General features: G+C 69.9%; 101 protein-coding genes, 2 pseudogenes, 1 CRISPR repeat array and 1 riboswitch (1 of these 105 only partly in view). Of the genes and pseudogenes, 47 read left to right on the top strand and 56 right to left on the bottom strand.

What is annotated here, in order from left to right; translation table 11 throughout:
* The 4 genes from ABE505_RS08285 to ABE505_RS08270 all read left to right on the top strand — a co-directional run.
* Positions 1-256 carry the 3' portion of a P-II family nitrogen regulator gene (locus ABE505_RS08285; RefSeq protein ID WP_183425161.1) on the top strand. Its footprint begins 83 nt before the window's first position, so the window shows 256 of its 339 coding nt (coding positions 84-339); its start codon lies off the left edge, out of view; its stop codon occupies positions 254-256.
* An 87-nt stretch (positions 257-343) separates the two neighbouring features.
* Entirely contained in the window at positions 344-1,018 is a 675-nt protein-coding gene (locus ABE505_RS08280) for a hypothetical protein (protein WP_346443564.1), read from the top strand.
* Between the two features lie 33 nt (positions 1,019-1,051).
* Positions 1,052-1,741, top strand: coding sequence for an AzlC family ABC transporter permease (locus tag ABE505_RS08275; RefSeq protein ID WP_346443565.1), 690 nt, complete (start codon positions 1,052-1,054; stop codon positions 1,739-1,741).
* The gene (locus ABE505_RS08270; RefSeq protein WP_346443567.1) at positions 1,738-2,052 is read left to right on the top strand and encodes an AzlD domain-containing protein; all 315 of its coding nucleotides are present in this window, start codon (positions 1,738-1,740) and stop codon (positions 2,050-2,052) included. Before ABE505_RS08275 ends, ABE505_RS08270 begins: the two co-directional genes overlap by 4 nt.
* 61 nt (positions 2,053-2,113) lie before the next feature.
* On the opposite strand, the gene speE is transcribed toward ABE505_RS08270, so the two are convergent.
* Positions 2,114-2,962 carry a polyamine aminopropyltransferase gene (gene speE, locus ABE505_RS08265; protein WP_346443568.1) on the bottom strand — a complete coding sequence of 283 codons (849 nt, stop codon included), beginning with the start codon at positions 2,960-2,962 and terminating at the stop codon, positions 2,114-2,116.
* Positions 2,963-3,121: 159 nt separating this feature from the next.
* Here speE and ABE505_RS08260 point away from each other — a divergent pair, with 159 nt between their 5' ends.
* The 3 genes from ABE505_RS08260 (at position 3,122) to speA (ending at position 6,938) form a co-directional block, all read left to right on the top strand.
* Positions 3,122-4,633, top strand: a complete 1,512-nt coding sequence (locus ABE505_RS08260) for a M48 family metallopeptidase (protein WP_346443570.1) — start codon at positions 3,122-3,124, stop codon at positions 4,631-4,633.
* A gap of 168 nt (positions 4,634-4,801) precedes the next feature.
* A complete protein-coding gene (locus tag ABE505_RS08255) occupies positions 4,802-4,978 on the top strand; it encodes a hypothetical protein (protein ID WP_346443571.1) in 177 nt (58 codons plus the stop codon).
* A gap of 70 nt (positions 4,979-5,048) precedes the next feature.
* Positions 5,049-6,938 (top strand): arginine decarboxylase, encoded by a 1,890-nt coding sequence (speA, locus tag ABE505_RS08250; RefSeq protein WP_346443572.1) that lies wholly within the window; start codon positions 5,049-5,051, stop codon positions 6,936-6,938.
* A 74-nt stretch (positions 6,939-7,012) separates the two neighbouring features.
* Here speA and ABE505_RS08245 read toward each other — a convergent pair whose 3' ends face one another.
* The 4 genes from ABE505_RS08245 to argS form a co-directional block, all read right to left on the bottom strand.
* Positions 7,013-7,765, bottom strand: a complete 753-nt coding sequence (locus tag ABE505_RS08245; RefSeq protein ID WP_346443574.1) for an SDR family NAD(P)-dependent oxidoreductase — start codon at positions 7,763-7,765, stop codon at positions 7,013-7,015.
* Positions 7,766-7,840: 75 nt separating this feature from the next.
* Positions 7,841-8,608 carry a UPF0149 family protein gene (locus ABE505_RS08240; RefSeq protein ID WP_346443576.1) on the bottom strand — a complete coding sequence of 256 codons (768 nt, stop codon included), beginning with the start codon at positions 8,606-8,608 and terminating at the stop codon, positions 7,841-7,843.
* A gap of 15 nt (positions 8,609-8,623) precedes the next feature.
* Complete coding sequence (locus tag ABE505_RS08235; protein WP_346443577.1) at positions 8,624-9,412, bottom strand: SPOR domain-containing protein; 789 nt, start codon at positions 9,410-9,412, stop codon at positions 8,624-8,626.
* The gene (gene argS / locus ABE505_RS08230) at positions 9,412-11,112 is read right to left on the bottom strand and encodes an arginine--tRNA ligase (protein ID WP_346443578.1); all 1,701 of its coding nucleotides are present in this window, start codon (positions 11,110-11,112) and stop codon (positions 9,412-9,414) included. Before argS ends, ABE505_RS08235 begins: the two co-directional genes overlap by 1 nt.
* 127 nt (positions 11,113-11,239) lie before the next feature.
* Between argS and ABE505_RS08225 the strand changes: the two genes are divergently transcribed.
* The gene (locus ABE505_RS08225) at positions 11,240-11,992 is read left to right on the top strand and encodes a TSUP family transporter (protein WP_346443684.1); all 753 of its coding nucleotides are present in this window, start codon (positions 11,240-11,242) and stop codon (positions 11,990-11,992) included.
* A 9-nt stretch (positions 11,993-12,001) separates the two neighbouring features.
* On the opposite strand, the gene folE is transcribed toward ABE505_RS08225, so the two are convergent.
* Both folE and ABE505_RS08215 read right to left on the bottom strand, forming a co-directional pair.
* Positions 12,002-12,610, bottom strand: a complete 609-nt coding sequence (gene folE / locus ABE505_RS08220) for a GTP cyclohydrolase I FolE (RefSeq protein WP_346443580.1) — start codon at positions 12,608-12,610, stop codon at positions 12,002-12,004.
* A gap of 61 nt (positions 12,611-12,671) precedes the next feature.
* Positions 12,672-13,049, bottom strand: coding sequence for a hypothetical protein (locus ABE505_RS08215; RefSeq protein ID WP_346443581.1), 378 nt, complete (start codon positions 13,047-13,049; stop codon positions 12,672-12,674).
* 270 nt (positions 13,050-13,319) lie between these two features.
* On the opposite strand from ABE505_RS08215, the gene ABE505_RS08210 reads away from it, so the two are divergent.
* Positions 13,320-15,185: a DUF885 domain-containing protein gene (locus ABE505_RS08210; protein ID WP_346443582.1), complete on the top strand. Its 1,866-nt coding sequence runs from the start codon at positions 13,320-13,322 to the stop codon at positions 15,183-15,185.
* Positions 15,186-15,333: 148 nt separating this feature from the next.
* Here ABE505_RS08210 and ABE505_RS08205 read toward each other — a convergent pair whose 3' ends face one another.
* Entirely contained in the window at positions 15,334-16,716 is a 1,383-nt protein-coding gene (locus ABE505_RS08205; protein ID WP_346443583.1) for a serine hydrolase, read from the bottom strand.
* Between the two features lie 91 nt (positions 16,717-16,807).
* On the opposite strand from ABE505_RS08205, the gene ABE505_RS08200 reads away from it, so the two are divergent.
* The 4 genes from ABE505_RS08200 to ABE505_RS08185 are packed head-to-tail and all read left to right on the top strand — an operon-like array spanning position 16,808 to position 20,000.
* Complete coding sequence (locus ABE505_RS08200) at positions 16,808-17,269, top strand: Rrf2 family transcriptional regulator (RefSeq protein ID WP_346443584.1); 462 nt, start codon at positions 16,808-16,810, stop codon at positions 17,267-17,269.
* A complete protein-coding gene (locus ABE505_RS08195) occupies positions 17,262-18,209 on the top strand; it encodes an NAD(P)/FAD-dependent oxidoreductase (RefSeq protein ID WP_346443586.1) in 948 nt (315 codons plus the stop codon). The genes ABE505_RS08200 and ABE505_RS08195 overlap by 8 nt, the downstream gene beginning before the upstream one ends.
* 37 nt (positions 18,210-18,246) lie before the next feature.
* Complete coding sequence (locus tag ABE505_RS08190; protein ID WP_346443587.1) at positions 18,247-18,816, top strand: DUF1190 domain-containing protein; 570 nt, start codon at positions 18,247-18,249, stop codon at positions 18,814-18,816.
* Positions 18,817-18,818: 2 nt separating this feature from the next.
* Positions 18,819-20,000: a glutathionylspermidine synthase family protein gene (locus tag ABE505_RS08185; RefSeq protein WP_346443589.1), complete on the top strand. Its 1,182-nt coding sequence runs from the start codon at positions 18,819-18,821 to the stop codon at positions 19,998-20,000.
* Between the two features lie 9 nt (positions 20,001-20,009).
* Here ABE505_RS08185 and ABE505_RS08180 read toward each other — a convergent pair whose 3' ends face one another.
* Together ABE505_RS08180 and ABE505_RS08175 are read right to left on the bottom strand one after the other, a co-directional pair.
* Entirely contained in the window at positions 20,010-20,348 is a 339-nt protein-coding gene (locus tag ABE505_RS08180; protein WP_346443590.1) for a type II toxin-antitoxin system RelE/ParE family toxin, read from the bottom strand.
* Positions 20,336-20,593, bottom strand: a complete 258-nt coding sequence (locus ABE505_RS08175) for a type II toxin-antitoxin system Phd/YefM family antitoxin (RefSeq protein WP_346443592.1) — start codon at positions 20,591-20,593, stop codon at positions 20,336-20,338. The genes ABE505_RS08180 and ABE505_RS08175 overlap by 13 nt, the downstream gene beginning before the upstream one ends.
* Positions 20,594-20,765: 172 nt before the next feature.
* On the opposite strand from ABE505_RS08175, the gene dbpA reads away from it, so the two are divergent.
* Positions 20,766-22,148: an ATP-dependent RNA helicase DbpA gene (gene dbpA, locus ABE505_RS08170; protein ID WP_346443593.1), complete on the top strand. Its 1,383-nt coding sequence runs from the start codon at positions 20,766-20,768 to the stop codon at positions 22,146-22,148.
* A gap of 205 nt (positions 22,149-22,353) precedes the next feature.
* Here the strand turns inward: dbpA and ABE505_RS08165 are convergent, their stop codons facing one another.
* Positions 22,354-22,818, bottom strand: coding sequence for a peptidylprolyl isomerase (locus tag ABE505_RS08165; RefSeq protein WP_346443594.1), 465 nt, complete (start codon positions 22,816-22,818; stop codon positions 22,354-22,356).
* Positions 22,819-23,147: 329 nt separating this feature from the next.
* Between ABE505_RS08165 and ABE505_RS08160 the strand changes: the two genes are divergently transcribed.
* On the top strand, positions 23,148-23,615 hold the full coding sequence (locus tag ABE505_RS08160; protein WP_346443596.1) for a hypothetical protein: 468 nt from the start codon (positions 23,148-23,150) through the stop codon (positions 23,613-23,615).
* Between the two features lie 126 nt (positions 23,616-23,741).
* Here ABE505_RS08160 and ABE505_RS08155 read toward each other — a convergent pair whose 3' ends face one another.
* Positions 23,742-24,761, bottom strand: coding sequence for a PTS sugar transporter subunit IIC (locus ABE505_RS08155; protein ID WP_346443597.1), 1,020 nt, complete (start codon positions 24,759-24,761; stop codon positions 23,742-23,744).
* Between the two features lie 279 nt (positions 24,762-25,040).
* Between ABE505_RS08155 and ABE505_RS08150 the strand changes: the two are divergent.
* Positions 25,041-26,617 (top strand): annotated as a pseudogene (locus ABE505_RS08150) (CocE/NonD family hydrolase).
* A 112-nt stretch (positions 26,618-26,729) separates the two neighbouring features.
* Here the strand turns inward: ABE505_RS08150 and ABE505_RS08145 are convergent.
* Positions 26,730-27,131, bottom strand: coding sequence for a barstar family protein (locus ABE505_RS08145; protein WP_346443598.1), 402 nt, complete (start codon positions 27,129-27,131; stop codon positions 26,730-26,732).
* 221 nt (positions 27,132-27,352) lie between these two features.
* Between ABE505_RS08145 and ABE505_RS08140 the strand changes: the two genes are divergently transcribed.
* Both ABE505_RS08140 and ABE505_RS08135 read left to right on the top strand, forming a co-directional pair.
* On the top strand, positions 27,353-27,814 hold the full coding sequence (locus ABE505_RS08140) for a hypothetical protein (protein WP_346443599.1): 462 nt from the start codon (positions 27,353-27,355) through the stop codon (positions 27,812-27,814).
* A 564-nt stretch (positions 27,815-28,378) separates the two neighbouring features.
* Entirely contained in the window at positions 28,379-28,927 is a 549-nt protein-coding gene (locus ABE505_RS08135) for an outer membrane beta-barrel protein (protein WP_346443600.1), read from the top strand.
* Positions 28,928-28,942: 15 nt separating this feature from the next.
* Here the strand turns inward: ABE505_RS08135 and ABE505_RS08130 are convergent, their stop codons facing one another.
* The gene (locus ABE505_RS08130) at positions 28,943-29,101 is read right to left on the bottom strand and encodes a hypothetical protein (RefSeq protein ID WP_346443601.1); all 159 of its coding nucleotides are present in this window, start codon (positions 29,099-29,101) and stop codon (positions 28,943-28,945) included.
* A gap of 39 nt (positions 29,102-29,140) precedes the next feature.
* Here ABE505_RS08130 and ABE505_RS08125 point away from each other — a divergent pair, with 39 nt between their 5' ends.
* From ABE505_RS08125 to ABE505_RS08115, 3 genes are all read left to right on the top strand, one after another.
* Positions 29,141-29,641, top strand: coding sequence for a hypothetical protein (locus tag ABE505_RS08125; RefSeq protein WP_346443602.1), 501 nt, complete (start codon positions 29,141-29,143; stop codon positions 29,639-29,641).
* A gap of 103 nt (positions 29,642-29,744) precedes the next feature.
* Entirely contained in the window at positions 29,745-30,035 is a 291-nt protein-coding gene (locus ABE505_RS08120) for a nucleotidyltransferase family protein (protein WP_346443603.1), read from the top strand.
* Positions 30,032-30,376, top strand: coding sequence for a DUF86 domain-containing protein (locus ABE505_RS08115; RefSeq protein WP_346443604.1), 345 nt, complete (start codon positions 30,032-30,034; stop codon positions 30,374-30,376). Before ABE505_RS08120 ends, ABE505_RS08115 begins: the two co-directional genes overlap by 4 nt.
* A gap of 124 nt (positions 30,377-30,500) precedes the next feature.
* On the opposite strand, the gene ABE505_RS08110 is transcribed toward ABE505_RS08115, so the two are convergent.
* Complete coding sequence (locus tag ABE505_RS08110) at positions 30,501-31,400, bottom strand: LysR family transcriptional regulator (protein ID WP_346443605.1); 900 nt, start codon at positions 31,398-31,400, stop codon at positions 30,501-30,503.
* Between the two features lie 94 nt (positions 31,401-31,494).
* On the opposite strand from ABE505_RS08110, the gene ABE505_RS08105 reads away from it, so the two are divergent.
* The 3 genes from ABE505_RS08105 (at position 31,495) to ABE505_RS08095 (ending at position 34,231) form a co-directional block, all read left to right on the top strand.
* Positions 31,495-32,229 carry an SDR family oxidoreductase gene (locus tag ABE505_RS08105; RefSeq protein ID WP_346443606.1) on the top strand — a complete coding sequence of 245 codons (735 nt, stop codon included), beginning with the start codon at positions 31,495-31,497 and terminating at the stop codon, positions 32,227-32,229.
* Positions 32,230-32,697: 468 nt separating this feature from the next.
* Positions 32,698-33,123 carry a DUF3597 domain-containing protein gene (locus tag ABE505_RS08100; protein WP_346443608.1) on the top strand — a complete coding sequence of 142 codons (426 nt, stop codon included), beginning with the start codon at positions 32,698-32,700 and terminating at the stop codon, positions 33,121-33,123.
* 229 nt (positions 33,124-33,352) lie between these two features.
* Positions 33,353-34,231, top strand: a complete 879-nt coding sequence (locus ABE505_RS08095; RefSeq protein ID WP_346443609.1) for a type II toxin-antitoxin system RelE/ParE family toxin — start codon at positions 33,353-33,355, stop codon at positions 34,229-34,231.
* Between the two features lie 30 nt (positions 34,232-34,261).
* Here ABE505_RS08095 and ABE505_RS08090 read toward each other — a convergent pair whose 3' ends face one another.
* Positions 34,262-35,284 carry a DUF4272 domain-containing protein gene (locus tag ABE505_RS08090; RefSeq protein WP_346443610.1) on the bottom strand — a complete coding sequence of 341 codons (1,023 nt, stop codon included), beginning with the start codon at positions 35,282-35,284 and terminating at the stop codon, positions 34,262-34,264.
* A 74-nt stretch (positions 35,285-35,358) separates the two neighbouring features.
* Entirely contained in the window at positions 35,359-36,804 is a 1,446-nt protein-coding gene (locus ABE505_RS08085; RefSeq protein WP_346443611.1) for a PLP-dependent aminotransferase family protein, read from the bottom strand.
* Between the two features lie 61 nt (positions 36,805-36,865).
* Here ABE505_RS08085 and ABE505_RS08080 point away from each other — a divergent pair, with 61 nt between their 5' ends.
* From ABE505_RS08080 to ABE505_RS08050, 7 genes are all read left to right on the top strand, one after another.
* Positions 36,866-37,528 carry a hypothetical protein gene (locus ABE505_RS08080; protein WP_346443612.1) on the top strand — a complete coding sequence of 221 codons (663 nt, stop codon included), beginning with the start codon at positions 36,866-36,868 and terminating at the stop codon, positions 37,526-37,528.
* A 207-nt stretch (positions 37,529-37,735) separates the two neighbouring features.
* Complete coding sequence (locus tag ABE505_RS08075) at positions 37,736-38,158, top strand: DUF2946 family protein (RefSeq protein WP_346443613.1); 423 nt, start codon at positions 37,736-37,738, stop codon at positions 38,156-38,158.
* A 181-nt stretch (positions 38,159-38,339) separates the two neighbouring features.
* Complete coding sequence (locus ABE505_RS08070) at positions 38,340-40,403, top strand: TonB-dependent copper receptor (RefSeq protein ID WP_346443614.1); 2,064 nt, start codon at positions 38,340-38,342, stop codon at positions 40,401-40,403.
* A gap of 85 nt (positions 40,404-40,488) precedes the next feature.
* Positions 40,489-40,782, top strand: coding sequence for a helix-turn-helix transcriptional regulator (locus ABE505_RS08065; RefSeq protein WP_346443615.1), 294 nt, complete (start codon positions 40,489-40,491; stop codon positions 40,780-40,782).
* A complete protein-coding gene (locus ABE505_RS08060) occupies positions 40,779-42,062 on the top strand; it encodes a HipA domain-containing protein (protein WP_346443616.1) in 1,284 nt (427 codons plus the stop codon). The genes ABE505_RS08065 and ABE505_RS08060 overlap by 4 nt, the downstream gene beginning before the upstream one ends.
* 54 nt (positions 42,063-42,116) lie before the next feature.
* On the top strand, positions 42,117-42,671 hold the full coding sequence (locus tag ABE505_RS08055; RefSeq protein ID WP_346443617.1) for a DUF2058 domain-containing protein: 555 nt from the start codon (positions 42,117-42,119) through the stop codon (positions 42,669-42,671).
* Between the two features lie 61 nt (positions 42,672-42,732).
* A complete protein-coding gene (locus ABE505_RS08050; RefSeq protein WP_346458272.1) occupies positions 42,733-43,176 on the top strand; it encodes a hypothetical protein in 444 nt (147 codons plus the stop codon).
* 20 nt (positions 43,177-43,196) lie between these two features.
* Here ABE505_RS08050 and ABE505_RS08045 read toward each other — a convergent pair whose 3' ends face one another.
* Complete coding sequence (locus ABE505_RS08045; protein ID WP_346443620.1) at positions 43,197-44,540, bottom strand: ATP-binding protein; 1,344 nt, start codon at positions 44,538-44,540, stop codon at positions 43,197-43,199.
* Positions 44,537-45,256, bottom strand: coding sequence for a response regulator (locus ABE505_RS08040; protein WP_346443621.1), 720 nt, complete (start codon positions 45,254-45,256; stop codon positions 44,537-44,539). Before ABE505_RS08040 ends, ABE505_RS08045 begins: the two co-directional genes overlap by 4 nt.
* Positions 45,257-45,378: 122 nt before the next feature.
* On the opposite strand from ABE505_RS08040, the gene ABE505_RS08035 reads away from it, so the two are divergent.
* Positions 45,379-46,335, top strand: a complete 957-nt coding sequence (locus tag ABE505_RS08035; RefSeq protein WP_346443622.1) for an aspartyl protease family protein — start codon at positions 45,379-45,381, stop codon at positions 46,333-46,335.
* Positions 46,336-46,504: 169 nt separating this feature from the next.
* On the top strand, positions 46,505-47,395 hold the full coding sequence (locus ABE505_RS08030; protein ID WP_346443623.1) for a nuclease-related domain-containing protein: 891 nt from the start codon (positions 46,505-46,507) through the stop codon (positions 47,393-47,395).
* A gap of 147 nt (positions 47,396-47,542) precedes the next feature.
* On the opposite strand, the gene ABE505_RS08025 is transcribed toward ABE505_RS08030, so the two are convergent.
* A complete protein-coding gene (locus tag ABE505_RS08025) occupies positions 47,543-48,106 on the bottom strand; it encodes a hypothetical protein (RefSeq protein ID WP_346443625.1) in 564 nt (187 codons plus the stop codon).
* Positions 48,107-48,239: 133 nt separating this feature from the next.
* Here ABE505_RS08025 and ABE505_RS08020 point away from each other — a divergent pair, with 133 nt between their 5' ends.
* Positions 48,240-48,434 (top strand): heavy-metal-associated domain-containing protein, encoded by a 195-nt coding sequence (locus ABE505_RS08020; RefSeq protein ID WP_346443626.1) that lies wholly within the window; start codon positions 48,240-48,242, stop codon positions 48,432-48,434.
* Positions 48,435-48,523: 89 nt separating this feature from the next.
* On the opposite strand, the gene cueR is transcribed toward ABE505_RS08020, so the two are convergent.
* The 7 genes and pseudogenes from cueR to recC all read right to left on the bottom strand — a co-directional run bounded on the left by cueR (position 48,524) and on the right by recC (position 61,937).
* Positions 48,524-49,015 (bottom strand): Cu(I)-responsive transcriptional regulator, encoded by a 492-nt coding sequence (gene cueR, locus ABE505_RS08015; protein WP_346443627.1) that lies wholly within the window; start codon positions 49,013-49,015, stop codon positions 48,524-48,526.
* Positions 49,012-51,519 (bottom strand): heavy metal translocating P-type ATPase, encoded by a 2,508-nt coding sequence (locus ABE505_RS08010; RefSeq protein ID WP_346443628.1) that lies wholly within the window; start codon positions 51,517-51,519, stop codon positions 49,012-49,014. Before ABE505_RS08010 ends, cueR begins: the two co-directional genes overlap by 4 nt.
* 151 nt (positions 51,520-51,670) lie before the next feature.
* Positions 51,671-51,991 (bottom strand): hypothetical protein, encoded by a 321-nt coding sequence (locus tag ABE505_RS08005; protein WP_346443629.1) that lies wholly within the window; start codon positions 51,989-51,991, stop codon positions 51,671-51,673.
* A 76-nt stretch (positions 51,992-52,067) separates the two neighbouring features.
* Positions 52,068-52,778 carry a DUF4329 domain-containing protein gene (locus ABE505_RS08000; protein WP_346443630.1) on the bottom strand — a complete coding sequence of 237 codons (711 nt, stop codon included), beginning with the start codon at positions 52,776-52,778 and terminating at the stop codon, positions 52,068-52,070.
* Between the two features lie 103 nt (positions 52,779-52,881).
* Positions 52,882-54,843 carry an exodeoxyribonuclease V subunit alpha gene (recD, locus tag ABE505_RS07995; RefSeq protein ID WP_346458216.1) on the bottom strand — a complete coding sequence of 654 codons (1,962 nt, stop codon included), beginning with the start codon at positions 54,841-54,843 and terminating at the stop codon, positions 52,882-52,884.
* A 17-nt stretch (positions 54,844-54,860) separates the two neighbouring features.
* Positions 54,861-58,487 carry an exodeoxyribonuclease V subunit beta gene (locus tag ABE505_RS07990; RefSeq protein ID WP_346443632.1) on the bottom strand — a complete coding sequence of 1,209 codons (3,627 nt, stop codon included), beginning with the start codon at positions 58,485-58,487 and terminating at the stop codon, positions 54,861-54,863.
* Positions 58,484-61,937 (bottom strand): annotated as a pseudogene (gene recC / locus ABE505_RS07985) (exodeoxyribonuclease V subunit gamma). The gene ABE505_RS07990 and the pseudogene recC overlap by 4 nt, the downstream one beginning before the upstream one ends.
* Before the next feature lie 95 nt (positions 61,938-62,032).
* Between recC and egtB the strand changes: the two are divergent.
* Genes egtB through ABE505_RS07965 form a run of 4 tightly spaced genes read left to right on the top strand, consistent with a single transcriptional unit; the run spans position 62,033 to position 65,249 of the window.
* Positions 62,033-63,334, top strand: a complete 1,302-nt coding sequence (egtB, locus tag ABE505_RS07980; protein WP_346443634.1) for an ergothioneine biosynthesis protein EgtB — start codon at positions 62,033-62,035, stop codon at positions 63,332-63,334.
* The gene (gene egtD / locus ABE505_RS07975; protein ID WP_346443635.1) at positions 63,331-64,314 is read left to right on the top strand and encodes an L-histidine N(alpha)-methyltransferase; all 984 of its coding nucleotides are present in this window, start codon (positions 63,331-63,333) and stop codon (positions 64,312-64,314) included. The genes egtB and egtD overlap by 4 nt, the downstream gene beginning before the upstream one ends.
* A gap of 4 nt (positions 64,315-64,318) precedes the next feature.
* On the top strand, positions 64,319-64,597 hold the full coding sequence (locus ABE505_RS07970) for a DUF3253 domain-containing protein (RefSeq protein WP_346443636.1): 279 nt from the start codon (positions 64,319-64,321) through the stop codon (positions 64,595-64,597).
* A 37-nt stretch (positions 64,598-64,634) separates the two neighbouring features.
* On the top strand, positions 64,635-65,249 hold the full coding sequence (locus ABE505_RS07965; protein WP_346443637.1) for a DUF938 domain-containing protein: 615 nt from the start codon (positions 64,635-64,637) through the stop codon (positions 65,247-65,249).
* 32 nt (positions 65,250-65,281) lie between these two features.
* On the opposite strand, the gene ABE505_RS07960 is transcribed toward ABE505_RS07965, so the two are convergent.
* The 9 genes from ABE505_RS07960 to ABE505_RS07920 form a co-directional block, all read right to left on the bottom strand.
* Positions 65,282-66,040 (bottom strand): ankyrin repeat domain-containing protein, encoded by a 759-nt coding sequence (locus tag ABE505_RS07960; protein ID WP_346443638.1) that lies wholly within the window; start codon positions 66,038-66,040, stop codon positions 65,282-65,284.
* 102 nt (positions 66,041-66,142) lie between these two features.
* Complete coding sequence (locus ABE505_RS07955) at positions 66,143-67,843, bottom strand: Mbeg1-like protein (protein ID WP_346443639.1); 1,701 nt, start codon at positions 67,841-67,843, stop codon at positions 66,143-66,145.
* A gap of 143 nt (positions 67,844-67,986) precedes the next feature.
* Positions 67,987-68,649, bottom strand: coding sequence for an ankyrin repeat domain-containing protein (locus ABE505_RS07950; protein ID WP_346443641.1), 663 nt, complete (start codon positions 68,647-68,649; stop codon positions 67,987-67,989).
* Between the two features lie 123 nt (positions 68,650-68,772).
* On the bottom strand, positions 68,773-70,302 hold the full coding sequence (locus ABE505_RS07945; RefSeq protein ID WP_346443643.1) for an Mbeg1-like protein: 1,530 nt from the start codon (positions 70,300-70,302) through the stop codon (positions 68,773-68,775).
* Positions 70,303-70,432: 130 nt separating this feature from the next.
* Positions 70,433-71,251: a MetQ/NlpA family ABC transporter substrate-binding protein gene (locus ABE505_RS07940; protein WP_346443644.1), complete on the bottom strand. Its 819-nt coding sequence runs from the start codon at positions 71,249-71,251 to the stop codon at positions 70,433-70,435.
* An 81-nt stretch (positions 71,252-71,332) separates the two neighbouring features.
* The gene (locus tag ABE505_RS07935) at positions 71,333-72,010 is read right to left on the bottom strand and encodes a methionine ABC transporter permease (RefSeq protein ID WP_346443645.1); all 678 of its coding nucleotides are present in this window, start codon (positions 72,008-72,010) and stop codon (positions 71,333-71,335) included.
* Positions 72,007-73,014, bottom strand: coding sequence for a methionine ABC transporter ATP-binding protein (locus ABE505_RS07930; protein WP_346443646.1), 1,008 nt, complete (start codon positions 73,012-73,014; stop codon positions 72,007-72,009). The genes ABE505_RS07935 and ABE505_RS07930 overlap by 4 nt, the downstream gene beginning before the upstream one ends.
* An 81-nt stretch (positions 73,015-73,095) precedes the next feature.
* On the bottom strand, positions 73,096-73,554 hold the full coding sequence (gene mntR / locus ABE505_RS07925) for a manganese-binding transcriptional regulator MntR (protein WP_346443648.1): 459 nt from the start codon (positions 73,552-73,554) through the stop codon (positions 73,096-73,098).
* A gap of 64 nt (positions 73,555-73,618) precedes the next feature.
* A complete protein-coding gene (locus ABE505_RS07920; RefSeq protein WP_346443649.1) occupies positions 73,619-74,023 on the bottom strand; it encodes an acyl-CoA thioesterase in 405 nt (134 codons plus the stop codon).
* Between the two features lie 129 nt (positions 74,024-74,152).
* On the opposite strand from ABE505_RS07920, the gene ABE505_RS07915 reads away from it, so the two are divergent.
* Positions 74,153-74,299 carry a hypothetical protein gene (locus ABE505_RS07915; protein WP_346443650.1) on the top strand — a complete coding sequence of 49 codons (147 nt, stop codon included), beginning with the start codon at positions 74,153-74,155 and terminating at the stop codon, positions 74,297-74,299.
* A gap of 144 nt (positions 74,300-74,443) precedes the next feature.
* Here ABE505_RS07915 and ABE505_RS07910 read toward each other — a convergent pair whose 3' ends face one another.
* The 15 genes from ABE505_RS07910 to ABE505_RS07840 all read right to left on the bottom strand — a co-directional run bounded on the left by ABE505_RS07910 (position 74,444) and on the right by ABE505_RS07840 (position 94,814).
* Positions 74,444-74,872 carry a GNAT family N-acetyltransferase gene (locus ABE505_RS07910; RefSeq protein ID WP_346443651.1) on the bottom strand — a complete coding sequence of 143 codons (429 nt, stop codon included), beginning with the start codon at positions 74,870-74,872 and terminating at the stop codon, positions 74,444-74,446.
* 6 nt (positions 74,873-74,878) lie between these two features.
* Positions 74,879-75,208: a thioredoxin family protein gene (locus ABE505_RS07905; protein WP_346443652.1), complete on the bottom strand. Its 330-nt coding sequence runs from the start codon at positions 75,206-75,208 to the stop codon at positions 74,879-74,881.
* Entirely contained in the window at positions 75,180-75,662 is a 483-nt protein-coding gene (locus ABE505_RS07900; RefSeq protein WP_346443654.1) for a flavodoxin, read from the bottom strand. The genes ABE505_RS07905 and ABE505_RS07900 overlap by 29 nt, the downstream gene beginning before the upstream one ends.
* 1,193 nt (positions 75,663-76,855) lie before the next feature.
* Positions 76,856-77,905 carry a ribonucleotide-diphosphate reductase subunit beta gene (locus tag ABE505_RS07895; protein WP_337243376.1) on the bottom strand — a complete coding sequence of 350 codons (1,050 nt, stop codon included), beginning with the start codon at positions 77,903-77,905 and terminating at the stop codon, positions 76,856-76,858.
* Between the two features lie 147 nt (positions 77,906-78,052).
* Entirely contained in the window at positions 78,053-80,542 is a 2,490-nt protein-coding gene (locus tag ABE505_RS07890) for a ribonucleoside-diphosphate reductase subunit alpha (protein WP_346443655.1), read from the bottom strand.
* 182 nt (positions 80,543-80,724) lie between these two features.
* A riboswitch (cobalamin riboswitch) is annotated at positions 80,725-80,928 on the bottom strand.
* Between the two features lie 138 nt (positions 80,929-81,066).
* Positions 81,067-82,083, bottom strand: a complete 1,017-nt coding sequence (locus ABE505_RS07885; RefSeq protein ID WP_346443657.1) for a LysR substrate-binding domain-containing protein — start codon at positions 82,081-82,083, stop codon at positions 81,067-81,069.
* Between the two features lie 141 nt (positions 82,084-82,224).
* The gene (locus ABE505_RS07880; RefSeq protein ID WP_346443658.1) at positions 82,225-84,834 is read right to left on the bottom strand and encodes a M14 family zinc carboxypeptidase; all 2,610 of its coding nucleotides are present in this window, start codon (positions 84,832-84,834) and stop codon (positions 82,225-82,227) included.
* A 114-nt stretch (positions 84,835-84,948) separates the two neighbouring features.
* Positions 84,949-87,594, bottom strand: coding sequence for a TonB-dependent receptor (locus ABE505_RS07875; protein ID WP_346443659.1), 2,646 nt, complete (start codon positions 87,592-87,594; stop codon positions 84,949-84,951).
* Positions 87,595-87,777: 183 nt separating this feature from the next.
* Positions 87,778-88,971 (bottom strand): cell division protein ZapE, encoded by a 1,194-nt coding sequence (zapE, locus tag ABE505_RS07870; RefSeq protein ID WP_346443660.1) that lies wholly within the window; start codon positions 88,969-88,971, stop codon positions 87,778-87,780.
* Between the two features lie 49 nt (positions 88,972-89,020).
* Complete coding sequence (locus tag ABE505_RS07865) at positions 89,021-89,686, bottom strand: alpha/beta fold hydrolase (protein WP_346443661.1); 666 nt, start codon at positions 89,684-89,686, stop codon at positions 89,021-89,023.
* A gap of 25 nt (positions 89,687-89,711) precedes the next feature.
* Complete coding sequence (locus ABE505_RS07860) at positions 89,712-91,151, bottom strand: ExeM/NucH family extracellular endonuclease (RefSeq protein ID WP_346443662.1); 1,440 nt, start codon at positions 91,149-91,151, stop codon at positions 89,712-89,714.
* A 97-nt stretch (positions 91,152-91,248) separates the two neighbouring features.
* Positions 91,249-91,764, bottom strand: a complete 516-nt coding sequence (locus ABE505_RS07855) for a c-type cytochrome (RefSeq protein ID WP_346443664.1) — start codon at positions 91,762-91,764, stop codon at positions 91,249-91,251.
* Between the two features lie 136 nt (positions 91,765-91,900).
* Positions 91,901-93,586: an electron transfer flavoprotein-ubiquinone oxidoreductase gene (locus ABE505_RS07850; protein ID WP_346443665.1), complete on the bottom strand. Its 1,686-nt coding sequence runs from the start codon at positions 93,584-93,586 to the stop codon at positions 91,901-91,903.
* Between the two features lie 118 nt (positions 93,587-93,704).
* Positions 93,705-94,028 (bottom strand): DUF1820 family protein, encoded by a 324-nt coding sequence (locus ABE505_RS07845; protein WP_183425241.1) that lies wholly within the window; start codon positions 94,026-94,028, stop codon positions 93,705-93,707.
* Positions 94,029-94,115: 87 nt separating this feature from the next.
* On the bottom strand, positions 94,116-94,814 hold the full coding sequence (locus ABE505_RS07840; protein ID WP_346443666.1) for a rhomboid family intramembrane serine protease: 699 nt from the start codon (positions 94,812-94,814) through the stop codon (positions 94,116-94,118).
* Between the two features lie 228 nt (positions 94,815-95,042).
* Between ABE505_RS07840 and ABE505_RS07835 the strand changes: the two genes are divergently transcribed.
* The 5 genes from ABE505_RS07835 (at position 95,043) to ABE505_RS07815 (ending at position 101,369) form a co-directional block, all read left to right on the top strand.
* Complete coding sequence (locus ABE505_RS07835) at positions 95,043-96,383, top strand: outer membrane protein transport protein (RefSeq protein ID WP_346443667.1); 1,341 nt, start codon at positions 95,043-95,045, stop codon at positions 96,381-96,383.
* Between the two features lie 467 nt (positions 96,384-96,850).
* Positions 96,851-98,050, top strand: coding sequence for a formate-dependent phosphoribosylglycinamide formyltransferase (gene purT, locus ABE505_RS07830; protein ID WP_346443668.1), 1,200 nt, complete (start codon positions 96,851-96,853; stop codon positions 98,048-98,050).
* Between the two features lie 55 nt (positions 98,051-98,105).
* Positions 98,106-98,888 (top strand): sulfite exporter TauE/SafE family protein, encoded by a 783-nt coding sequence (locus ABE505_RS07825; RefSeq protein ID WP_346446180.1) that lies wholly within the window; start codon positions 98,106-98,108, stop codon positions 98,886-98,888.
* A gap of 73 nt (positions 98,889-98,961) precedes the next feature.
* On the top strand, positions 98,962-100,128 hold the full coding sequence (locus ABE505_RS07820; RefSeq protein ID WP_346443671.1) for an amidohydrolase: 1,167 nt from the start codon (positions 98,962-98,964) through the stop codon (positions 100,126-100,128).
* 119 nt (positions 100,129-100,247) lie between these two features.
* Positions 100,248-101,369, top strand: a complete 1,122-nt coding sequence (locus ABE505_RS07815; protein ID WP_346443673.1) for a PLP-dependent cysteine synthase family protein — start codon at positions 100,248-100,250, stop codon at positions 101,367-101,369.
* 73 nt (positions 101,370-101,442) lie between these two features.
* On the opposite strand, the gene ABE505_RS07810 is transcribed toward ABE505_RS07815, so the two are convergent.
* Positions 101,443-101,976: a hypothetical protein gene (locus tag ABE505_RS07810; RefSeq protein WP_346443674.1), complete on the bottom strand. Its 534-nt coding sequence runs from the start codon at positions 101,974-101,976 to the stop codon at positions 101,443-101,445.
* A gap of 257 nt (positions 101,977-102,233) precedes the next feature.
* Between ABE505_RS07810 and ABE505_RS07805 the strand changes: the two genes are divergently transcribed.
* Positions 102,234-105,155, top strand: coding sequence for a TonB-dependent receptor (locus ABE505_RS07805; protein WP_346443675.1), 2,922 nt, complete (start codon positions 102,234-102,236; stop codon positions 105,153-105,155).
* On the opposite strand, the gene ABE505_RS07800 is transcribed toward ABE505_RS07805, so the two are convergent.
* Positions 105,128-106,375, bottom strand: a complete 1,248-nt coding sequence (locus ABE505_RS07800; RefSeq protein ID WP_346443676.1) for an acyltransferase family protein — start codon at positions 106,373-106,375, stop codon at positions 105,128-105,130. The two genes, ABE505_RS07805 and ABE505_RS07800, sit on opposite strands and share 28 nt — an antisense overlap.
* A 152-nt stretch (positions 106,376-106,527) precedes the next feature.
* Between ABE505_RS07800 and ABE505_RS07795 the strand changes: the two genes are divergently transcribed.
* Entirely contained in the window at positions 106,528-107,403 is an 876-nt protein-coding gene (locus tag ABE505_RS07795; RefSeq protein WP_346443677.1) for a LytTR family DNA-binding domain-containing protein, read from the top strand.
* 42 nt (positions 107,404-107,445) lie between these two features.
* On the opposite strand, the gene ABE505_RS07790 is transcribed toward ABE505_RS07795, so the two are convergent.
* The 3 genes from ABE505_RS07790 to ABE505_RS07780 form a co-directional block, all read right to left on the bottom strand.
* Positions 107,446-107,907 (bottom strand): bacteriohemerythrin, encoded by a 462-nt coding sequence (locus ABE505_RS07790; RefSeq protein ID WP_346443678.1) that lies wholly within the window; start codon positions 107,905-107,907, stop codon positions 107,446-107,448.
* A 127-nt stretch (positions 107,908-108,034) separates the two neighbouring features.
* Positions 108,035-110,383, bottom strand: a complete 2,349-nt coding sequence (locus ABE505_RS07785; RefSeq protein WP_346443680.1) for a Tex family protein — start codon at positions 110,381-110,383, stop codon at positions 108,035-108,037.
* A 103-nt stretch (positions 110,384-110,486) separates the two neighbouring features.
* Complete coding sequence (locus tag ABE505_RS07780) at positions 110,487-110,834, bottom strand: DUF2007 domain-containing protein (RefSeq protein WP_346443681.1); 348 nt, start codon at positions 110,832-110,834, stop codon at positions 110,487-110,489.
* A 74-nt stretch (positions 110,835-110,908) separates the two neighbouring features.
* On the opposite strand from ABE505_RS07780, the gene ABE505_RS07775 reads away from it, so the two are divergent.
* Positions 110,909-112,213, top strand: a complete 1,305-nt coding sequence (locus ABE505_RS07775; protein WP_346443682.1) for a sialidase family protein — start codon at positions 110,909-110,911, stop codon at positions 112,211-112,213.
* Positions 112,214-112,339: 126 nt separating this feature from the next.
* A CRISPR array of direct repeats spans positions 112,340-112,899; the repeat unit is 31 nt; unit sequence GTTGCAATCCACGCGCCCGTGAGGGCGCGAC.
* Between the last annotated feature and the right edge of the window lie 12 nt (positions 112,900-112,911).

Genomic DNA, 112,911 nt, shown 5'->3' with positions numbered 1-112,911 from the left:
CACCGTCACCGAGGTCAAGGGCTTCGGCCGCCAGAAGGGCCACACCGAGCTCTATCGCGGCGCGGAGTACGTCGTGGATTTCCTGCCGAAGGTGAAGCTGGAGATCGCGGTGACCGACGACATCGTCGATGCCGTGGTCGAGACCGTGCTCAAGTCCGCAGGCATGGGCCGGATCGGCGACGGCAAGGTCTTCGTCTACGACCTCGAGCGCGTGGTGCGGATCCGCACCGGCGAGCTGGACGCCGACGCGCTGTGAGCGGCGCCGTGTTGCGCGGCTAGGCGCAGGCGCCGGATGTCGAGTCGATGCAGGCAATCGGCCTGGCACCGCACGCGGCGCGATGTCATGGCCGTCGCGGCCATCGCGTTTGCCTGCTTCCTCGCCGCCTGCGACCGCCCCGCGGCCGCGCCGCCGCCGCCCGCACCGGTGCACGCAGCCAAGCCTGCTCATCTCCACCGCCCGGCGTACTTCCGCGCGCTGCTGGACGGGCTGGCGGCGCGGCCGGAGCTGCGGGGCCACGCGCTGCGGCTGCACCGCTTCGTCTACCTCTACGGCGACGGCTCGGCGTTGCTGTGGCTGCAGTCGCCGGGCGATCCGGCAGCGCTGCTGCGCTACACCTACGGCGATGCCTACCCGGCGCCCGGGATGCGCTGGGAGGCCGTCGCGGCCGGGCGCGAGGCGTCGCCGTCCGTTCTTGAACCCGACCTGCTCGACCTCGATGCGCTGCCGCTCGAAGGCCTGCCGGTCGCGGCGGCCGCCGCCGATGCGCAGCTGCGCCGGATGCGGGCCGAGGCCGGCGACGATGCCGCATCGCAGGACGCGCTGGCGACCGGCCCCGACAGCCTGTACTACGCGATCGGGCAGGCCGACGGCGGCCCGGGCTGGCGCGCCGACATCAATCCGATTCCGATGCGCTGCGAGCGTACGTGGCGGTTCCACTTCGCGCCCGACGGAGCGTTGCGCGAGGTCGAGGCGATGACCGACCTCGCGCGCCCGGCCGACTGCGACGCCGCGCGTTGATGCGTGCCTGGGGGCGACGACGAGAATGACCGCATGGGACTGTCACTGACGCCGGCCACGCGGATCGGCCTGTCGATCGCGCTGGCCACCGGGCTTTATGGGGTGTCCTTCGGCGCGCTGTCGATCGCTGCCGGGCTCGACCTGTGGCAGACGATGGCGCTGAGCCTGTTGATGTTCACCGGCGGCTCGCAGTTCGCATTCGTCGGCGTGCTCGCCGGCGGCGGCGCGGGCGCGGCGGCGTTCGGGGCGGCCAGCCTGCTGGGCGTGCGCAATGCGGTCTATGCGGTGCAGATCAATCGGTTGCTGCACCCGCGCGGATGGACGCGCCTGCTCGCGGCGCAGGTGACGATCGACGAATCCGCCGCGACTGCGGCCGGCCAGCCCGAACCTGTCGAGCAACGCCGCGGCTTCTGGGTCGCCGGGCTGGGTGTGTTCGTGTGCTGGAACCTGTTCACGCTGGTCGGGGCACTGCTGGGCGATGTGATCGGCGATCCCCGGCGTTGGGGCCTGGACGGTGCCGCGGTCGCGGCCTTCATCGGCCTGCTGTGGCCACGGCTGCGCGGCCGCGAGCCGGTCGCGATCGCGGTGGTCTGCGCCTTGGCGACTGCACTGGCGATGCCCTGGCTGCCCGCGGGCGTGCCGATCCTGGTCGCGGCGGCGGTCGCAGCCGCCTGGGGCGCCTTGCTCGCGCGGCGCAACGTTGCATTACAGGCGCGGGCGTGAGCGCGACCTGGGGTTGGCTGTTGCTGGCCTGCACGGTTGCGTTCGCGACCAAGCTCACCGGCTACCTGGTGCCGGCGCGCTGGCTGGAAGGCGCACGCATGGCGCGCATCACCTCGGCGATGACCATCGGGTTGCTGGCCGCCCTGGTGGTCGTCAACGGCTTTGCCGGCGCCGGGGGCGTCGTGCTCGATGCCCGGGCCGGCGCGTTGCTGGTCGCGGTCGTCGCGCTGTGGCGCGGCGTGCCGTTCCTGGGCGTGGTGGTGCTGGGCGCGCTCGCGGCGGCGGGGCTGCGAGCGGCCGGCATCGGCTGAGCGGGTCGAGCGCGATGCGGGCGATGCGCGGCGGAAGCCGCGGCATCGCCGGGGTGTGGGCTCAGGCCTCCAGGGCCTTGGCCACGAACGGCGGCAGCACCTGCGCGGCCTGGTGGATCTGGGCACTGTAGTACGCGGTCTCGAAGCCCTTGGCAGCGGCGTCGGCCTGGCGGAAGTCGAAGCCCTGGCCCTTGCGCGCCAGCGTCACGCTCCACCAACCAGTCGGGTAACAAGGCTGCGGGAATGGCAGCGTCTGGAACGTGGTGAAGCCGGCCTTGCCCATCTCGGCGCGCATCTCGCGGATCAGGTCCAGCAGGGCCAGCGGGGATTCGGACTGCTGCACCAGGATGCCGTCGTCCTTGAGCGCGCGGAAGCAGCTGTCGAAGAAGGCCTTGTTGAACAGACCCTCGGCCGGACCGACCGGGTCGGTCGAATCGACGATGACGACGTCGACGCTGCCCGGCGCGCAGTCGCGCATGTAGGCGATGCCGTCGTCGAACAGCAGCTGCGCGCGCGGGTCGTCGTTGGAGGCGCACAGTTCGGGGAAGTACTTCTCCGACATCCGCGTGACCTGCTCGTCGATGTCGCACTGCACTGCGCTTTCGACGCCCGGATGCTTGAGCACTTCGCGCAGCGTGCCGCAGTCGCCGCCGCCGATGATCACCACGCGCTTGGGCGCGGCATGGGTGAACAGCGCCGGGTGCGAGACCATCTCGTGATAGAAGAAATTGTCGCGCGTGGTGACCATCATCGCGCCGTCGATCAGCATCACGTTGCCCCAGTCGGTGCTCTCGTAGATCTCGATCTTCTGGAACGGCGACTGCACTTCGTCGAGCTTCTTCGTCACGCGGAAGCCGATCGACGAGCCGGTGGGATCGAAGGTCTCGTGGAGCCAGGTCGGAGCGGACATGCGAAAGGTTCCGGTCAATTGCGGGCCGCGCATTGTAGCCGAGCCCCCATGACAGGCCGGGCGCCGAGGACTGCCGCGAGGGGCGCTTCTCCTGGCCCGGCGCGCGGATTAGGATTCGGGTCGGGGACGCGCCGGACGGCGTGACGAGGGGACGCAAGGATGATGTCGGAAACGGAGCGCCGTGCGCGGGTCGCGCGGCTGGAGACGTTCGCACAACGCGCGCCCGGGGCCTACCGGATGCGGCTGGCCCTGCTGGCGGCCTTGGGTTTCTGTGTGCTCGGCGGCGCGGTGGTGCTGGCCCTCGGGTTGTCGGTGGGACTGGTCGCGCTGCTGCTGGTGATCAGCCCGCTGCTGCTGGTCAAGCTGGCGAAGGTGGTCTGGATCCCGATCGGCTTCGGCTGGCTGGTGCTGCGCGCGCTGTGGGTACGCTTCGAGCCGCCAGCAGGGCGGCCGCTCGCACCCGGCGAGGCGCCGCGGCTGGTCGCCGAGGTCGAGCGCCTGCGACGCGCTGCCGGAGCGCCGCGGCTGTCGGGCATCCTGATCGACGACGACCTCAATGCCGCGGCCGCCAGCGTGCCGCGGGTGCTCGGACTGTTCGGCCATCGCCACTATCTCGTGCTGGGCCTGCCGCTGATGCAACTGCTCGACCCGGGGCAGTTCGCATCGGTGGTCGCCCACGAGTTCGGTCACTTCGGCGGCGGGCATGGCCGCTTCTCTGGCTGGATTCACCGTGTGCGCCTGAGCTGGTACCGCGTGCTCGACGGCCTGGCCGCGCGCGGTGCGTGGGCGAGCCGGGTGTTCGAGCGATTCTTCCGCTGGTACGCGCCGTACTTCGACGCCTACAGCTTCGTGCTCGCGCGCCAGAATGAGTATCAGGCCGATGCGATGGCCGCCCGGCTGGCCGGCGCCGATGTCGCCGGCAGTGCGCTGATTCGGGTCAATGTCGGCGCCGCGCGCCTGGCGCACGAGTTCTGGCCGTCGGTGATCGATGCCAACCGCGAGCGCGCCGAGCCGCCGGACCGCCTGCTGCGCGAAATGGCGACCGCGCTGCGGAGTCCGCATCCGGAGGACGACGCCCGGTTGGCCGCGCAGCTGACTGCCCGCGCCGGCGTGCATGACACCCATCCCACGCTCGCACAGCGACTGCAGGCTCTGGGCGTGGAAGCGATGGTCGCGCCGCCGCCCGAGCGCAGCGCGGCCGAGGTTCTGCTGGGCGACCTGTTGCCGTCGCTGGAGGCAGCGTTCAGCGAGGACTGGCGCCTGCGCATCGGCGATGGCTGGCGCGAGCGCCACCGCGCGCACGCCGAGGACCGTGACCGGCTCGCCGCACTCGAAAGCGGTTTGGCTCGCACGCCGGCCGAGACCGTCGAGTACGCGGCCCTGGTCGAGCGCGTGCGGCCGCAGGACGACCCGGTGCCCCTGTACCGCGACGCGGTGCGCGTCGCGCCGCAGGATGCGTTCGCACACTTTCGCCTGGGCGCGTTGCTGCTCGAACGCGACGAGCCCGCTGGCGTGGGGCTGTTGCATCACGCACGGATGCTCGATCCCGGGGCAGCGGATGCGGTCAACGAGGCGCTCGCTGCCTACTATCGCCGACGCGACGACCTCGATGCGCTGGACGCGGTGATCAGCGACCAGGTATCGATCGACGACCGACGGCGCGGTGCGTAGCAAGCGCGCAATGCACTCTCGGCCGGTGATGCGCTTCTGCCGCATGGCCTGGACGGGGCTGCACTCGCCGCCGCGTGCGCCTCACTGGCGGCGACCGGGAAGATCGGCAGTGCCTGGATCGCGCGCAAGCACATCAAGGGCGATGCCGACGGGCTGCCGCACTTCGTGGTGCTGGTGCGGCTGCGCGGCCTGGTGTTCGACGCCGATGCGACGCTGCAGCGGGTGGTCGACGCGCTGGACCTGCCCGGCAGCTACGTCGCCTTCATCGCCTCTGGTCGGCGTCGGATCGCGGGCCGCGTACGCAAGGTTGCCGGCCCGCCAACGTATCGGCACGGTGACCGCTGAGGGCATGTCACCGCAGGTTGCGCCGCCAGCCCCTAGACTATGCGGCCCCTTCGCCGATGGACGCCTGCCGATGACTGCCTGGTCGACCGACCACGCCCGCAAGACCTACTCGATCCCGCATTGGAGCGAGGGGTATTTCGATGTCGACGACGCCGGGCGCATCGTCGTCTCGCCGCGCGGCGCGCAGGGCCCGTCGATCGCGCTGCCCGAGGCGGTCGACGCCGCGCGGGCCAATGGTGCCCAATTGCCGCTGCTGGTGCGCTTTCCCGACATCCTCGGCGACCGCCTGCATCGGCTGCAGGCGGCGTTCGCACAGGCGCAGGCCGAGTGGGAGTATGCCGGCGGCTACACCGCGGTGTATCCGATCAAGGTCAACCAGCACCGCGGTGTGGCCGGCACGCTGGCCTCGCATCACGGCGAGGGCTTCGGCCTGGAAGCGGGCAGCAAGCCCGAGCTGATGGCCGTGCTCGCGCTCTCGCGCCCGGGTGGTCTGGTCGTATGCAACGGCTACAAAGACCGGGAATACATCCGCTTGGCGCTGATCGGCCGCAAGCTGGGCCTGGAGACCTTCATCGTCGTCGAGAAGCCGTCCGAGCTTGCGCTGGTGATGGAGGAAGCGGCCGCGCTCGGCGTGAAGCCGGGTCTGGGCGTGCGCATGCGATTGGCCTCGCTGGGCGCGGGCAAGTGGCAGAACAGCGGCGGTGACAAGGCCAAGTTCGGGCTCAATCCGCGGCAGTTGCTGGACCTGTGGAAGAAGCTGCGCGACGCGGGCATGAGCGACTGCCTGCAGCTGTTGCATTTCCACATGGGTTCGCAGATCTCCAACGTTCGCGACATCGCAAACGGCATGCGCGAGGCGGTGCGCTATTTCGTCGAGCTCTCGCGGCTGGGTGCGCGCATCAGCCACGTCGACGTCGGCGGCGGCCTCGGTGTGGACTACGAAGGCACGCGCTCGCGCAGCTACAACTCGGTCAACTACGGCGTGCGCCAGTACGCCGGCAGTATCGTCCAACCGCTGGCGCAGGCCTGCGCCGAGCATGGGCTACCGCCGCCGCGCATCGTCACCGAATGCGGGCGTGCAATGACCGCCCACCACGCGGTGCTGGTCGCCAATGTGTCGGAGGTCGAGCGTGCGCCCGAAGGCCGCGTGCCCGACGCGCACAGTGACGAGCCGGCGGTGGTGGCCAACCTGCGCGAACTGCACGGCGAACTGGCGGCGCGGCCGGCGGTGGAGCTGTTCCACGAGGCGCAGCACCACCACGCCGAGGGCCTGGCGCTGTACGCGCTCGGCCAGTTGGACCTGGTACACCGGGCGCGCATCGACGACTTGTTCTATGCAATCGCGCACGCGGTCCGCGCGCGGCTGACCTTCGACGAGAAGAGCCATCGCCCGCTGCTCGACGAGCTCAACGAGCGCCTGGTCGACAAGTACTTCGTCAACTTCAGCGTGTTCGAGTCGATGCCCGATGTCTGGGCGATCGATCAGGTGTTCCCGATCGTGCCGATCGAGCGCCTCGACGAGCTGCCCGAGCGCCGCGGTGTCATCGCCGATCTGACCTGCGACTCGGACGGCAAGATCGACACCTACGTCGAGAACGAGGACCTCGACACCTCGTTGCCACTGCATGCGCTGCGTGCGGGCGAGCAGTACCGGCTGGGCTTCTTCATGGTCGGCGCTTACCAGGAAATTCTCGGCGACATCCACAACCTGTTCGGCGACACCGATGCGGTCGAAGTGAAGATCGAGGGCGATGGCATCACGATCGCGCAGCAGCGCCGTGGCGACACCACCGACGTGATGCTCGACTACGTCGGCTATCGCCTCGACGACCTGCGCGCGCGCTACACCGCGATGGTCGACGACGCGGCGCTGGCGGCCGATGAAGCGCAGCGGCTCAAGGACGCGCTCGAAGCCGGGCTTACCGGCTACACCTATCTCGACGACACGCCGCTCGAGTAAGCCGCGACAACCGCGTCGGTGGCCTCAGGGCCGCCGGCGCACGAGGCGGCCGGGAATTCCGATGCACGCGGCGGTCAGCCGCCGCGATGGACCTGGAAACCGGCGAACGACTGGCTGACCGGCATGATCTCGAGCCGGTTGATGTTCAGATGCGGCGGCAGGTTGGCGACCCACCACAGCTGCTCGGCGATGTCCTCGGCGGTCATCGGCGTGGCGCCGCCGTAGAGCGTGTCGGAGGCGGCCTGGTCGCCGCCGGTGCGCACCAGCGTGAACTCGGTCTCGGCCATGCCCGGTTCGATCGAGGTCACGCGCACGCCGGTGCCGTGCAGATCGGACCGCAAGCCGAGCGAGAACTGGGTGACGAAGGCCTTGGTGCCGCCGTAGACGTTGCCGCCCGGATAGGGATAACTGCCGGCGATCGAACTGATGTTGAGGATCGCGCCGCGGCGTTCGATCAACGTCGGCAGCAACGCATGCGTCAGTGTGACGAGCGCGGTGACGTTGGTGTCGATCATCTGCGTCCACTGCGCGAGATCGGCGCGTTGCGCCGGCGCGGTGCCCAGCGCCAGCCCGGCGTTGTTGATCAGCACGTCGATGCCGCGGAAGGCGTCTGGCAGTGCGTCGAGCGCGGCGCGCATCGCGTCGGCATCGCGGATGTCGAATGCGGCCACGTGCAGGCGCTCGGTGCCGTGCGTGTCGATCAGCGCCTGCAGCCGCTCGGCGCGGCGGCCAGTGGCGATCACGCGCCAACCGCCCTGCAGGAAGCGGGCGACGGTCGCGGCGCCGAATCCCGAAGTCGCGCCGGTGACGAGAAGGGTGCGGGGCATGGGGCTCTCCCGGGCTTGCGCCTGTGCTGGCGCGAATGGGGGCGGGACGGATGCGGCATCGCGCCGCCCCGCCGATCAATGCAGCGTCGGCTTGCCGCAACAGGTCTTGTACTTGCGGCCGCTGCCGCAGGCGCACGGATCGTTGCGGCCGGGCACCTCGGCGCGCCGGGCCGGTTGCGGACGCCGATCGTGCAAGCGCTGCAGATACATGTCGTGGAGCATGTCGGGCAGGTCGTAGGCGAGGTCGAAGCGCTCCTCGAGCGAGAGCATGTCGCCCTCGGCCATCTCGGCCTCCTCGAGCTGGCTCGCATCGACGATCGCCAACCGGGCGATGACGCCCAGATCGTTCTCGATCGACTCGTGCTCCTGCATCCACTCAGACCACGCGTCTTCGTGTTCGGCGGCGGCGCGCAGGAACCCGGCGGCCCACGCGGCTGCGAACGGGAAGTCGGCCGGCACGCCGTCCAGTCCACCCGCGGCATCGCCTTCGGCCTGGCCATCTTCGGCCTCGGGCGGCAGACCGAGCATCGGCATCAGCGCCTCGTGGGCGACGCCCTCCTGCGGGTCCTGGCGCACGCGGTGCACGATCTCGTCGGCCAGCCGGGCGATCAGCGCCTCGGCCTCGCGGGTCTGGCGGGCATCGCGGCGCGCGACCTCGCCCATGCCCCAGACCAGCGGCAGCACGGTGTCCAGCGCGACTTCGACCGGGCCGACCGCGAACGCCGACAGGAAGCCGTCGAGCATTTCCAGGTTGCCCAGCCCAGTCTCCGGGTCGGTGCAGCGATCGAGCAACGTGTCCAGCCGGTCGAGCTCGGCATCGCTCAGGCGGGTGTCGTCAGCCATGGTCGGGTGCCTCCGTCACTGGGCCTTGATCGCCAGCGCCGGCAGCCCGCCGTTGCCGAGCTTCTGCTTGGCCTCGGCCAGCTCGGTGGCAGTGCCATAGGGCCCCATGCGCACGCGGTAGACCGTCTTGCCCTGCGCCTGGCCGGCTTCGACCCGGGCGCTCAGGCCCAGCAGCGCGATACGGGCCTTGAGCGCTTCGGCATCGCCCGAGGCGCTGAACGAACCGGCTTGCAGCAGGTAGCGGGCATCGCTGCCGGCGGCCGGTGTCGTCGATGCCGTGGGGGTTGGCCGGGCCGGTGTCGTCGCCGGGGCGGTCGCCGTTGCCGGCGTCTCGCTCAGCGGCGTCGGGCCGGTCCGGGCGCCGGCCAGGTCCGCAGCGTCGGGATGACGGCCCTGCAGCGCCTGCTGCTGCGCCTCGGCGCGTTGCCGGCGCTCGGTCTCGGCGCGCGCGCTGGCGGCCAGCTCGGCGTCGGACATCGGCACCTCCTGGTCGGGCAGCAGGGTGTAGAAGTCGTAGTCGGCGGCAGGCGCGGGCTGCGGCTGCGCGGTGCGCGGTCGCGGCGCCGGGGGTTCGGCCAGCGGCGCCGGTGCGTCCTCGTCGAGGGCGCCGGTCGCCGGCTGCGCGTCGGGATTGGGGCGCGGGCGGAAGAAGCCGTCTTCGGCGTCGGGCTTGAACAGCCGCGGCACCGCCAGCACCACGCCCAGCGCGAGCACCACGCCAATGATCATCCACGCCCAGCCGGGCAGGCCGCCGGAGCTGCCGCCGTTGCGTCGTGCCTGGGATTTTCCGCGTCTTGCTGCCATTACATCGCCTCCGGAGCCTGCACGCCCAGCAGCGCCAGGCCGTTGCGCAGCACCTGCCCTACGGCCGTCGCCAGCGCCAGCCGCGCGTCGCGCGTCGGGGCGTCGTCGACCAGGAACTGGTGATCGTTGTAGTACGTCTGGAAGGCCTGCGCCAACTCCAGCAGATAGGTCGCGATCAGGTGCGGCTCGAGCTGAACGCCGGCCGCGGCGACGATCTCGGGCCAGCGCGACAGATCGATCAGCACGTCGCGCAGCGCCGTGTCCGTCATGTCCGGCAACTGCGCCAGGCCGTGCTGCAGGTCGAAGGCCAGGCCGCGCTCGGCGAGCTGGCGCTGCAGGCCGCAGATGCGCGCATGCGAGAGCTGGACGTAGTAGACCGGGTTGTCGAGCGACTGGCTGCGCGCCAGGTCGATGTCGAACACCAGCTGCGAGTCGGGCTTGCGCGCGACCAGGAACCAGCGCGTGGCATCGCGCCCGGCCTCGTCGATCAGGTCGCGCAGCGTGAGATAGCTGCCGGCGCGCTTGGACAGCTTCACCTCCTCGCCGCCGCGCATCACCGTGACCATCTGGTGCAGCACGTATTCCGGCCAGCCGGCCGGGATGCCGGCATCGAGCGCCTGCAGGCCGGCGCGCACGCGTGCCAGCGAGCCGTGGTGGTCGGCGCCCAGTTCGGTGATCGCGCGCCGGTAGCCGCGCTGCCACTTGCTCAGGTGATAGGCGACGTCCGGCACGAAATAGGTGTAGCTGCCGTCGGACTTGCGCATCACGCGGTCTTTGTCGTCGCCGTAGTCGGTCGAGCGCAGCCACAGTGCGCCGCCGTCTTCGTAGGTGTGGCCATTGGCGACGAGCGCGCTCACGGTTTCCTCGACCTTGCCGTCGGCGTACAGCGACGACTCCAGGAAGTAGACGTCGAAGCTCACCCCGAACGCGGCCAGGTCGGCGTTCTGCTCGCGGCGCAGCCAGGCGACCGCGAACCGGCGGATCGCGTCGAGGTCGTCGGTATCCGCGGTGCCGGTCACGCATTGGCCTTCGACCTCGACCGTGGCGCCGTCCAGGCACGCGCGGGCGACATCGGCGATGTACTCGCCGTTGTAGGCATCGGCCGGCCAATCGGCATCGCCCGGCGCCAGGCCGCGTGCGCGCGCCTGCACCGAGCGGGCGAGGTTTTCGATCTGCACGCCGGCGTCGTTGTAGTAGAACTCGCGCTTGACGTTCCAGCCGTTGGCGTCGAGCACGCGCGCGATGCAGTCACCGATCACCGCGGCGCGGCCGTGGCCCACGTGCAGCGGACCGGTCGGGTTGGCCGACACGTACTCCACGCCGGCGGTCTGCGCCGCGCCGCTGTCGTTGCGGCCGTAGGCGTCGCCTTGCGCGTGTACCGCGACCAGTTGGTCGCGCCAGGCGCCCGGCGTCAGGCGGAAGTTGAGAAAACCCGGGCCTGCGATCTCGACCGAGGCGATCGCGTCATTGGCCGGCAGCGCATCGACCAGCGCCTGCGCGAGCGCGCGCGGGTTCGAGCGGGCCGGGCGTGCCAGCAGCATCGCCGCGTTCGTGGAGAAATCGCCATGGCTGCGGTCCTTCGGTCGTTCGACGACAAAGGCGGGCGTGGCGAGATCGGCGGGCAGTGTGCCGGCCTCGCGCAGGGCGGCGATGGCCCGCTCGACGAGCGGTTCGATGAGGGCGCGGGACGAAGAATTCACGGGCAAAGAGTGTCGCAGAGCACGGCCGGGCATTGTACGCGAGCCATCCTGAGCGGACCGGCGCGTGGAAGGCGTATGCTTGCGCGCCCGGTTCTCCAGGCCCCGCGTGGACGCGCTGTTTCCCGAACTGCTCTGGCTGGTATGCATCGCGTTCATGGCCGGATTGGTGGATGCGGCAGTGGGCGGCGGCGGATTGGTCCAGCTACCGGGTCTGTTCACAGCGTTGCCCCAGCACGCCCCGGCGGCGCTACTGGGCACCAACAAGTTCAGCTCGATCTTCGGAACTGCGGCGGCGGGCTGGCGCTATGCGCGTAACGTGCGGTTTCCCTGGATGCCGGTGCTGTGCGCCTCGGCGACCGCGTTCGTGTTTGCGTTCGCTGGCGCCACCGCAGTCAGCCTGCTCCCGCGCGATGCGGTCCGGCCGCTGATCCTGGTGCTGCTGGTGGCGATGCTGGCCTACACCCTGGTCAAGAAGGACTTCGGCGCGCTGCACCGCCCGCGCGAGGTCGGCCGCCGAGAACTGGCGCTGGCATTGGCGATGGGGGCTGCGATCGGGTTCTATGACGGCCTGTTCGGGCCGGGCACCGGCAGCTTCCTGATCTTCCTGTTCATCCGCTTCTTCGGGCTGGATTTCCTGCGCGCGACCGCCGCCTCGAAGATCGTCAATCTGGCGACCAACCTGGCGGCGCTGTCGTTCTTCATGCCGTCGGGCCACGTGCTGCTGGCGTTCGCGGTGCCGATGGCGGCGGCCAACGTCGGCGGGTCGGTGGTCGGCACGCGATTGGCGCTGCGCGGCGGGACGCCGCTGATCCGCAAGCTGTTCGTCGCGTTGGTGGTGGTGCTGATCGCGAAGATGGCCTGGGACACCTTCGCGAACTGATCGCCGGCGTCAGCGGCGGCCGCCGCCGACCTCGATGAACTGCAGGAATTCGGCGCGGGTGCGCGCATCGTCGCGGAAGCTGCCCAGCATCGTCGAGGTGATCATGCTGACCCCGCGCTTGTGCACACCGCGCGTGGTCATGCACTCATGCGCGCCTTCGACCACCACGCCCACGCCCAGCGGCGATAGCGCGCGCTGGATGCAGCCGGCGATCTGCGCGGTCATCTTCTCCTGCACCTGGAAACGCTTGGCGTAGGCCTCGACGACGCGCGCGAGCTTGCTGATGCCGACCACGCGACCCGACGGCAGGTAGCCGACATGCACCTTGCCGATGATCGGCGCCATGTGATGCTCGCAATGGCTCTCGTACTCGATGTCGCGCAGCACGATCATCTCGTCGTAGCCGGCGACTTCCTCGAATGTGCGTGCAAGATAGGCATCGGCGTCGATCGCGTAGCCGCTGAACCATTCGCCATAGGCGTCGACGACGCGGCGGGGGGTATCGAGCAGACCTTCGCGGGCCGGATCCTCGCCGGCCCAGCGCAGCAGCGTACGAACAGCGGTCTCGGCCTCGGCGCGGGGGACACCGTTGCGGGCATCGTCGTGGGAAGCGCTCATCGCGACTCTCGCGGAAAAGACGCTATGGTAGCGCGCCGCCGTTCGGCGCCACAGGGTGCGCTCAGGCGTTGCGATCGGCGCGCCGGGCCGCGTCCTGTCGGGATGCGGCGTCCATCGCACAGTGCTGCCAGGCCGCCTCGACCGCGCCGCGCGCTTCCACCCAGCCCAATCGCGAGGCGCCGCGCGTGGCGTTCCAGTCGCGCTCGAGTTGCGCGGCGACCGTTTCGAACTCCTCGCCGCGATGGCGACGCCAACTGCGCAGACCGAGCCGGTAGGCCGGCGCATAGTCGTCCCAGGTCCGCCCCACCGAGTAGTACGGCGCCTGTTGCAGTGAGGCCGCGAAGCGCTTGAGCGACGCATGGTCCACGTCGATCTCCGTAATCGACTCGCGCATCGGCTCGGGTGCTGGATGGGCGGCAGTGGCGGGATCGTGCTTCATCTGGGGCGTTTTCCGGATTACCGAGGGGGCAGGCATTGGGGAGCGGTGGACATGGGAGGCAACGCTATGCCCGTCTCCGTTCCCCAGCAGTGAAGCGCACGCGCTGCTCCGACGCGCGTGCAGCCTGCGTTCACGGAGCGGCGCTCGCAGGGCGCCTGCGGAAAAATCTGCACGCCTGCGGGTCCTGGGAACGGCTGCCATGACATTCCGCAGGGGCGCGGCGCTTGGCTGCCCCGCAGAATGCACGTCCGACCCTCAGGAGTTCAGCCCATGCGCGCCATCGCCGCCGGTTCCACGCTGGCCCTCGCCCTCTCTTTGGCGCTACCGCTGTCGCTATCGCCGTGGGTCGCCGTCGCATCCGTCTCCGACGTGGCAGCGCAGCAACCGGATGACGAATCGTCACGCCTCAACGCCTGGTTCGAAACCTACTACGAGACGGCTCTGCAGATGAGTCCGATCCAACTGAGCTCTCTCGGCCGCAAGGAACGCAATGACAGTCTCAACGACATGTCGGAGCAGGCCAATCGAGACCAGGTGGCTTGGTTGGAGGCTTCGGTTCGGGAAATGGAGGCGAACTTCGACTACGCCTCGCTCGATGCAGAGACCAGAGTGTCGTGGGACCTCTGGAAGCGCGGGTATGAAAGCATGCGCGATGGCATGGCGTTTTCCATGAACGGCTATGTGTTCCACCAGATGGGGGGAATGCACAGCGCGTTCCCGACATTCATGATCAACGTCCACAAAGCCGACGACGAGCAGAGCTACCAGGCCTACATCGCCCGGCTCAAGGCGGCGCCGGCGATGTTCGACCAACTGCTCGAGCGCGGTCGCGCCGCCTCCGCGCAGGGCATCCGCCCGCCGCGGTTCGCGTTCGAAGGCGTGATCGACCAGTCGCGCAAGGTGATCGCCGGGGCTCCGTTCGATGACGGCCCCGACAGCGCGCTGTGGGCCGATGCCCAGGCCAAGGCCGATGCGTTGGTCGAACGGGGCAAGCTGACCGCCGAACGCGCCGCGCAGCTCAAGGCCGAGGCGCGCGTGGCTCTGGTGGAGCAGCTCGAGCCGGCTTACGAGCGGATCATCGCGTGGAGCGAGCAGGAACGGCCCCGGGCGCTGGAGAACCCGTCCGGGGTTGGCACCACCCAGCCGAATGGCGCGGCGTACTACGCCTACCAGCTGCGCGAGAACACCACGACCGCGATGACCGCCGACGAGGTCCATCAGTTGGGCCTGGACGAGGTCGCGCGCCTCCGTGGCGAGATGGAGGCGCTCAAGACCCGCGTCGGCTTCGATGGCGACTTGCAGGCGTTCTTCACCTTCCTCGACACCGACAAGCGCTTCAAGTACCCCGACACCGATGCCGGCCGCCAGGCCTACATCGACGACGCGACCGCCGCGATCGACAACATTCGCCAGCACCTGCCCGAGTACTTCGGTCTGCTGCCCAAGGCCGGCCTGGAGGTGCGCCGCGTGGAGGCGTTCCGCGAGCAGCCCGGCGCGGCGCAGCACTACTACCCCGGCACGCCGGACGGGTCGCGCCCGGGCATCTACTACGCGCACCTGTCGGATATGAACGCGATGCCCAAGACCGAACTGGAGGTCATCGCCTATCACGAGGGCCTGCCGGGCCACCACATGCAGATCTCGATCGCCCAGGAGTTGCAGGGCGTGCCGACGTTCCGCACCCAGCAGTTCCACACCGCCTACACCGAGGGCTGGGGCCTGTACTCGGAGTGGCTGGCCAAGGAGATGCCGGGCACCTACCAGGACCCTTACTCGGAGTACGGCCGGTTGATGTCGGAGATGTGGCGTGCGATCCGGCTTGTCGTCGACACCGGCATGCACGCCAAGGGCTGGACGGAACAGCAGGCGGTCGACTACTTCCGACAGAACAGCTCGATCCCGCAGGCGGCGATCGAATCGGAAATCCGCCGCTACCTGATCATGCCCGGCCAGGCCACCGCCTATAAGGTCGGCATGATCCGCATCCAGGCGCTGCGCCGGAAGGCGGAGGCCGAACTGGGCGACCGCTTCGACATCCGCGGCTTCCACGATGCCGTGCTCGGCGGCGGTGCCCTGCCGCTGGACCTGCTCCAACAGCGCGTGGATCGCTGGATCGCCGAGAAGAAGGCCAGCTGAGCCGGCACCGACGCCGCTTTCCCCGCACAAAGGCGGCGTCTCCAGCGCACCTCCCCCGCCCGCGGGGGAGGTCGGCGCCGCAGGCGCCGGGTGGGGGCAAGCGCCCGATGATGCGATCGAATTCCGCCCAACGCGGGCGGCGACTCGCTCAGTCCACCGCGGCCAGTACCGCCGCCGCGAACGCGGCGATGTCGAAGCGCTGTCCGGTCGGGTCCTCGCCGCGGCGCACCAGCACGAGGTCTCGCGAAGGCACGACCAGGATGTACTGCCCACGGTTGCCGAACGCGGCGAACGTGTCGGCCGGCACGCCCGGCGAGCGCTGCAGCAGCCACAGCGTCGCGCCATAGCCGAACTCGCCCTCGGGCTGCGGGCCGGACGGCGTCGTCGCCTGCCGCACCCAGCCTTCCGGCAGCAGTCGACGTCCGTCGGCCACGCCGTCGTCCTTGAGCAATAGGCCGAAGCGGGCCAGGTCGCGCGCGGTCGACCAGACCTGGCTCGACAGCACGTAGCCGCCCTGCCAGTCGGTCTCGGCGAAGGTCCGCGTCATGCCCGTGGGCCAGAACAGGTCGGTATAGGGACGCGACAGCGCCCGTGCGTCGTCGCCGGTGGCCGCGCGCAGCGCATGCACCGCCAGCACGCTGTCGTTGTTGGCGTAGCGGAACCGCACGCCCGGCGGCGCGGCCAGCGGCCATCCGGGCGCGGCCTCGGCCACGGTCGCGCCGCCGAAGTACAGCGCATCGGTGCGATTGCCGGCGGTGTCGCTGTGCAGGCCGCTGGCCATGCGCAGCAACTGGTCGACGGTGATCGCCGCGCGCGGGTCGCCCGGGCGTTGCCATTCGGGCACCGGCGCCGGGCGCGCCGGATCAAGCGTGCCCTGGGCTGCGGCGACGCCGACCAGCGCGCCGGCCAGGCTCTTGGCGACCGACCACGTGCGCTGCGGCACGTGCGGGCCGAAGCCGTCGCGGTAGCGCTCGGCGACGATGCGCCCGCCCTGCACCACGACGACCGCGGTGGTGACGTGCCCCTCGCCGAACGCGGTGGCACCCAGTGCGCCGTCGAGTGCGGCCGACAGCGCGCGGTCGTCGCCGCGCAGTGGCGCAGTCGCGTCGCGCTCGCCCAGCGGCCAGGGCCGGGCGTCGAGCTCCGGTGCGGCGGCATCGAAGCGCGGCAGCGTCGCCACCGCGGCGGCGCCGGCCCCGATCGGCAACTGCGCGCAGCCCAGGTTCGGACGCCAGGCGGCGATACGCGGCGGCAGCGACGGGTCGAATGCGACCGAGACCGTCTGCGCGTCGCGGTCGACCACGGCGGTCAGCGCATCTACCTGCGCCTGGTATTCGGGATAGATGCCGCGCAGTTCGACCGCGTCCACTTGCGCAGGCGTGCGGCCGCCACCCAGATGCGCGCTGCACAGCGTCAGCGCCTTGTAGCCCGCCGCGACCGCGCGCGCATGCGCCTCGGGGGCCGGCGGCGGCACGGTCTGCGCGAGCGCGGGTGCGGCGGCGAACAGGAGAACGAGCAACAGCTTGCGCATCGGCGGCATTCCGAAGACAGGACGCCGCAGTCTAGGCGGCGCCGCCAGCCTTGGCTTGCTGCCCTCGGCATAATGTAATATTTTGAGTTACATGAAACCTGACAGCCGCCTGTCCTCCGTCCTGCACGTCTTGCTGCACATGGCCCAGCACGACGGCCCGCTGACCTCCGAGACCCTGGCGCGCGCGCTGGGCACGAACCCCGTGGTGGTCCGCCGTACGCTCGCCAGCCTGCGCGAGCGCGGTTACGTCGCTTCGGCCAAGGGGCCGGGCGGCGGCTGGACCCTGGGCTGCGACCTGCGCACGGTGACGTTGCTCGACATCTATCGCGCGGTCGGCGAACCGACCGTGTTCGCGATGGGCCATCGGCTGGCGCAGCCCGCGTGCCTGGTCGAGCAGGCCGTCAACGAGGCGCTCGACGTCGCCTTTCGCGATGCCGAGGCGCTGTTGATCGCGCGCCTGGGCGAGGTGACCTTGGCCGAACTGGCCGCCTCGTTCGCGCGGCGCATGCCGCATGTCCCGACCGTCCCCTGCGAGCGCCCCGACCATGCCTGACCCCATCGCGTCCTTCGATGCCGTCGTCGTCGGCGGCAGCTATGCCGGCCTATCGGCTGCGATGCAGCTCGCCCGCGCGCGCCAGCGCGTGCTCATCATCGACGCCGGCCAGCGGCGCAACCGCTTTGCGTCCGCCTCGCACGGGCTGATCGGCCAGGACGGCCGCGCGCCGGACGCGATCGCCGCCGACGCCCGCGCCCAGGTGCTGGCCTATCCGAATGTCACCTGGCGACAGGCGACCGCGGTGCGCGCCGATGGCGGCATCGGCCTGTTCGCGGTCGAGGACGAGGCCGGCCAGCGCGTGCAGGCCCGCCGGCTGGTGCTGGCAACGGGCGTGGTCGACACCCTGCCGCCGATCGACGGCCTGCAGGCACGCTGGGGGCGCAGCGTGTTCCATTGTCCGTACTGCCACGGCTACGAGCTCGACCGCGGCCGCATCGGCGTGATCGCCGTCGGCGAGGTCTCGATGCACCATGCCCTGATGCTGCCCGACTGGGGCGCGGTGACGTTCTTTCTCGATGGGCGCTTCGTGCCCGACGATACCCAGCGCGCCGCGCTTGCTGCGCGTGGCGTGCGGATCGAGCCGGCGCGGATCGCCGCGGTGGCCGGAGACGCGGATGTCGTGCTCGACGACGGCCGGCTGATCGCATGCGACGGGCTGTTCGTCGCCAGCCGCACCCACGTCGCCAGCCCGCTGGCCGAGCAGCTCGGCTGTGCCTTCGAAGATGGGCCGCTGGGCGCCTTCGTGCGCACCGATGCGATGCAGGCCACCTCGGTGCCCGGCGTCTTCGCCTGCGGCGACGCTGCGCGCGCCGCGCACAGTGTTGCGCTGGCGATCGGCGATGGCGCGATGCCGGCGCCGCGACCCATCGCAGCCTGCTGTTCGACTGAACCAGCGGGCCTGGCGCTTTGCCCGTGCAGCGCGCACGCGGCATCATGACAGGCTGGAACCCGCCCACACGACGAGACCCGTGCGCATGAAGCGATCGAAGACGACGGCCCTGCTGCTGATGGGCGCCGCCCCCCTGCTGTTCACCGCCTGCCAGCGCGAGCAGCCGGTGCAGATGCAGGAAGGCCTGTTCACCTCGGTCGAGCGCTGCACCGAAGCCACCGGCGATGCCTCCAACTGCCGCGTCGCGTTCGAGCAGGCCCGCCAGCAGGCCGCCGATGCGGCCCCGCAGTACGGCAGCCGCGAAGCCTGCGCGCGCGACTATCCGGCCGAGGATTGCGTGGAGCAGCGCACGACGGCCGGGCACTCGTTCATCGGACCGATGATGGCGGGCTTCTTCCTGTCGCAGATGATGAGCGGCAACCGCGCCGGGCTCGCCCAGCAGCCCGCCGCGGGCCAGGCACGCGGCGCCGCCCCCGGTCGGCCGCAGGCCACCCCGGCCTGGCGCAGCAACACCGACGGCTGGTTGCGGCCGTCCGGTGCGACGGCTGCCGGCCGCGCCGGCCTGACGCCGGTCGCCGCCACCCCGGATCGCGCGATGACCGCGCAGCGCGGCGGCTTCGGCGCCTCGGGACGCGGTCGCAGCAGCGGCGGCTGAGCGTGCGGCGGATTCCGATCGTCGAGCGCGGCGACTGGCGCGCACGCGCTGCCGAAAGCGGTTTCCGCTTCCACACCATCGACGGCACCCGCTACTGGGACGAACGCGCCTACTACGCGTTCACCCTGCGCCAGATTGAGGACGACCTCGAGGACCCGAGCGCCGAGCTGCACGCGATGGCGCTCGACCTGGTCGATGAGATCGCCGGCAGCGATGCGCTGATGCAGCGCCTGGCGATTCCTGCGCCGTTCCGCGACTGGGTCGCCGAAAGTTGGCGCCGCCGCGACGGTCATCTCTACGGGCGTCTGGACTTCGCCTACGACGGCCGGGGCCCGGCCAAGCTCTACGAACTCAACTACGACACCCCGACCTCGCTGTTCGAAGCCGCGTTCTTCCAGTGGCAGTGGCTGGAGGACCAGCGCGAGACCGGCCGTCTGCCGGCCGAGGCCGACCAGTTCAATTCGATCCACGAGGCGCTGGTCGAGCGCTTCGGTGTGTTGTCGATGCACCTGCCGCCGCCGCTGCTGTTCGCCGCCTCGCGCGATTCCGAGGAAGACCAGGGCACGGTCGACTATCTGCGCGATTGCGCCGCCCAGGCCGGCCTGCATGGCGCGCCGATCGCGATCGAGGATGTCGGGCTGTCGGACGACGGCCGCTTCACCGACCTCGACGACACCGTGATCGGCACGCTGTTCAAGCTCTACCCGCTCGAAGACCTATTCGCCGAGGACTTCGGCCGCGCGCTGCCCGGCTCGGGCCTGCGCCTGCTCGAACCGCCGTGGAAGGCACTGCTCAGCAACAAGGGCATCCTGCCGCTGCTGTGGGAGCGCCACCCGGGCCATCCCAACCTGTTGGCCGCAGCGTTCGACGACGGCGGCGCGCTGCCGGCCGGCTGGGTGCGCAAGCCGCTGCATTCGCGCGAAGGCGCGAACGTCGCCATGCATCTGCCCGACGGCCGCTGGCTCGAGAGCGAAGGCCCCTATGCCGGCCCCTGCATCCGCCAAGCGCTGCACCCGCTGCCGCAGTTCGACGGCCGCTATCCGCTGGTCGGCAGTTGGGTGGTCGGCGATGTCGCCTGCGGCATCGGCATCCGCGAGGACGACGGCCCGATCACCCGCGACAGCGCCCGCTTCGTGCCGCACGCGATCGTCGAGGACGGCGCGCAGACCACGCTGTACGCCTGAGCGGGCGGATCAATCGCAATCGCGGGGGCGATTCCCGGCCGTGCGTGCGCGAACACCGAGACGTTCGATGCGCAGCAGGCGCTCGAAACGCATGACGTGGACGATGAGCACGCGTGGGCCCTCGTGCCGATAGAAGACACGGCACGGCGGTTCAACGATCTCTCGGTAGCGCGAGCCGGGCAACTCGGGAGGGCGGCGACCGCTGGCCGGATGATCGGCGAGTCGCTCGACGTGGACGAATACGCTCGCCACGAACGCCGCCGCAGCCCGCGGGTTTTCGATCGCGATGTAGTCGGCGATGGCGTCCAGGTCCGCGATCGCCGGCTCCGACCAGACTACTTCAGCCATCGAGCCAGACGTGCCTTGGCCTGGTCCTGGCTTGCAACGCGGCCTTCGGCGATCGCCTGTTCGCCACGTGCGATGCCTTCGAGAATCGACATGCGTTGCTGCATGCGCTCGTAACTCTCCACATCCACCAGATAGGCGCTGGGCAGACCATGCTGCGTGATGAGGATCGGCTGCCTGTCCCGTTCGATGTCGGACAGCAATTCGGTGGCCTGGCGCTTGAGCGTCGTGACGAGTTCGGTGCGCATGAGAGTGACACTAAAGTATCACTAACGCGAGCGCAAGCGGCATGCGCCTGAGCATGGGTGGCCTTGAAGCACCAGGCAGGATTGGGTGCATAGCCGCGTGCGGCCATTGTCGTGACGCTTCGCCCGCGACGCCGATGCCACGCACACGGCCCGCGCCTGCGATCATGTGCGCATGACCGAGCCCACCGCGTTTTCCACTCTCCCGCTGTCGCCCGCCCTGCTGCAGGGCGTCGCCGCCCTCGGCTACACGGTGATGACGCCGATCCAGGCGCAGGCGTTGCCGGCCATCCTCGCCGGCCACGACACCATCGCGCAGGCGCCCACCGGCAGCGGCAAGACCGCGGCCTTCGGGCTCGGCCTGCTGCAGCGGCTCGATCCGGCGCGCGTGGAAACGCAGGCGCTGGTGCTGTGCCCCACGCGCGAGCTCGCCGACCAGGTCGCGCGCCAGCTGCGCCGGCTCGCGGTCGGCATTCCGAACCTCAAGGTCTCGGTGCTGTGCGGCGGCATTCCGCTGGGTCCGCAGCTCGCGTCGTTGACCCACGATCCGCATATCGTCGTCGGCACCCCCGGACGCATCCAGGAACTGACCAAGAAGAAGGCGTTGCACCTGCGGCATGTACGCACGCTGGTGCTCGACGAAGCCGACCGCATGCTCGACATGGGCTTCGAAGAACCGATCCGCGACATCGTCGGACGCACGCCCAAGACCCGCCAGGGCCTGCTGTTCTCGGCCACGTTTCCCGACGACATCCGCGCGCTGGGTGCGGCGATGCTGCACGATCCGGTCAGCATCGGCATCGGCGGCGACACCGAGGCCCCGGCCATCGATCAACGCTGCTTCGAGGTCGAACCCGCGCGCCGCGCGCCGCTGTTGGCCGCCCTGCTGCTGCGCTATCGGCCCGAGTCGGCGGTGGTGTTCTGCAACACTCGCGCCGACGTGGTCGAGGTCGCCGGCTCGCTGGCACATTACGGCTTCGCGGCGCTTGCGCTGCACGGTGACATGGAGCAGCGCGACCGCGACGAAGTGCTGCTGCAGTTCGCCAACCGCAGTTGCGCCGTGCTGGTCGCCAGCGACGTCGCCGCGCGCGGGCTCGATGTCGAGGACCTCGCAGCGGTCGTCAACTTCGAACTGCCGCACGACCCCGATACCTACGTGCACCGCATCGGCCGCACCGGCCGCGCCGGTCGCACCGGGTTGGCGTTGAACCTGGTGACGCCACGGGAGTTGCCGCGCACGACGGCGATCGAGGCGCACCTGGGCCAGCCGATGCGCTGGGAGACGCTGATGCCGTTGTCCGGCAAGGCGACGAACGTGCCGCCCGCGGCGATGGCCACGCTGCGCATCGACGCCGGCCGCAGCGACAAGCTGCGCCCCGGCGACATCGTCGGCGCGCTGACCGGCGAGGCCGGTCTGCACAAGGAGGCGATCGGCAAGATCGACGTATTCGCGACCCGCAGCTATGTCGCGATCGCACGCGGCCAGGCCGCACAGGCGCTCGCGCGGCTGCGCGAAGGCAAGATCAAGGGAAGGCGGTTCCGGATCGCGCGGCTCTGACACCACCGCGCGTCGAATGCACCGCGGCGGACGCGCTCAGCGCCCGCGCCAGCGCGCCCACACCGCGCGAACGGCCGCGTAGACCACGCCGATCGCCAGGCCAAGGCCGATCCATTGCAGCAACGTCATTGCGAAGATCTCCTCGGGCCGAGGGACGGACGGACCGGCGCGCGCCACGACGGCGCGGCCGGGGTACAACGCGGTATCAGCCCTGCACGCGGCCGACGTTCTTCTCGTCCTCGGTGGCCTCGCGGACCTCGGCCACTTCGACGGCGAAGTGCAGCGTCTGGCCGGCCAGGGGATGGTTGCCGTCGATGCGCACCTGCGTGTCGGTCACGTCCACCACGGTCACCAGCACCGCGCCCTGGCCGCCCTGTGCCTGGAACTGCATGCCCGGCTCGACGGTATCCACGCCCTGGAAGGCTTCGCGCGGCAGCACCTGCACCAGTGCGTCGTTGCGCTCGCCGTAGGCCTCCTGCGGCGGCACATCGACGGTCAGCGAGTCGCCGACCTTGCGGCCCGCCAACGCCTTCTCCAGGCCGGGGATGATGTTGCCGGCGCCGTGGAAGTAGCGCAGCGGCTGATCGGCGGGCGACTTGTCGAGCACCTGCCCGGCATCGTTGGTCAGGGTGTAGTGGATGCTGGCAACGCGTGCAGCGGCGATCTCCATGAGGATCTCCTTGAGATTCGAATAAAAGGGGGAGGCGTGGCGGAAGACGAAACGACACCGGACGACACACGGTGTGGATGACCACCTCGCCACCCTACCGGGCGGGCTGGCCGCACGCAAACCGGCGCGCGCGCTGCGATGCGCCTGGACAGTGCTGTTCGGCCACGCCTGCGCCGTCGTGGCGCGGTCGGGAATGGATGACGCCACAATGAACCGGCGCGCGCGCCCCTAGGGCGAACCCCAGATCCTGGCCGCAACCGCCGCGATTACGTTGTCCGCCATCCACTGCGCTTGCACGCGGTGCCCCTTTTCCGATCAGGAGAAACGACATGACCGATGGCGCTTCTGGCGTTTCGGGTGGTTCTGGCGCAGCAGATGCCGCCAACGATGCCGCGCAGTCCGCGGCCAACGATGCCGCCGCCAGCGCCGTCGAATCGATGGGCCCGGCTTCGGCCGAGGCGGTGAGCTCGGCCGAGGCCGCTGCGGAGGCTGCGAAGGTGGGCGATGCCTGCACCGCCGAGGCCGCCCTGTCGCGCGCCGAAGCGGCGGCATCGCAGACCGCGCAGGCGGCGCAGTCCGTGGCCGACATCGCCTCCCAGACCCCCACCCAGGTGACCGAAGCGGCCGCAGCCCTTGCGGCCGAAGACGCGCAGAACGCCGCCGCCGCCGTCGATGCCGCGCGTCAGGCGGTCGAGAGCATGCGCGAAGAGCTCGGCGTCAGCGGCTGCATCTCTCAGGCCCCCACCGCGCCGACCCAGGGCTTGGCCCTGAACACCATCGAGCAACTCTGGGCCTAAAAACCGGGGTCAGAGTCGCCTTTAAGACCGGGGTCAGGCTCGCTTTTCCCTCAGCCAAACAGAAGCTGCGACATCACTGCGGGAAAAGCGACCCTGACCCCCGCACGCTGACCCGGCATAGTGCGGTCAGAGTTTTGCGTCGACCTTGAGGTCGCCGGGCTGGATCCAGCCGCGGCGGCGCATCGGCGCGGCGATGGCCAGCGTCAGCAGGGCGGGCGCCAGGAAATGCAACAGGCCGATCGACAGCCACACCGACGGTGCGTTCCCCATCGCCGCCAGTGTGCCGACCTGACCGACGAAGCCACTGGTGCCCATGCCCGAGCCCGTCGGCACGTTCTGCATGCCGAAGCCCAGCGTCGCGACGGGGCCGAGGATCGCGCCGGCCAGCGTCGGCGGGATCCAGATCCGCGGATTGCGCACGATGTTGGGCAGTTGCAGCATGCTCGTGCCCAGGCCCTGGCTGAGTAGCCCGGACGTGCCGTTCTCGCGCCAGCTCATGACCGCGAAGCCGACCATCTGCGCCGCGCAGCCTGCGGTCGCCGCGCCGCCGGCCAGGCCACCCAGGCCCAGCGAGATCGCCAGCGCCGCGCTCGAGGTCGGGCCGGTCAGGATCATCCCCATCGTCACCGCGATCAGCACGCTCATCAGCAACGGCTGCAGCGTCATCGCCCACTCGATGGTCTGCCCGGTCACCGCCAGCACGTTGCCGATCACCGGCGCCAGCGCGTGTGCGGTGGCGAAGCCGGCGACCAGGGCCGCGGCCGGCGTTGCGATGATGTCGATCGGCGTGGTGCGGCTGACCAGCTTGCCGATCTCGGTTCCCACCGCGACCGCGACGAAGCAGCCGACCGGCCCACCGAGCTTGGCGCCCAGCAGGCCCGTCGCGGCGCTGGCGAAGATCACGATCGGTGGGCCCTTCAATCCGTAGGCCACCGCCACGCCGATCGCGGCCCCCATTGCCTGCTGCGCCATCGTGCCGGCGTCGATCAGCCAGGCCTGTGCGGTCCAGCCGCCGACGGTCTTGAGGATCAACCCGATCACCAGCGAGCCGAACAGGCCCAGCGTCATTGCGTTGAGCGCCTCGATGCCGTAGCGCCGCAGCGAGAACTCGATGTCGCGCGCGCGCAGGAAAGAGGTCAGGGACATGGTCGTGCCGGTACGGGGGAGCGGGACGGCCTGGACGGACCGTGCGGATCAAACGAGCGCGCAAGGATAGCGGCTCGGCGACCCCGGCCGTCCGATACGGGCGTGCGGCCCCGGGCATGGGCGATGGCGCCCTGGCGCCGACCGTGCGCGACAGGCCGCCGACGATCCTGATCCACATCTCCATACTTGATGGTATGGTCGAGTTGCTCACCTCCCCCGCGGCGGGCCTTTGGATGTCGGTCGGACCCGCCGGTCCGGCGCCTACTGGAGGACCGTTGCATGAGCCGCTCACTGATCCGCTGGCTTGCGCTGTGCGTGTTGCTGGCTGTCTGCACCGCTGCCTCGGCCGCGGGATTCAACAAGACCTACGAACGCATCCCCAGCTGGGACGGCACGCAGCTGGGCGCCCTGGTGCTGGTGCCGCGCGGGCACGGCCCCGGCCCGTTTCCGCTGATCGTGATGCCGGCCAGCTGGTCGCTCCCGAATCTGGAATACGTCGGCCGCGCCGCACAACTGGCGAATGATGGCTACGTGGTGGTGAGCTACACCTCGCGCGGCTTCTGGGATTCGGCCGGCCGGATCGATATCGCCGGACCGCCGACGGTCGAGGACGTCAGCGCGGTGATCGACTGGGCCTTGACGCATACACCGGCCAACTCGGACGCGATCGGTGCGTCCGGCATCTCGTATGGCGCTGGCGTCAGTTTGCTGGCGGCGGCGCGCGACCCGCGGATTCGCGCGGTCGCGGCGCTGAGCGGCTGGGCCGACCTGGAGGCCTCGCTCTACGCGAACCGCACGGTCAGCCGACAGGGCGTCGCCCTGCTGGTGGGCGCGGGCGCGTTGACCGGCCGGCCCGGTCAGGAGCTGGCGGCGATCACCGCCCGGGTCGCCCTCGGCGACTACGACGGCGCGGTCGAGGGCTTCCTGCCGCAAGCGGCCAGCCGCGGCGCGGTGCACGAGGTCGACGAGATCAACCGCAACGGCACCGCCGTGCTGATCGCCAACGCGTTCAACGACAGCCTGTTCCCGCCCAATCAGTCCGTGGACTTCTACCAACGGCTGCGTGGCCCCGGCAGTTGCTGCTCAGCCAGGGCGACCATGCGACCGCCGAACTGCCGGGCGCGTTGGGCCTGCCGAACACGGTGTACGAGGCCACCACCCGCTGGTTCGACCGTCACCTCAAAGGTCGGGACCCGGATGCGTCCGAGCCGGCGGTGCGGCTTGCCACGCTCGACGGCCAATGGCTCGCCTACGCGGACTGGGACGCCGTCCAGGCGGACCAGGTGACGTACGGACTGACCCGCCCGTCCGGCCTAGTGCAGGCGACCGGCACCCTGGCCGCACGCGACGCCACCGGCTGGAACCACCGCATCGCCACCGGCGTGCCGACCGTCGCCGAGGCCGGTCCGGTGCTGATCGGCGGCCTGTTGCAAGGCTTCGGTGTGCCCGTGGTCACCTCGATGCCGCTGGTCTCGCGGCTGGGTGCCGCTGTCTGGGCGGGGCCGGTCTACCCGAACGGGCGCATCCTGGCTGGCGCGCCGACACTGCGGATCACCGTGGTGCCCGACCGCCGCGAGGTTTCGCTGTTCGCCTATCTGTACAGCGTCGACGCGCTGGGCATGGGCCAACTGCTCACGCACAAGCCCTACAGCCTGCGCGACGCGGTGCCCGGCCAGCCCCGGACGCTGGACATCGCGTTGGAGGCCACAGCCGCGAAGATCCCCGCGGGTCGCAGGCTGGTGCTGGTCGTGGACACACTCGACCTGCGCTATGCCGATGCCACCGCGCCGGGGCGCGCACTCACGTTCGCCTCGCCGCGCGAAGCGCCGTCGCAGCTGCGCGTGCCGCTGCACTGAGCCACGGCCGACGCGGCGCGCAGGGCGCCGGTGCAACAGGACCGGCGCCATGCGCGCGCATCGCGCGGCCCGTCCGCCGGGCGAGTGGTGTGCCCGGTGGGCAGGGCCAAAGTCAGCGCACAACCAGCTCGATGTTCGGATGGCTGGCCAGAATCTCGAGCACGATCTCGAAATACGTCTGTCCGGTGCCGGCCTCCAGCGCATCGAGCTGGCGCTGCACATGCGCCACGTTGAAGCGCTCGGGCTGATCGAGCTTGGCCTGCAGGAAGCGGCGCGTCGTCTCCACGCCCAGGTCCTGCCGGTTCTTCTCGAACGCTGTCCACACCAGCGTGACCGGCGCATCGCCGTCGAGCGCGCCGTATCCGCCATAGAGCATATCGTCGAGTGCATCCAGGCTCGGCCCGAGCGTCCAGTCGACCTCCGCCATGAAGACGCGGTTGATCTCGTCGTAGAACGACGCGATGTCGTGGATCCGGCTACCGTCGAGCAGCAGCGATTTGGGCGCGGTGGGCAAGGCGGTCGGCATCGAGTTCGGGCAGAGACGAGCCTGATGGAAGCGAGTGGAAAAGTGAACCTGCCGAGGGCTTAGGGATCGATCCTGCTGTCCTGGCAACCAGAGGGGTCAGCTGGCACAGTGGCAGCCGGACGAGGCGCAGTGTGGCCGTCTTCGAACGAGCTGCGCGGCCTTCGTCCAATCGATTACAGCTTTGGATTCATTCCCGCCCGAGGATAGGCATGAGATACGTACTCATCATTTTCCTTGCTGTGCTCGCTCCATCCACGGGTTTCGCAGGGTTCCCCTTCGAGGCCACGCTCGAAGAAATGAGTCAGAGCGCTGATCACATCTTGATTGGCCGCGTCACCGGCGTCGACATGATCGACGAATACGGTCAGCCTGTTCTGGACCGAGCGGCGAGGACTGGTCCTGGGATGACAAATACCATCAGACTTGTGATTGCGGTCGACGAGGTGCTCGTCACGAACGCAGCGACAGTCCCCAAAGTGCTGTCCGTGCCGCTTGCAAGCCACTTGCACTACAGTCTCGGACAAGTGGCGGATGCGCATGAGGGCGATACCGCCGTGCGCCTGTTGCTGCTTCAAGGGGACGGGTTTGTCGGGATAAAACCAGGCGTGTTCATGCGTTCGATACGTGACAGGGACGAAGCGCTTCGCCTTTATAGCGCTGCACATCCATAGGGCCTGATCTGAAGTTCCTTTCGACTGTGGGCTCCCTCAGGTCTCGACTGAATGGATGCATTGCTCGGAACATGCAGGTATCTCAGGCCACTGCGGGTACGTGGTTGGGACATGCTTGATGGCGCATCAATTTTTCGAATCTCGGGTTCTCCAAGGCGTCCTTTGGCTTGTGCTCGTTGGGAGCATTGCTGGCGCGCTGTGGTGCTCCAATCTGTTCGTGTTTCACTACTGGGCCGCGTACGCGCCGCCCGGCGATACAGAGCGTCACCTCCACTGGGCCAAGGTGTCCGTGGCGGCGGCTGCGTTTTTTTGCCATGACGTTGCTGTCCGCGGGCGGGATTGCCGCCATTCGTAGGCACCACAGGCCGCATGCTGGTTAGGTCGTGCACCCGCGGGTGACCGCAGCGGCTTGAGGCTGGCGATCTTGGAGGTGCTGATACGGCGCGCGGGTCAAGGTGGGCGTCAGTCGAGCCCACTCTCGAATTAACGAAATATTGACATCGCCGTAGCCCGGTCCCACAGTGCGCGCGCCCGGATGGGCATCCACTTTCTGGAAGGACCTGAATGAAGCACACCCTGATTCTTGCCGCCGCCATCGCGTTGGCCGGCGCCTCGACGCACGCCGCCGCCAGCGGCGCCTTCATCCGCGCCGAGGTCGGCAGCGCGGACACCGAGGCCCGCTATGGCGGTCTGCGCGAAAGCGACTCGGACACCTCGGCGTTGTTCGGCGGCGGCTATTGGTTCACGCCGAACATCGCCGTCGAAGGCCATGCGGGCACGCTGTACACCGAAGACCTGGGCTACGACACCGATTTCGATCTGGTGACGTTTGGTGTGGGCGTGGCGCTGAAGCACAACTTCGGCGCAGATGGCACCGGCTTCTTCGTTGGCGCGCGCGCGGGCGTGGCGCGCATGGTCGCGCAGATCCGCGAGGACACATTCGATGTCGTCGACGACGAGGGTTCGACCAAGCCGTACTACGGCGCGACGCTCGGCTACGACATCAACCGCCGCTGGGGCCTGAGCCTGAACTACACGCGCCATCGCGGCGAGTTTTCGGGGATCGAGGTCGACGTGGAGAACGTGACCGTGGGCGGCGAGTTCCGCTTCTAAGCCATCGATAGCGCGTCATCGCGGCGGCAGGTCCGGCATCGGGCCTGCCGTCGTCGTTTCGGGCGACCGCCGCCGGCCACCGCGGATCATCAGCAGCATGTCGTTGGCGGTGCTCTGCGGCGCGACCTGCATGTGGAACGGGCGGTCGTGAATGCCTTGCAACCATGTGACCACTGCTTCAGCCTGGCTCGATTCGCTGCAAGGCGAAATCAGATGTTAGACAACCCCGTGATCCGACAGTCTGCTCCAGTCAATAAATGCCTGGTCATCGCGTCCGGCCTGAGCGCGCTCGCCGCGCTGCTGCATCTTATCTGCATTGCTGTGGGTCCTGCTGGATACCGATTGCTCGGTGCCGGCGAGGGCATGGCTCAGATGGCAGCGGCTGGGCATTGGTACCCGACCCTCGTGACATTGAGCATTGCCGGGATCCTGTCGATATGGTCGCTGTATGCGGCCTCAGGTGCTGGGCTGATTGGCCGCCTGCCCTTGCTGCGCTGGGTTCTGTTGGCCATTACCCTTGTGTATCTGTTGCGTGGCCTGGGATTTTTCTTTCTGACGGAAACATTCCCTGACAACAGCATTGCATTCTGGTATGTCAGCTCAGCGATCTGTCTGGTGTTCGGCGTTGTGCACGCCGTCGGCCTTCGGCAAGTCTGGTCGCGCCTGACGCTATCTCTTCATCAACGTGATAGCCGTGCGGTGACGCAGGGCTGAAGTATTCTCACTGCTCCGGTGGCTTTGCGAGATGGCGACGAGCGACCCGTTACTATGGACCCGGTCCAGCGCAAGAAATTGTCCGCAGATGAGATAGAAGGCCATGAAACCCTCCGACGCCATCCGCCACCAGTTGACCGCTTTGCGCGGCACCGCGCGCCGCTTTCGCGTCGCCAATCCGCGCGTGTATGGATCGGTGATCCATGGCACCGATCGTGACGGCAGCGACCTCGATCTGCTGGTAGACCCTACGCCCGAGACCACGCTGTTCGACCTCGGCGGGCTGCAGGTTGCCTTAGAGGAACTGCTCGGTGTCCCGGTCGACGTGCGCACGCCTGGCGATCTACCGGCCCGGTTCCGGGATACCGTGTTGCGGGAAGCTCGGCCGCTGTGAGCCCCGACCGATTCGAGGGTTGGCTCGATGACATGCGTGGGGCGGCGCAGCAAGCCTGCGGTTACGTGGAAGGCATGACACGCGAGGAGTTCCTCAACGACTCCCGCACTCAACAAGCGGTTGCCATGAACTTGCTGATCATCGGCGAGATTGTGGCAAAGATGATCGAGCGGTACCCAGAGCGCATCGCACGGTACCCCGGCATTCCCTGGGCGGGTATGAAGGGGATGCGCAATCGCATCGCGCACGGATACTTCGAGATCGACATGGGCGTGGTATGGGAAACCGTGCAACGTGCCTTGCCCGATCTTGTCAGCTACCTCGAAACGCGCTCCGACTGACGCTGCGTAATCAAACTTTTCGGGCGGGGCGGCGACGGCATCCGCGGCCTTCTTGCGACGGTGCTCAGTCCTAGGCCGCATTCGATACCAAGGCAACGGCGCCGCGATCGCAATGCCGGTGTCGTCAGCGGCCATTCTCCCGATACGCTCGCACATGCTCGATCAGCGCGCGCAGCTTCGGCGGCTGGTGCCGGCGGTTCGGGAAGTACAGGAAAAAGCCGGGAAATGGCGGGAGATAGGCCTGCAACAGCGGCACCAGTTCGCCGCGTGCGAGATAGGGCGCGAAGGTGTCCTCGATGCCGAAGGTGATGCCGCCGCCGGCCAGTGCGGTGCGGATCATCAGCAGCATGTCGTTGGTGGTGATCTGCGGGGCGACCTGCACGTCGAACGGGCGGCCGTCCTCGACGAACTCCCAGCGGTGCGGCGCGACGGCTGGCGTCACGCGCCAGCCGATGCAGCGGTGGGCGAGGAGCTCGCGCGGGTGCGCAGGCACGCCGTGGCGGGCGAGGTAGTCCGGCGCGGCGACGGCGACTTCGCGCTGCGGGCCGGTCAGCGGCACGGCGACCATGTCCTGCTCGATCACCTCGCCCAGGCGCACGCCGGCGTCGAAGCCGGCAGCGACGATGTCGAAGACCTCGTCGGTGACAGTCACATCTAGCGTGATGCCGGGATAGGCCCGGGCGAATGTCGCGATCAGCGGCCCGGACAGGAAGCGCTCGGCGATCGAGGTGACCGCGACGCGCAACAGGCCACGCGGCGGGCCGTCATCGACGGCTTCCTCGAGTGCGGTGCCCAGTGCGGCCAGCGGCGTGGCGACCTGGCGATGCAGGCGCTCGCCGGCGTCGGTCAGGCGCACGCTGCGCGTGGAGCGGTGGACCAGCGCGATGCCGAGCGCATCTTCGAGCCGGCGGATGCCCTGGCTGACCGCTGAGCGCGTCACTCCGAGACGGTCGGCGGCGGCGCGGAAGTTGGGGCCTTCGGCGACGGCGAGAAAGACGCGCAGCAGGTTGAGATCGAGCTCCATTGGTTAGCGAGTCTAACCAATAGGTCCAGCGACAAGGGGATTCCGGCCGCCTGGCGCGACGCCTACCGTGGGCGCTCCCACTGGAGACCGTCTCATGCAGACCTTGACCGACCGCATCATCCTGATCACCGGCGCCAGCAGCGGCATCGGCGCCGCCACGGCGCGCGAGCTCGCGGCCCGCGGCGCGACCGTCGTGCTCGGCGCGCGGCGGACCGACCGCCTCGACGCCCTGGTCGCCGAGATCGTCGCGGCTGGCGGGCGCGCGCAGGCGCGTGCGCTGGATGTCGTGTCGCCCGACGACATGCAGGCCTTCGCCGACCACGCGCTCGCCGCGCACGGCCGCATCGACGCCATCGTCAACAACGCCGGCGTGATGCCGCTCTCGCCGCTGTCGGCGCTCAAGCGCGACGAATGGAACCGGATGATCGATGTGAACCTGCGCGGCGTCCTGCACGGTATTGCCGCGGTGTTGCCGGCGATGGAGCGGCAGGGCTTCGGGCACGTAGTCAACGTCGCCTCGATCGGCGCCCACCGCGTGTTTCCCACATCGGCGGTGTACTGCGCGACCAAGTACGCGGTGTGGGCGCTGTCGGAAGGCCTGCGCCAGGAGACCGACCGCCTGCGCGTGACCGTGGTCAGCCCGGGCACCACGACCTCGGAACTCGCCGACACCATCACCCATGCGGGCGCGGCCGAGGGCATGCGCGACTTCCGTCGCATCACGATCGCGCCCGAGGCGGTCGCACGCGCGATCGTCTATGCGATGGAACAGCCGGCGGATGTCGATGTCAGCGAAGTCGTCGTGCGCCCGGTCGCCAGTCCGTACTGAGGCGTGATCGCCGTCCCGTGCTGAGCTCCACAAGCGATGGTCCGTCCGAGCTCGACTTCCCGCGTGCGGGGCAAGCGCCGTGCAGTGGGAGTCTCCGACATCCGCGCTGCAGCCCGAGCGCGCCACTGGGCGTGAGCGTCAGTCCGCGGCCGCTGTCGGGGATGGCGCATCGTCGTCTCCCGTCGACGTAAGGGAGGGCATCGATAGGGCCGCGATCGGCGAGCAGACCGTTGAGCCGGTTGACGAGATGTGGAATGAACCCTTCGGAGTCGCCGCGCATGATGTCCGCGGTGTTGCCGTGCCGGGCGTCAACGGCGACCGGAGGACCGATACGCAGCGCAATGCACGCAGAGGCTGGTGCGCCCGGCATCGTGGGCCAGGGCGATCGGTAGAGGGGCAGGCCGCTTTCATACGATCTTTGCGACCCCGATCGCACAATCGCCGCTCCCGACAGATGGAGCGTCACGCATGGGCCTGTTCTCCAAGATTACCGATCGCATTTTCGGCCGCAAGGCCCCCCCCGCACCGCCGGCCGAGACCAAGCAGCCCAAGGCCGTCGTCTTCACCGGCAGCGAAAACGATCCCAAGGTGTCGCCGCCTGCGCGCAATCCGGCGCCTGTGGCGGCTGCCGCCGAGCCGGTGGATGTCGAAGCGGTGCTGACCGGCATCGCGCAGGAGAAGGGCGGCAAGTCCGACTGGCGGCATTCGATCGTCGACCTGCTGAAGCTGCTCGACCTCGACTCCAGCCTCGATGCCCGCAAGGAGCTGGCGACCGAGTTGGGCGTCAACGCCGGCGCGCACGGCAGCGCCGAGCAGAACATCGCCTTGCACAAGGCGGTGATGCGCAAGCTGGCCGAGAACGGCGGCAAGGTGCCGGCCGAACTGCGCGACTGACGCGCGATATCGCGGCGACGGCCCGGTGCGCTTGCACCGGGCCGTTCGCATACTCGTCGCAAGACGATCCCTGCCGCTGCCGTTTTGCGGTTCGCAGCAGCGTTCGACGTGTAATGGCGACCGTACGCGGCGCCGATCCGGGGCCGCATCGCGTTAGGATGCCGAACTCCCCGGTCGTCCCTCCTGGCACCCGCATGAAGGCCCGCTTCCCCGACGCCTTACAGGCGGCATGAGCACTGCACCGCGCCGCGCGGGCGCCCGAATCGAACCCCGTCTCGAACGTCTGCAGCCGTGGCTCGCCGCGCTGGGCAGCCTGCTGGTGCACGTGCTCGCGGTGCTGCTTCTGCTGGCGTCGACGCCGGTGCCGGTGACATCGCCGCAGGGGGCCTCGTCCGGCAGCCGAATGGTCGTGGACTTCATCGGCATCCCGCCACCGCAGACCGCTGAGGCGCCGCCCAGCCCGCCGCCGCCCACGCGTCCGCCGGTCGCGCCGCCGCCAGCGGCCTCGCGCCTGCAGACCACGCGCGTCGAACGCGCGGAACTGGTCTTGCCGCCGGAGCGACGGGCGCCTGCGGACGTCCCGATGGACCCGCCGCGCCCGGCACCGCAGCCCGCGCCACCGCAGGCGGTGCCGCCCCCGACGCCCGCGCCTGCGCAGGCACAAGCCGCCAGTCCGCCATCGCCGCCGCGGCGCGACCACACTTGGGGGCAGCCGCCGGGCATGCTGCCCACCGAGACCGCGCCAGTGAACGCCGGCATGACCCGAAGCCCGACCGCCGGACGCACGCGCGGCCGCGATTCGGACGCCGACCATCCCAGCCTGGAAGTGGGCGGCTACCAGGTCTATTACGACCTGCGCAGCGAAACCCGGCTGCAGGCCTGGCGCGACCAGGGCATGACCGAGGTGTTCCTGCCGTTACCGGGAACCCGCAAGCTCATGGCCTGCCCGCTGGAGACCGCGCTGCGGCGCGACTCGGGGCCGTGCCGCCTGCTCGACCCGGAAGACCCGGCGATGGCCGGAATCGGCGATGCGCGCGAGGTGATCAACATGCAGCAGGTCTATCGCCGCGGTGAGCCGGTCTGGCGCGGCCCGGGTCCGTATCGCTGAGTCCGGCGCGGCCGTGCGCCGCAGCCCGGCTCAGGTCGGCGTGTCGACGTCGTCCCAGTCGGCGACCTCGAACCGCACCAGCCAGTTGAGCGCGTGATGGCGCTCGATCACCACGCCGCCGATGAGGCCGCCGGCCGGCGCCTGGGCGTCGAGCTGCGCCTGGCGGACCAGCCAGTGCAGCCGCAGATGCAGATCGAGAGCCTCGAGGATCTCGGCGGCTGGGCGTGGCGTCGGCAGTGCCGGCAGCGTGCCGTCGGCCCAGGCGAGCGCCCGTTGCGCGCATTCGGGCACATCGCAGATCCGGTCCGGGAACGGCAGCGCCTCCGACAGCCCCAGCGCCCACTGCAGGACCGCGAGTGCTTCGTAACGCCACACCGCATCGATGGTCTGCTGGCGCGTCGGTGCCTCGTCGTGCAGGAAGGCCGCTTCCTTGGGCGACAGCGCCGGCCAGCCGGCCGCCAGACGAGCGCGGATGTCGGCCAGCGGCAGCGGATCGCCTTCGTTGAGGGTTTCGCCGCGAATCGCCACCGCCATCAGCGCCAGCATGCGGCCCGCCATTTCGTCGGGGCTACGCAGGACGACCTCACCCTCGCCGACGACGGGCGGCAGCGAGGCCGGCACGCGCAGCGACCTCGCGGCCAGGGCCTCCAAGGTGCGTGCGCGGCGATGGCGCGCATCTGCGGGATAGGGCACCTCGGCATCGGGATCGGCCCCGGCATGACCGACAAGACGCTGGCCGTTCGGCGCATGGACATCGCCGTCGGCGTCCGCGTAGATCGCGTTCGCCGCCTCCGCCCACTGCTGGAACGCCGGCAGCGCATCGTGTGTGATCTCCACCCGATGGTGCCAGTGCGTGCGCTGCAGATGACGGAACGTGTGATAGCGCTGCGCCGTCATCTGCTCGCGCGCGACGTGCATGACGTTCGCGATGCGCGTCTGCAGATGCGCGGCCAGTGCCGGATCGTTGCGCCCCCAGCGGGCGTGATGCACATGCGGCACGTCGAGTGGCGGCGGATCGCACAGGGTGATGTAAGCGTCGAGCGTCAGCGTCATGCGGGGGGCAGGGCGTGGCAGGAGCGGGAGAGCTTGCCAGACCCGGCGCGGTGCACCCGTCGAGGCGTGCTGGCTCAGGCGATCAAAGGCGCGGACGCCGTACGCCGTACCCGCGCGCCGGCATGCGCCGGTGCTGCCCAGCGGCGCGCCATCCGCTGCACCGCGTCGAGCAGGTGCGCCTCCGACTTCGCGTAGGGCATCCGCAGCCAGCGGTCGAAGCCGCCGTCGACGGCGAACGCCGGCCCCGGCGCGAGATGCACGTCGTCGCGTTCGAGCGCCGCGGCCAGTTCGGTCGCGCTGCCGTGCGGCAGCCGCAGCCACAGGCTCAAGCCGCCGGTCGGCAGCCGGAAGCGCCAGTCGGGCAGGTGGGTCTGCAGCGCGTGTGCGAGCGCATCGCGCTGGCGGCGGACCTGCTCACGGCGGGCCGCGAGCATCGGCCCGTCGTCGAGCAGTTCGGCGGCCACCAGTTGATCGAACAGCGAGCTGCCGAGATCGAGCTGTACGCGCGTGGCGACCAGCCGCTCGACCAGCGGCTGCGGCGCACGGATCCAGCCCACGCGCAGGCCGCCCCAGCACAGCTTGGAGGCACTGCCGACGGTGATCGCGTCGCGCGCGAACGTGGCGAACGGCGCCGGCATCGGCGCGTTGGACAACCCGGTTGCCTGCAAGGTCTCGTCGACGATGGCCTGGGTGCCGATGGCCGCCAGCGCGGCGGCGTAGCGCGCGCGCTGGGCCGCGTCCATCAGCAGGCCGGTCGGGTTGTGGAAATCGGCGATGACGTAGGCCAGCCGTGGCTGGGCCTGCCGCAACGTCGCCTCCAGACCGTCGAGGTCCCAGCCTGCGTCGCCGAGCGGATCGCCCATCGGCGCGGCGACCAGCCGCGCGCCGCCCAGTGTCAGCGCACCCATCGCGTTGGGATAGACCGGGGTGTCCACCGCGATGCGGTCGCCGGGCCTCGACAACGTGCGCGCGACGATCGCGAGCGCCGACAGCGCGCCGGATGTGACGACGATCTGGCCCGGCGTCGTCGGCAGCCCGCGTCGCGCATAGCTGGCCGCGATCCGTGCCTGCAGGGCCGGCAAGCCGGACGGCAGATAACCGTCGCCCGACAGGTAGGCCGGCAGCGCCGCGAGCGCGCGCGCATATGCGGCTGCGGTGCCCGGCGTGGCCGAACCCGCGGCGCGGGTCAGGTCGATCGCGTCGTCGGCGAACTTCGACGCACCGAGCGTGTGGTCGTGTGCGCGGCGCCGGGCGACCGGAACCGCGGCGAATGTGCCCGCCCCCTGGCGCGCGGTCGCAAAGCCCGCCGATGTCAGTTCGGCATAGGCACGCGTGACCGTGTTGCGCGACACGCCGAGTGCGCCGGCGACCGCGCGCTCGCTGGGCAGGCGGGTATCGATCGGGATGCGGCCGTCGCCGATCAGCTCTTGCAGCGCCTGGCACAGCGCGCGGTAGGCCGGCGCGGTGTCGAGGCGGCCGACCAAGGCGGCGAGTCGTTCGGGTGCGAGGCTGCGTTGCATCCGGGCCACTATGTCACAAATGGCTCTATCGGAAAGGGCCAATTTTCGACATCGTGACGTCATGCACGCGACCTCCGCCCCGACCCTCGCCAACCTTGGCCCGCTCGCCCAACTGCGCGCCGGTCGCCTGCCCGAACGCCTGGGCCGGTTGCTGATCGGCCTGTGGATCTACGGGCTGGCGATCGCGCTGATGATCCGTGCCGCAGTGGGCGCCTCGCCCTGGGACGTGTTCCACCTCGGCGCCACGCGACATGTGCCGATGTCGTTTGGCATGGTGATGGTCGTCACCGCGCTGGCGGTGCTGCTGGCATGGATCCCGCTGCGGCAGATGCCGGGGCTGGGTACGTTGGCGAATACGTTCCTGCTGGGCCCGTTCGCCGACCTGCATTTGCTGTGGCTGCCCATGCCCGAAGGCTTGGCGCTGCGCTGGGCCTACATGCTCGGCGGCGTGATCGCATGTGCCTTCGCCACCGCGCTGTACGTGGGCGCGCAACTGGGGCCGGGCCCGCGCGACGGGCTGATGACGGGGCTCGCGCGCCGGACAGGCTGGTCGATCCGCAGCGTGCGCACCGGCATCGAACTGTCGGCACTGGTGATCGGCATGCTGCTTGGCGGCACCGCGGGCCTGGGCACGCTGGTGTTCGCGTTCGGGGTCGGTCCGCTGACCCAACGTTTCCTGCGGCCGCTGGCGGTCAGGCTCGACCCGCCTGCGGCACGCCCCTGAGTCCGCCCAGTCCGGACCGACGGCCTGCGCGTGCCGTCCGGCTTCGCTGGCGTTGCCGTCGACGCTGGATCCAGCGCGCACTTGATCGTGGTCAAGGTGACTGAGGCCGGTTGCACGGACACTGCAGCCATGCGCACGTACCGCCCTCGTCCACTGCGATCCGCACTGCCGGTCTTGCGTCGGTGCGATGCGGTGAGGCCGCGCGTGATGGCGTTGCGCAGGCGATATGGTCAGTCGCGGAATGCGCCCTCGGCATGGCACTGGCTTGCCCTGCTGGCGATGCTGCTGCTCGCGGTGGCGCCGGCGATCAGCCGGCTCCAGGCCGGTGTGCAGGCCGAGACCGCGCTGTCGTCTGCGGCCGCGCCTGCGCACGCGCACGCAGCAGGCCATGCCGCCGCGGACGACCACCCGCACGAGGGTGCGCGCGATCACGCGGGCGCGGACGGCCATTGCGGCTACTGCCCGCTCGCCTCGCACCTGACGCTGCTGTCCAATGTGCCGGTCGTGGTGCCGCCGACTGCATGGGCTGCAGCGCCGGCGTTCCGGTTCCACTCGGTCCGGCGCATCGCCGCGACCAATCTTCGCGGCCTCGGCGGGCAAGGCCCTCCAACGCACGCGATCGCCGCCTGATCGCGGAATCCCGGCTTCAGCGCGCACCGTCCCTGCGCACGCCAGCGGCGTGATGCAGGGCGCAGGGCCCGCTCGCGCCCGCATTCCCAATCCCAGACGTCGACCGGCCACAAGGCCTGCGTTTCGACGAAGCCGCATGCGTCACCGGCAGGGCCGGCGACGTTCGATCCGGAGCTCTTCCATGTTGTCCACACCTTCCCAGGCGCAACGCGCCTCCCGCATTGCGATGGCCATCGCCTGCGCGCTGGCGCTACCGCTCGCCGCCCAGGCCGACGACCTGCCCGAACCCGTCAACCTCGACGCCGTGCTGGTCACCGCCGCACCGGTGTCGCCGCTGACCTACGACCTCGACCCGCGCCTGCCGCGCCAGCCGGTGCCGGCCAGCGATGGCGCCGACTACCTCAAGACCATTCCCGGCTTCACCGCGCTGCGCAATGGCGGCACCAACGGCGACCCGGTGCTGCGTGGCATGTTCGGTTCGCGCCTGAACCTGCTCACCAACGACGGCAGCATGCCCGGCGCGTGCCCATCGCGGATGGACAACCCGATGTCCTACGTCTCGCCGGAAAGCTTCGACAGCCTGGTCGTGATCAAGGGGCCGCAGACGGTGTTGTGGGGCCCGGGCGCCTCGGCCGGCACGGTGCGCTTCGAACGCGAGACGCCGGTGTTCGACGCGCCGGGCGTACGCATCAACGGTAGCCTGCTGGGCGGTTCGAACGGCCGCAACGACCAAGTGCTCGACCTCGTGGCCGGCGCGCCGCAGGGCTATCTGCGTGTGAGCGGCAACCGCTCGGAAGCCGACGATTACGAGGACGGCGACGGCGTCGTGGTGCCCTCGTCGTGGAAGAAGTGGAACGGGGATGTGGCACTGGGCTGGACGCCCGATGCCGACACCGTGCTCGAGCTCAACGCCGGCATCGGTGACGGGCGGGCGCGCTACGCAGGTCGTGGGATGGACGGCGCGCAGTTCCGGCGCGAGAGCGCCAGCCTGCGGTTCGAGAAGCGGGACATCGGCGGCGCGCTCGACGCGATCGAGGGCAGCGTGTTCTACAACCACGCCGATCACGTGATGGACAACTACACGCTGCGCGACCCCAACCCGGCCAGTGCAATGCCGATGCCGATGGCGTCCAACGTCGACCGGCGCACCACGGGGGGGCGCGTTGTGCTGGGTTGGAAGTGGACGGGCTGGGACCTTCAGGCGGGCGTGGATACGCAGCAAAGCCGCCATCGCGCGCGCAAGGGCATGGGCCGGGGTACGTACGCAGCCCAGCCCTGGACCACCGACGCGCGCTTCGAGACCGCCGGCGTGTTCGCCGAGGGCACGCGCCACCTGCCGCCGGGCCGGCACCTCACCGGCGGTGTGCGCGTCGATCGCGCCAAGGCCACCGACGAGCGCGCCCTTGCCGGCATGATGGGCATGCCCAACCCGACCGCAGGCCAGACGCGCGAGGAGACGCTGCGCGCCGGGTTCCTGCGTTACGAGCAGGAACTGAAGGACACGCCGGTCAGCGCGTACGCCGGCCTGGGCCACACCCAGCGCATGCCCGACTACTGGGAGCTGTTCTCGCCCGGACGCGGGCCGGTCGGCGCCGTCAACGCCTTTGTCGGCATCGCGCCGGAAAAGACCACGCAACTCGACATCGGCGTGCGCTACCGCACGCGGAAACTGGATGCGTGGGTGTCGGGCTATGCCGGGCGCATCGAGGACTACATCCTGTTCACCTACTCGGCCGGCGGCATGATGGGCATGACTTCGTCGGCGGCAAACGTCGATGCCGATATCCGCGGCGCCGAGGCCGGCGTGGAATTCCGGCCGTCGTCGACCTGGAAGTTTGGCGGCACGCTCGCCTACGCCTGGGGCGAGAACCGCAGCACCGGTCAGGCGCTGCCGCAGATGCCGCCGCTCGAGGCGCGTCTATCGGCAGGCTACGACGACACGCGCTGGAGCTTCGGCGCCCTGGTGCGCGCGGTCGCCAGCCAGGACCGCATCGCCGTCGGCCAGGGCAACGTGGTCGGGCGCGACCTCGACGCCAGCGCCGGCTTCGCCACGCTCGCCCTCAACGGCGGCTATCGCATCAACGAGCGCCTGCAGCTGACGGCCGGCATCGACAACATCTTCGACCGGACCTACAGCGAGCATTTGAACCTGACCGGCAGCGCCGACTTCGGCTATCCGGCCGACCCGGTACGGATCAACGAGCCCGGCCGCACCGCGTGGGTGAAGTTGAACGTGAACTACTGACGGTTCGGGCGATGAGTAAATTAATTTACATTACAGGCCGAAAAGATGTAATTTAATTTACATGCCGAAGCGAACGCCGCCGACGATGCCACGCGCCCAACGCCAGATCCAAGCGTTGGGCGCGCGGCTGCGCGCGGCGCGCATGCGCCGGCAGATGACCCAGGGCGAGCTCGCGGCGCGGGTGGGGGTGAGCGTACCGACGGTCGGCAAGCTGGAGCGCGGCGATCCGGCGACGAGCCTGGCCACGATGTTGCGCGTGCTCACGGCGCTGGGGCTGGAGCAGGACATCGACCAGTTGGCGCAGAACGATGAACTCGGCCGCGAACTGCAGGACAGTCGCCTGCGTCGCCCCGCTGCACGTCGCGCGAGCGCGTCGTGAGTCCGTCTCCTGCCGATGTTCAGGCGATCGACCAGGTCGAGGTCTGGTTGGATGCCGCTGGCCTCGGCGGCGAGACGTTGGTCGGCCATCTGGCCCGGCTGCCCAGCCGGACCGGCGACACGCTCCAGTTCCAGTACGCCGACGACTGGGTGGACGGCACAGCCCCGATCCGCAGCTTTGCGCTGGACCCGCAATTACCGCTCCATCGCGGCCTCCATGTCGCGCGCACGGGCGCCAGCACGTTGACCGGTGCATTCACCGATTGCTCGCCCGATCGTTGGGGCAAACGCCTCATGGATCGGCGCGAGGTCATCGATGCCCGCGAACAGAATCGACGGGTGCGAGCACTGCGCCCGTGGGACTATCTGATCGGCATCCACGATGCCTCCCGGATGGGCGCACTGCGGCTGCGCGCGGCCAACGGCCGATATCTGGACGATCGTGAACTCAGCGCGCCGCCGATGACCGAGTTGCGCGCGCTGGAGGCGATCGCCGTGCGCGTGGAACGCGACGACATCGAAGACAGCGCGCTCGACGCCAGATGGATCAGGCAATTGGTGGCACCGGGCGCGTCGCTGGGCGGCGCCCGTCCCAAGGCGAGCGTGCGCGATGTCGATCAGACACTGTGGCTGGCGAAGTTCCCGTCCAGCGACGATCGGCACGATGTGGGCCTGTGGGAGTACGTGACCTATCGCCTCGCGCGCGCGGCTGGCATCGACATGCCTCAAGCACGTCCGCTGTCTCTGTCCAACCTGGGCACCACCTATGCGGTGCGCCGGTTCGATCGGAGTGGGGCCGACCGCCATGCATATGCCTCGGCGCTTACGCTGTTGGATGCGGACGACAGCGAGGACATCAGCTACGTCGAGATCGCCCACGCGATCGAAAACCAGGGCGTTGCCTCGGCGATCGTCGATGATCTGTCGCAGCTCTATCGTCGCGCGGTGTTCAATGTCCTGGTCGGTAATCGCGACGACCATCTGCGTAACCACGGGTTTCTGCGGGCGCCCGATGGCTGGCGCCTGGCCCCGGCCTTCGATGTGAATCCCAACCCGAACAAGGACACGCACGTCCTTTCGATCGGCCTGGACGATCCGTCCCCCGATACCCGGCTGTTGCTGGACACCTGCGCCTACTACCGTCTGAGCAAAACGCGGGCGCGCACGATCGTCGAGGAGGTACGGGTGGCGGTGCGCGGCTGGAGGGACGAAGCCAGGCGCTGCCAAGCACGTGGTACTGAGATCGCGGCGATGGAGGCGGTGATCGACCCGGAGCGCTGACTGGCTGTGGTCCCCCGTATCATGGGGCCCGACACTCCACACGACGTTTCGGACATGGCGAAGGCGAACCCGCTCCAGGAACAACTGCTCAAGGCGGGCCTGGTCAAGAAGAGCAAGGTGGCCGAGGTCGCGCGCGAGCAACACAAGGCGCGGCATGGCAAGGGCGCGCCGGCACCGACAGAGAGCCAGCGCGAGGCCGAGCGCGCACGCGCGGAAAAGGTCGAACGCGACCGCGCGCTGGCCGCCGAGCACAAGGCCCGGGCCCGCGCTGCCGAACTGGCCGCCCAGGCGCGGCAGATCATCCACGACAAGCAGGTGCCGCGCGCCGGGCAACTGGAGTATCGGTTCACCGCCGACGGCGCGATCCGCAGCCTGCTGGTCGACGAGGCCCAGCGCAAGCAACTGGCCGCAGGCACGCTGGTCGTGGCGCGGTTGGGCGATGGTTACGCGCTGCTGCCACGTGCGGCGGCCGACAAGGTGCGCGAGCGCGATGCCGCGCTGATCGTGGTCGATCACGGACAGGCTGCGGAGGCACCGCCGTCCGAATCCAATGCCGAGGACGACGCCTATTACGCGCAGTTCAAGGTGCCCGACGATCTGATGTGGTGAGGCTGTTGCGGTTCGCGATGACGCGATGTGGTGTGCGCTGGCGATGCACAGAGGTCATGACGTGACCGCGGTGCCGCGCTTGGCGTTCGCGCCCGATGGCGAGAGCCAGCCGATGTGGCTGGGCGATGCCGATCTGCAATCGCCAGACGGCCGGCACGTGGTCACGCTGCGCTACGCGGGCGAGCCGCCGCATGGCGCAAACTTCTACGAGGGGCAGATCGATGGCGTGCCCGTTCCCGGTTTCTTCTGGGCCGGCGCGCTGGGCTTTTCGGCCGATTCGCGCTTCTTCATCGGCGGGTGGATGCCGGCGTGCTATGCGCGCAAGACCATCGTTGTCGACATGGCCGCACGTCGGTGTCTGGTGTTGCCGTTGTATCTGCGGAGCTTCGCGTTCCACTGGCCGCTGTTGCAGGGCGTCGGGGCCGACACCGACACCGCATACACCGACGTCGACGACGCACTGACCTTCACGCTCCGCAGCGACGCGGCGTGGACCGCCTACTGATCCACGCCCAGCCGCGCGCCTCAGGGCGCGGCGATCGGCAGGATCAACCGCGCCCGCAGGCCACCGCCGTCGCGCTCGAGCAGTTCGAGCGCGCCACCGTGGCGCTGCGCGGTCGAGCGCGCAACGGCGAGACCGAGCCCTGCACCACCGGTGTCGCGACTGCGCGAGCGTTCCAGGCGCTGGAACGGCTGCACCAGCCGCGCGCGTGCCTCGGCCGGAATGCCCGGGCCACGGTCGACCACGTCGACGTACAGCCGGTCGTCGCGCGTGTGGAGCTCGATCTCGGCCGCACCGGTGTAGCGCACGGCGTTGTCGATCAGATTCGACAGTGCGCGACGCAGCGCGAGCGCATCGCCGTGCACGATGGCCGGTGCGTGCGCCTGCACCTGCACCGACTGGCCCAGCGCGTGCGCGGCCATCGCCAACTCGCCCGCAAGCGCGGTCATGTCGACCGGCGCGCGCTGCAGCGGCGCGACCTCGCCCTGCGCATAGGCCAGCACCTGCGCGATCATCGTCTGCATCCGCGCGATGTCGGCGACCATGCGCTCGCGATCCGGCGACGGTGCGGTCTCGGCGCGCAGCCGCAGGCCGGTCAGTGGCGTGCGCAGATCGTGCGCCACGGCGGCGAGCATCGCGGTGACATCGTCGGCCTGCGCGCGCAGACGGGCGTGTGCGTCGGCGATCGCCTGGCCCAGCATGCGGACCTCCGCGGCGCCTTCGACCGGCACCGGTGGCGCGCGCGCGGCCAGGTCCATCCGCGCGCTGGCCTCGGCCAGTCGCCGCAGCGGCAATGTGAGCCGGCGCGCCATCCACCACACCAGCGGCGCGATCAGCAGCGCGCCCAACGCCAGCGCCAGCAGCACCTGGCGGCGCCACTGCCCGCGTCCGGCGTCGACCGCGCGCACGACCCGCCACGTTCCATCCGGTTGCGCGACCGCCAGCTCGAACGCCGGCACCTGCAACCCGGTCGCCAGCAACGCAGCGCGCACGCGCGCCTGGCGTGCGCGGTCGGTCTGTCCGGCCATCGCCAGTTGACCGTCGTCGACGACCTGCAGCGCGACGTCCGGCTTGCGCTGCCAGGTCGCGCGCACCTGCGCGGCGGGACGCTGCAGGCGCTCGGCGGCCAGCCCGGCCAGCCACGGCACCGGCGTGCCGGTCGGCGCGGCCGTCTGCGTGCGCACCTGCAGTCCGGGCGCCGGCGGCTGTGCGCCCGACAAGGCCGCGATCGCGTCGGCGGGCACCATCGTGGGCATCGGCGGCGCGGGCCACCAGCCGACCACCGCGAAGCTCACCGCCTGTGCCAGCACCAGCGTGGCCAGCGCGAGGCCCCCGACCAGAACCAGAATGCCGCGCGGCCGGCTCACAGCCGGTGCACCGTGGCCGCGAAGCGGTAGCCCTCGCCGCGCAGCGTCTGGATCAGCGCATCGGCGCCGGGCCGCGCCTGCGCCAGCTTGCGGCGCAGCCGGCTGATGGCCAGGTCCACGGCGCGATCGAAGGGTTCGGCCGCGTCGTCGTGGGTCAGCGCCATCAGGCGTTCGCGGTCGAGCACGCGGCCGGCGCGTTCCACCAGCGCCCGCAGCAATGCGAATTCGCCCGCGGTCAGCACCACGTCGCTGCCGTCGGGCGTGCGCAGGACACGGGTGTCGAGCCGCAGCGTCCAGCCATCGAAGCCGTAGCCTTCGGCCGGGCGCCTCGCCTGCTGGCGCAGCTGCGCACCGCGCCGCAGCAACGCGCGCACACGGGCCAGCAGCTCGCGCGGGTCGAACGGCTTGGCCAGGTAATCGTCGGCGCCGACTTCCAGCCCGATCACCCGGTCGGGCGGGCTGTCGAGTGCGCTGAGCATCAGCACCGCGACATCGGCATCGGCCAGGCGCCGGCACACCGACAGGCCATCTTCGCCGGGCATCATCCAGTCCAGCACCACCAGGTCGACCGGCCCCTGCGCCAGCAACCGGTCCATTGCGGCAGCACCGTCCGCACCGCGCACGGCGTAGCCGTGGCGCGCGAGGTAGTCGCACAGCGCGTCGCGGATGCTGGCGTCGTCGTCGACGACGACGATGCGGGCGGTCTCGGCAGTCATGCGGGCATTGTCGCCTGCCTCTGTATCGCGTTCGTATCGCCGATGCCGGCCCCGCGCCGGCGACGACATCGTCGCGATACCTGCGCCCGCTGCAATGGCGGCTCCTTCATCGAGGTGCCCTCATGTCGCTCCGCTTCCTGCTGTCCACTTGCTTGCTGTCCCTGGCTCTGGACGCCCACTGCGCCGCCGCCGCATCACCTTCGATTCCCGCAAGTCAGACTCACCGCATCGAGATGCGCCTCGTCGGCAAGCACCCGCGCGTGCAGGTGCAGATCGAAGGTGTCGCGCGTCCGCTGAGTTTCGTCGTCGACACCGCGGCGAGCGCCAGCGTCGTCGATGCCGCACTGGCCGAACGCTTCGGGCTGCTCGCGCCGGCGTCGCGCGAGATGACGATCCAGGGCGCCGGCGGCAGTGCGGCCGCCACCCGGGTGACCGCGCTGCAGGCCTTGTCGGCCGGCGACTTCGCATGGAAGGCGCAGCTGCTGGCGATGGACCTGTCGCAGCTCGCCGAGGGCGATGCGCCGCCGATCGAGGGCATCCTGGGCAACGATCTGATGGCGCGTTTCGACCTGCGCTTCGATCTGCCGGCCGGCGAGCTGCTGCTCGCCTCACCTGGTAGCCTGGCGCGCGCCGATTGCCTGGACAACGCGCTGCCGCAGCGCGCTGCCGGCCTGCAGCGCTTCGCGTTCGTGCCGGCGCAATTGCGCGACGGCCCACACGAGGTCCAGGTGACCGCCGTCGTCGACACCGGCGCTGCGCAGACCGTGCTCAATTTGCCCGCTGCCCGGGCGCTGGGGGTGACCGAGGACGACACTCGGCTGCGCCGACGTGACGCGGGCACCCGCGGCATCGCCGAGCAGGTGGTCGAGACCTGGCTCTACACGCTGCCGGCGCTGGCGATCGGCGACTGGCAGCTCGCCGCCACGGAAGTGCGGATCAGCGCGTTGCCGGTGTTCTCGGTGCTGGGCCTGGCCGAGCGGCCTGCGGTGATCCTGGGCATCGATGCACTGCGCCACGGCCACGTCGACGTGCTGGCGAACGCGGCGGGCGTGTGCCTTGGACGTTCGATGGATCAATGACGCGCTGAAGAGCGCAATGGCATTCCGGGTTTGACTTTTCTCAGACCGATGCCGGCACGCTCTACATCGGCCCGGCAGGACAGAAGTCCCATTTCGAAATGCACGTGAGATTGCGCCTCTCGCAGGTACGGGCAACTATGGCGGTACCAGAGGACGGTACGGATTGCCGATGGAACATCTCATTTTGCTGGGCGCGGTCTTCATCCCGATGCTGGTTGTGATTGCCGGGCTGCTTACATGGCGGTGCGTTCGGAAACTCGACAAGCGCCGCTCACCCCTCACTGTGCAGTGGATGAACCTACCGGGGGAGAGCTTACGTAAGCGAATCGCGACAGATGAAGAGAAGCTCTACGAGGCGACTGGCACCATGGTGGCAGTCGGCCCCATCTTGTTGTCCGCATGGTTGTTGGCCCGCCTCAGCCATTCAGGTATCGATTGGCGTCAGTTTCGCTTTGGCACCGGCGATATCGTGTTTGTGGTCGTACTTGCGTTGATGATGAGCTGGCTGCTCTGGAAGCTGATTCGACATGCCAGACGGCGACGTCACGCTCTCGACGGCCTGCATGCCGAGCTATCAGTTGCACATTGCTTGACGCCACTGATCGCTGAGGGTGCCATGGTGTTCCATGATTTCCCGGCGGATCGTTACAACATCGACCACATCGTCGTCGCACGCAGCGCAGTGTTCGCCATTGAGACGAAATCACGCCGAAAACCGGGAGAGAGAGGCAGAGCTTCCGCTTGTGTTCGATACGATGGGCGACGGCTCGTCTTTCCGAAACATGTCGAAACAAAACCGATCGAGCAGGCTGATTACCAGGCCGATTGGTTGGAAAGGTTCCTGCGCAGCGCTGGCGCCGAAGGTGCGCGTGTGATTCCTGTTCTTGCGCTTCCCGGTTGGTATGTCGAGCGCCCAGAGCATCGTACGCGAGTGATCGTCAACAACTGCACGAATGCGGGTTTCATGATGAGTGATCGGTTCGGCGCGCCGATGTCGGAGTCGCTGAGAAAGCACGTCGCCCACCTTCTGTCCGAACGTTATCCGCCCCCCGAGCTTTGAACGACGCGTGGGATTTACCGCAAGGCAGTGATGGGGCTCGTGGTGCTTCATCGGCTGCGAGAACAGCTGCGCGTCCTGTCGTTTCGCGTGCAATGATTCACACGGGCTCAGTTGCGCTGTTTCTGTTCGGGAGCGATGTCATGATGATCACTGGACACCGGGCGGCGCATGATCCGCTCGCCGCTGACGCAGCGCTTGGTACTCGGCCGCATTCATCAGTTGCCCGGCCATCCAGTACTCGCCGGTCGCGCATGCAGCCGGCATCTCCGGGATGACGCGCGCGGGCGCGTTCGGCCCGCCCGCACCGCCCAGGGCGATGTTCTCGCCGATCGAGGCCGCGTGGCCGGTGAAGCCGTCGATGACCTGGACGCGGCCGTCGGCCCCACGCTCCAGGCGGCTGTCGTGATGCCAGATGATCAGCGGGCCGCTGTCGTCGCCGATCCGCAGGCAACCGGCGGGGTCTGCGTGCAGCCGGCCCTCGATCAGGGCCTGATGGGCCACCATGGATCGCTCGGCGTTGCGGATCAGAATCGGGGGCGCTCCGGGGCGGTCGCTGGACGTGCGAGTGGTCGTGCTGGCAGGGTCGTCGACGTTCGACGAGCAGGCCGCCAGCATCGCGACCGCGGCGCTGGCGAGGAGCAACTTGCCTGGATGCTTCATCTGGATGCACTCCCTTGTGATCGCCTGGATCGGTGTCGGGCCGAACCGCATCGGCGGCTCGACGTTACCAGCCTGCGTGCGAACGGGCCGAGGCGCCCGATGGGGTCGACGGCGCGCGGTCGCGCTTGACCTTCCCACGGTGGCAAGCCGCACACTGCTGCCAACGCATCCCAAGGAGTCCGCCATGCAGTTCCATCTCGACGACATGACCTGCGGCGGTTGCGCGCGGTCGGTGACCAAGGCGATCCAGTCGGTCGATGCGCAGGCGGGCGTGGAGGCCGATCCGCCGAACCGCACGGTGGTCGTGCAGACCTCGGCCTCGCGCGAGGCCGTCGTCGCGGCGCTGCGCGAGGCGGGCTTTCCGCCGCGCGAAGACTAAGCTTGGCGCGCGCGTTGCGGCCTGCATCGCCAGGTCGCCATCGTCGTCCTGCTGTGTAGGCAGACGATCGCGCGACGCCTCTGCCTGCGCTAGCGCGACCGCGTCCGTTTCGGCGCAGGTCGCGCCGCCCCTGGTGCGCTCGGGCGCCGGCGGACGGCGCCGGTCCGTGGGCTGTCGTCCACGGGTCCGCAGACCGGTTGTTGCAACTGGTCGAGGATCGGGCAGTCGGGCCGGTCGTCGCCGGCGCAGCAGTCGACAAGCGTGCGGAGCGTGTCGGTCATCTGCTGCAGGTCGCGCATGCGCCGTTCGAGTTCGGCGATACGGTCCTGTGCCAGGCGCTTGACGTCGGCGCTGTGGCGCGCGGTGTCGTGCCACAGGCCCAGCAGGTCGGCGATCTCGGCCACCGAGAACCCGAGGTCGCGGGCACGGCGAACGAACTGCAGGCGGTGGACATCGTCCTGGTCGTAGGCCCGATAGCCGGCGGCGGTGCGGGCGGGCGCGGGGATCAGGCCGGTCTGCTCGTAATAGCGGATCATCTTGGCCGAGACCCCGGACGCGCGGGCGGCGTCGCCGATGTTCATGGCGCGGCGCCTGCGGATGCGGCCAAGGCGGGCGTGGCCTGCGGCGGCTGGAATCGACGCAGCCGCAGCGCATTGCCGAGTACGAACACGCTCGACAGCGCCATCGCCCCAGCGGCGAAGATCGGCGACAGCAGTACGCCGTAGGCCGGATAGAGCACGCCGGCAGCGACCGGGATCAGCGCGGTGTTGTAGCCGAAGGCCCAGAACAGGTTCTGGCGGATGTTGCCCAGCGTGGCCCGCGACAGCGCGATCGCGTTGGGCACGCCCTGCAGGTTGCCCGACATCAACACCACATCAGCCGATTCCATCGCCACGTCGGTACCGGTCCCGATCGCCAGGCCCACGTCGGCCTCGGCCAGCGCGGGCGCGTCATTGATGCCGTCGCCGACGAAGGCGATGCGGCCGTGCTGCGCCCGCAGCCGGCGTACCGCCTCGACCTTGCCCGCGGGCAACACCTCGGCCACGACCTCGTCGATGCCCAACTGCCGGGCGATGGCCTGCGCGGTGCGCGCGTTGTCGCCGGTGATCATCGCCACCTGCAGGCCGAGCGCGTGCAGCGCGGCGATGGCCGCAGGCGTGCTGGCTTTGATCGGGTCGCCGACCGCCACGATGGCAGCCAATCGACCGTCGATGGCGGCGTACAACGGCGACTTGCCTTCGTCGCCCAGGCGCTGCGCGGTGTCGGCGAAGATGGCGACGTCCAGGCCGAGCGTGCGCATGAAGCGATCGGCGCCGACTTCGACGCGTGCGCCGTCGACGTGTGCGCGCACGCCCATACCGGTGATCGACTCGAAGCCCTGGGCGGTGGCCGTCGCGAGATTGCGGTCGGTCGCGGCATCGACGATGGCACGTGCGATTGGGTGCTCGGAGCGCGCTTCGACTGCGGCGACCTGCGCCAGCACGCGGTCGCGTTCGAAGCCGTCGGCGACCACGAGGTCGGTCAGCAGCGGACGGCCTTCGGTCAGCGTGCCGGTCTTGTCCACCGCCACAACGCGCGCGTCCTTGAGCAATTGCAGCGCCTCGCCCTTGCGCAGCAGCACGCCGAGTTCGGCGCCGCGGCCGGTGCCGACCATGATCGAAGTCGGCGTCGCCAGGCCCATCGCGCAGGGGCAGGCGATGATCAGCACGGCCACCGCGTTGACCAGCGCGAAGCCCAGCGCCGGCGCCGGGCCCAGCCACAGCCAGGCGAGGAAGGTCAGCAGCGCCGCGAGCATGACCGCCGGCACGAACCACAGCGTCACCCGGTCGACGACTGCCTGGATCGGCAGCTTGGCGCCTTGCGCCTGCTCGACCAGGCGGATGATCTGCGCGAGCGTGGTGTCGGCGCCGACGGCGGTCGCGCGCAGCGTCAACGCGCCCTGCTGGTTGACGGTGCCGCCGACCACCGCGCTGCCGAGGGCCTTGTCGACCGGCACCGGTTCGCCGGTGATCATCGATTCGTCGACGTAGCTGCGCCCTTCGACGATCTCGCCGTCGACCGGGATCCGCTCGCCGGGACGCACCTCGACCATATCGCCCAACACCACGTCGTCGACCGGGATGTCGGCCGTCGCGCCGGCACGACGGACGTGCGCGACGCGCGCCTGCAGGCCGACCAGCCGCTGGATCGCTTCGGAGGTGCGGCCCTTGGCCCGCGCCTCCAGGAAGCGCCCGAGCAGGATCAGCGCGACGATCACTGCCGCGGCCTCGTAGTAGACGTTGACCGTGCCGGGGGGCAGCAGGCCGGGCGCGAACGTGGCGACGACCGAGTAGCCGAATGCGGCCGCGGTGCCGACCGCGACCAGCGAGTTCATGTCCGGCGCCAGCCGCAGCAGGGCGGGAATGCCGTGCCGATAGAAGCGCCTGCCTGGCACGGCCAGCACCAGCAGCGTCAGCGCGAACTGCAGATACCAGCTCGTGCGTATGCCGATGTGGGTCATGACCCAGTCGTGCACGCCGGGAATCGTGTGCGCGCCCATCTCCAGCACGAACACCGGCAACGCGAGCGCGGTGGCCAGGATCAGGTCCCGGCGCAGGCGGGTGCGTTCGTCGTCCTTGCGCGCAGCGCTGGCATCGTCGTCGCGGCCATGTCCCACCGGTCGGGCCGTGTAGCCGACCCGATCGACCGCCGCGATCAGCGCCTCGATCGCGGCCGTCCCGCGCACAGTGGCCCGCTCGGTCGCCAGGTTCACTGCCGCGGACTCGATGCCGGGCACCGCCGCGAGGGCCTTTTCCACACGGCCCACGCACGAGGCGCAGGTCATGCCCTCGATCGTGAGTGTGAGCGTGGCGGCAGGCACCGCGTAGCCCACGCCCTCGACCGCCTGCATCAGCGCCGCACGATCCACTGGCCCGGCCGACACGATGTGCGCACGTTCGGTCGCCAGATTGACCGACACCTGGGCCACGCCAGGGACCTTGGCCAAGGCCTTTTCCACCCGACCGACGCAGCTTGCGCAGGTCATGCCGGCGATCGGCAGGTCGATCGCTGCGTCCGAGGGCGTTGGGGAACCGGGAGAGGCCATGGGAACTTCCGCAAAGGCTGACAGCTGCAGCCAGCCTAAGCCTTCCCATCGTGGGAAGGTCAAGCGCGGTGCTGTCCACGACCATCGCGGGCCACCGTGGCAGCGCGTCGCGCCGCCGATCGTCGTCGGACCTGACCGTCCGCCCGGTGCCTCAGCGCGCGAACGCGATCCTGTCGAGGGTGTTGTCGGCCGCGTTGATCCACACGTTGAGTTCGCGGCCGTGTGCGGTGCGCCCACCGAGCAGGGGGGCGCCCTCGTCGGCCTGCTGGGGTTCGAACACGACCTGGAAGGTCCCCTGGTCGGCGGGATGGACGTGGACGCGGAACTTGGTGAGGTCGGCCTCCGGCTGCTTGTCCCGGAACACGGGGATGGCCGCGGCCAGCGCGGCGGCACGGGCGCCATCCAGGACGATCTCGGCCGAGCCGCCGGTGGCGCCGGCGTGGGCGAGAGAAGCGAACGCAAGCGTGCTCATGAGCAGAATCCTGTTGAAGACCATGGAACGACCTCCGGCACTCGGGGGGCGGTGCCCAAGGGCCCGCTTCGCGCCGTCAGTTGATGACGGTGTCCTGGCGCGTGGCCGCATCATACTTGCGGAAATCGCCGCTCGGCGTCGACACGTAGATCACCGATCCCCAGAAGCCGCGGTCAGCCAGGCGCTTGTCCTGGGCCGAGAAGTGGTCGCTGTTGAACTCGTCGCCGGCCTTGTCCGTCCGCGAGCCGTCGGTCTTCGAATAGTCGGCGTGGCCGTGGTAGCAGGCCACCAGCGCCATGCCGTCGGGCTGCGGCACCTGGCCGGGATCGAAGCCGTCGAGCGTGCCGCCCATCGGTGTGGTCACGAAGAAGTGATTGCCGTCGGGATCGCGGAAGATCAGCCCGCCGTTCTCGAGGTTGGCCGCGATCGACAGTGGATTGGAGTACGTCATCATATCGATGGCGGCCGCATCGCTGGACGGGAACGGTCCGAGCGCGGTGCCCGGCGCCACCAGCGGCGCGACCTCTGCGACGACGACCGGGATGGTCCGGTCGTCGGCGATCGCCTGCGCGGCGCGCTCTGTCAGCACCGCGTCGGTCAGCGGGGTGTCGTCTGCGGTCTCGAGGCCGGCGACGAGATCGTAGGCGTGATCGCGCTGCGCCTGCGTGGCGTCGGGCGACACCAGCGTATCGACGATCTGCGCGTACCGTGGATCGTCGCGCGCCGGTGTGGCGGTAACCGCGCCGATGGCAGCGGCAGCGCCGCCAGCGATGGAAGTGATGCTCATGGGGCGCACCCGTGTCTGGACCTGTGCAGCTTTCCGGGCGCAACGGGCGCCGACAAGCTGGGGCAGACCCTTGGGGTGCACGCGCCGCCATGGGCACCTCGTGCTAGAACAGCGCGCCTTGGGCGGGAACGGGATCGGCGTCGCGCGCGGGCGGTGGGGCTGCCTGGGGGTCTGTGCCTCCCAGTCGCCACGCCAGCCCCGACATCCGCACCGCATGCCGCGCGAGCGCGTCGCGCAGCACCTGTGCGCTGCCGGCGATGTGCAGGCGGCTGCGCGCGCGAGTGATCGCGGTATAGATCAGTTCGCGCGAGAGCACGCGGCTGTCGTGGCGCGGCAACTGCAGCCACACCTCATCGAACTCGCTGCCCTGGGCCTTGTGCACGGTCATCGCGAACGCGCTCTCGTGCGCAGGCAACGCGGCAGGATGGAACGCGCGCACCTCGCCGGGGGCGTCGCCCGCGAACCAGGCCATCGGCGTGTCGGCGCCGTCGCGCCAGCAGATGCCGATGTCGCCGTTGAACAGGCGATGGCGGTAGCTGTTCTCGGTGATCAGCAGCAGGCGGCCATGGAACCAGGCAGGTGCCGGGCCGAGACGGCGGCCCGACAGCAGTGTCTCGATCTGGGCGTTGAGGCCACGCGCGCCTTGCGGGCCTTCGCGCACCGCGGTCAGCAGGCGCAATCGCTGCGACTGCGCAAGCGCCGCCGCAGGATCGGGGGCCTCGGCGAGACTGCGCCAGTGTGCGAGCAGCGTGACTTGGTGCGCGTCGAACGCGTCGGACATGTCCTCGTGGAAGTGCACGCCGCGCAACCGGCCGCCGCGCAACAGCGACAGCACAGTGTCGGCATCGCCATCGCGCGCGGCGTCGGCCAGTGGGGCCAGGTCGAAACCGGCGTGCTGGCGGTAGCCGCGCTGCAGTTGCACGCGATGGCCGTGCAAGCGGCCAGTGGCGGGGTCGACGGGCGTGGCCGTACCGAGCAGCGGCTGCAGTGCGCGCGCATCGTCGGCCTGCACCGCGTGACCGGGGCCCGCGGCGGCGAGGATGGCGGCCAGCACGTCGCCGGCCTCCACCGACGGCAACTGGTCGGCATCGCCGAGCAGGATCAGCTGGGTGCGGTCTGCGACGGCATCGACCAGTTTGGCCATCAGCGGCAGGTCGACCATCGAGGCTTCGTCGACGACCAGCAGGTCCAGCGGCAGCGGATTTGCCGCGTGGTGGCGGAATGCGGGACTGTCGGGCACCGTGCCGAGCAGGCGGTGGAGTGTGCTGGCGGTGTCGGGCAGGGCGCCGGGCAGCGCGGCGCGCAGCTCCGGATCGAGGGTGCCGACGAATCCCTGCACGGCCCGACGCAGGCTCTCGGCCATGCGTTCGGCGGCGCGGCCGGTCGGCGCCGCCAGCGCGATGCGCGGCAGTGGCCGCCCACCGCGCAAGGCCTGGGCGATGCGCAGCACCAACAGACGGGCAATGGTGGTGGTCTTGCCGGTCCCGGGCCCGCCGGTGACCAGCAGCAGCGCACGGCGCAGCGCCAGCGCGGCGGCGCGGGCCTGGCGGTCGTCGCCGGTCTGCGCGTCGGGAAACAGCGTGGCAAAGGGATCGGCGACCGACGGCGGATCGGCTGCATCGAGTGGCTGCGCCGCGATGCGGCGCAGGCCCGCGGCCAGGCCCGCCTCGTACTCGCGGTAGCGACGCAGATACAGCAGGCCGCCCGCGGCATCGGCCGGCTCGAGGACCAGCGGGACATCCGTCGCCGATGGGGCGAGCGGATCAGCGGGCCGGCCGACCCAGCGCGTTTCGCGCAGCAGCGCGTACCAGGCGTCGGGCGCGGGCCAGTCCAAATCGGTATCGACCAGCAGCCGCGGGCGCGCCGGATCGAAGCCGGCATGGCCGTTGGCAACCGCCAGCGAGGCCAGCGCCGCGGCCGCGAGCACCGCATCGGGTGTCTCCGGGGCGAGCCGCCGCAGGCGCTGTGCCAGCTCGAAGTCGAGTGCGCGCAACGCGCCACTGCGCTGCAGCGCGGCGAGCAGGTTGGGCGGGCGTGACCCCGTGGGCGCTGCGGCCTCGCGCATGGTGTCGGTCCTGGCGGTCATGCGCGCGCACCCGGGCCGACCCCAGGCCTGCCCGCGAACAGTGCGTCGAGCGCGTCCACCAACGCCGGCGCGAAGCGCTGCGCGTGGACGCCCGCGGACGGGTCGCGGTCGGGGACCAGACCGCGGCAGAACAGGTAGCGCACGCCGCCGAAGTCGCGCGCGTAGTCGTAACCGTCGCCCAGACGAAAGCGCAGCCAGCGATGCAGGGCGAGCGTATAGATCAGCGCCTGCAGGTCGTACTCGCTGTGCACCATCGCGCGCTGCAGCGTGGGCGCGTCATAGCCAGGCAGGCGATTGGATTTGTAGTCGAGCACGTACCAGCGGCCATCCACGGTGTAGGTCAGGTCGATCAGGCCGGTCATCAGGCCCTCGAGCGTGCGGCGCAGGCCGAAACCGCTGCGGCCGGTCGCCACGCCGTGGGCATGCAGCAGCGCAAGCATCGCCTCGACTGCGGTGGGCTGCAGTGCGAACTGGAACTCGATCTCCGCCCGGCGCGCGTCGACGGGCACGTCGCACAGCCGCACCCCCTCGGGCAGCGCGATGGTGAGTGTGGGGCCGATCAGCGCGGTCAGCACCGCCACGCCGTCGTCGATGTCCTCTGCCGCGTAGCCGCCGCCGCGCAGCGCCGCTTCGATGACGTCGCGTTGCCCGGTCGGTGCCGGGTCGCCCGCGCGCCATGCGCGCCAGGCCGCGAAGTCGCCGAGTTCCAGGGCTTCGTGCAGCACCACGCCGAAGCGGTTGCCGGCAAAACGCGGGTCGTGGTCGTCCGCGCGGGGCATCTCGGGCGCGGGTTCGCCTTCAGGCTCGTCCTGGCCACCGGCCGCGGCGACGGTCGCACGCGTGGAGGCGTCCTGCGCGCCGCTGTTGGCATTGGCGAGCTGGGTGAAGCTGTAGACCCACCAGTCGGGTGCGATCGCACGCACGGCGGTCCGCGCGGCGGGGCGCTCGCCGGCCTCGACCGGCGGCAGCCATGGCAGTGTCGCCGGCGAGGTAACGTCGCGCACGATGCAGGGCGTGTCGGGCAGGCCGTCGAGCATCGGCGCCAGTGCGGTCTGGCGCGCGTTGTAGAAATCGCCGGTCGCGATCCACAACGCGTGTTCGGCACGGGTCAGGCCGACGTAGAGCAGGCGTGCGTCCTCGGCGCGCTGCGCGTCGATCCACGCGTTGCGCGCGGCGTCCCAGCCGGATGTGTCGGCCTGCAGCTTCCAGCACAGCGCACGGTCGCCGGCCGCATCGGCGACCACGCAGGCGCGGCCGGGATCGGGTGGGCGGCTGCCGATGCCGACGAACGGCAGGAACACCAGCGGGTACTCCAGGCCCTTGCTCTTGTGCAGGGTGACGATCTGCACCCGGCGCGCGTCCGATTCCAGGCGCAACAACTGGGCCTCGTCGTCGGCATCGGCGCGGGCGATCTGCTGGCCCAGCCAATCGACCAGGCCCTGCAGCCCCAGTGCACGTGCATCGGCCTGCTGCAGCAGTTCGCCCAGTTGCAGGTAGTTGGTCAGCCGGCGTTCGCCGTCGAGCAGGCCGAGCAGGCGCGGGCCGTTGTCGGCGCACAGATCGGCGATCAGCGCCAGCGGACCGCCGCGCTGCCAACGCTCGCGCCAGGCCAGCGCGCGCAGCTGCCAGCCGCGATGCGCGTCGGCATCGTCGTCGAGCGCAGCGATGCCGGCCGCATTCACGCCCAGCAGCACCGTCGCCAGCGCCGCGCGCAGGCGGCTGTCATCGGCAGTGTGCAGCAGCGCGAGCAGCAGCGTGAGCACCTCGTGCGCCTCGGGTGTGGCGAACAGGCTCTGCTTGCCGGCGGCGACCGCGGGAATGCCGACCGCCGCCAGCGCCTGCTGGATCCGTGTGGCTTCGCTGTGCTTGCGCACGAGTACTGCGATGTCGCCCGGCTGCACTGGGACGCCATCGAGCGTGGCGGTGCCGGCGCGCGCCTCGCTCAGCACCGCGTGGATCGCAGCGACGCAGGCGGCGGTCGCAAGTTCGCGCGCGCGATCGGCACTGTGGGGCTTGCGTTTGCCCGCGTCGTCGGCCGGCGGGGCCGGTGCCTGCCACAGCGTCAGGGCGGGCGCATGGGCGCCGTCGCGCTGGAAATCGGCATCCGTGCGTGTCGTGCCTGGCAGCACACGATGGAACCGGATGTGCCGATCGACAAATGCGTCCTCACCGGCCTGCGCGTACAGCGCTTCGATCGCGGCGAGCAGCGACGGACGCGAACGGAAGTTGCGGTCGAGCGGTGGCGCGGCAACGGCATCGCGAGCGGCGAGCAGGTAGGTCTGCACATCACCGCCGCGGAAGCCGTAGATCGCCTGCTTGGGATCGCCGATCAGGAACAGGGCCGGTTCGAACCCGCCCTCCCGCGCTGCCTCGGAATCGCCGAACACGGTGCGGAAGATGCCCCATTGCCGTGTGTCGGTGTCCTGGAACTCGTCGACCAGCGCGACCGCGTACTGCGCACGCAGGCGCTGCACCAGCGCCTGTGCATGCGGCCCGTGCAGGGCATCGGCAACGCCGTCGATCAGATCGTCGTAGGTCTGCACGTGCAGTTGCTGTTTGCGTTGGGCCAGGCGTGCGCGTGCCGCATTGCGCAGGCGGTGAAGCAGGCGCGTCTTCGCCTGTTCGAGCCAATCCTGTGCAACACGATCGGCGTTGGACCAGGTGTGCAGCGCGTCGAACAACGGTGAGCACGGCACCTTCGACTGCGTGTCGTCCTTGCAGAAGTCCAATAGCCGGGCTGGCAGCAGTTTGTCGAGATGGGTCTTGTCGTCCATCACCCAGTGCGAAAGCGCGCGGCCGTCGCGCAGTGTCTGGAAGGCCTTGTCGAAACTGGGCCGGCGCGCGCGACGGCCATCGAAGACTTTGCCGTCGAATGCCATTGCGACCGCTGCCTGCGCATCCTCGATGTGCGCATCGATCGCGGCGATCAGGGCCTGCGCTGCGGCGTCGCGCGCAGGGCGCGGATCGGGTTGCGGCGGTCCGGCCGGTGGTCGCAGCACCGGCTCGCGGATCAACGGGCCAAGGTCGCGCGCCATGTCGTCGGGGCCGCCTTTCCACAGGCCCATCAACAACGCGGCGTCGTCTGCATCGGCAGCGGTGCTGCGCCACAGATCGGCGGCCAGTTCCTCGCGCAGCGCGCGGTCGCTGGCCAGCAGTTCGGGCGCGGCGAAGCTCTGCCCGCTCTCGAGCGCGTGCTCGCGCAGCACGCGGGCGCAGAAGCCGTGGATGGTGAAGATCGCGGCGAGGTCGATCTCGTCGGCGGCCTGCTGCAGCCGACGCTGCAAAGCGGCAGCGGACTCGTCGCCGGTTGCCAGGTGCGCGGCGATCACCGCGCGGCTGAGTGCGGCGTCGGACGCTTGATCATCGCCGGCCGGCGCGTCGACCAGCCGGGAGGCCAGTACGAGGCGTTCGCGGATGCGCTTGCGCAGCTCCTGCGTCGCGGCCTCGGTGAATGTCACCGCAAGGATCTGGCCGATGCGCAGGCCGCGTTCGACCACCAGCCGGGTGACCAGCGTGGCCAGGGTGAAGGTCTTGCCGGTGCCGGCGCTGGCCTCGATCAGCTGTGTGCCGGCCAGCGGCAGCGTCAGAAACGGATCGATGGAGGCGGACGTGGACGCGTTCATGCCTCCACCTCCACGTCGGTCTCGACGTCGAAGCGGCGGTCGTCCTCGAAGCCGGCATGCACGCGGCCAAGTTCGACGGCCGAGAACACGCGGAAGGCGATCTGGGCGAACTGCCGGAACAGGGCTGGATCGGCGAACGGGTCGCGACCGCGCAGCGCGAGTCGGTACGCATCGCCGCGCCCCTCACCCCATTGCCGGTCGCCGCCCCGCCACTTCGCGGTCGCGGCCTTCGCTGCCCTGTCGGCATCGGCGGCGCTGAAGTACTCCCAGCCGCTGTAGGGGCCGAACGGCAGCGGCGCCTGCAGGCCGTCGTGCCGCAATTCGAGCAGGGCGCGCAGCGCATCGCGCGCCGCGTCGGGCGGCAGTGGCGCGCGCACGAAGGGGCCGATGCCCGAGTCCTTGGTCTCGTGGAAGCGCACCAGCGGCAGGTCGAGGCCCGCGGCGCTCGCGAGCAGCCAGTCCAGGCCCTGCCGGATCGCGGTCGGGCCGTTGAGCGCACCCAGGCGCACGTGCGCGATGCCTGCCGGGTACACGCTGTCGAGCCGGCCCTGGAGGCGCAGGCCGTCGAGCGCGATGTCGACATGCCGCGTGTCCGGCATGGCGTCGCCGCGCCAATCGGCGAAGGCATCGGCGTAAGGGCGCAGCGACGCCACCAGCGCCTCGAGCTGGCCTCGGCCCAGCGGGCCGGATGGCAACAGCGCCCGGGCGCGCAGGTGCTCGTAGAGGCCGGCGTCCTGGCCGGCGAGCAGTGCTTCGAACACCTGCTGGTGCAACGCCGCCCGCTCCAGGCCACTGCCGGCGACCAGCAGCGGCTCCACATCCTGGCCGACTTCGGCCTCGTCGGCCAAGCGCAGGTCCAGGCGTTCGCGCAGGAACTGCGCCGCCGGCGCGACCAGGAAGCGGCGCAGTGCGTCGAGCGCAAGCGCGGCGTCGGCCGGCGACAGCGCGGCGGCAGCGGTGCGCGGCGGCAGCGGCGTCGCACACCATGGCGCGAGGTCCGTCCGCGCGCCGCCGATGCGTGCCGCGGCCGGCTGCCATTGCGCGCGATAGCTGAAGCGGCGTGGGTCGCCGTCTGCGCCGAAGGCCGCTGGCGCGAACGGCTGCAGCGCATGGCGTACCGTCAGCGCTGCGGCGGCGGCTTGCGGGTCGGCGTGGTAGGTCGCGGCGGTGGCGAGCAATTCGGCGACCAGCGACGAGGGCTCGCGCACGCTGCCGTCGCGCGCGTCCGCGCCCAGGTAACTGATGTAGAACACGTCCTGCGCCGAGGCGAACAGCTGCAGGAACAGGAAGCGATCGTCCTCGCGGGTGGAGCGGTCGCCATGGCGGCGCCGGGTCGTGCCCAGCTCCGCGGTGAGCCGGTTGAGGCCGGCAGCGGTGTCGCGCCGCGGGAAGTCGCCGTCGTTCATGCCCAACAGGCAGATCACCCGGAATGGCAGCAGGCGCATCGGCACCATGCGGCCGACGCTGATGCCGCCGGTCAGCAGTGGCGCGCGGGTATCGGCCTCGGCCAGCAACTGCGCAAAGTGCGCGCGCACGACGTCGGCCGGCACCGGCGTCTCGACGCCCGCGCGCGCGGCATCGGCGGCGAAGGCGTCGATCAGCCGTCGCAGCCGCTCGAGCGCGCGCTGGGTGGCCGGGGCGGCCGGGCTGTCGGGCAGCAGCGTGTCGAGCAGGCTGAGCAGACGTTCGCGCCAGGCGGCGGCGGTCAGCGCCTCGCCCAAGTCGCGTTGCGCGCTGCCGAGCACGCGCAGCAGCCGGATCAGGGTGTCGAGCGCGTCGAGCGCGCCGCCTTCGAGCGCCGGCCATGGGGCGATGCCCGCGATCGTGTCGTCGCTGCCACTGGCATGGCCCAGCAGCAGGCGGTCGAGCGCGAACGCCCAGGTATAGGCCTCGTCGTCGGGCGCCCCGTGCGCGGCGCGGTGGGCGCCGTCGAGCCCCCAGCGCGCGCCGGCGGCCTGCAGCCAGCCGTGCAGGCGCTCGAAAGCCGCCGCATCCAGACCCGCTGCCTGCGCCAGCGGCGGACTGGCGAGCAGGTCCAGGACCTCGTTGAGCCCGAAGCGCGACACCGGCAGACCCAGCAGCCGCACGAACACCTCGGCCAGCGGCTCGCCCGCCAGCGGACTGGTGTCGGCGAGCGCGTACGGCATCCGCATTCTCCCAAAACCGGGGTTCAGAGTCGGATTTTCCTTGAAAACCCTACTCGCACCCCGGTTTTGATTCGCCGAAGACGGCTTCGAGGTAGGGGACGTAGGGGTCGATGTCCGGGGCGAGCACCGCGATTTCGCGCGGTTGCAGCGGCGGGTCGAAACGCGGGTCCTCGAGCAGGCCGCGCAGTTGGTCGTGGAGCACCTGCAGTTCGCGCAGGCGGGTGTGGCAGGCATGCACCTGCAGGCTGGGGTCGCGCAGTTCGGGCGCGCGGCGCGGCGCAGGCACCGGCGGCGGGGCGCGGCGGAACAGGTCGCTCTGCATCCGCCGCAGCAAGGTGTCGCCCAGGCCGCCTGCGTCGAGCGGGCGCTGGCCCGACTCGAGCGGATCGGCGTAGACCTCGATCTCGGCGCGCGGATGTACGACCTCATAGCTGCCCAGCAGCGCCATGAAGTCCCGACCCGCCGCGCCCCAGGCCTGCAGCAGGCGGTTGTCATCGGCGTTGCCTGCCAGCAGCGCGGCATCGAACGCCGCGTCCGCGGGTGCGCGCCGATGCGGGGCCAGCGCCTGCAGATCGCCCCAGTAGCCGCGCGCAGGCGTGGGCAGGTAGAAGTGCAACGTGCCCACGCGTGCCTGGGTCGCCAGCACGCGCAGCACGTCGGGCGAGACGTTGAGCGTGGCAAACGCGAACATCCGGCGCGGCAGGCCGTGCGGCAACGCCGCGTGCTCGCCGGAGAAGCGGTCCAGATAGGTCTGGATGCGGCGCGCGCGGGTGGCGTGACCGGCGGCGACATGCCGCCACAGTGCGGCCTGCGGATCGTCGGGATCGGCGCCGCCTTCCCAGCGCAGCAGCCAGTCGCGCCGCCAGGCCTGGTACTTCTCGAACACGCCGGCCAGCTCGCCGGCAAGCGCCCATGGCCGCAGCGCATCGTCGCCGGCGAGGTACGCGGCCAGCGGCGCGAGCGCCGGCTGTGCCAGCACGCCAGGGTCGACGAGCGCGGCGTACAGCCGCCAGCGCAGGCTTGCGGCGTCGAGTTCGTCCTGCGCTGGACCCAGGTTGGCCACGAGCGCACGGGCGACGAACTCGCCGGGCGTCAGGAACTCGAGGTTGGCGGCCACGCCGTGCTCGGCGGCCAGCGTCGCCTGCAGCCAGCGGCGCATGGCGACCTGCGGGATCAACACGACCTCGGGGGTGAGGATCGACCCGCCCGACACCGGCTGCCGCAGCTCGGCGGCCAGCAGCCCGGCCAGCACTTCCAGCGTGTTGGACGGGTAGAGGCGGAAGTCGGCGGGCGCTGCAGTCATCGCGCCATCTTGCCGCAGCGGGTTCGCAGCATGCGAGACGCGGTGGTCCGTGCACGGCTAACGGCGCCGTCACGGCCGGTGCCTAAGCTGTGCGGATGTCGCCGCCGCCGTCCCCGCAAGCGCTTTCCGACCGCGTCCCGACCGGCGAGCGCGCCGCGCGCCTGCGCGCCCGCTTCGACCGGGTGCGTGCCCGCACGACCGCGCTCGCCGCGCCGATCGGGGCTGAGGATGCGATGGTCCAGAGCATGGACGACGCCAGTCCGACCAAGTGGCACCTGGCGCATACGACGTGGTTCTTCGAACGCTTCGTGCTGGCTGCCGACGCGGGCTATCGCGAGGTCGACCCAGCCTGGGACTTCCTGTTCAACAGCTACTACCAGAGCGTCGGGCCGATGCATGCGCGCCCACACCGCGGGCTGCTGTCGCGACCGACGCTCGCGCAGGTGCGCGATTACCGCCAGGCGGTCGATGCGCGCCTGCGTGCGCGGCTGGCCTCGGGCGACCTCGACGACGCCCGGCTCGACATCGTCGAACTGGGCCTGCAGCACGAGCAGCAGCACCAGGAGCTGCTGCTGACCGACATCAAGCATGCGTTCTGGTCCAACCCGATCGCACCGGCCTATCGCGAGGACCTGCCGACCGCGTCCGGCACGGCGGCACCGCTGCGCTGGATGACGCGCGAAGAGCGCGTGGTCGAGATCGGCCACGCCGGCTGGCCGGGCACGGCGGGCTTTGCCTACGACAACGAGTCGCCGCGACACCGCGTGCTGGTGCCGACCCATGCGTTGGCCAGCCGGCCGGTCAGCAACGCCGAGTACCGGGCGTTCGTCGAAGATGGCGGCTATCGCACCGTCGGCCTGTGGCTGAGCGCCGGCTGGGCGCGCGTGCAGGCCGAGGGCTGGCAGCGGCCGCTGTACTGGGACGAGGCTTTGACGCGCGAGTTCACCCTCGGCGGCTGGCGCACGCTCGACCCGGGTGCGCCGGTGTGCCATCTGAGCTACTACGAGGCCGATGCGTTCGCGCGCTGGGCCGGTGCGCGGCTGCCGACCGAGTTCGAGTGGGAGCAGGCCGCCGCCGGCCTGCCGGTCGAGGGCAACTTCGTTGATGCCGGCAATTTGCATCCTCGCGTGCCGGACGCATCCGACACCGGCCTGCAGCAGCTGTTCGGCGATGTCTGGGAATGGACCCACAGCGCCTACACCGCCTATCCCGGCTATCGGCCGTGGCCGGGCGCGCTGGGCGAGTACAACGGCAAATTCATGGATGCGCAGTGGGTGCTGCGCGGTGGCAGTTGCGCCACGCCAGCCGATCACGTGCGCGCCAGCTATCGCAATTTCTTCCCCTCCGACGCGCGCTGGCAGTTCGCCGGCCTGCGCCTGGCCAAGGATTCTCCATGAACGCCGCCACCGCCCGCGCCCGCGCGCAGGCTGCGCTGACCGACCTGCGTCCGCGTCCCGACGACATCGCTGCCGACGCCATCGCCGGCCTGTCGCGCACGCCCAAGCGGCTGCCGTCCAAGTACTTCTACGATGCCGAAGGCTCGCGTCTGTTCGAGGCGATCACCCGCCAGCCCGAGTACTACCTCACACGCACCGAGCTTGCGCTGCTCGAGGCGCGCATGGACACGATCGCCCAGGCGATCGGCGCAGGCGTGCACGTGGTCGAGTTCGGCAGCGGCAGCGGGCGCAAGACCGAGCTGCTGCTCGACGGGCTCGACGATCCGGTCGCCTACACCCCGATCGAGATCTCGCGCACCGCGCTGATGGACAGCGTCACGCGGCTGTCCCAGCACCATCCCGACGTCGAGATGCTGCCGGTGTGCGCCGACTTCACCGTGCCGGTGCCACTGCCGGCTGCCGCGCGCACCGCCAGCCGCACGCTGGTGTTCTTTCCTGGCTCCACGCTCGGCAACTTCGGCGATGAAGAGGCCGTGCGGCTGCTGGCCTCGATGCGCCGCACGATGGGCGACGACGGCCGCGCGCTGATCGGCATCGACCTGGACAAGGACCCGGCGGTGATCGAGGCGGCGTACAACGATCTGGCCGGCGTCACCGCGGCGTTCACGTTGAACCTGCTGGCACGGCTCAATCGCGAGATCGGCAGCGACTTCGACCTCCAGGCGTTTCACCATCGCGCGGTCTACGTGCGCGAGCGTCTGCGCATCGAGACCGCGCTGGTCAGCGAGCGTGCGCAGACGGTGCGTGTGGGCGGCCAGGCGTTCGCGTTCGAGGCCGGCGAGGCGATGGATGTGGAGGTCAGCCAGAAGTACACCGATGTCTCGTTCGCCGCGCTCGCGCGAGCGGCCGGCCTGCGGGTGACGCATGGCTGGAACGACCCCCAGGACTGGTTCGGGCTACGGCTGCTGCAGCCGATCTGAAGCGATGTCCGATGCAGACGCCGCCGTGTTGCGCGAGCGCATACTCGGGCTGCTGGCCGGACGCGCGGCCGAGGCGTCGATCTGTCCGTCGGAAGTCGCGCGTGCGTTGCGGCCGGGCGGCGACTGGCGCGCGCTGATGCCGGCCATTCGCGAAGTGGCCACTGCATTGGCGCGTGCCGGCGCGGTGTCGGTCACCCAGCACGGTGCCGTCATCGATGCGAGTGCGCCACCGCCAGGGCCGGTGCGCCTGCGACGCGGACCACGCTGGTCGACGACAGGCTGAGCGCTCTACGATGGGGCGCCCCGCGAGGCCACCGTCCATGCCGTCGACCGACAAGCCGTTCTCGCCCGCCTGCGAGCGCAACCGCGATCCGATCCTCGCGGTGCTGCGCGATGCGTTCGCGATGCACACGCATGTGCTCGAGATCGGCAGCGGGACCGGCCAGCATGCGGTGCACTTTGCCCAGGCGCTGCCCGGCCTGCGCTGGCACTGTTCCGATCGCGTCGAACAACTGCCGGGCATTGCGCAGTGGCTGGGCGACGCCGGCCTGCCCAGCACGCCGCCGCCGGTCGAACTCGACGTGACCGCCGGTCCGTGGCCGGTGTCGGAGGCGGCCGACGGCCGCTTCGATGCCGCGTTCACCGCCAACACGCTGCACATCATGGACTGGCCGGCGGTCGAGGCCTGCTCCGCCGGGCTCGACCGGGTGCTCGCATCCGAGGCGACGCTGGTCGTCTACGGGCCCTTCAACATCGATGGCCGCTTCACCAGCGACAGCAATGCCGCATTCGATGCCTGGCTCAAGGCGCGTGACCCCGCGTCGGGCCTGCGCGACCTGGCGGCGGTCGATGCGCTCGCCGCCGGAATCGGCCTGCGCCGTGTCGACGACATCGCGATGCCCGCGCACAATCGCTGCGTGGTCTGGCGGCGTTAGCCAGAACGCACCGGCGCGCTCGGTGCTGGACTTCAGTGTTTGTCTTCGACCGGAATGCGGCGCTCGACCAGCCAGGCGCGGACCTTTTCGCGGTCGCTGCGCGCCTGCGGCGTCAGCACGGCGTCGCGCGCACGGAAGAACGACGGCTGGAAGGTCGCGCCGACACGATCGCGCGCGGTCGGATCGGCACCCGCCTCGAGGAAGCGGACCACCCAGCCGGTCGCATTGATGCGCGCGGCCTTGTGCAGCAGCGTCGCGCCGTAGCGGTCGGTGGCATCGACCTTGGCGCCGGCCGCGAGCAGTGTGCCGATGGCATCGTCGTTGCGGGCTTCGAGCGCATTGAACAGCGGCGTCTCGTCGTTGCGCGCATTGGACATGTCGGGCGACAGCCCGCGCGCCAGCAATGCCTTGAGATACGTCGGATCGTCCTGCATCGCGGCGACGTGCAGGGCGGTGTTGCCGTTGGCAGCGGCGGCCGCAGGATCGGCGCCGGCTTCGAGCAGGGTCTGGAACGCGCGCCGGTCGCCTCGCAGGATCGCGGCCTGCAGCAGCGGCGTGCCGTCGGCATCGGTCGCGTCCGGGTTGGCACCATCGGCAATCAGACGCTTGGCGTCGGCCAGATCGCCGCTGTGGGCGGCACGCGCCAGCGCGGCGGTGCCGGGATCGGTGGACGGATCGTGGGGCATGTTCGGTCCTTGTCGGGCGCAGGCACTCTGGGCGGCAACCAGCAGCAGCGCACACACCCAGGCGCGCGTGCGGGGCGCGGTCAACGGCAAAAGCGACTCGATCATGACGGCGCCCCGTTGGCGGTACAAGCGCACAGCCTAGCGCCGCGGGTACGAATGGTGCGTGACAGCGTCATCGCCCCCGCATCGCCGCGATGCGCAACGGAATCAGCGGAACCAGTTGAGGGGGTTGGCCTTTTCGGCCACCCAGCGTCCGCCTTCGGCGAGGCGATCCCCGGTCCAGGCTGCGGCATCGCCCACGGCGCGGGCGCCGTCGGCCACGCGCTCGCCGGTCCACACCGCTGCATCACGCACGGCCAACGCCCCGTCGACAGCGCGCTCGCCCAGCCAGGTCGCGCCCTCGGCCGCGCGGTCGGTCGCCCATTGCGCGCCGTCGCCAGCCTTGTCCAGCAGCCAGCTGGCGCCATCGCCAAGCTTGTCCAGGCCCCACTGCACGCCGCCGCCGGCTGTGTCCGCGACATTGTCGACGGCCCGCCCGGTCCACTCGATGCCGCTGGCCACGGCGTCGAACGGCGCGTCGAAACCGACGCGGTCGCCGACATCGCGCAACACGCTGCCGCCGAGGTTGGCGACATTCTCGACGACATCGCCCGCGGTATTGAGCGTGTTGGCGACCACGTCGCCACCGAGCCCGACCACGCCGTCGACCACATCGCCGGCGATCGACAGGCCACCCGCGACATAGCGCCCTTCGCTGAGGTCGGTCCGGATCGTCTCGCCGATCCCGTCGATCGCGCCCGACACCGTCGCGCTGCCATCCCGGTACAGCCCACCGATCCCGTTGGCGAGCGAGCCCAGCTGATTGAGGTTGTGCTCACCGATGTTCTCGACGGTGCTCAGCGCCAGGCCGAGGTTGGTACCCGAGCGGTCCGCGGGTTCGCGCGCGGTGTTCTCGCGCAGCGACTCGACGTAGGACGGATGGTCGCCGCCACCGCCATGCAGGCCCAGCAGATCGAGGCGGCCCATCCCGGCGGGCGGATCGATACGCAGTTCATGGCCGACGGCATCGGGCGGTGAGACGCCGAGGATCCCCGGCAAGTCCTGCTGCGCCAGCGTCAACGGATCGCCATCGACCACATAGCGGCGGATCTGTCCGCTGTCGGCCAGATCGCTGCGCGCGCCGTTGGGATTGAAGCCCAGCGAGGCGAGGGTGTTGTTGCTCAGGCCCGAGGCGTTGAAGGTCACGCCCGGCGCATCGGTGGCGAGCATCGCCGCCGAGGCCAGACCGCCGCCCAGCGAATGGCCGGTGATCGCGACGTTGCCGTCGCCGAAGGTGTCCATGGCCAGCTGGGCCAGTTCCATGGCCTGCGAGTACTGCGCGGTCTGCATGCCCAGGCCCTGGCCGCCATTGGCGCGCGAATCGCCGCCCTGGCCCAGGCCCCAGTTGTCGGTGCCGCGGTAAGCGACGACGTACTGGCCTTCGGCGTTCTGGTAGATCGCGGCGTCGAAGCCGGTCTGCGCGTCGTGCAGCTTGTCGGCGGAGATCGGAATCTGGTTGCCCTGGGCATCGACCAGATGGGTGCCGTCCTCACTGGGGACCAGGCGCTGCCAGCCCGCGGCCTGCAGTTCGGCTTCCGCGGCTGTCCCGGTGACGCCGTTGGGGCCGCTCAGCGTGTAGCTGTCGTTGGCCATCAGCGAGAAGTGCAGGTCGCGCTCGGGTTGCGGCGCGGTGCCCCTCACCTCATTGGCGAAGCTGCCATCGCCGCGCGGGAAGCCGGCGCTGGTGTCGACATGGCTGCGCGGCGCATTCGCCGGCTGACCGGTCTGCGCACGCAGCGCGGGGTCGAGCGCATGGTCGCGCCAAGTGTCGATCGGGTGGCTGTTGCCGGAAACCGGGGACAGGCTCATGACGCGCACCTCGCAGTCGGATACCCCGACGATAGGCGTCTGGACCGCCAGCGACAGCTGGTGCGAACCCTAGGCTGTGGCCCCGAAAGGGGATCGAGGTCACGGTTCGCGCCCGTGCAAGCGCGATACCGGCGCCCCTGCGCTCAGTCGGCGTCGGTGACGTTCTTCTCCAGCGGCACGCCGTGGGCCTTGAGCCAGGCGACGATCTCGCGCCGCTCGTCGCGCGCGCGGGCGCTGAGAAGATTGGCCGGGAACGAGAAGTACTCGACCTGGAAGCTGTCGCCGCGCGAATTGCGCGCCTCCGGGTCGGCACCCGAGCGCAGCAGCGCGAGGATCGCCGCGCCGCCGTTGGTGCGCGCCGCGACGTGCAGCGGCATGTCGCCGTTGCGGTCGGCGATGTCCGGATCGGCGCCGGCCTCGAGCAGCACCTCGGCCTGGCCGGCCTCGGGCGAGAGCAGCGCCTGCACCAGCGGCGTCGCGCCGGTGTGCGGGTTGCGCGCGTCCTTGTCGCCGCCGTGGGCGAGCACGCTGCGCAGGATCGCCGGGTTGCCGGAGAACGCGGCCGCGTGCACCGGTGTCTCGCCGCGCGCGTCGACGCGGTCGGGATCCGCGCCACCCTCGAGCAATGCCTCCACGCTCGCGGCGCGGCGCTGGCGGATCGCCTCCATCAGCAGGGTCTCGCCCTGGCTGCCGGGCGTGTCGGCAGGCACCTGTTGGAGTTGGCGACGGACCTCGGCGGCGTCGTCGCGGCGGACCGCATCGGCCAGCGAGGCAGTCGACGGGCTGTTGAAGGCGTCGTTGCTCATGGAAGGCGGGGCGCACCCGACGGCGCCGAGGAGGACGGTGGCGGACAGCATGACGCGGAAATGGGGCATGCGGGGCATTTCAACCTCCCAACACGGCCTGGCACAAGCGCCGGCACGCCGGGCTCAGCGCCCGAACAGGCTGCCGACGAGGTTGGTCGCCCCCTGCGCCACCCAGCCCACACCGTCGACGACCGTCTCGGCTGCCTGACCGGCGACGTCGGTGGCGAACTCGGCCACATCGCCGGCGCCGTCGATCGCCCCCGACAGCACGTCGCCCGCCCAGCCGCCGACGCTGTCCTTCACCTGGCCGGCGAGCTGGTCGGCATAGCCGTCGACGGTGTCGCCGATCGAGTTCAGCGCGCCCTCGGCCAGGTCGCCGACCAGGCGCGCGGCGCCGAGCACGTAGTCGCCATTGGCGAACTCGTTGGCGACGACCGCGTCGACGTCGGTGGCGAAGTCATGCACGTTGCGCGCGTAGTCGTCCTTGGCCGCGTCGGGCAGCAGGTTCTGCAGGTCGCGGCCGAGCGAGGACGGGTTCTCGTAGCCCGCCTGCCACGGCTGGTGCTCGATCATGCCGGCGGTCAGCGCGTTGGGGCTGTGGCTGATGGCGGCATAGGCCACATTGCCGACGAGGTTCGCGCCGCCGGTGACCAGACCTGTAACCGGATTGAACGGCAGCAACGGCATGTGCCGCGCGATCTCCACACCGGTGTTGAGCGTTTCGCTCAGGCCCGGCGAGAAGCCCTCGGTCGGACCGTAGTTCGTGAACATCTGGTGCTCGTCGGCGCTGGCCGGCTTCACGACGATCTGCGTGCCGAGCGCGTCGGGCGCGAGCAGGCCGGTCGCCCAGCTGTCCTGCGCATTGGTCAGCGCGTCGCTCGACAGCGAGTAGGCGCGGATCTGGCCACCCTCGGCGGTATCGCGTGCGGCCTGCGGGTCGATGCCAATGCGGTCGAGGGTGTTGGGGTGGATGCCGGACGCGTCGAAGGTCACCGCCGGCACGCCGCTGGCCAGCGCGCCGACGCTGGCCAGGCCGCCGCCCTGCGAGTGGCCGGTGATCGCCAGGTTGGACGGCTCGGCGCGGTCGTCGCCGAAGACGCGTGCGAACTCGCGCGCGGTGTTGACCGCAGTCACGCCGAACTTGTCGCCGTCGCGGGTCTCGTAGCCCAAGCCCTGGCGGAAGTTGTTGTCCCAGTCGGCGCCGCCCTCGGCGGTGCCGCGGTAGGACAGCACGTAGTTGCCCTGGCCGTCGGTATAGACCTCGGCGCGGAATTCCTGGTCGTTGGTCGGCACGCTGTCGTTCGCGCCCAGGTACTGCAGCCGCCAGGCCTGCGGGTCGGCCACGCCCAGGTCCTGCAGCTGTTGGTCGGTGACCTCGTTCCAGCCGGCCGGCGGCGCGCCGCGGGTGCCGTAGACGGCCGTCGCCAGCTGCGACAGCGTGACGTCGAACGGCTGCGCCTGGGTACCGCTGGCGACCTCGCCCAGCGTGCTGCCGGCGGGGATCGCGTAGGGCCCGTTGGGCGGGGCGCCGGCACCGGCCGCGGGCGCCTGGACCTGCGGGTGGTACGTCGGATCGGGGCGATAGGACCCGGAGGGCACCGGGGCCGGGGCGCCGCCGGCCTGCGCGTCGCGCGGCGGAGGCGGAGGCGGCATCGGGGAGAGGCCACGCACACCGTCTGCGACCATCATCGTCATCGCCGCGCTCCTGCGGATCGTAGGCCTCGACCCTAGCGCGGCGGCGCGATGCAGCGCATCTGGGGCGTACCCCAGATGCCGGCCGCGTTCAGAACGCCGGGAGCACGGCCTCTTGGTAGCGCTGCGCGATGAACGCACGGACCTGTTCGCCGGTCAGCGCGTCGATGAGCTTGCGCACGCGCGGATCCTCGCGCTTGTCCGGCAGGCCGACCAGGAAGTTCACGTACGGCGAGTCCTTGCCTTCGATCGCCAGGGCGTCGCGCGCCGGGTTGAGGCCGGCATCGAGCGCGTAGTTGGTGTTGATCAGCGCCAAGTCCACCTGGTCGAGCACGCGCGGCAGCATCGCTGCGTCCAGCTCGCGGAACTTGAGCTGCCGGGGATTGGCGGTGATGTTGCGCAGCGTGGCCAGCGCATTGGTCGGGTCGTCGAGCGTGATCACGCCGGCATGGTGCAGCAGGATCAGCGCGCGGCTGTTGTTGCTCGGATCGTTGGGGATCACCACCTCGGCGCCGGCGGGCACCGCGTCGAGGCTGTCGTAGCGCCGCGAGTACGCGCCGAAGGGCTCGATGTGGATGCCGGCCAGAGTCACCAGTTCGGTGCCGCGGTCGCGGTTGTAGGCGTCGAGATAGGGCTCGGTCTGGAAATAGTTGACGTCGATCTGGCCCTGTACGACCTGGTCGTTGGGTTGGACGTAGTCATTGAACACGCGCACCTGCAGGTCCACGCCCTGCTCGGCGAGCAGCGGCTTGACCACCTCGAGGATCTCGGCGTGCGGGACCGCGGTCGCGGCGACGGTCAGCCGCTCGCGGCCCGCGGCGGCGCCGTTGTCGGCACTGCCGCACGCGGCGAGGCCGGCCAGCAGCAGGACGGCGGTGGCGAGGCGGGGCAGCAGAGGGGACATGGGCATTCCGGCGCGACGTGGGCCGCCCAGTATCGGGCGGCGCGCGTGCGGATCGAGTCCACGCGTGGAAATCAGTGTGCGACGCGATCAGCGGCGACTGAAGCGCGCCACCAGCCGGTCGCCGAGCATCTGCAGCAATTGCACCATGATCAGCAGCGCGACCACGGTCACCACCGCCACATCGGTGCGCGAGCGCAGGTAGCCGTCGCGGTAGGCGAGGTCGCCCAGGCCGCCCGATCCGATCGCGCCGCCCATCGCGGTGAAGCCGATCAGCGCGATCGTGGTCACCGTGGCGCCGGCGATCAGCCCCGGCAGGGCCTCGGGCAGCAGCACCCGCAGCACCAGTTGCCGGGTCGTGGCGCCCATCGCCAGGCTGGCCTCGATGACCCCGCGCTCGACCTCGCGCAGCGCGGTCTCGACCAGGCGCGCGTAGAACGGCGCCGCGCCGACCACCAGTGGCAGGATCGCGCCGCGCACGCCCAGCGACGTGCCCATCGCTTTGAGCGTGATCGGGATCAGCACGATCATCAGGATGATGAAGGGCACCGAGCGCAGCAGGTTCACCACCAGCGCCAGGCCGCCGTAGAGCATGGGGCGCGCATGCAACTGGCGTGGGCCGGTGAGGAACAGCACCACGCCCAGCGGCAGGCCGATCAGCAGCGTCAGCGGCAGCGAGCCGGCGAGCATCAGCAAGGTGTCGATCGTCGCCTGGCCGATTTCGGCCCACTTGGCGGCATCGACGTTGGGCAGCAACGGGGTGCTCATCGCGGCAGTTCCTCCACGTGCACGCCGGCCTGCGCGAACCGGCGTAGCGCCTCGTCGGCCTGGGCGCCGGTCACCGCCAGCGTCAGCTGCCCGTAGGGCAGGCGCTTGATGCGGTCGATGCGCCCAGCCAGGATCGTGTAGTCGATGCCGGTCTCGCGCGCGACGCGGCCCAGCAGCGGCTGCCAGGTCTCCTCGCCGGTGAACGTGAGCCGGAGCAGGCGCCCGTCGACGTGTGCGATGTCCTCCTGCAGCGCGCCCTCGTCGATCGCCTCGGATTCGGCGACGAACCGGCGCGTGGTCGGGTGTTGCGGATGCAGGAACACCTCGGCGACCGGGCCGCTCTCGACCAGATGCCCGGCATCGAGCACCGCGACACGGTCGCAGACCCGACGCACGACGTCCATCTCATGGGTGATCAGCACGATCGTCAGGCCCAGCTCGCGGTTGATGCCGTCGAGCAGTTGCAGCACTGAGGCGGTGGTCTGCGGGTCGAGCGCGCTGGTCGCCTCGTCGCACAGCAGGATCTTGGGTTCGGTCGCCAGCGCGCGCGCCACGCCGACGCGCTGTTTTTGCCCGCCCGACAGCTGCGCGGGGTACTTGTCGCGGTGCGCCTCCAGGCCGACGCGCACCAGCAGGTCCTGCGCGCGGGCGCGCGCCTGCGCCTTCGGCACGCCGGCCAGGCGCAGCGGGAAGGCGATGTTGTCGAGGACGGTCCGGGCCGAGAGCAGATTGAAGTGCTGGAAAATCATGCCCACGCGCCGGCGCAGGCGCCGCAGGCCGTCGCCGTCGAGTGTGCCTAGCGCCTGGCCGTCGACGGTCAGCGTGCCGCCGCTGGGCGTCTCCAGCCCGTTGATCAGCCGCAGCAGCGTCGACTTGCCGGCGCCCGAATGTCCGACGATGCCGAACACCTCGCCGGCCTGGATCGTGAGATCGAGCGGATGCAGCGCGACGACCTCGCGCCCGTGCACCGGGTAGGACTTGTGGATGCCTTCGAAACGGATCACATGCTGCGCTGCGCAAGAACCGGCGTGCAGGCTAGCAGGCCGGGGCCGTCACTGCGATGCGACGTGCGGTGCCGGACGCGCTCAGCCGGCCTGGGCCTGCGTGAACGCGGCGAAGATCGCCAGGGTTTCCGGGCTGACGTGGTGCTCGATGCCCTCCGCGTCCCGCCGGGCGATGGCCTCGGGCACGCCCAGCGCCAGCAGGAAGGCCTCGACCACCCGGTGCCGCTCGCGGCTGGCCGCGGCCAGCGCCTCGCCGGCCTCGGTCAGGAACACGCCGCGGTACGGCCGCTGGACGACCAGGCCGTCGCGGACGAGCCGCTGCAGCATGCGTGCGACCGTGGGCTGCGCCACGCCCATGCGGGCGGCGATATCGACCTGGCGCGCTTCGCCGGCATCGGCGATGAGGTCCGAGATCAGCTCGACGTAGTCCTCGGCCAGCTCCATGCGGTGCGCGTTGCGGACCTGGCGGAAGCTCTCGGCCTGGACGTCGGCTTCGAGCAGGGGGGCGGCCGGGCGGTCGCCGCGCGGGGATCGGGCCATACGACGGGGCTCACGGACAATCTCGGCGCCCATTGTCGCCAATCGGCGCCTCCGGTGCCTGCGCTCAGCCGTTGCCGGGCAGCGCGCGGACCTGGGCCGGCCGGCCGCGCGAATCGAGCGCGATCATCACAAAGCGCCCGCGGGTGCACAGTTCGCGCTCGCCGCTGAGCAGGTCCTCGGCGATTACTTCGACCTCGACCTGCATCGAGGTGCGCCCGACCTCGACCACCCGCGCGATGGTCTCCACCAGCTGGCCCTGGCGGATCGGCAGCTTGAAGTCGACCTGCTCGGAGCGCGCCGTGACCACGGTCAGGCGCGCATAGCGCGACGCCGCGATGAACGCGGCCTTGTCCATCCATGCCAGTGCCTGGCCGCCGAACAGCGTGCCCAGGTGGTTGGTGTGGTCGGGAAAGACGATCTCCAGCATCCGGGCTTCGGTGGAGGGGGCTGATGTGACGGCGGTGGGCATGAGGGCGTCCAATAGGAGGGAATGCGTGGGTCCGCCCCGCAAGCAAGCTGACGGGCCGACACGCCTGAAAAGGGGCGACAGGGTGACGCCCCAAGGCTGAATGGGGGATGCCGGCACGGGCGGCGCGCAATGCGTACAGCGTATCTCCCGCTGAGAACCGCGCGGTGTGCGTCGCAAGCCGATGTCCCTGAAGAGACCGAGCCGCTCGACGAGATCCAGATCTACGCGCTCGACGACCTCAGAATTCCTCGCGAGGAGGTCGTCGGTGGCGGTTGATCGCGGCAGAGCGCAGTGGATGGGTCGCGCGATGTGAGCGGCCGATGCTGTGGCTTGCCAGGATCTGGCGTGATCGTGACCGATGCGACGCGAGGCGCTCTGTCGGACGCCAGCCGCGGTCAGGGCTGGGCACGCAGATGGCGCTCATGACGGCGCGTCGACCGGAAGAAGCGACTTGCGCAGGAAGTGCCGCGCGTGGCCTGGCGGAAAATCGTCCAGGGTGCCGAAACAGTCGTAGCCGTGGCGCCGATAGAACGCGAGCGCCTGCCAGTCGAAGGTGTCGAGGAACGCCGCGTGGGCGCCCTGTGCGCGAGCCGCGTCCTCGGCGTGTTGGAGCAGGCGTGTGCCCAGGCCGCGGTGACGCACCGTTTCGTCGATCCACAGCACGTGGATCGACAGCCAGCCCAGATAGAGCTCCGCAAACAGACCGCCGATCAATACGCCCTCGTCCTCGATCACCCACTGCAGCGGCACGATCTCCAGCGCCGGCACGGTGGCGCGATTGAACGCGAACAGGCGGGCCGCGATCCACTCCGCTTCATCGTGTGAGGCGACGCGGATCGCCGACGCCACGACGCGTCAGCCCAGATGCTGGCTGGCGGCCTGGGCGATCTGGCCCGGCGCCTGGAACCCAGGCAGGCGTGCGGCTTCCTCGCCGTCGCGGAACAGTGCCAGCGTCGGCGTCTGCCGCAGGCCCAGGCCCCGGAAGAAGTCTTCGCCGACAATCTCCAGCTTCACCTTCAGCAGGACCAGGCCGTTCGCGGCGTCGGTCGCGGCGAACTTCGCCAGCGACATGTCGAGCATCTTGCAGCCCGGGCAGTCGTCCTTGTAGTAGTCCACGAGCAGGCGCGGATGCGCGGTTAGGGCCGCGGCGTAGTCGTCAGGCGTGGAGGCGTGCAGGGTCTGCATGGGACGGGGTCTCGTGACGGCCAACTATGGTATCGGTCCAGCGTTCGATCTTCAGCACGTCGCGCTCGCCGTGTGGCATCTGTTCGATTTCCAGCCGCGGATAGGGACTGGCGAAGAACGTCGCGATGCGATGCACCGCGCCGCAGTAGTACTCCGCGCCCCACTGCGTCTCGCCAGTGCCGAACACCGCGACGTGCTCAGGCTTGCCGACCGCATCCACCAGGTCGGCGATGAAACGCTTCATCTCGGAAGGCGTGCGCCCGGCGTTGTCGGTCCAGGCGCCAAGCACATACAGATCGTGCGCGGCGCCGTCGGGGCAGACAGACGCGAGGGTCTGGATGTCGGTCTCGATCCAGGTCACCTCGTGCCCCAGCGCCTCGCACCGTGCCCGCACCATCCGGGCGACGTCGCGGGTGTTGCCGCTGAGCGAGCAGTAGGCGAGGAGGATACGCATGAAACTCAATCTTACTGTGTTGCCTAGAGATCAATGCCCGGTCCGGCATTTGAAGTAAGGAGGTGCTAAGTCTCGTGAAAGAGCGTGGGAAACTCTAAGATGACCCGATCTACTTCCATTCGAGCAATAAGTTCCCTTTGAGCGCCACCTAACGAAGCTTGGCCAAGTCGCCGGTGAAAGGCGGACGGTCTCCATGTGGATAAGCGCCTCCGAATGATCGGGTATGGCGTCTTTATCAACTACTTTGTATACGACCCTATCAGCGTTAGATTCAGACTTGATCGCGTAATGAATTCGGTGGCGGCAGGGCGGGCGGATTTGGTGATTAAAGGAGCGAAGCCCATCGAACAAGGCTGACGTTTCTTTGTCGTGAAAATACAGGTTTGCAGCGCAATTCAAGTACTGAAGATTGTTGAGTGATGTGACATCTGCATCCGATCTTATTTCAAACCAGTTGTTTGAATGCGCAATGCTGTAGACATCCCCGTCATATAGAATGCAGTAAACAGTGGGCGACAGGGGGAGCGCACAGATTAGGCCTGCAGATTGCATGCCAAATCCCACCCCCCTCAGGAGAGGATTTCCTTGATGCCAACGATTGATTAGGACCGCTGGGTCGTCGGACGTGACGAAAGGAACGCTGGAGCGGTTTTTTGCCAAAACGATCTTTAGGTCGTCCAATACATCAAGATTTTCAGCGTAGGATCTGAGAGCGATTTGTACAGCTTGCTTGATCTCTAACTTGAACGATTCTTCCGGGTGTTGAATGAGTTTGTCTGCCTCTTCTGACATCTGCGCTGTTCTCTGGGATGCAGCCTCAGTCCTTGAATGTTGCAAAAGCCAAAAGCGTGGGATAACAACGCGAGAGTTAGAGGAGATTGGTTTGTTGTAGGAAAGGAGTTCCGGCAGAGCTGTGGCATACCCACTCTCAACGGCTTGAATCGCATTTTCTAGAAGTTGGCTTTTCCCGTAAAAGTAGTCACGCGAACATTGGCTTTTAATGGGGGCATTGAGAATTACTAGGTCGCGGTCAATGTTATAGAGGTTTATATTTTTTCTATTGGCGTCGGGCGCGAACGGGCGCAAGTAACATCTAGGAACAAAATGTTGATTCTTATTTGACGCCATGAGCTTCGCCTAAGGATCGCGCTACAAATCAAGGCCTCTAGCTCAACTAAGCGAGCACGAGGTTCTCACAAATCATCAAACCCGTTGTCCGAGTTCGTCTTCTTGTACGATGCGTTGCGCATCTCGAAGAAGTCGGTCTTGGTCTCGGTGAAGTTGTCGGCGTAGGCCTTGATCCACGGCATGACGTTGTCGGTGGTCTCGGTGTAGAGCTTCTCGATGCCGAGCATGCCGGCCATCTTGTTGGCGCGGTACTTCACGTAGCGGATCATTTCGTCGACATCGATGCCGTCGATGCCGTCGAGCACCTCGCCGGTCCACTGGGTCTCCAGCTCGATCGCGTGGGCGAAGGCCTTGTGCACGTAGTCGGTGAGTTCGTTGGTCTGCAGCTCGGGGTTCTCGCCGACGATGGCGCGGATCACCTCGCTGATGAACTTGGTGTGCGCCAATTCGTCGCGGTTGATGAAGCTGATGATCTTGCCGGTGCCGGTCATCCGGTTCTGGCGGACCAGGTTGTAAAAGTACGCAAAGCCCGAGTAGAAGTTGATGCCTTCGAGGATCGAGGACTGGATCAGCGAGCGCAGCAGCGTCTCGGCGGTCTTCTCGCGCATGAAATCGTCGTAGGACTCCATGATCGGCGCGTTGCGCTTCTGGATCGTGGGGTGCGTCCGCGCGATCTCGAACACGCGGTTCTGGTTCGACAGGTCGGTGATCGAGGCCAGCACGTAGCTGTAGCTCTCGTTGTGGATCACTTCCTGCTGACCGATGATCGCGGCGTTGGCATGCGCGGCCGGGTCGGTGATGTATTCGGCAACGTTGTAGATGAAGCGCGTCTGCGGCGAGTCGAGCGTGGCCAGCAGGCCGATGATCGAATCGTAGGCGTTCTTCTCGCGCGCCGAGAGCTCGCCGTATTGCTTGGCGTCGCCCTTCATGTCGACCTCGTCGGGAATCCAGAAGTTGGTCGAGAGCTCCTTGTAGGCGCGGTAGAACGACGGGTACGGAATGTCGTTCCAGTTCAGGATGCCGGACGTGCGCCCGTTGATGATGCCGGTCGAGCGGTTGGGGTGACGCGGCTCGAGGATCTTGATGCGGTCGAGCGGCGTAGAAGTCGTGGCCATGATTGCGTTTCTCGTATTGCGTGTCGCGTGCGATCGGCAGAACCGGGGTCAGAGTGCATTTTTCCGTTGCACTCTCGAACCGGGGTCAGTGGATGAAAAATGCACTCTGACCCCGGTTTTAATCTGTAAGTCAGCGCGAATGCGCTTTTAGCTACTGCACCACTCGCATTCGGCGATGTCGATGTCGTTGGAGCGGACGTAGTACGTGGTCTTGATGCCCTCGCGCCAGGCGGTCATGTGGAGGTCGAGCAGGGTGCTGGCGCGGATGGTGCTGGGCACGTACAGGTTGAAGCTGATCGCCTGGTCGACGTGACGCTGGCGGCGCGCGTTCTGGCGCACCGACGCGAACTGGTCGACCTTGTAGGCGCCCTTTTCGTAGAACGGCCAGGTCTCGAGCGACAGCCCGGGGGCGGCGACCGGACGCCGGTAGTCCTTCTTCTCCTCGTAGTAGAACGCCGAGTAGATCGGGTCGATCGACGCGGTGGAGCCTGCGATCTGCGCGGTCGACATGTTCGGCGCGACCGCCATCAGCCAGCCGTTGCGCATGCCGTTGACGCCGACCTTGGCGGCCAGTTCCAGCCACGCGGGCGAGTTGTAGTCGCGGTCGCGGAAGTAGGCGCCGGTGTGCCAGTCGCTGCCGGCGAACACCGAGTAGGCGCCCTTTTCCTTGGCCAGCTCCATGCTCGCCTGCACGGTCAGGAAGTTGATGCGCTCATACAGCGTGTCGCTGAAGTCCTCGGCCTCGGGCGTGTTCCAGTGGATGCCCTTCTGCGCCAGCAGGTGATGCCAGCCGAACGTGCCCAGGCCGATCGCGCGGTACTTCTGGTTGGTGATCGTGGCCTGCGGGACGGGCAACTGGTTGAGGTCGATGACGTTGTCGAGCATCCGCACCTGGATCGGGATCAGCCGCTCGAGCACGTCGGTGATCAGGTCGCCCTGGCCCTCCTGCGGCACGATCGCCCGGCCCAGGTTCACCGACGACAGGTTGCACACGACGAAGTCGCCGGCCTGCTTGGTGGTGACGATCTGATTGCCGGAGATGATCTCCTGCATCATCTTCGTCGGGCTCATGTTCTGCAGGATCTCGGTGCACAGGTTCGACGAATAGACACGGCCGACGTGCTTGTTCGGGTTCTTCCGGTTCACTTCGTCGCGGTAGAACATGAACGGGTTGCCGGTCTCGAGCTGCGACACCATGATCCGCTTGAAGATCTCGATCGCCTTGACGGTCTTGCGCGAGATGCGCTCGTCCGCGACGACTTCCTCGTAGCGCTTGCGGAAGCTGCCGTTCGGGTCGCCCTTCTTCTCGTCGAAGAAGTCCTGCAGGTAGAAGCCCTTGACGCGATGGACCTCGTGCGGGTCGAACAGATACCAATCGCCGCGGCGCTCGACCGCTTCCATGAACAGGTCGGGGATGCAGATCGAGGTGAACACGTCGTGCGCACGCAGGCGCTGGTCGCCATTGTTCAGGCGCAGATCGAGGAAGTTCTCGATGTCGCGGTGCCACACATCCAGGTACACCGCGACCGCGCCCTTGCGCTGGCCGAGCTGGTCGACCGACACGGCGGTGTTGTTGAGCTGCTTGATCCACGGCACCACGCCGCCCGAGGAATTGGGTACGCCGCGGATCGACGAACCCGACGAGCGCACATAGCCCATGTACGCGCCCACGCCGCCGCCGCCCTTGGAGACGCGAGCGATGTCGGTGTTGGAGTCGTAGATGCCCTGCAGCGAATCGTCGACGGTGTCGATGAAGCACGACGACAGCTGGCCGCCGACCTTGCCGGCGTTCTGCAGCGTCGGGGTCGCGACGGTCATGTACAGATTCGACAGCGCCCAGTAGGCCTCGCCGACGAGCTGCATGCGGCGCTCGCGACCGCCGCGGGTCTCGTTCTGCATCAGATACAGCGCGATGGTGAGCCAGCGCTCCTGCGGCAGCTCGAACACGGCGCGCGAGGTGTCGGTGGCCAGATACCGCGTGGCCAGCAGGTACAGGCCGTTGTAGGCGAACAGCTTGTCGCGCTCGGGCTCGATCATGCGTCCGGCTTCCTGCAGCTCTTCCTTGGAATAGGCGCGCAGGATGTCGTTGGAATAGATATTGCGGTCGGCCAGCGATTCCTGCAGGCCGACGTAGGAGCCGTATTTCTGCTCGGCGTCGTAGAAGCGGTTGCGGCTGGCGCGCTTGTACAGGCGGTGCAGGTACAGGCGGGCGGCGAAGAACTCCCATTCGGGCGCGGTGACGTCGACCCGGGCCTCGGCCTCGCGGATCAGGTGGTCGACCAGGTCGTCGGCGTTGACCGCGTCCTTGCGCTCGACGAAGCCGAACACGCTGCGCTTGTAGTCGGCGATATCGAGTTGCGGGAACTCGCCGTGGACGCGGTCGATGCTGCGCTCCAGGCGCGCGCGGTCGTACGGGATCCGGCGGTTGCCGGCTTCCTTGGTGATCCAGGTGGAGACGTCGGTGTCGACGTCGGAATTTTCAGCAATTGCGGTTTGCATGGCGGCGCTCGGGGGCGGCGGCACCACGTCGTCGGCGTCGACGGCGGACGGCGCCACAGGGGTGGGGGAAGCGATCGGGGTCGGGGGCGCGTCTGCGGGCGTCGAAGGGGCGGTCGAGACGGTGTCGTGGCTGGTCATGCGTCCTCTCTCTTGGTGTCCAGTGCATTCGCGCACGCCCCGGCCCGCCCGCGTCGGGTCCGGTGGCTGCGGACGGCTCGTGTGGGGCGGGTGCGCCGCGAGACGGCGACGGCGGGTGCCGTCGGGTTCCGCGCCGCGGACCCACCCCTGTGCGGAGCGTCCACAGCGGTCACCGCGCGTCGTGCTTTCGCGCGGCTGTCGGCACGGTACGGACTCATGGGTGAAGGCAGGCCTTCGGTCCCACTGCACCGGATCACTCCGGTGGCGGCGGGGACGTTCCCAATTACCGCTGCGGGGGCAGCACCGGACTGGCGTGGGGCGTCACCGGCTTCCCGTTTTTCATCCACAGGCTTTGTGGCTGCGGAACCGACGTGGCCCAAGATAGTGGGGTGGTCGGACAGCGTCAACGCTAAATGTGGGGCGGGCGCCCGGATCCGCGTCAGGCCGGGAATCGTGCGGCCTCAGCCGCCGGCCGGGCACGGGGCGATGCAGATCCGGCTGCGCCAGGCAACCCCGGAAGAGGCCTATTCAGCCACGGCGACCGCGGTCCGCGCCGCCAGGGCCGTGGCGGTCGCACGCGACCAGCGCGGCCAGTCGGGGGCCGGAATCGGCAGCGGCTGGTCGTGATCGAGCAGCCGGCGCAGGTCCACCGCGGCGTAATGCGGCGCCAGCGCCTGGACCAGCGCGAAGCCGAAATCGCGCAGCACCCGGTCGCGGCGCAGCAGCGCCCAGGTGATGCATTCGGGCAGCAGGCCGTCCTCGACCGGCGGCGCGGCCAGGCCGTCGTCGAGGTCGGCGCCCATTTCGTCGACGATGCCCACGCCCAGCCCGGCGTGGACATAGGTGCGGATCAGTGCGCCGTCGCGTGCGGTCACCGCGAGGTCGGCGCGCAGGTCGGCGGCCGCGAACGCGCGCTGCAGCGACGAGGCGGGCTGTCGGCTCGATTCGTAGCTCACCAGCGGCACGCCGGCCAGGTCGCGCAGCCCGATCGGACGCGCCAATGCGGTCAGCGGATGGCCGGCCGGCAGCAGGACCCGTCGGCCCCAGCGGTAGAGCGGAATCGCCACCAGGCCCGGTGGCGGAGCGCCGGTGCCGCTGAGGATCGCCAGGTCGGCATGGTGTTCGGCCAGCAGCCGCAGCGACTCGACATCGCCTCCGGGCACCACATGCACCGCGACGTCGGGCCAGTCGCGCTTGAGCGCCTGCAGCGCCGGCGGCAGCGCATGACGGGCCTGGGTGTGGGTGGTGGCGATGCGCAGCAGGCCCTGGGCCTCGCGCCGCAGGTTGTCGGCCAGCGCCTGGATGTTGCCGGCCTCGGCGAGCAGGCGGCGGGCGTGCGCAAGCACCTGCCGGCCTTCGTCGGTCAACGCGGCGAGGGCGCGCTGACGGCGGGTGAACAGCAAGAAGCCCAGCGCGTTCTCCAGTTGCGCGAGCTGCTTGGACAGTCCCGACTGGGTCGCGTGCAGGCGGCGGGCGGCCAGGGTGATGTTGTGGCCGCATTCGACGATGGCGACGAAGCTGCGCAGTTGGGTGAGGGTCATGGCCAGGCCCGTGCCGACGGCGGGAATGTTGTCGCACCGCATGGTCGCCCACGGGCGCGACCGGCATGTCCCGCAGGCGACAACACTGTGTGCCGCGATCCGGCGACGCCGCCCGTCTACGCCGTGATCATCGAAGGCGGCTCAGCGACGCGCGGCTGGCACCAAATGCTCCGACAGCAAGAGTGCGTTGAGCAGCAGCCGCTCGGTGCCGTGCCAGTACTTGCGATGCGCCGGGTCGTCGGCGAACAGCACCACATTCCCGCGCCCGGTTGCGGCAATGACCGCCCACGGCGCGCCGCCGAGCCTGGCGCGGTTGCGCGTGGAGACGTAGCCGTTGACCAGCGGCGCATCGTCGATGCGCACGACCGTCGAGAAGCGGTCGCGCGCTGGCGGCAGCACCACCGCGGTTTCCTTGTTGACGAAGAGGGCGCGGCGCGGCACGCCGAATGCCAGCGGATGGCTGATGTCGGCATCGGCCGAGACCAGGTTGCCGGAGATGCGGTCTTCGGCCAGCAGGTCGCGACGCTGGCCGAAGTCCGCGCGGTCGGTGTCGTCCTCGTCGGGCGCCGGGGCCTGGCCCAGGCCGTCGACGAGCTTGCGATCGATGGCCCACTGCGAGGCGCTGCCGAAGGTCACCAGCGAACCGCCGGCGCGGACCCAGTCGCGCAGCGCCTCGACCGTCGCCTCGCTCCAGTCCTCGTAGTGGCCACCGGCCAGCACGAGGCTGGTGTACTCGCGCAACGGTGCGCGCGCGAGCTGGGTCGGGTCGAGCCGGGTCGCCGGCCAGCGCAACTGCTCGCTCAGCGCGAACCAGGTCGAACCGATCTCGGTCGCGTTGACGCCCTGGCCCATGATCAGCGCGATCGCGGGCTTGCGCAGCGGACGCACGCTGTCGCTGCCCAGGTCGATGCCGGCCACGCTCTGTCCGGTCGACAGCGCATGCGCGCGCACCCCGGCTTCGCGCGTGGCGGCATCGACTGCCGCATGCAGGGCCTCGGCTGCCAGCGCCTGTCCGGCGACCGGTACGACCAGGGTGCCGTAGGAGAACGCGGTCTCGCCGTCCGCGGTGCGCGCGGTGAACGGCTGGAATGCGCTGCGCACGCGGATGTCCTGTGCCAGCAGCGCGGCGAGCGCGCGCGGTGCGGCCTGGTCGCGCCAGTCGATTGCGTAGGCGTAGCGGGCCTGGCCGCCGACGATGCCGGCCTCGACCGGCGGCAACGCCTGCACACGCGCGCCCAGCGCTGGGGCGCGACGCGCGCGTGCGAACGCGATGCCGTAGGCGTGTGCGATCGCGTACGAGGTGCTGCCGTAGACGCTCTCCTTCACCTCGGGCGTGGTTTCGAAGATCGAATGCACCAGCCGGAACTGCGGCTGTGCCGACGGTACGACGTAGGCGCTGCCGGGCGAGAACGTAGTGCCGTCGATCGTCGTCTCGCGCGCCAGCGCATGGACCTCGATGCGGTGGAGCAGCAGCAGGTCGAGCAGGCGCCGGGTCAGCGACGGGTCGTGCGCGTCGCCGAATACGAACGCGGCGGCATCGTGGCGGCGACCCTGGGTGAGCGCCGAGCGGAAGAAGTCCTTCTGCAGTGCCAGCAAGCCGGCTTTCTCGGCGACTGCGCCGCGGAGCGTCGCCAGCCCGGTCGCGACCTGATTGCGGATCGTGAAGCGGAACTCCAGCGGGCCGCCGGCGGTGTCCTGTACCAGGCCGCGCGAACTGCCCTGCTCGACGGTGACGCCGACTCCGCCGTGGAAGTCGGGATAGGTCGAGCCGTAGACCGGCGAAAAGTTGTCGAAGTTTTCCTTCGTGTAGTACAGCGAGCCGAGCGCGTCGAGGCCTTGGGCGTGGTAGCGCGCCAGCGTGACGTTGAAATCGTAGGAGGCCTGCGGCAGCAGCGGGCTGTGCATGCTCGCCGGCGACGGTTCGAAGTAGTACGTGCTGCCCGCGCCCATTTCGTGGAAGTCGATCTGCACGTTCGGTGTCCACTGGTGGAACAGTTCGATCTTGGGCCGGGTTTCACGCTGGGTGACCGCGAGCCAGTCGCGGTTGAGGTCGGTGAAGTAGTGGTTGGTGCGGCCCATCGGGAACGGCTCGACGTGCTCCTTGTCCAGCGGGTCGGCGACCGGCGGGTTCGACTTCCACGCGTTGTGCCAGTTCGCCGCGCGGTCGCGGCCGTCGGGGTTCTGCGCGGGGTCGATCAGCACGACCGCCTCGTCGAGCCAGCGCGCGGTCTCGGCGCCGCGGTGCGCGGCCAGGTAGTAGGCGGTCAGCAACGCGGCCTCGCCGCTCGAAGTCTCGTTGCCGTGCACGCTGTAGTACAGCCCGACGACGACCGGCAATTGCGTGGGCACGGCCGCAGCGGGATCGCGCTGGGTGGCGTGCGCGGCGCGCAGCGCCTCGAGCCGGCCGTGGTTGGCGGCCGAGGTGACGATGGCGGCGACCAGCGGGCGCTCCTCGTAGCTGCGCCCGATCTGCTGCAGTGTGATCCGGTCGGACACGCGCGCCAGTTCGCGGAAGTAGTCGACGATGCGGTCGTGGCGCGTGTAGTGGGTTCCCAGCCGATAGCCGAGGAACTGCTCGGGCGTGGGCACCTCGGGGTCGAAATCCGCGGCCTGGGCCTGCGGGAAGTAGTAGTCGCTCTGCGCGACCGCGACCAGCGGCAGCAGCGCGAGCAAGGCCAGCAGCATCCGTATCGGCGCACTACGCAAGAGGCGTCCGCGCTCGGAGGCGCGATGGAGGGGGGCGTCGGGCATGGGGCGTATCCGGTATGGGCGACGCCCGCGCAAACACATGCGTGCGCGTCGTCGCGGGAGCGCCGCTGAGGGCGCGGGAATCGGGGGTGGGGAGATCGGAATGCGGGGGGGCGGTCAGAACCGGTAATCGAACCCCACCTGGAAGTAGCGCCCGCGCAGGTCGTACTGGCTGAAGTCGTAGGGCGCGCGGATGCCGGGGAAGGACGCGTCGTGCGGCGGCGTCTCATCGCTGATGTTCTCGACCTTGGCGTAGAGCGTCAGCCGCTCGATGCCCGACCAGGCGAAGTAGAGGTCGAACTGGTCGTAGGCGTCCACCCGTGCCTGCGCGGCGCGCGCGGCGACGCTGGCCTTCTGGTCGTAGCCGCCGGTGCGGTACCAGGTCAGGCCGGTGTCGAAGTCGCCGATCTTCCAGTCCAGGGTCGTCGTCGCCTTGTTGCGCGGCAGCGACGGGCCGAGGTTGCTGCCGGCATAGTCGACCAGCGGGCCGCCGACCGTTTGCGGGCGCTTGTACTCGAGCACGTGGGTGAACACGCTCGACAGGCCGAAGGTGCCCGCGTTGGCGGTGCGCCAGCGCTGGCGCAGTTCGGCGTCCAGGCCCGAGGTCTGCAGTTCGCTGAGATTCTGGTAGCGGTTGTAGACGGCGATCAGCTTGCCGCGCGCATCGCGCACGACGTCGGCCGGATCGTTGGTCTGCACGATCGTCGTGGTGTTGCCGGTGCCCACGAGGTTGTCGAGTTCTACCCGGTACCAGTCCAGGCTCAGGCTGGTGTCGGCCAGCGGCGAGACGACGACGCCCAGGTTGTAGCTGCGCGTGCGCTCGGGATCGAGATCGGTGTTGCCGACAGTGAAGAACGTCGGGGTCTGGCGCGAATCGGCGACGTCGGGATCGTAGGGGTCGACGACTGCGCCGTAGGCGATGCTGGTGGAGGCCGAGTTCTCCGACAGCGACGGCGCGCGGAAGCCGCGCGAGGTCGAGGCGCGCACCAGCAGCGCCTCGAGCGGCTGCCAGCGCAGGCCGGCCTTGGGCGAAAACGCGCTGCCGAAATCGCTGTAGCGGTCGCCGCGGCCGGCCAGTTGCAGTTCCAGCGTCGGGGTCACCGGCACGTTGATCTCGGCGTAGAGCGCGGCGACGTCGCGCGCGCCATCGACGGCGGCGATCGCCGGGCGCACCTGCAGGCCGGCGTCGATCTGCCACGGGTTGCGCGAGACCAGCGACTCGTGGCGCCACTCGGCACCGGCCGCGAAGCCCACGGTGCCGGCAGGCAGTTCGAACAGACTGCCCGAGACTTTGACATCGACGCCGGTCAGGCGCGAGTCGGCCGGGCGCAGCGTGCTGAGCGCGATCGCGTCGAGCACCGCCTGCGGCGTCGTCGACGGGGCATGGAGGTTCAGGCTGCCGTCGGCGAGCGCCTGCGCCAGCGTCCAGCGGTTGGCGAAGCCGCCGGCGACGGTCTCCTCCTCCTTGCTGCGCGCCGCGAAGGCCGCGGCTTCCCAGTCCCAGGTCTCCGAGAGCTGGCCGCGCACGCCGCCGAGCACGCGGTAGGCGGTCGAGCGGTTGGTCTTGAGCGACTGGCCCAGGTCGAAGAACGTGTACTCGATCGGCGTGGCGACGCCGTACGGGTTGTAGGGGCTGCCGGCCGGCAGCAGGTTGGACACCGGCTCGGCCAACCCGGTCTGGGCGTTGAGCGCGAAACGCCCGCCCTCGAGCGTGAAGTACGGGCTGGAACCGAACAGCGACGCGCCACGGATGCGGCTCACCACCAGTTCGCCGAATGCCTCGGTGGTCTCGCCCAGGCGCAACGTCGCGTTGACGTAGCCCTGGTAGCGCTCGGTCGCGGGAATCAGCGTCGTGTAGGGCGCCAGGTTGATGGCGCAGGTGTCGCCGGCGAGCCCGTCGATCGGCGCGCTCGCGGTCAGCACCATGCCCTGCGGGCAGTGGCCCGCGGCGTCGAGCAGCGGCACCGAGGCGCCGTTGACGAGGAAGCGGGCGCCCTTGGCCGACCAGCCGTTCCAGCGGCCGCCGGGCTTGTCGGTGTAGATGCCCGAGCGGGTGAGCGCGCGCTGGTCCTGGTCGAGCCGGTCGCGATCATAGGCCTCCAGGCTGAAGAGCAGGTTGTAGCCGTCGGTCGCAAGGTCGCCGAAGCCGCCGACCAGCCGCGCGCGCTGGGTGTCCAGCCCGCCCGCATCGGAGGTGCCCAGGCTGCCGCCCACGTCCAGGCCCTGGAAGTTCTGGCGGGTGATGATGTTGACCACGCCGACGACCGCGTCGGAGCCGTACACCGCCGACGCGCCGTCCTTGAGCACCTCGATGCGTTCGACCGCGACCAGCGGCAGCGCGTTGAGATTGACGAAGGTGTCCGACAGCCCGCCGGCCGGGAAGCCGTAGTTGGCCAGGCGGCGGCCGTTGAGCAGCACCAGCGTGTTCTTCTGCGACAGGCCGCGCAGGCCGATGCCGGCCGAGCCCGAGGCCCAGCCGCTGTTGCTGGTCTCGTTGGCGGCGTTGCCGGTGTTGGCTGAGATCGAGCGCAGCGCGTCGGCGACGGTGACCTTGCCCGAGGTCTCCAGTTGCTGCCGGTCGATGACCTGCACCGGGTTCGCCGTCTCGGCGTCCGCACGGCGGATGTGGGAGCCGGTCACGGTCACCGTGCCCAGCGTGCGCGCTCCTGCGTCTGCATGACCGTCCGCGTCCTGTGCGGCGGCGAGAGGGGGGAGGGACAGCGCCGCCAGGAGGGCGGTCGCAAGGCGCGTGGGGCTGGACATCTGCTGCACTGCAATATGGAGGGGCAGGCAGTGGGCCATGCGCGTGAACCGGACAGAAATGGTGATCCGGACTGGCGATATGGCGTTTTGGACTATCCAGGCACGGCGCGATGCCCATCCGCAGGTCGCAGGCCGACCGCAGGGCGGTTCGTCGGTCGCGGGATGCCGCGTGGGCGGCGTCGATTACGCCCGGTGTGCCCGCAGCAGGTATTCGGCGCTGCGCATCTCGATCAGACGCGAGGCGGTGCGCTCGAAGGCCGCCGCCAGCCGCTCGCCTGCGTAGAGCTGTGGCGGCTCGGCGTCGGCGGTGCACACCAGATTGACGCTACGGTCGTAGAGCTCGTCGATGAGCGTGACGAACCGGCGCGCCGCGTCGTCGCGGCGGGCATCCATCGTCGGGACGCCGCCCAGCAGCACGGTGTGGAACTCGGTCGCGATCTGGATGTAGTCGCTGGCGCCACGCGGGCCTTCGCACAGCGCGTCGAAGTCGAACCAGGCCATGCCGGTACAGCGCGCGCGTACCGGGATGCGACGGCCGTCGAGTTCGATGCCGGCGTCGCGATGCGCGTCGTCACCGCCCAACTCGCGCCAGCGCGTGTCGAGCCAGGCATCGGCGCCCGCATCGAGCGGCGTGCGATAGACCGGCGAGCGGGTCAGCGCGCGCAGGCGGTAGTCGGTGTCGCTCTCCAGATGCACCACATGGCAGTGCTGCTCGATCAGCGCGATCGCCGGCAGGAAACGCGCGCGCTGCAGGCCGTCCTTGTACAGGTCGCTGGGCGCGGCATTGGAACTGGTCACCAGCACGATGCCGTCGGCGACCATGCGTTCGAGCAGCCGTGCGAGCAGCATCGCATCGCCGATGTCGCTGACGAAGAACTCGTCGAGCACGAGCACGCGCAGCCCGGCGTCGCGCCAGCCGCGCACGATCGCGGCCAGCGGATCGCGCTCGCCGGCATGGGCGCGCAACGCCGCGTGGACCTCGCGCATGAACCGGTGGAAATGCGTGCGCCGCTTGCCGCCCAGTCGGGGATCGGGCTCGGGACTGCGCTCGGGGTCGCGCGGCGCGGCAGGCGCCGACGCGTCGGCGCGCGCTTCGCTCTTGTGCGTCCGCAGCGCCAGGCCGTCGTGGAACAGGTCGATCATGAAGGTCTTGCCGCGCCCCACGCCGCCCCACAGGTACAGCCCGGGGATGCCATCGTCGTGACCGTCGCCGCCGAACAGGCGGCCGAGCAGGCCGCGCCGGGGCGGCGGCTCGTGCAGGGCCCGGTGCAGCCGGTCGAGCTCGACCAGCGCCGGTTGCTGCGCGGGGTCGTGCTGCCAATCGCCGCGCGCGACGCCTGCGGCGTAGCGCTCGGAGGGCAGCGGCGGCAGGCTCATCGCCGGCCTCGCATCATGGCGTCGCCGGGGCGGGCAAGGCGGGTGTCGATCATCGCGGATCGGGCAGGTAACCCCGCACGCCGTTCTTCACCACACCGCGCAGGTCGATCATCCGGCGGTGGAAGAAATGGCCGGTGTCGGGCATGCGCACCAGTTCGGCCTGGGCGTCGCGCTCCTCGAGCCAGCGATAGACCGCCTCGGGATCGACGATCTCATCGGACTCGCCCTGGATCACCAGCCACGGGCAGTCGGGCAGCACGATGCGGTCGAAATCCCAGCGCCCGGCGGGCGGGGCGACCGAGATCAGCAGGTCGGGCTTCAACGCATCGCTGGCACGCAACGACACATAGGCGCCGAAGCTGAAGCCGGCCAGCCATAGCGCATCGCCCGGCCGCTCCCGGCGCACCCACTCGACCACGGCGGCCAGGTCGTCGGTCTCGCCGTCGCCGCGGTCGAACTGGCCTTCGGAGGCGCCGGTGCCGCGGAAATTGAAGCGCAGCGTCGTCGCCCCGAGTTCGCGCAGCGAGCGCGCGACCATCGTCACGACCTTGTTGTGCATCGTGCCACCCTCGGTGGGCAGCGGATGGCAGACCACTGCGACCAGCGGCAGCGCGGGGACGTCGGCCTCAGGCAGATCGATGGCAGCTTCGAGTGCGCCGACGGGGCCGGCCAGCGTCAATGGGCCGGATTGCGTGGGAAAGGTGGGGGACATCATGCCGCGATGATAAACGCCCGTGCGTTTACTCGCCGCGCAGACGCAGGCCCACCACCAGGGGGTCGTGGTCGGAACTGCGCCACGGCGTGCCGTCGGGCGTGCCCGAGTCGGGCTCGTCGGCATTGTTGTGCCACTTCGCCGCGCCGTGCACGCGCGACGCCAGCGACGGGCTCAGCAGCAGATGGTCCAGACGACCGGACTGCGCATCGAAGACGAAGCTGTAGCGCGTCGGCGCCGGTTCGGTGTCGAAGGGGTCGCGCCAGCCGGCGTCGACGAATGCGCGTACCGGATCCTCCATTGCGTAGGCGTTGAAATCGCCGACCACGGCGATCCGGTCGCCGCTGCCGGTCGGGTCGCTCGCCAGCCAGGCCAGCAGCCGGCGCGCGGACTCGGTGCGGGTGGCATTCCAGCACGCCTGGCCGTCGCCTTGGTCGCGATCGGCGCCCTCGGCGTCGCGGCAGCCCTTCGATTTCAGATGCACCGCGACGACCGAGAAGCCCGCACCTGCATCGCGACCGTTGCGCAGCGGCACGAAGGCCTGGGCGAGCGGGACGCGGCTGTGGGCCACGAACGGGCCGCCTTCGAGCATCGCCGGCGCCCCCTGGGGCCGGACGCGCGTGCTGCGATAGAGCAGGCCGACCCGGATCGCGTTGTCGCCCGGCCCTTGGCCGGCGTCGACGAAGCGCCAATCGCGCGCAGGTCCGGCGGCATTGAGCGCACCCACCAGTTGGGCGATGCTCGCGTCGGCGTCGTAGCCGTCGTTCTCCAGTTCCATCACGGCCGCGATGTCGGCGTCGAGTGCGGCGATCGTGGCGACCAGCCCGGCGACCTGGCGTGCCAGTGCCTCGGGCGTCTTCGCGCCGCGTGCGGTGGGAAAGCCGCCGCCGCGCCCGTCGCCGTTGAACAGGTTCTGCAGGTTGAAGGCGGCGATCCGCAGGTCGCCGCCGACCTGCGGCGGTGCCGGGCGTGGCGCCAGGGCGACCGCCGGTCGCGCGGTCGCGCGCAGCCGCCAGCCATCGTCGCTGCGTTCCACGATGCCTTCCACGCCGGTCAGCACGCTGCCGGTGCGCAACGCCCGTGCGTGCTCGGGCAGATACCACGGCACGCCGCGTTCGGGCGGATCGTCGCGGCCGTCGTCGAGCTCGATGCGGCGTGCGCGGTTGCTTGCAGCCACGGCTGCGGCATCGGGTCCGGGACGGGCGATCTCGGTCGGGGTGAACAGACGACCATCGAAGCTCGCCACCAGCGCGCCATCGCGGGCCAGCCGGTGCCGGCCGCTGACCGTCAGCGGCGCGTCGATGCGGACCCGCTGGCCGGCGAGCGGCGTCCAGTCGGCCGGCGCTGCGGACAGCGTCACCGGTGCGGGCGTCGCCGCTTCGTGGCCGGGCGCGCGCTCATGGACGGGACTGCCCGCGCGACAGGCGGCGAGCAACAGGCAGAGCGGTAGGGCCAAGTGCATGCGCATCACGGAAACTCCAGGCGGGCAGGGCCGAAACGACGACGCCGCCCGAAGGCGGCGTCTCGAGCATCGGGCAGCGCCGGGCATGGCGGCGCGCCGCAGCTTACTTCAGATTGTCGACCATCCAGTCGACGACGGCGTGCATCTGCTCGTCGGTCAGTGCCGGGTTGCCGCCGCGCGCGGGCATCACGCCGGCCGCGCCGGTGAAGCCTTCGATCGAATGCTTGTACAGCGTGTCCTTGCCCTGGGCGAGTCGCGCATCCCAGTGCGCGTGGTCGAGCGTCGGCGCGCCGCCGGCGCCGGAGGTATGGCAGCCCGCGCACAGGTTCTCGAAGATCACCGAGCCTTCGAGCGTGCCGCCGTAGGCGGCCTGCGAGGTCGCTGCGGCCGCCGCTGCAGCCGATGCGGCCGCTTGCGCGGCGGCACCGGTGGCGCCGGCATAGACCGCGCCCACCGGCGCGATGCGTGCCTCGGTCCGCTGGGCGACGTTGGGCGGGACTTCGGTCGGTAGCGAACGATGCAGGAACCAGGCGCCAGCGATCAGGCCCAGTGTGACGATGGTCAGAAACACCAGCACCATCGAGAAGCGCTTGAGGAATTCGAGATCGTAGTTGCGCACGAAGCACCCTTGGCTTTGGCGACATGGTCCGCGGACCACAGCTGTCGGCGAGTATACGGCCAGGTCGGCGAAAATGCCTGCGGCGTTCCGTCGCGGCGGCGCAGCATCGCCGCGGTGCAACGCCGCTTGCGCAGGCTCACATCCCCGCGTAGTTCGGGCCGCCGCCGCCCTGCGGGGCGACCCAGACGATGTTCTGCGTCGGGTCCTTGATGTCGCAGGTCTTGCAGTGCACGCAGTTCTGCGCGTTGATCTGCAGCCGCGGGCCGTCGGGTCCTTCGACGAACTCGTAGACCGCCGCCGGGCAGTAGCGTGCTTCCGGCCCGCCGTAGGTCGCCAGGTTCACGTCCACCGGCACGCGCGGGTCCTTGAGCGTGAGATGCGCGGGCTGATCCTCGTCGTGGTTGGTGCTCGACAGGTAGACCGAGCTCAGCCGGTCGAACGTCAACACACCGTCGGGCTTGGGATAGGCGATCTTGGCGTGTTGCGCGGCCGGCTCCAGGCAGGCGTGGTCGGGGCGATCGCGGTGCAGTGTCCAAGGCGGCGTGCGGATGCCCAGCTTGGGCAGCAGCCATTGCTCGACACCGGTCATCAGGGTCGCGGTCGTGCGGCCCTTCTTGAACCACTGCTTGAAGTTCTTGGCCTGCGCGAGTTCGGCATGCAGCCAGCTCGACTCGAACGCGGCCGGGTAGGCGGCCAGTTCGTCGCCGCCGCGGCCCTCGCCCAGCGCCGCGAATGCGGCCTCGGCGGCGAGCATGCCGGTCTTGATCGCCGCGTGGCTGCCCTTGATCCGGCTGGCGTTGAGCGTGCCGGCCTCGCAGCCGACGAACGCGCCGCCCGGGAACACCAGCTTCGGAATCGACAGCAGGCCGCCGGCGGTGATCGAGCGCGCGCCGTAGCCGATGCGCTTGCCGCCCTCCAGGTACTGGCGGATCGCCGGATGGGTCTTGAAGCGCTGGAATTCCTCGAACGGACTCAACCACGGATTGCGGTAGTCCAGGCCGACGACCAGGCCGATGGCGACCTTGCCGTCCTCGGCGTGATAGACGAACGAGCCGCCGTAGGTGTCGTCGCTCAAAGGCCAGCCGGCGGTATGCACCACCAGGCCCGGCTCGTGCTTGGCCGGGTCGACCTGCCACAGCTCCTTGATGCCCAGGCCATAGCTCTGCGGGTCGCGGCCGTCGTCGAGCGCGAAGCGCGCGATCAGCTCGCGGCCCAGTTGCCCGCGCGAGCCCTCGGCGAAGATCGTGTACTTGGCATGCAGTTCCATGCCCAACTGGAACTCGGCGGTCGGCTGGCCATCCTTGCCGATGCCCAGGTTGCCGGTCGCAACCCCACGTACCGCGCCATTTTCGGTGTAGAGGACTTCGGCGGCGGCGAAGCCGGGGAAGATCTCCACACCCAGCCCTTCGGCCTGCGTCGCCAACCAGCGCGTGACCGCGCCGAGGCTGACGATGTAGTTGCCGTGGTTCTTGAAACAGTCGGGCAACAGGAAGTCCGGCGTGGCCTTCGCGCCGGTCTCGTCCAGAAACAGGAAGGCATCGCGGGTGACTGCCTGCTTCAGCGGCGCGCCTTGTGCCTGCCAGTCGGGAATCAGTTCGGTCAGTGCGCGCGGATCGACGATCGCGCCCGAGAGGATGTGCGCGCCGGGTTCGGAGCCTTTCTCCAGCACGCAGACCGACACCTCGCGTCCGGCCTCGGCGGCCAGTTGCTTGAGCCGGATCGCGGTCGACAGGCCACCGGGACCGGCCCCGACGACGACCACGTCGTACTCCATCGATTCGCGCGGGCCGTGGGTCTGCAGCAATTCCTGAGGTGTCGTCATCGTTGCCTTGGGCGAGTGCCTGGGTGATGGGAGCGTCCGTCGGACAGCATCGCAACCTGCATGCGATGGCGGGGTGGCCGCGGCCGGCAAGTGTAGCGCGCCGGCCTGCGCGGTCCGCTCAGCGCGGCTTGGCAGGCAACGGGAACGGCGTGACGACCTTCTCGCCCGAGGTCGCATCGCGGATCGCCGACTGCCCCTTCTTCTCGACTTCCTCGACCCGCAGCACGCTCTGCATCGGCAGATGCAGCGTGCGGGTGTGACCGAATTCGGCTTGCAGGCGTTCTTCGGTCGGATCGACGACCAGGCCATCGTGTACGTCGAACACCAGATCCGAGACTTCGACAAAGCCCCACAGCCGTCCGCTCTCCACGCGCTGCGCATACAGCTCGTAGACCTTGCCGTGGGTCAGGAAGGTGATCTTGTAGAGCGTCTTGGCGGTCATGGCGAAAGTATAAGAGCCGGGCTTGGGCTAAGCGACGCCACGGCCGGCGCCTTCGAATGCCCGGTCCCGATTGTTCGCGTTAGGCCTTCAATAGCCCTTGAGTCGCCGCAGCCGCTGGCCGATCGCGTGGCGCGAGACGAGCGCAAAAACGACGCCGACCAGGAATCCGGCCAGATGCGCAGCCCAGGCCACCGCGCCGAAGGCCGGGCCGATATAGGCGAAGAACACCTGCAGCAGGGCCCACACGCCGATCAACAGCGAGGCCGGCGCGCGGACGAACTCCAGGAACAGGCCCAGCGGCACGACCACGCCCAATCGCGCGCGCGGGAACAGTGCCAGGTAAGCGCCGATCAGCGAGGACACCGCGCCGCTGGCACCGATGATCAACCGGTCCGGCGCGCCGATCGCCAGCACCGCGGCCAGGTTCGCCACTGCCCCGCCCAGGACGAACAGCACCAGCAGCCGCCAGGCGCCCATCAGGCGCTCGGCCGGCAGGCCGAAGATCAGCAGGAACACCAGGTTGCCCAGCAGGTGCGCCCAGTCGGCATGCAGGAACAACGCCGTCACCAGGCGCAGCCACGGGCCGGGGTCGAGCCAGTTGACCAGCACGCCGTCGGTGCCGACCGGCTCGCCGTACAGCGCGCCCCAGTCGAGCAGCAGGGCGTAGTGCTCGTTGGCCGAGCGCGTGCTCGCCCACAGGAACGTCACCCACAGCAGCACGAACAGCATCGGCACGGCCCAGCGCAGCGGGGCTTTGGCGCGACGATTGGGGATCGAGACGAACATGGGCGCACGCATTGTCGAGGGCGCGCAGGCGCGGGTAAAGCGCGTCGCGGGGGGTGTCCGGTATGCCGCAATGCAGCACGTTTCCAGACGGTTAGGTACGGTATAGTGCGCCCGCCGAGCGCGTCGGGAGGGGTTTTCCGAAGGCGAACGGGCACGCAAGACGCGGCTTCGCTCCCGTTCGGGCGAGCGAGGCCCGGACCATAAGCACACCTTCGGAGAGAGGCGACCATGGCGACCCACCCCCGCATCATTCAATGCACCGCGTTGGCGCTCGGCATCGCCGGCGCCCTGTCATTCGCTGGCCAGGCGCACGCCGCCGGCTTCCAGCTCAAGGAAAACAGCGTCAAGTCGATGGGCGCCGCGTTCGCGGGCACCGCCGCCAAGACCGGCGACAGCTCGGTGGTCACCAACAACCCGGCGGTGATGACCCAGTTCGAAGGCACGACTGTGCAGGCCGACCTGACCGTCATCGACCTCAATTACGAATACAAGGGAGCCGCTGTCGATGCCCTCGGCCGCCCGATGTCCGGCAGCAACGGCGGCAACGCAGGCGATGTGACCCCGGTGCCGGCGCTGTCGGTCGTGCACAAGTTCGACAACGGCACCGCGCTGGGCGCGATGGTCAGCGCGCCGTTCGGCCTGAAGACCGAGTACGACCCGGGCTGGGTGGGCCGCTACGCGGCGCTGAAGTCGGAAGTGAAGATCGTCGACCTGACGCTGTCGGGCGCGGTGGACCTGGGCGACCGCTTCTCGGTCGGCCTGGGCGTCATCGCCTCGCGCGCGGACGTCACGCTGTCGAAGGGCGTGGATTTTGGCGGTCTGCTGGCATCGAGCGGCGTGCCGCTGCCGTTCGCGCAGCCGCAGGGCGCAGACGGCACGGCCGAGGTGCAGGGCGACGACAACGGCTTTGGCTGGCTGATCGGCGCGCACTTCCGTCCGACCGACGCGGTGTCGATCGGCGTGAGCTATCGCTCGGAAATCGATTACGAGCTGACCGGCACCGTCGACTGGACCGTGCCCGGCAATGCGCGCGCGGTGTTCGATGCCAGGCCAATGACCCGTCCGTTGTTCATCGATGGCAAGGCCCGTGCCAAGCTGACCACGCCGTCGATCCTCAACGTCGGCGCGTCCTGGCAGGTCACCGATGGCCTCATGCTGGCGGCGACCTACGCTCGCACAGGCTGGGAATCGCTGCGCGAGGTGCGCATCCAGTTCGAGAACCCGGATCCGGACTCGGTCGAGCCGTTCGACTGGAAGAACAGCGATTTCTACTCGCTGGGCGCCGAGTTCCAGCTCAACGACGCCTGGACGCTGCGTGGCGGCGTGGCCTACGACGAGACGCCGACCAGCATCGAGCACCGCACGCCGCGCCTGCCCGATGCCAACCGCATGTTCTATTCGGTGGGTGCGACCTGGAAGCTCAACGACGCGTTCGACGTCAACCTGGCCTACACCCGCATCGAGCCGCGCAATCCGCGGATCGACACCACGAGTGGTGGCGCGCGCGTCTACGGCGACTTTGACGGCAACGCCAACCTGTTCGGCGTGTCGGCGCAGTACCGCTTCTGATCGCAGCGGCTTGGCTTGACGAAAAGACCCCGCCTCGGCGGGGTCTTTTTTTGGTTCTTCGCCGAAGGCAGGGCAAACGCGCGTCGTGCCGGCGGGGACTGCTCCCGGCTCGGTCAGCCCGCCCACGGTCCTGCCCGGCGAAGCACGCCGGGCAGGACCGACCCGCGAAGCGGCGCGGGCGCGCGCCCGAGTCAAGGCAGGGGAAAGCATGGATGGCGTGCGCGGCACTGCCGCGCATCCATGCGAACGCCACGCATGCTTCGCATGGCCGGCCTTGACCGAGGGGAGAGCGGCTTGCGGCTGGCAGGCGGCTGCGCATCCGGAGTGGAACTTCCATCCCCGCACTTGGAACCTGCATATGCCGCTGCGGCCTGCGGACGCCGCTGCGTGTGGCCCGGCTGGGGCGGCTGGCGCCGGGCGATTAGAATTCCCGGTCTGCCCCCGCCTTTCCCGGAAAACCGTCCCCCATGGCCATCTTCGGTACGCCGCTGTCCCCGTCCGCCACCCGCGTGCTGCTGCTCGGCTCGGGAGAGCTGGGCAAGGAGGTCGCGATCGAGCTGCAGCGATTCGGCGTCGAAGTGATCGCCGCCGATCGCTACGCCGATGCGCCGGCGATGCAGGTCGCCCATCGCAGCCACGTGCTCGACATGCTCGATCCGGCCGCGTTGCGCGCGCTGATCGACGCCGAGCGCCCGCATCTGGTGGTGCCCGAGATCGAGGCGATCCACACCGACACGCTGGTCGCGCTCGAACGCGAGGAAGGGCTGCAGGTCGTGCCGACCGCACGCGCGACGCGGCTGACGATGGATCGCGAGGGCATCCGCCGGCTTGCGGCCGAGACGCTCGGCCTGCCGACGTCGCCCTATCGCTTCGTCGATACCCATGCGCAGTACCGCGAGGCGATCGCAGCGATCGGCCTGCCGTGCGTGGTCAAGCCGGTGATGTCGTCGTCGGGCAAGGGCCAGAGCACGGTGCGCACGGCGGCCGACATCGATGCGGCCTGGGACTACGCGCAGACCGGCGGCCGTGCGGGCGCCGGGCGCTGCATCGTCGAGGGCTTCGTCGACTTCGAGTACGAGATCACGCTGCTGACCGTGCGCCATGCCGGCGGCACCGCGTTCTGCGCGCCGATCGGCCATGTGCAGATCGCCGGCGACTACCGCGAAAGCTGGCAGCCGCAGGCGATGTCGCCGCGCGCGCTGGCGCGGGCCCGCGAGATCGCCCGGGCGGTCACCGACGACCTGGGCGGGCGCGGGGTGTTCGGTGTGGAACTGTTCGTGCGCGGCGACGAGGTCTGGTTCAGCGAGGTCTCGCCGCGCCCGCACGACACCGGCCTGGTCACGCTGGCCTCGCAGGACCTGAGCGAGTTCGCGCTGCATGCGCGCGCGATCCTCGGCCTGCCGATCCCGGTCGATGGCGACGAGACGGTGCTGCTCACCGGACCCGGCGCGTCCTGCGCGCTGCTCGCGCAAGGACATGGCGTGCCCGCGTTCTCGGGCGTCGCGGCGGCGCTGCAGGCGCCGCACAGCGCGCTGCGCTTGTTCGGCAAGCCGTCGGTGGCGGGCCAGCGCCGGGTCGGCGTGACCCTGGCGCGCGGCGAGGACGTCGAGGCCGCGCGGACCACGGCCCGCGAGGCGGCAGCGGCGATCTCGATCGAGTTGACGTGAGCGCCGTGGTGCCGTGTCGTGCATTCGGAGGCCGCCGGCCGTGTTGAGTGCGTCGATGCTGCTGTTCCCGGTGCTGGGCGCGGTCGCAGGGATCCTGGCCGGCCTGCTGGGGATCGGCGGCGGGCTGGTGCTGGTGACCGCACTGGTCTGGTTGCTGCCGGCCTATGGCATTCCGAAGGACGCCGCGATGCATGCCGCGCTCGCGACCTCGTTGGCGAGCATCGTGCTCACCGGCATGTCGTCGGCCCGCGCGCACCAGCGTCGTGGCAGTGTCTTGTGGCCGTCGGTCGCCTGGCTGGTGCCTGGCATGTTGATCGGCGGCTGGCTGGGCGCGCGGCTGGCGATCGGGCTCGACGGCGAGGTGCTCAAGTACGGCGTGATCGCGTACTGCGCGCTCGCCGGCACCCAGATGCTGCTGTCGCGCTCGCCGCCCGAGACCGGGGCGGCGGTCGTGCCGTCGGGCGCGGGCATGACCGGCGCCGGCATCGGCATCGGCATTGCCTCGTCGCTGGTGGGCATCGGCGGCGGCAGCATGACCGTGCCGTTGCTGGTCTGGCGTGGCGTGCAGCCGGTGCGTGCGGTCGGCACCTCGGCGGCCTGCGGTGTATTCATCGGCTTGGCCAGTGCGTCGGGCTATGCGCTGCAGGCGCCGGGCGACGTGCTGCCGTCGATGGCCTGGGGCTATGTCTATCTGCCTGCCGCGATCGGCATCGCGCTGGCCTCGGTGCTGGTCGCGCCGCTGGGCACCCGGCTTGCGCATGCGATCAGCGGGCCGGCGCTCAAGCGGGTGTTCGCGATCTTCATGTACTGCATCGGCGCCAGCCTGCTGCTGTGGTGAGCCGCCGCGCTGCCGGCGCCCGCGTCCCCCTGGATTTCGAACCGGCGCGCTGTGCCGCCGATGGAGTGTTGCGATGACCGTGTCTTCCCCCCACGTGCCCGAATCGATCCGCGCGCTGGCGCCGACGATGACCGACTGGCGCCAGGCGATCCACGCCTGGCCCGAGCTCGGTTTCGAGGAACAGCGCACTTCGGCGCTGGTCGCCGACACCCTGCGCGCGCTCGGCCTCCAGGCGCATACGGGCCTGGGCGGCACCGGCGTCGTTGCTGTCATCGACAGCGGCGCGCCGGGCCTGTCGATCGGTCTGCGTGCGGACATGGACGCGCTGCCGATGGATGAGGACAGCGACCTGCCGTTCCGCTCGCAGCGTCCCGGCGTGGCCCATACCTGCGGTCACGACGGACACACCGCGGCGTTGCTGGGCGTGGCCCGCCACCTGGTCGCGTATCCGCCGGCCAGCGGGCGCGTGGTGTTGATCTTCCAGCCGGCCGAGGAGGGCGGGCGCGGCGCGATCCGGATGATCGAGGACGGGCTGTTCGATCGGTTCCCCTGCGACGAGGTCTATGCCTTCCACAACATGCCCGCGCTCCCGTCCGGCCGGGCCAGCGTGCGCGCCGGCGCCACGCTGCAGTCGCTGGCGGTGTTCGAGATCGCGATCGAAGGCATCGGCGGTCACGCGGCCGCGCCCCATCGTGCGAACGATCCGCTGCAGGTGGCCGCCCGCCTGGCGGTGGACATCGGCGCGATCGTCGGCCGCCACATCGACCCGATGGAAGCGGCGCTGATCAATGTCGGTTCGCTGCAGGCCGGCACGACCCACAACATCATTCCCTCGACCGCCTCGCTCAGCGGGACGATCCGCTCGCTGTCGACGGACGTGCACGAGGCGCTGCTCGCTCGCCTGCGCGCGCTGTGCGAGGGGCATGCGCAGATCTCGGGCTGCACGATCGGGCTGGAGATCCCGCATTCGTGCCCGCCGTGCGTCAACGCACCCGCGCAGGCCGCGCTGGCGGCCGAGGCGATCGGCGACGTGCTCGGCGCGGAGAACGTCAGCACCGATCTGCGCGCCTACCCCTTTTCCGACGATTTTTCGTACATGCTGCAACAGTGGCCCGGCGCCTACCTGTTCCTGGGCATGGACAGCGCCATGTGCCACCACCCGACGTTCCGTTTCGACGATGCGCTGCTGCCGGTCGCGGTCGCGGTGTTCGACCGCATCGTGCGCCGGCGCCTGGGCTGAGCACCGCGCCCGCGCGTCCGCGCGCCGGGCCGGTGGCATTCGCCGCCGGCCCGGCCAGGGCTTAAGCTGTCCTCGCGCCGCCGCGACGCGCGGCGTCCCGATGTTCCTTCGAGTGCCCCATGCCCAACCGCGACTGGGTGGCGCAGGCCATCCGCAAGATCGAGGCCGATTTCAACCGCTCGGCCGACACCCACCTGATTCCGCTGGCGTTGCCGGGCTTTCCCGGCATCGAGGTGTACTTCAAGGACGAGTCCAGCCATCCGACCGGCAGCCTGAAGCACCGGCTGGCGCGTTCGCTGTTCCTCTACGCGCTGGCCAACGGCTGGCTGCGTGCGGGCAGCACGGTGGTCGAGGCCTCCAGTGGGTCGACCGCGGTGTCGGAGGCCTACTTCGCGCGGCTACTGGGCCTGCCATTCGTCGCGGTGATGCCGGCCTCGACGTCGCCGGAGAAGATCGCCGCGATCGAGTTCCAGGGCGGGCGCTGCCATCTGGTCAAGAACGCCTGCGACATCGCCGCGGCCTCGATGCAGCTGGCGCGCGAATGCGGCGGGCACTTCATGGACCAGTTCACCTATGCCGAGCGCGCGACCGACTGGCGGGCCAACAACAACATCGCCGAGTCGATCTTCAAGCAGATGGCGCAGGAAGTGCACCCGGTGCCGGCGTGGATTGTGTGCAGCGCCGGCACCGGCGGCACCAGCGCGACGATCGGGCGCTATGCGCGCTACCGCGGTTTCGACACCCGGGTGCTGTGCGCCGATCCCGAGCATTCGGCGTTCTTCGACCACTACGCGCGCAGCCTGCGCCGCGAGCCGGCGCCCGATGACCTCGCGCCGACCCCGCCCTCGCGCATCGAAGGCATCGGCCGGCCGCGCGCCGAGCCCAGCTTCATTCCCGGCTGCGTCGATGCGATGGTCCGCGTTCCCGATGCCCTGAGCCTGGCGGGCATGCGCTACGTCAACGCGCGCTTGGGCCGGCGCGTCGGCGGCTCGACCGGCACCAACTTCGTCGGTGTGCTGCGGGTCGCGCAGACCATGCGCGCGGCCGGCCGCAGCGGCGCGATCGTCACCATCCTGTGCGATGGCGGCGAGCGCTACGCGCACAGCTACTACAGCGCCGACTGGATCGCCGCGCAGGGCTTCGACATGGACGCGGCCGATGCCGCGATCCGGGCCAGCGCCGACACCGGCGCCGAGTTGCCGTCGCTCGTCGACGCGGTCCGCGATCAGGCGGGCGGCTAGCCCCGACGCACGCGCAAGCCAACGGGCGGGCGCCGTGACCGGGCGCCGTATGCGGCGCCCGGCGCCTGCAACGTCAGTCCTGGATGGCGACGATGCCAACCTGCGGATGGGCGCAGGCGGCGTCAGCGCAGACACTGCCGATCCATACCTGGCCGTTGCCCAGCATCACACCCTGCGCGTTCACGAATAGGGCGTCGAACGTCTGTGCGACAACGGCCCGAGCGATATCGGCCGTGATGATGCGGTCGTACTCGCGCTCGAACGCGGCTGCATCGGCGATCTCGCGTTCCTGGCCCGCCACCTTCACGCGCAGCGGGTAGATCGGCAGTGCGGCCACGGCCTTGGCGTCGTGAGCGGCCACGCCCTTCTGCAGGGCAGTGAACACGGTTTCGTAGGGCGCGGCATCGCCCAGCACCTGGCCGATGCGCTGGCGTGCATCGCCCGTCGATTCGCCGACGGGGGGGGCCGGTGCGGCCTCGGGCACTGGGGCCGGTGCAGAGGCGTCGGACGACGGACGCGCGTCGGCAGTGGCGGAGGCCGGCGACGGAGCCGGCTGCGAACAGGCCGCCAACAGGGCGGTGGACAGCAGGAGCAAGGGCAGGCGCATGGGACAGGCTCGCGGGTGGACGGGTCCCCAGCCTAGCGGGCGCTGCGTCAGCCTCGCATGCAGGCCCGCACGCACCCGCGTTGCGGACCGAACACCCTGCAGCCAGGCCTGCGCGCGTCGAGAGTGGCGATCCGTTGCCCGCGGCGCCGGCCTGCGGTGGAGTCAACCTGGGGCTGACCCCAGGTGCGGCCAGGTTAAAGATTCGTTACAACGAATCTGCCGGCAGGAGGCCGGTGCCCCCCGCTACAGGAGCCCGCATGATGCCGATCCGCCGCCACCGACTGGCCGCAGCCGTCTCGTCGTCCCTGCTCGTCGTTCTTCCGCTCGCCGCTGCCGCCCAGCAGATCCCGGCCCCCGCGCCGCAGGCGCGCACGCTCGACACTGTGCAGGTCACCGGCACCCGCATCCGCAAGGCGGAGATGGAGACCGCGGTCCCGGTCCAGGTACTCACCCGCGAGGACATCCAGCGCAGCGGGTTCACCTCCGTCGCCGACATCGTGCAGACCCTCACTGCCAGCGGCGCCGCGCTCAACACCAAGTTCAATTCCAGCGGCAACTTCGGTTTTCCGCCCGATGGCGGCGGCGTCGGCGCCGGCGCCGCGACGGTCGACCTGCGGCACCTGGGCGCCAAGCGCGTGCTGGTGCTGGTCGACGGCATCCGCTGGGTCAACGAGTCCTCGGCCTCGGGCGTCGGCTCGGCCGTCGACCTCAACACCATTCCGCTGTCGCTGATCGAGCGCATCGAAGTGCTCGAGGACGGCGCGTCGTCGATCTACGGCTCCGATGCGATCGCCGGTGTGGTCAACATCATCACCCGTCGCGATGCCGACGGCGGCAGCCTTGACCTGCACTACGGCGAGTACGACGACCTCGGCGGTGCGACCTGGGGCGCGGATCTGGGCTGGGGCGGGCACAGCGAGCGCGCCCAGTGGTTCTTCGGCGCCTCGTACTACAAGCAGCGGCAGATCGCCTCGACCAAGTTCGACAACGCCAGCGTTCCGGTGCCGGGCACGGGGCTGGCCAACGGCAGCTCGGCCACGCCAGGCGGACGCTTCGTCTTCGCGCCTGCGGACGGCAACAACACCTACGGCGGCCTCTGCCCTTTGAGCACTGATGAGGCCGGTGCGCCGATCCCCGGGTCGGCGACCTGCGACATCACCTTGCCAAATGGTGCGAGCTTTCCGGGTGGCACCACGATCGACGACTTCATCCAGTTCGGCACGGACAACCGCTACAACTTCGCGCCCAGCAACCTGCTGCTGACCCCGTCGGAGCGCAAGTCGGTGTTCGGCCAGGTGCGCTTCGAGTTCAGCCCGCAGCTGTCGGCCTATACCCGCGTGCTGTACAACACGCGCACCTCGGCCAACCAGGCTGCGCCCGAGCCGTTCTTCCTCGGTACCGATGCCGGCGTCTACAACCCCTGGGCCGAGCAGCGGCTGACAATCTCCGCGCGCAATCCCTACAACCCCTTCGGCTTCGACCTGACCACGGAGGGCGACGACCCGAACCTGTTCCTGCTCGGCCGCCGTCCGGTCGAGGGCGGACCGCGCCGCTACACCCAGGACGTCAAGACCTGGTACGCCGCCGCCGGGCTCGAGGGCCTGCTGGGCGTCGGCGATCGCACCTGGAACTGGGATGTCAACCTTGTCCGCAGCCAGAGCCGCGCCGAGCAGGTCAACGTCGGCAGCTACAACGTGCGTCGCATCAACGAAGCGTTGGGCGACCCCGACGCGTGCGCGGCGATCACCGGCTGCGTGCCGCTGAACGTGTTCGGTGGCCCGGGCACGATCACCCAGGAGATGCTCGCCTTCATCCAGCCGGTGGTGCGCGATGCCAGCCGCAACACGCTGACCCTGGCCTCGGCCAACATCACCGGCGATCTCGCGCGGCTGCCGGCCGGCGCGCTGTCGTTCGCGGCGGGCCTGGAGCATCGCCGCTACGAGGGCAGCTACACCCCCGACCCGATCACGATCGCCGGCGAGTACAACGGCGTGCCCTCGGGCGCGACCTCGGGCGACTACGACGTCAACGAGGCCTATGCCGAGTTCAACGTGCCGCTGCTGCGCGACTCGTGGCTGGGCGACAGCCTCGATCTGAGTATCGCCGGACGGTATTCGGACTACTCGACCTTCGGCGGCGAGACCACCGGCAAGGTCGGCTTGCGCTGGCAGCCGGCCGACGAGTTCCTGCTGCGCATGAGCTATGCCGAGGGCTTCCGTGCGCCGTCGATCGGCGAGCTCTACGGCACGCTCAGCCGTTTCGACGCGACCCTCGTCGATCCCTGTTCGGGCGCCGCCTCGTCGTCGCCGGTCTGCGCCGCCGACGGCGTGCCGGCAGGCTACGAGCAGACCAACTCGCAGATCTCGGTGGTGACCTCGGGCAATGCCGAGCTCGAGCCCGAGCACAGCCGCAGCCTGATGGTCGGCGCGGTCTGGAGCCCATCGTTCGCCGACGGCGTGGCGTGGTCGGACCGCCTGGACCTGGGCGTGACGTTCTACCGCCATCACATCGACGGCGCGATCCAGGCTCCGGACGCCCAGGCGATCCTCGAACGCTGCATCGCCACCCGCGATCCGCTGGCCTGCGCCTCGTACGACCGCAGCGAGCGCGGGCAGATCATCCGCTTCGACGACATCCTGGCCAACCTCGGCACGATCAAGACCGACGGCTGGGATTTCACCGCCGGCTGGACGCTGCCCGAGCACGACTGGGGCCGCCTGCGCTTCGATGCGAAGGCGACCTGGGTCGGCCGCTACGAACTGGTCAACGAGTCGGGCCAGGCCGAGCCGCGGCGGCCCGGCGTCGAGGTCAACAACAGCGCGATCCCCGAGTGGACCGGCACCCTGGTCACCGACTGGACGCGTGGGCCGTGGTCGCTGGCCTGGACCATGCGCTACATCGACCGGCTGGTCGAGTCGTGCGGCGGTGCGATCGGCTTTGCGATCTGCCCCGACAGCGCCAACGACCGCAACGCGCTCGGCGCGACGACCTACCACGACCTGCAGTTGTCCTGGCGCAGCACCGCCTGGCTCGAGGGCACACGGGTGAGCGTCGGCGTCAACAATCTCACCGGCAAGACGCCGCCGGTGTGCCTGAGCTGCAGCCTCAACGGCTACGATGCCTCGACCTACGACCTGCCCGGCCGTTTCGTCTACGCGCGGCTGGGCGTGGACTTCTGACCCGTGACGGGAGGGGCGGCCCCAGGCGCGCGCCGCCCCTCGCCTCCCGCCAGCCCGAACAGCGGGCGCAGCCAGCGCACGCGCCGGATCAGCAGCTCGTGGATGAGCACGCAGCCGGCCGCGGTGATCGCCAGCACCCCCAGCGGTTCCCATAGCGGACCCAGGCCCAGCGGGATCAGCCAGTACGCGGCCAGCACGATCAGGCTCTGGTGCAGGATGTACCAGGGATACACCGCCTCGCTGGCATAGGCCAGGCCCGGCCACGGCCGGTTGAGCGCATGGGCGCCCCAGGCCAGCAGCGCGAGCAGAGCGGTCCACCAGTAGATCGCCAGCGCCACGATCGACACGCCCTGCCAGCCGGCCTCGGGCATCAGCGCGAGGAACGGCGCGCGCGATAGCGCGCCGGCGTCGATCAGATGGCCCACCGCCCGCAGGCCCACGTTGATCCCGCCAGCGGACAGGGCCAGTCCGAGCCACGACCAACGTCCCGCTCGCAGCCGGGCCCACACCACGTCGCTGTCGGCGATCAGGACACCGACGACGAAGGCGACGAAGTAGCGCGCGTGGTTGAACCAGTCGTCGATGAGCGCGTGCGTCGATGGGAAGTGCGGTTCGATCGTCAGCAGCGAGACCAGGTACCAGGCCGGCGGCAGCAGCCACAGCAGCCAGCGCCCACGCGTGGTCAGCCAGTCGCGCAGCCGGCCGCCGCGAAGCCGCCCCAGCAACGGCCGCATGGCGAGCACCGCCAGCGTGTACGCCCACAGGTAGGGCAGGTACCACAGGTGGTTCCAGGTGAAGCCGTACTCGGCGCCGGTGAACGTGCCGGCCGGCCAGGGCCGGAACTGCAGGTAGCGCAGCAGGAAGGCGCCGTAGCCGGGGTCGATCGTGCCCAGCATCCGCGCCTCGCAGTAGGCCTGGACCGGCACGATCGCGACGATGCCGAAGGCCAGCGGCAGCAGCAGGCGCCAGCTGCGGCGCGCCGCCAGCGCACCGGGCGCGCGCCGGGCCAGCACCAGGCCGAGCGCCAGCCCCGAGATCAAGAACAGCAGCGACATGCGCCAGCGGTTGATCGCGACCATCGGCCACTCGACCCAGGCCAGCAGGGTCGGGCTCTTGATGTGGAAGCCCCAGTCGACCACGTAGACCATGCCCACGTGGTAGAGGATCAACAGGCCGAAGGCGATCACCCGCAGGGCGTCGATGTCGTGGCGTCGGGACATGGGAGCTGCCCATGGGAAGGGAGCGCCATCGTCGGCCCCAGGGCCCGTCCACCGGCGCGGCAAGGGCCGAGACGACCGCCCCCGGGGACGAACGGACGGCCCCGCGGGGCGGCGCGGCCCGCGGCCGCGAGCCGGCTGCCTACAATGCCGCGATGTCCTCACGCCCGTCCGATGCGCCGTCCGCGGCCGAACGCTATCTGGCCATTCGCCGCCCGCTCGAGGTCGGCTACTGGCTGGTCACCTGCCTGTTGTCGGCGGTGGGCAACAGCGCGACCGTCTGGATCGACGTGCAGCGCGCGGGCCTTGGGAGCGCGCAATGGGAAGTGGTGAGCTGGGAGGCGGGCAGTGCGCTGGCACTGCTGGCGCTGGTTCCGGCCACGGTCTGGTTCACCGCGCGCTGGCCGGTGCACCTGGACACCTGGTGGCGGCGACTGCCGCTGTACGCGCTGGCGAGCGTGGTCTGGTCGCTGCTGCACGTGGGCCTGATGGTCGGCATCCGCAAGGCGGTCTATGCGCTACACGGCGCCCGCTACAGCTTCGACGATGCCTATCTCTACGAATACCTCAAGGACGTGCGCACGTTCCTGGGCATCGTGGTGTTGTTGCACGGTTACCGGCTGCTGCTCAGGCGCCTGCAGGGCGAGGCCTCGCTGCTCGCCGCGCCCGACGACGGCGCAGCGCCCGTGGAACCAGTGGAGCGGCCCGAGCGTTTCCTGGTGCGCAAGCTCGGTCGCGAGTTCCTGGTCGCCGCCGACGACATCGAATGGGTGCAGGCCGCGGGCAACTACGCCAACCTGCACGTGCGCGGCAAGGTGTATCCCTTGCGCAGCACCCTGGCCGACCTGCAGGCCCGACTCGATCCGGCGCGCTTCGTGCGCGTGCACCGCAGCCATCTGGTGAACGTCGCGCGCATCGCCTCGATCGAGCCGCTCGACAGCGGCGATGCGCGGCTCCATCTCGACGACGGCACCGTGGTGCCGTGCAGCCGGCGCTGCCGCGAGGCGCTGCGCGCGTCGACCGGCGGCTGATCCACCGCTGCGGCGCGTGCGCGGGCGCCGTGCCGGTCTGCTTCAGCGGAAGAAGCGCAGCAGGGTGCGACGCAGCCAGCCGCCGTTCTCGTGCGTCCTGGCGAAGCCGTTGAGATGCTGCTTGACGGTCGGTGAGTAGGCCTTGTCGTCGCTGCGGATGTGGTTGAACAGCCAGCGCACGAGCATTGCGCGCAATTCGTCGAGCATGTCCTCGCCGGCCTGGAAGCGCAGCCGATACTCCTGGACGCGGCGCGCAAACAGTTCGTGGACACGGCGATGGGCGGCGCAGAACGCATAGCCCGCTTCTTCCATCAGCGCCTCTTCGAACGCGAAGTGCGACAGCGTGTAGTCGACCAGCTCGTCGAGCACCTCGCTGACGGCTTCGCGCGAGTGCCCGTGCCGCGCGAGTTCGAGCTGGTTGATCATGTCGACGATCCGCCGGTGCTGGCCATCGATGACATCGATGCCCGTGTCCAGTTCGGCCCGCCATACCACTACCGACATCGTCCTCGCCCCGCCATCCGTCTGGTTGCAGGGCATCTTGGGCGGCGATCCGGGGGCCGGCCTTGATCGGACGCAATGACGCCGCGCGTTCGGCGTGCTTGTCCAGCACGCGGCGGCACAGGTGCGATCAGCTGCGGCGCGCGCGTGCGAAGGCGTCGGCGAGCGCGTTGTTGGCCGGCGGCGCACTCGGCTTGGGCGCACCGCCACCCGGGCGGCCGCCGCGGCCGGGCCCGCGCGGATCGCGCGTTGCTGCGTCGCGCTGGCCGCGTGCCTCGCGCGGTGCAGGCGTATCGTCCAGGCGCCGGGTCAGTGCGATGCGCTTGCGCGCCACGTCGACCTCCAGCACTTTGACCTTGACGATGTCGCCGGCCTTGACCACGTCGCGCGGGTCCTTGACGAAGGTGTCCGACAGCGCCGAGATGTGCACCAGCCCGTCCTGGTGCACGCCGATGTCGACGAACGCGCCGAACGCGGCAACGTTGCTGACCACGCCTTCGAGGATCATGCCTTCGCGCAGGTCCTTGATGTCTTCCACGCCCTCGGCGAACTGCGCGGCCTTGAACTCCGGACGCGGGTCGCGACCGGGCTTTTCCAGCTCCTTGAGGATGTCGCGCACCGTGGGCTCACCGAAGCGCGCATCGGTGAACTGCGCCGGCTTGAGCCCGCGCACGAAGCTGCCGTCGCCGATCAGCGAGGCGATCGGGCGGCCGGTGGCCGCGACGATGCGCTCGACCACCGGATAAGCCTCGGGGTGCACCGACGAGGCGTCAAGCGGCTCGTCGCCGTCGGCGATGCGCAAGAAACCCGCGCATTGCTCGAACGTCTTCTCGCCCAGGCGCGGGACCTTGAGCAGGTCGCGGCGGCGCTTGAACGGCCCGTTGGCGTCGCGATGCACGACGATATTCTCCGCGACCCCGGCCGACAGCCCCGACACGCGCGCCAGCAGTGCGCTGGACGCGGTGTTGACGAACACGCCGACCGCGTTGACGCAGTCCTCGACCTTGGCATCGAGCGCACGCGCCAGCCGGTACTGATCGACATCGTGCTGGTACTGGCCCACGCCGATCGCCTTGGGCTCGATCTTCACCAGTTCGGCGAGCGGGTCCTGCAGGCGCCGCGCGATCGACACCGCGCCGCGCAGCGACACGTCGAGCTGCGGGAACTCCCGCGCGGCGGTCTCGGAGGCCGAGTACACCGACGCGCCGGCCTCGCTGACGACGATCTTCTGCAGTTTGAGTTCCGGCGCGCGCTTGATCAGATCGGCGACCAGGCGGTCGGTCTCGCGCGAGGCGGTGCCGTTGCCGATCGCGACCAGTTGCACGCCGTGCCGCGTGCACAGCGCCTGCAGCACGTGCAGCGACTGGTCCCACTGCCGGCGCGGCTCGTGCGGGTAGATCGTCTCGGTCGCGACCAGCTTGCCGGTCGCATCGACCACCGCGATCTTGCAGCCGGTGCGGATGCCCGGGTCGAGCCCGAGCACGGTCTTGGGGCCGGCCGGTGCGGCCAGCAGCAGGTCCTTGAGGTTGTCGCCGAAGACCTCGATCGCCTGGCCCTCGGCTTTCTCGCGCGCCTTGCCCAGCAGGTCGATCATCAGATGCAGGTGGATCTTCGCGCGCCAGGCCAGCCGGCAGGCATTGCGCAGCCAGGCGTCGGCCGGGCGGCCGCGCTCGGCGATGCCGGCATGCAGCGCGATGCGGCCCTCGGCGTACGCGTTGCCCTGCTCGGCGTCATTGCCCGGGTCGAGCTCGAGCGTCAGGAACTCCTCGCGCCGGCCGCGCAGCAGCGCCAACAGGCGGTGCGAGGGAATCTTCGCCAGCGGCTCGGCATGGTCGAAGTAGTCGCGGAACTTTTCGCCAGCCGTTTCCTTGCCCTCGACGACCTTCGCCCGGATCACACCGTTGGCGTCGAGCCAGTCGCGCAGCTCGCCGATCAGCGCTGCGTCCTCGCCCCAGCGCTCGATCAGGATCGCGCGCGCGCCTTCGAGCGCGGCCTTGACGTCGGCCACGCCCTTGTCGGCATCGACGAAGCCGGCAGCGACGTCCTCGGGCACCTGCGTCGGGTCGGCCAGCAGGCCGTCGGCGAGCGGCTCGAGCCCGGCCTCGCGGGCGATCTGCGCGCGCGTGCGGCGCTTGGGCTTGTAGGGCAGGTACAGGTCCTCGAGGCGCGCCTTGCTGTCGGCCGCCTCGATGTCCCCGCGCAGCTCGGGCGTGAGCTTGCCCTGCTCGTCGATGCTCGCCAGGATCGCGGCGCGCCGCTCTTCGAGCTCGCGCAGGTAGCCCAGGCGGACCTCGAGGTTGCGCAGTTGGGTGTCGTCCAGGCCGCCGGTGACCTCTTTGCGGTAGCGCGCGATGAACGGCACGGTCGCGCCTTCATCGAGCAGCGCGATCGCACTGATCGCCTGGGCGGGCTGGGCGCCGATCTCGGCGGCGATGGTCTCGGCGATCCTGCGGGAAAGAGCGGCGTCGGGCTGGTACATCGGGTCCGAAAGCTGTCGCGGCAGCGGTGCCGCGGGCGGATTGTGGCCCCCAGGTCGCGGCAGCGGAACCCGTTGACAAGGCCGCCGTGCGCAGGTTGGGCCGCTATCGGCGGCGGCGCCAGGGCAGCGGCAGCTGGAACACCACCAGCGCGACCCAGGCCAGACGGCTCGACCAGCTCTCGCGATCGACCGGCACCGGCGCCTGCGCCGAAGTGCCCTCGTCCGGCAGCGTATACGCGCCGGCATCGAGCTCGGCGATGATCGCGCGGGCCCGCGCCAGCTCGGCATCGGGCACGTGCACCTTGACCCCGCCGATCGCCAGCCGCCACTCCCAGTTCGCCAGCGCCATGTGCGCGTCGCCGACAAAGGCGTCGATGCCTTCGGCTTGCAGACGGCCGCAGACGAGCTGCGCTTCGAGCGGATCGGTGTAGCGGGCGACGATGACGGTCATCGGACGGCGACGGCGGCGAACACGGCCAAAGAGTACCCTTGCGCACTGAACACGTTCTCACGCTGAGGCCGCGCATGTCCCGTCCGCTCCGCGCTCCGCGCATCGTCCTTCCCAGCCTGCTCGCGCTCGCGTTCGCCGGATGCGGCGGCCAGGAGGCAGCCCCGGCCGCACCCGCCGCCAACACGCCGGTCGATGCGCCGAGCCAGCGCGTGGACTGGCCGTTGCCGGCCACAGGGCCAGGCTCGAGCGCGCCCGACCTCGTCGCCGGCCCCGACGGCCTGCTGGTGCTGAGCTGGATCAACTCGCGGCAGGGACGCCGTCATGCGTTCCAGTACTCGCGCTTCGATCCCGTGGCGCAGCGCTGGCGCAATGCGCCGACCACGATCGCGATCGGCAACCGCATGTTCGTCAACTGGGCCGACACCCCGCACGTGCTGCCGACACCCGACGGCGCGCTGTGGGCGCACTGGCTGCAGAAGCGCGGCGATGCGCCCTACGCCTACGACGTGGTGCTCGCACGCTCGCGCGATGGCGGCGCCAACTGGAGCGCGCCGATCCCCGCCCACGACGATGGCACCGCCACCGAGCACGGCTTCGTGTCGATGTGGGCGCAGGGCGGCGGCCTCGGCCTGGCCTGGCTCGACGGCCGCAACACCGGCGGTGGCCATGCCGACGACGCCGGCGGCGACCATGAGGCGCATGCGGGTGCGCCGATGACCCTGCGCGCGGCGGTGTTCGACGCCAACCTGCAACGCACGGTCGAGCACGAGATCGATGCCCGCGTCTGCGATTGCTGCCAGACCGCGGCTGCGGTCACCGGGCGCGGTCCGGTCGTCGTCTATCGCGGCCGCACCGAGGCCGAGGTCCGCGACGTCATGCTGACGCGCCTGGAGAACGGCGCCTGGCGCCCACCCGCGCGCGTGCACGCCGACGACTGGACGATGCCCGCCTGCCCGGTCAACGGGCCGTCGGTGGCGGCGCAGGCCGATGCGGTGCTGGTGGGCTGGTACACCGCCGCCGGCGATACGCCGCGCGTGCAGCTGGCGCGCAGCGTCGATGCCGGTGATGCGTTCGCCGAACCGGTGGTGCTCGACAGCGGCCCGGCGGTACAGGGGCGCGTGGCCGTCGCGCTCGACGACGCGCAGGCCTGGGCGGTGTGGCTGCGCGAGGATGAGGCCGACGGCCAGTCGCTGTGGCTCTCGCGGCGCAGCCCGGACCTTTCGACCGAATACGAGCGCATCGAACTCGCCCGCCTGCAGGGGCGTGGCCGTGCGACCGGTTTCCCGCAGTTGCAGGTGCTCGGTGGGCAGGCCTATGTGGTCTGGACCGACGTCATCGACGGCGCGCCGCAACTGCAGGGCGCGCGGCTCGTGCGCTGACGTGCAGGCGGCGACGATCCACCAAAGCACCTTCCCCGCGCGCGCGGGAGATCGGCGCGCATAGCGCCGGCCGGTGCGAGGCACCGCCGCGAGCGTACCTGCGATCGCGGCGGGGGCGACAAACGGGCTGCAATCCACGTGCCCGTAAAGGCACGCACCGGCGCGGCACTCACCGAAGTGAATCTCGCGCTGGTTGCAATCCACGCGTCCGCGAGGGCGCGACCAGCCCACCGAAACGCTGACGCCGCTGGAAACCAAGTTGCAAACCACGGGCCCACGAGGGCGCGACGCTCGTGGCAGTTCCTCATCGACCCGCCGATCATGTTGCAATCCACGCGTCCGTGAGGGCGCGACGACCGCGGCGAGCAAAGCGAGCGACTGCCGATCACGTTGAAATCCACACGCCCGTGAGGGCGCGACCGCTGGCCGTCGACCTCGGAGGTTGTCACCAGGAAGTTGCAATCCACGCGCCCGTGAGGGCGCGACGCGAACGCATCCGCTCGATCACCTGGGCATGACCATGTTGCAATCCACGCGCCCGTGAGGGCGCGACCGGCGCGCGTGATGCTGCTGGCCATCGCCGGGCAGGTTGCAATCCACGCGCCCGTGAGGGCGCGACGCCAAACAACCAGCCGACGGTGGCCGGGCCGTGAGCGTTGCAATCCACGCGCCCGTGTGGGCGCGACTCTACGCACGCC

It is taken from the genome of Luteimonas sp. TWI382, from assembly GCF_039674545.1.
Taxonomy (GTDB): Bacteria; Pseudomonadota; Gammaproteobacteria; order Xanthomonadales; family Xanthomonadaceae; genus Luteimonas.
This window is presented reverse-complemented; position numbering and strand designations above follow the sequence as displayed.

Coding starts and splice junctions, on each gene's coding strand:
- ABE505_RS08280 (WP_346443564.1), top strand. CDS start 344: ATGGCCGTCGCGGCCATCGCGTTTGCCTGCTTCCTCGCCGCCTGCGAC.
- ABE505_RS08275 (WP_346443565.1), top strand. CDS start 1,052: ATGGGACTGTCACTGACGCCGGCCACGCGGATCGGCCTGTCGATCGCG.
- speE (WP_346443568.1), bottom strand. CDS start 2,962: ATGTCCGCTCCGACCTGGCTCCACGAGACCTTCGATCCCACCGGCTCG.
- ABE505_RS08260 (WP_346443570.1), top strand. CDS start 3,122: ATGATGTCGGAAACGGAGCGCCGTGCGCGGGTCGCGCGGCTGGAGACG.
- speA (WP_346443572.1), top strand. CDS start 5,049: ATGACTGCCTGGTCGACCGACCACGCCCGCAAGACCTACTCGATCCCG.
- ABE505_RS08245 (WP_346443574.1), bottom strand. CDS start 7,765: ATGCCCCGCACCCTTCTCGTCACCGGCGCGACTTCGGGATTCGGCGCC.
- ABE505_RS08240 (WP_346443576.1), bottom strand. CDS start 8,608: ATGGCTGACGACACCCGCCTGAGCGATGCCGAGCTCGACCGGCTGGAC.
- ABE505_RS08235 (WP_346443577.1), bottom strand. CDS start 9,412: ATGGCAGCAAGACGCGGAAAATCCCAGGCACGACGCAACGGCGGCAGC.
- folE (WP_346443580.1), bottom strand. CDS start 12,610: ATGAGCGCTTCCCACGACGATGCCCGCAACGGTGTCCCCCGCGCCGAG.
- ABE505_RS08215 (WP_346443581.1), bottom strand. CDS start 13,049: ATGAAGCACGATCCCGCCACTGCCGCCCATCCAGCACCCGAGCCGATG.
- ABE505_RS08210 (WP_346443582.1), top strand. CDS start 13,320: ATGCGCGCCATCGCCGCCGGTTCCACGCTGGCCCTCGCCCTCTCTTTG.
- ABE505_RS08205 (WP_346443583.1), bottom strand. CDS start 16,716: ATGCGCAAGCTGTTGCTCGTTCTCCTGTTCGCCGCCGCACCCGCGCTC.
- ABE505_RS08200 (WP_346443584.1), top strand. CDS start 16,808: ATGAAACCTGACAGCCGCCTGTCCTCCGTCCTGCACGTCTTGCTGCAC.
- ABE505_RS08195 (WP_346443586.1), top strand. CDS start 17,262: ATGCCTGACCCCATCGCGTCCTTCGATGCCGTCGTCGTCGGCGGCAGC.
- ABE505_RS08190 (WP_346443587.1), top strand. CDS start 18,247: ATGAAGCGATCGAAGACGACGGCCCTGCTGCTGATGGGCGCCGCCCCC.
- ABE505_RS08180 (WP_346443590.1), bottom strand. CDS start 20,348: ATGGCTGAAGTAGTCTGGTCGGAGCCGGCGATCGCGGACCTGGACGCC.
- ABE505_RS08175 (WP_346443592.1), bottom strand. CDS start 20,593: ATGCGCACCGAACTCGTCACGACGCTCAAGCGCCAGGCCACCGAATTG.
- dbpA (WP_346443593.1), top strand. CDS start 20,766: ATGACCGAGCCCACCGCGTTTTCCACTCTCCCGCTGTCGCCCGCCCTG.
- ABE505_RS08165 (WP_346443594.1), bottom strand. CDS start 22,818: ATGGAGATCGCCGCTGCACGCGTTGCCAGCATCCACTACACCCTGACC.
- ABE505_RS08160 (WP_346443596.1), top strand. CDS start 23,148: ATGACCGATGGCGCTTCTGGCGTTTCGGGTGGTTCTGGCGCAGCAGAT.
- ABE505_RS08155 (WP_346443597.1), bottom strand. CDS start 24,761: ATGTCCCTGACCTCTTTCCTGCGCGCGCGCGACATCGAGTTCTCGCTG.
- ABE505_RS08140 (WP_346443599.1), top strand. CDS start 27,353: ATGAGATACGTACTCATCATTTTCCTTGCTGTGCTCGCTCCATCCACG.
- ABE505_RS08135 (WP_346443600.1), top strand. CDS start 28,379: ATGAAGCACACCCTGATTCTTGCCGCCGCCATCGCGTTGGCCGGCGCC.
- ABE505_RS08125 (WP_346443602.1), top strand. CDS start 29,141: ATGTTAGACAACCCCGTGATCCGACAGTCTGCTCCAGTCAATAAATGC.
- ABE505_RS08120 (WP_346443603.1), top strand. CDS start 29,745: ATGAAACCCTCCGACGCCATCCGCCACCAGTTGACCGCTTTGCGCGGC.
- ABE505_RS08110 (WP_346443605.1), bottom strand. CDS start 31,400: ATGGAGCTCGATCTCAACCTGCTGCGCGTCTTTCTCGCCGTCGCCGAA.
- ABE505_RS08105 (WP_346443606.1), top strand. CDS start 31,495: ATGCAGACCTTGACCGACCGCATCATCCTGATCACCGGCGCCAGCAGC.
- ABE505_RS08100 (WP_346443608.1), top strand. CDS start 32,698: ATGGGCCTGTTCTCCAAGATTACCGATCGCATTTTCGGCCGCAAGGCC.
- ABE505_RS08095 (WP_346443609.1), top strand. CDS start 33,353: ATGAGCACTGCACCGCGCCGCGCGGGCGCCCGAATCGAACCCCGTCTC.
- ABE505_RS08090 (WP_346443610.1), bottom strand. CDS start 35,284: ATGACGCTGACGCTCGACGCTTACATCACCCTGTGCGATCCGCCGCCA.
- ABE505_RS08085 (WP_346443611.1), bottom strand. CDS start 36,804: ATGCAACGCAGCCTCGCACCCGAACGACTCGCCGCCTTGGTCGGCCGC.
- ABE505_RS08080 (WP_346443612.1), top strand. CDS start 36,866: ATGCACGCGACCTCCGCCCCGACCCTCGCCAACCTTGGCCCGCTCGCC.
- ABE505_RS08075 (WP_346443613.1), top strand. CDS start 37,736: ATGGCGTTGCGCAGGCGATATGGTCAGTCGCGGAATGCGCCCTCGGCA.
- ABE505_RS08070 (WP_346443614.1), top strand. CDS start 38,340: ATGTTGTCCACACCTTCCCAGGCGCAACGCGCCTCCCGCATTGCGATG.
- ABE505_RS08065 (WP_346443615.1), top strand. CDS start 40,489: ATGCCACGCGCCCAACGCCAGATCCAAGCGTTGGGCGCGCGGCTGCGC.
- ABE505_RS08055 (WP_346443617.1), top strand. CDS start 42,117: ATGGCGAAGGCGAACCCGCTCCAGGAACAACTGCTCAAGGCGGGCCTG.
- ABE505_RS08040 (WP_346443621.1), bottom strand. CDS start 45,256: ATGACTGCCGAGACCGCCCGCATCGTCGTCGTCGACGACGACGCCAGC.
- ABE505_RS08035 (WP_346443622.1), top strand. CDS start 45,379: ATGTCGCTCCGCTTCCTGCTGTCCACTTGCTTGCTGTCCCTGGCTCTG.
- ABE505_RS08030 (WP_346443623.1), top strand. CDS start 46,505: ATGGAACATCTCATTTTGCTGGGCGCGGTCTTCATCCCGATGCTGGTT.
- ABE505_RS08025 (WP_346443625.1), bottom strand. CDS start 48,106: ATGCGGTTCGGCCCGACACCGATCCAGGCGATCACAAGGGAGTGCATC.
- ABE505_RS08020 (WP_346443626.1), top strand. CDS start 48,240: ATGCAGTTCCATCTCGACGACATGACCTGCGGCGGTTGCGCGCGGTCG.
- cueR (WP_346443627.1), bottom strand. CDS start 49,015: ATGAACATCGGCGACGCCGCCCGCGCGTCCGGGGTCTCGGCCAAGATG.
- ABE505_RS08010 (WP_346443628.1), bottom strand. CDS start 51,519: ATGGCCTCTCCCGGTTCCCCAACGCCCTCGGACGCAGCGATCGACCTG.
- ABE505_RS08005 (WP_346443629.1), bottom strand. CDS start 51,991: ATGAGCACGCTTGCGTTCGCTTCTCTCGCCCACGCCGGCGCCACCGGC.
- ABE505_RS08000 (WP_346443630.1), bottom strand. CDS start 52,778: ATGAGCATCACTTCCATCGCTGGCGGCGCTGCCGCTGCCATCGGCGCG.
- recD (WP_346458216.1), bottom strand. CDS start 54,843: ATGCGCGAGGCCGCAGCGCCCACGGGGTCACGCCCGCCCAACCTGCTC.
- ABE505_RS07990 (WP_346443632.1), bottom strand. CDS start 58,487: ATGAACGCGTCCACGTCCGCCTCCATCGATCCGTTTCTGACGCTGCCG.
- egtB (WP_346443634.1), top strand. CDS start 62,033: ATGTCGCCGCCGCCGTCCCCGCAAGCGCTTTCCGACCGCGTCCCGACC.
- egtD (WP_346443635.1), top strand. CDS start 63,331: ATGAACGCCGCCACCGCCCGCGCCCGCGCGCAGGCTGCGCTGACCGAC.
- ABE505_RS07970 (WP_346443636.1), top strand. CDS start 64,319: ATGTCCGATGCAGACGCCGCCGTGTTGCGCGAGCGCATACTCGGGCTG.
- ABE505_RS07965 (WP_346443637.1), top strand. CDS start 64,635: ATGCCGTCGACCGACAAGCCGTTCTCGCCCGCCTGCGAGCGCAACCGC.
- ABE505_RS07960 (WP_346443638.1), bottom strand. CDS start 66,040: ATGATCGAGTCGCTTTTGCCGTTGACCGCGCCCCGCACGCGCGCCTGG.
- ABE505_RS07955 (WP_346443639.1), bottom strand. CDS start 67,843: ATGAGCCTGTCCCCGGTTTCCGGCAACAGCCACCCGATCGACACTTGG.
- ABE505_RS07950 (WP_346443641.1), bottom strand. CDS start 68,649: ATGAGCAACGACGCCTTCAACAGCCCGTCGACTGCCTCGCTGGCCGAT.
- ABE505_RS07945 (WP_346443643.1), bottom strand. CDS start 70,302: ATGCCGCCTCCGCCTCCGCCGCGCGACGCGCAGGCCGGCGGCGCCCCG.
- ABE505_RS07940 (WP_346443644.1), bottom strand. CDS start 71,251: ATGCCCATGTCCCCTCTGCTGCCCCGCCTCGCCACCGCCGTCCTGCTG.
- ABE505_RS07935 (WP_346443645.1), bottom strand. CDS start 72,010: ATGAGCACCCCGTTGCTGCCCAACGTCGATGCCGCCAAGTGGGCCGAA.
- mntR (WP_346443648.1), bottom strand. CDS start 73,554: ATGGCCCGATCCCCGCGCGGCGACCGCCCGGCCGCCCCCCTGCTCGAA.
- ABE505_RS07920 (WP_346443649.1), bottom strand. CDS start 74,023: ATGCCCACCGCCGTCACATCAGCCCCCTCCACCGAAGCCCGGATGCTG.
- ABE505_RS07915 (WP_346443650.1), top strand. CDS start 74,153: ATGCGTACAGCGTATCTCCCGCTGAGAACCGCGCGGTGTGCGTCGCAA.
- ABE505_RS07905 (WP_346443652.1), bottom strand. CDS start 75,208: ATGCAGACCCTGCACGCCTCCACGCCTGACGACTACGCCGCGGCCCTA.
- ABE505_RS07900 (WP_346443654.1), bottom strand. CDS start 75,662: ATGCGTATCCTCCTCGCCTACTGCTCGCTCAGCGGCAACACCCGCGAC.
- ABE505_RS07895 (WP_337243376.1), bottom strand. CDS start 77,905: ATGGCCACGACTTCTACGCCGCTCGACCGCATCAAGATCCTCGAGCCG.
- ABE505_RS07890 (WP_346443655.1), bottom strand. CDS start 80,542: ATGACCAGCCACGACACCGTCTCGACCGCCCCTTCGACGCCCGCAGAC.
- ABE505_RS07885 (WP_346443657.1), bottom strand. CDS start 82,083: ATGACCCTCACCCAACTGCGCAGCTTCGTCGCCATCGTCGAATGCGGC.
- ABE505_RS07880 (WP_346443658.1), bottom strand. CDS start 84,834: ATGCCCGACGCCCCCCTCCATCGCGCCTCCGAGCGCGGACGCCTCTTG.
- ABE505_RS07875 (WP_346443659.1), bottom strand. CDS start 87,594: ATGTCCAGCCCCACGCGCCTTGCGACCGCCCTCCTGGCGGCGCTGTCC.
- zapE (WP_346443660.1), bottom strand. CDS start 88,971: ATGAGCCTGCCGCCGCTGCCCTCCGAGCGCTACGCCGCAGGCGTCGCG.
- ABE505_RS07865 (WP_346443661.1), bottom strand. CDS start 89,686: ATGATGTCCCCCACCTTTCCCACGCAATCCGGCCCATTGACGCTGGCC.
- ABE505_RS07860 (WP_346443662.1), bottom strand. CDS start 91,151: ATGCGCATGCACTTGGCCCTACCGCTCTGCCTGTTGCTCGCCGCCTGT.
- ABE505_RS07850 (WP_346443665.1), bottom strand. CDS start 93,586: ATGACGACACCTCAGGAATTGCTGCAGACCCACGGCCCGCGCGAATCG.
- ABE505_RS07845 (WP_183425241.1), bottom strand. CDS start 94,028: ATGACCGCCAAGACGCTCTACAAGATCACCTTCCTGACCCACGGCAAG.
- ABE505_RS07840 (WP_346443666.1), bottom strand. CDS start 94,814: ATGTTCGTCTCGATCCCCAATCGTCGCGCCAAAGCCCCGCTGCGCTGG.
- ABE505_RS07835 (WP_346443667.1), top strand. CDS start 95,043: ATGGCGACCCACCCCCGCATCATTCAATGCACCGCGTTGGCGCTCGGC.
- purT (WP_346443668.1), top strand. CDS start 96,851: ATGGCCATCTTCGGTACGCCGCTGTCCCCGTCCGCCACCCGCGTGCTG.
- ABE505_RS07825 (WP_346446180.1), top strand. CDS start 98,106: ATGCTGCTGTTCCCGGTGCTGGGCGCGGTCGCAGGGATCCTGGCCGGC.
- ABE505_RS07820 (WP_346443671.1), top strand. CDS start 98,962: ATGACCGTGTCTTCCCCCCACGTGCCCGAATCGATCCGCGCGCTGGCG.
- ABE505_RS07815 (WP_346443673.1), top strand. CDS start 100,248: ATGCCCAACCGCGACTGGGTGGCGCAGGCCATCCGCAAGATCGAGGCC.
- ABE505_RS07810 (WP_346443674.1), bottom strand. CDS start 101,976: ATGCGCCTGCCCTTGCTCCTGCTGTCCACCGCCCTGTTGGCGGCCTGT.
- ABE505_RS07805 (WP_346443675.1), top strand. CDS start 102,234: ATGATGCCGATCCGCCGCCACCGACTGGCCGCAGCCGTCTCGTCGTCC.
- ABE505_RS07800 (WP_346443676.1), bottom strand. CDS start 106,375: ATGTCCCGACGCCACGACATCGACGCCCTGCGGGTGATCGCCTTCGGC.
- ABE505_RS07795 (WP_346443677.1), top strand. CDS start 106,528: ATGTCCTCACGCCCGTCCGATGCGCCGTCCGCGGCCGAACGCTATCTG.
- ABE505_RS07790 (WP_346443678.1), bottom strand. CDS start 107,907: ATGTCGGTAGTGGTATGGCGGGCCGAACTGGACACGGGCATCGATGTC.
- ABE505_RS07785 (WP_346443680.1), bottom strand. CDS start 110,383: ATGTACCAGCCCGACGCCGCTCTTTCCCGCAGGATCGCCGAGACCATC.
- ABE505_RS07780 (WP_346443681.1), bottom strand. CDS start 110,834: ATGACCGTCATCGTCGCCCGCTACACCGATCCGCTCGAAGCGCAGCTC.
- ABE505_RS07775 (WP_346443682.1), top strand. CDS start 110,909: ATGTCCCGTCCGCTCCGCGCTCCGCGCATCGTCCTTCCCAGCCTGCTC.